Origin of the sequence: Brevibacterium ravenspurgense, assembly GCF_001584615.1 — a bacterium.
GTDB lineage: Bacteria > Actinomycetota > Actinomycetes > Actinomycetales > Brevibacteriaceae > Brevibacterium > Brevibacterium ravenspurgense.
Genome location: NZ_LQQC01000010.1, coordinates 57,331 through 172,673 on the forward strand (window position 1 = coordinate 57,331; position 115,343 = coordinate 172,673).

The 115,343-nt window shown below is 62.9% G+C and carries 102 protein-coding genes (2 of these 102 only partly in view); 65 read left to right on the forward strand and 37 right to left on the reverse strand.

What is annotated here, in order from left to right; translation table 11 throughout:
* From mraZ to nrdR, 22 genes are all read left to right on the forward strand, one after another.
* Nucleotides 1-39 carry the 3' end of a division/cell wall cluster transcriptional repressor MraZ gene (gene mraZ, locus Bravens_RS04790; RefSeq protein WP_019175277.1) on the forward strand. 393 nt of this gene lie to the left of the window's left edge, so 39 of the gene's 432 nt are visible here — the last part of the coding sequence; the start codon falls outside the window, past its left edge; its stop codon occupies nucleotides 37-39.
* A gap of 156 nt (nucleotides 40-195) precedes the next feature.
* A complete protein-coding gene (gene rsmH / locus Bravens_RS04795; RefSeq protein WP_062020819.1) occupies nucleotides 196-1,167 on the forward strand; it encodes a 16S rRNA (cytosine(1402)-N(4))-methyltransferase RsmH in 972 nt (323 codons plus the stop codon).
* On the forward strand, nucleotides 1,164-1,712 hold the full coding sequence (gene ftsL, locus Bravens_RS04800) for a cell division protein FtsL (RefSeq protein ID WP_019175275.1): 549 nt from the start codon (nucleotides 1,164-1,166) through the stop codon (nucleotides 1,710-1,712). The genes rsmH and ftsL overlap by 4 nt, the downstream gene beginning before the upstream one ends.
* Before the next feature lie 8 nt (nucleotides 1,713-1,720).
* The gene (locus Bravens_RS04805; protein WP_062020822.1) at nucleotides 1,721-3,496 is read left to right on the forward strand and encodes a peptidoglycan D,D-transpeptidase FtsI family protein; all 1,776 of its coding nucleotides are present in this window, start codon (nucleotides 1,721-1,723) and stop codon (nucleotides 3,494-3,496) included.
* Nucleotides 3,493-4,986, forward strand: a complete 1,494-nt coding sequence (locus tag Bravens_RS04810) for a UDP-N-acetylmuramoyl-L-alanyl-D-glutamate--2,6-diaminopimelate ligase (protein ID WP_062020825.1) — start codon at nucleotides 3,493-3,495, stop codon at nucleotides 4,984-4,986. The genes Bravens_RS04805 and Bravens_RS04810 overlap by 4 nt, the downstream gene beginning before the upstream one ends.
* A 13-nt stretch (nucleotides 4,987-4,999) precedes the next feature.
* Complete coding sequence (locus Bravens_RS04815) at nucleotides 5,000-6,442, forward strand: UDP-N-acetylmuramoyl-tripeptide--D-alanyl-D-alanine ligase (protein ID WP_019175272.1); 1,443 nt, start codon at nucleotides 5,000-5,002, stop codon at nucleotides 6,440-6,442.
* Nucleotides 6,439-7,527, forward strand: coding sequence for a phospho-N-acetylmuramoyl-pentapeptide-transferase (gene mraY, locus Bravens_RS04820; protein WP_062020828.1), 1,089 nt, complete (start codon nucleotides 6,439-6,441; stop codon nucleotides 7,525-7,527). The genes Bravens_RS04815 and mraY overlap by 4 nt, the downstream gene beginning before the upstream one ends.
* 43 nt (nucleotides 7,528-7,570) lie before the next feature.
* Complete coding sequence (murD, locus tag Bravens_RS04825; protein ID WP_062022249.1) at nucleotides 7,571-9,130, forward strand: UDP-N-acetylmuramoyl-L-alanine--D-glutamate ligase; 1,560 nt, start codon at nucleotides 7,571-7,573, stop codon at nucleotides 9,128-9,130.
* The gene (locus tag Bravens_RS04830; RefSeq protein ID WP_062020830.1) at nucleotides 9,127-10,380 is read left to right on the forward strand and encodes an FtsW/RodA/SpoVE family cell cycle protein; all 1,254 of its coding nucleotides are present in this window, start codon (nucleotides 9,127-9,129) and stop codon (nucleotides 10,378-10,380) included. The genes murD and Bravens_RS04830 overlap by 4 nt, the downstream gene beginning before the upstream one ends.
* A 2-nt stretch (nucleotides 10,381-10,382) precedes the next feature.
* A complete protein-coding gene (murG, locus tag Bravens_RS04835; protein ID WP_062020836.1) occupies nucleotides 10,383-11,540 on the forward strand; it encodes an undecaprenyldiphospho-muramoylpentapeptide beta-N-acetylglucosaminyltransferase in 1,158 nt (385 codons plus the stop codon).
* The gene (murC, locus tag Bravens_RS04840; RefSeq protein ID WP_062020838.1) at nucleotides 11,541-12,932 is read left to right on the forward strand and encodes a UDP-N-acetylmuramate--L-alanine ligase; all 1,392 of its coding nucleotides are present in this window, start codon (nucleotides 11,541-11,543) and stop codon (nucleotides 12,930-12,932) included.
* Nucleotides 12,929-13,693 carry a cell division protein FtsQ/DivIB gene (locus Bravens_RS04845; protein ID WP_101672679.1) on the forward strand — a complete coding sequence of 255 codons (765 nt, stop codon included), beginning with the start codon at nucleotides 12,929-12,931 and terminating at the stop codon, nucleotides 13,691-13,693. Before murC ends, Bravens_RS04845 begins: the two co-directional genes overlap by 4 nt.
* Before the next feature lie 102 nt (nucleotides 13,694-13,795).
* Entirely contained in the window at nucleotides 13,796-14,944 is a 1,149-nt protein-coding gene (gene ftsZ, locus Bravens_RS04850) for a cell division protein FtsZ (RefSeq protein ID WP_061941281.1), read from the forward strand.
* 52 nt (nucleotides 14,945-14,996) lie between these two features.
* Complete coding sequence (gene pgeF, locus Bravens_RS04855; protein WP_342341614.1) at nucleotides 14,997-15,701, forward strand: peptidoglycan editing factor PgeF; 705 nt, start codon at nucleotides 14,997-14,999, stop codon at nucleotides 15,699-15,701.
* 75 nt (nucleotides 15,702-15,776) lie between these two features.
* Complete coding sequence (locus Bravens_RS04860) at nucleotides 15,777-16,277, forward strand: cell division protein SepF (RefSeq protein WP_019175263.1); 501 nt, start codon at nucleotides 15,777-15,779, stop codon at nucleotides 16,275-16,277.
* A gap of 80 nt (nucleotides 16,278-16,357) precedes the next feature.
* Entirely contained in the window at nucleotides 16,358-16,657 is a 300-nt protein-coding gene (locus Bravens_RS04865; protein WP_019175262.1) for a YggT family protein, read from the forward strand.
* 153 nt (nucleotides 16,658-16,810) lie between these two features.
* Complete coding sequence (locus Bravens_RS04870) at nucleotides 16,811-17,629, forward strand: DivIVA domain-containing protein (protein ID WP_062020847.1); 819 nt, start codon at nucleotides 16,811-16,813, stop codon at nucleotides 17,627-17,629.
* Between the two features lie 83 nt (nucleotides 17,630-17,712).
* Nucleotides 17,713-18,216, forward strand: coding sequence for a signal peptidase II (locus Bravens_RS04875; RefSeq protein WP_062020850.1), 504 nt, complete (start codon nucleotides 17,713-17,715; stop codon nucleotides 18,214-18,216).
* A complete protein-coding gene (locus Bravens_RS04880; protein ID WP_062020853.1) occupies nucleotides 18,209-19,141 on the forward strand; it encodes an RluA family pseudouridine synthase in 933 nt (310 codons plus the stop codon). The genes Bravens_RS04875 and Bravens_RS04880 overlap by 8 nt, the downstream gene beginning before the upstream one ends.
* A 59-nt stretch (nucleotides 19,142-19,200) precedes the next feature.
* Entirely contained in the window at nucleotides 19,201-22,707 is a 3,507-nt protein-coding gene (gene dnaE, locus Bravens_RS04885) for a DNA polymerase III subunit alpha (protein WP_062022252.1), read from the forward strand.
* Between the two features lie 79 nt (nucleotides 22,708-22,786).
* Entirely contained in the window at nucleotides 22,787-24,100 is a 1,314-nt protein-coding gene (hisD, locus tag Bravens_RS04890) for a histidinol dehydrogenase (RefSeq protein WP_082791042.1), read from the forward strand.
* Nucleotides 24,100-24,573 carry a transcriptional regulator NrdR gene (gene nrdR, locus Bravens_RS04895; protein WP_061941272.1) on the forward strand — a complete coding sequence of 158 codons (474 nt, stop codon included), beginning with the start codon at nucleotides 24,100-24,102 and terminating at the stop codon, nucleotides 24,571-24,573. The genes hisD and nrdR overlap by 1 nt, the downstream gene beginning before the upstream one ends.
* 143 nt (nucleotides 24,574-24,716) lie before the next feature.
* On the opposite strand, the gene Bravens_RS04900 is transcribed toward nrdR, so the two are convergent.
* From Bravens_RS04900 to Bravens_RS04910, 3 genes are all read right to left on the reverse strand, one after another.
* Entirely contained in the window at nucleotides 24,717-25,412 is a 696-nt protein-coding gene (locus tag Bravens_RS04900; RefSeq protein ID WP_061941270.1) for an 8-oxoguanine DNA glycosylase OGG fold protein, read from the reverse strand.
* A 94-nt stretch (nucleotides 25,413-25,506) separates the two neighbouring features.
* The gene (locus tag Bravens_RS04905; RefSeq protein ID WP_062020855.1) at nucleotides 25,507-27,705 is read right to left on the reverse strand and encodes a HelD family protein; all 2,199 of its coding nucleotides are present in this window, start codon (nucleotides 27,703-27,705) and stop codon (nucleotides 25,507-25,509) included.
* 72 nt (nucleotides 27,706-27,777) lie between these two features.
* Nucleotides 27,778-28,575 carry a spermidine synthase gene (locus Bravens_RS04910; protein WP_062020858.1) on the reverse strand — a complete coding sequence of 266 codons (798 nt, stop codon included), beginning with the start codon at nucleotides 28,573-28,575 and terminating at the stop codon, nucleotides 27,778-27,780.
* A gap of 117 nt (nucleotides 28,576-28,692) precedes the next feature.
* Here Bravens_RS04910 and Bravens_RS04915 point away from each other — a divergent pair, with 117 nt between their 5' ends.
* Complete coding sequence (locus Bravens_RS04915; protein ID WP_062020860.1) at nucleotides 28,693-29,802, forward strand: DUF4192 family protein; 1,110 nt, start codon at nucleotides 28,693-28,695, stop codon at nucleotides 29,800-29,802.
* Between the two features lie 165 nt (nucleotides 29,803-29,967).
* Nucleotides 29,968-31,641 carry an RNA polymerase sigma factor gene (locus tag Bravens_RS04920; RefSeq protein ID WP_062020863.1) on the forward strand — a complete coding sequence of 558 codons (1,674 nt, stop codon included), beginning with the start codon at nucleotides 29,968-29,970 and terminating at the stop codon, nucleotides 31,639-31,641.
* Between the two features lie 121 nt (nucleotides 31,642-31,762).
* Here Bravens_RS04920 and Bravens_RS04925 read toward each other — a convergent pair whose 3' ends face one another.
* A complete protein-coding gene (locus Bravens_RS04925; protein ID WP_157452708.1) occupies nucleotides 31,763-32,533 on the reverse strand; it encodes a VOC family protein in 771 nt (256 codons plus the stop codon).
* A gap of 31 nt (nucleotides 32,534-32,564) precedes the next feature.
* Nucleotides 32,565-33,371: an N-acetylmuramoyl-L-alanine amidase gene (locus Bravens_RS04930; RefSeq protein WP_062020867.1), complete on the reverse strand. Its 807-nt coding sequence runs from the start codon at nucleotides 33,369-33,371 to the stop codon at nucleotides 32,565-32,567.
* Nucleotides 33,372-33,470: 99 nt separating this feature from the next.
* On the opposite strand from Bravens_RS04930, the gene Bravens_RS04935 reads away from it, so the two are divergent.
* The 4 genes from Bravens_RS04935 to cydC all read left to right on the forward strand — a co-directional run bounded on the left by Bravens_RS04935 (nucleotide 33,471) and on the right by cydC (nucleotide 41,655).
* The gene (locus Bravens_RS04935; protein ID WP_082784650.1) at nucleotides 33,471-35,582 is read left to right on the forward strand and encodes a DNA gyrase/topoisomerase IV subunit B; all 2,112 of its coding nucleotides are present in this window, start codon (nucleotides 33,471-33,473) and stop codon (nucleotides 35,580-35,582) included.
* A 167-nt stretch (nucleotides 35,583-35,749) separates the two neighbouring features.
* Nucleotides 35,750-37,321 carry a cytochrome ubiquinol oxidase subunit I gene (locus Bravens_RS04940; protein WP_061941256.1) on the forward strand — a complete coding sequence of 524 codons (1,572 nt, stop codon included), beginning with the start codon at nucleotides 35,750-35,752 and terminating at the stop codon, nucleotides 37,319-37,321.
* A gap of 9 nt (nucleotides 37,322-37,330) precedes the next feature.
* On the forward strand, nucleotides 37,331-38,368 hold the full coding sequence (gene cydB, locus Bravens_RS04945; protein WP_061941254.1) for a cytochrome d ubiquinol oxidase subunit II: 1,038 nt from the start codon (nucleotides 37,331-37,333) through the stop codon (nucleotides 38,366-38,368).
* A complete protein-coding gene (gene cydC, locus Bravens_RS04950) occupies nucleotides 38,365-41,655 on the forward strand; it encodes a thiol reductant ABC exporter subunit CydC (RefSeq protein ID WP_244878119.1) in 3,291 nt (1,096 codons plus the stop codon). The genes cydB and cydC overlap by 4 nt, the downstream gene beginning before the upstream one ends.
* Before the next feature lie 3 nt (nucleotides 41,656-41,658).
* On the opposite strand, the gene sepH is transcribed toward cydC, so the two are convergent.
* A complete protein-coding gene (gene sepH, locus Bravens_RS04955) occupies nucleotides 41,659-42,687 on the reverse strand; it encodes a septation protein SepH (RefSeq protein ID WP_062020870.1) in 1,029 nt (342 codons plus the stop codon).
* 129 nt (nucleotides 42,688-42,816) lie between these two features.
* Between sepH and Bravens_RS04960 the strand changes: the two genes are divergently transcribed.
* A complete protein-coding gene (locus Bravens_RS04960; RefSeq protein ID WP_062020874.1) occupies nucleotides 42,817-43,929 on the forward strand; it encodes a ferrochelatase in 1,113 nt (370 codons plus the stop codon).
* Between the two features lie 57 nt (nucleotides 43,930-43,986).
* On the opposite strand, the gene Bravens_RS04965 is transcribed toward Bravens_RS04960, so the two are convergent.
* Complete coding sequence (locus tag Bravens_RS04965) at nucleotides 43,987-44,211, reverse strand: hypothetical protein (RefSeq protein ID WP_062020877.1); 225 nt, start codon at nucleotides 44,209-44,211, stop codon at nucleotides 43,987-43,989.
* 225 nt (nucleotides 44,212-44,436) lie between these two features.
* Here Bravens_RS04965 and Bravens_RS04970 point away from each other — a divergent pair, with 225 nt between their 5' ends.
* On the forward strand, nucleotides 44,437-44,736 hold the full coding sequence (locus Bravens_RS04970) for a DUF4193 domain-containing protein (RefSeq protein ID WP_019175241.1): 300 nt from the start codon (nucleotides 44,437-44,439) through the stop codon (nucleotides 44,734-44,736).
* Between the two features lie 125 nt (nucleotides 44,737-44,861).
* On the opposite strand, the gene Bravens_RS04975 is transcribed toward Bravens_RS04970, so the two are convergent.
* On the reverse strand, nucleotides 44,862-45,320 hold the full coding sequence (locus tag Bravens_RS04975) for a DUF3093 domain-containing protein (RefSeq protein WP_061941249.1): 459 nt from the start codon (nucleotides 45,318-45,320) through the stop codon (nucleotides 44,862-44,864).
* A 90-nt stretch (nucleotides 45,321-45,410) separates the two neighbouring features.
* On the opposite strand from Bravens_RS04975, the gene dut reads away from it, so the two are divergent.
* From dut to Bravens_RS04990, 3 genes are read left to right on the forward strand one after another with little or no spacing between them, the layout of a single operon-like run.
* Nucleotides 45,411-45,878: a dUTP diphosphatase gene (gene dut, locus Bravens_RS04980; RefSeq protein ID WP_062020880.1), complete on the forward strand. Its 468-nt coding sequence runs from the start codon at nucleotides 45,411-45,413 to the stop codon at nucleotides 45,876-45,878.
* Nucleotides 45,879-46,643: a DUF3710 domain-containing protein gene (locus Bravens_RS04985; protein WP_061941245.1), complete on the forward strand. Its 765-nt coding sequence runs from the start codon at nucleotides 45,879-45,881 to the stop codon at nucleotides 46,641-46,643.
* On the forward strand, nucleotides 46,627-46,983 hold the full coding sequence (locus Bravens_RS04990; protein ID WP_061941242.1) for a single stranded DNA-binding domain-containing protein: 357 nt from the start codon (nucleotides 46,627-46,629) through the stop codon (nucleotides 46,981-46,983). The genes Bravens_RS04985 and Bravens_RS04990 overlap by 17 nt, the downstream gene beginning before the upstream one ends.
* Here Bravens_RS04990 and Bravens_RS04995 read toward each other — a convergent pair whose 3' ends face one another.
* Together Bravens_RS04995 and Bravens_RS05000 are read right to left on the reverse strand one after the other, a co-directional pair.
* On the reverse strand, nucleotides 46,984-47,637 hold the full coding sequence (locus tag Bravens_RS04995) for a potassium channel family protein (RefSeq protein ID WP_061941239.1): 654 nt from the start codon (nucleotides 47,635-47,637) through the stop codon (nucleotides 46,984-46,986).
* An 11-nt stretch (nucleotides 47,638-47,648) separates the two neighbouring features.
* Nucleotides 47,649-48,326, reverse strand: coding sequence for a potassium channel family protein (locus Bravens_RS05000; protein WP_061941237.1), 678 nt, complete (start codon nucleotides 48,324-48,326; stop codon nucleotides 47,649-47,651).
* Between the two features lie 137 nt (nucleotides 48,327-48,463).
* Between Bravens_RS05000 and Bravens_RS05005 the strand changes: the two genes are divergently transcribed.
* From Bravens_RS05005 to acnA, 3 genes are all read left to right on the forward strand, one after another.
* Nucleotides 48,464-50,383, forward strand: a complete 1,920-nt coding sequence (locus Bravens_RS05005; protein WP_062020886.1) for an APC family permease — start codon at nucleotides 48,464-48,466, stop codon at nucleotides 50,381-50,383.
* The gene (locus Bravens_RS05010) at nucleotides 50,380-51,663 is read left to right on the forward strand and encodes a class I SAM-dependent RNA methyltransferase (protein ID WP_062020889.1); all 1,284 of its coding nucleotides are present in this window, start codon (nucleotides 50,380-50,382) and stop codon (nucleotides 51,661-51,663) included. The genes Bravens_RS05005 and Bravens_RS05010 overlap by 4 nt, the downstream gene beginning before the upstream one ends.
* Before the next feature lie 166 nt (nucleotides 51,664-51,829).
* A complete protein-coding gene (acnA, locus tag Bravens_RS05015; RefSeq protein WP_062020892.1) occupies nucleotides 51,830-54,511 on the forward strand; it encodes an aconitate hydratase AcnA in 2,682 nt (893 codons plus the stop codon).
* An 84-nt stretch (nucleotides 54,512-54,595) separates the two neighbouring features.
* On the opposite strand, the gene Bravens_RS10790 is transcribed toward acnA, so the two are convergent.
* Nucleotides 54,596-54,808, reverse strand: a complete 213-nt coding sequence (locus Bravens_RS10790) for a hypothetical protein (protein ID WP_244878120.1) — start codon at nucleotides 54,806-54,808, stop codon at nucleotides 54,596-54,598.
* Nucleotides 54,809-54,817: 9 nt separating this feature from the next.
* Nucleotides 54,818-55,270, reverse strand: coding sequence for a GAP family protein (locus tag Bravens_RS05020; RefSeq protein WP_244878121.1), 453 nt, complete (start codon nucleotides 55,268-55,270; stop codon nucleotides 54,818-54,820).
* Nucleotides 55,271-55,353: 83 nt separating this feature from the next.
* Between Bravens_RS05020 and Bravens_RS05025 the strand changes: the two genes are divergently transcribed.
* Entirely contained in the window at nucleotides 55,354-55,932 is a 579-nt protein-coding gene (locus tag Bravens_RS05025; RefSeq protein WP_062020896.1) for a TetR/AcrR family transcriptional regulator, read from the forward strand.
* Here the strand turns inward: Bravens_RS05025 and Bravens_RS05030 are convergent, their stop codons facing one another.
* Complete coding sequence (locus tag Bravens_RS05030) at nucleotides 55,933-56,181, reverse strand: hypothetical protein (RefSeq protein ID WP_062020899.1); 249 nt, start codon at nucleotides 56,179-56,181, stop codon at nucleotides 55,933-55,935.
* Between the two features lie 78 nt (nucleotides 56,182-56,259).
* Here Bravens_RS05030 and dxs point away from each other — a divergent pair, with 78 nt between their 5' ends.
* Nucleotides 56,260-58,191 carry a 1-deoxy-D-xylulose-5-phosphate synthase gene (gene dxs, locus Bravens_RS05035; protein WP_062020902.1) on the forward strand — a complete coding sequence of 644 codons (1,932 nt, stop codon included), beginning with the start codon at nucleotides 56,260-56,262 and terminating at the stop codon, nucleotides 58,189-58,191.
* A 54-nt stretch (nucleotides 58,192-58,245) separates the two neighbouring features.
* On the opposite strand, the gene Bravens_RS05040 is transcribed toward dxs, so the two are convergent.
* Nucleotides 58,246-59,478 carry an HRDC domain-containing protein gene (locus Bravens_RS05040; protein ID WP_062020905.1) on the reverse strand — a complete coding sequence of 411 codons (1,233 nt, stop codon included), beginning with the start codon at nucleotides 59,476-59,478 and terminating at the stop codon, nucleotides 58,246-58,248.
* Entirely contained in the window at nucleotides 59,475-60,083 is a 609-nt protein-coding gene (locus tag Bravens_RS05045) for a DUF3000 domain-containing protein (protein WP_062020908.1), read from the reverse strand. The genes Bravens_RS05040 and Bravens_RS05045 overlap by 4 nt, the downstream gene beginning before the upstream one ends.
* Nucleotides 60,084-60,186: 103 nt before the next feature.
* On the opposite strand from Bravens_RS05045, the gene Bravens_RS05050 reads away from it, so the two are divergent.
* The 4 genes from Bravens_RS05050 to hemQ all read left to right on the forward strand — a co-directional run bounded on the left by Bravens_RS05050 (nucleotide 60,187) and on the right by hemQ (nucleotide 63,918).
* A complete protein-coding gene (locus Bravens_RS05050) occupies nucleotides 60,187-60,672 on the forward strand; it encodes a flavin reductase family protein (protein WP_062020911.1) in 486 nt (161 codons plus the stop codon).
* A gap of 77 nt (nucleotides 60,673-60,749) precedes the next feature.
* Nucleotides 60,750-61,793, forward strand: a complete 1,044-nt coding sequence (gene hemE / locus Bravens_RS05055) for a uroporphyrinogen decarboxylase (RefSeq protein WP_062020914.1) — start codon at nucleotides 60,750-60,752, stop codon at nucleotides 61,791-61,793.
* Nucleotides 61,790-63,205 (forward strand): protoporphyrinogen oxidase, encoded by a 1,416-nt coding sequence (gene hemG / locus Bravens_RS05060; RefSeq protein ID WP_062020918.1) that lies wholly within the window; start codon nucleotides 61,790-61,792, stop codon nucleotides 63,203-63,205. The genes hemE and hemG overlap by 4 nt, the downstream gene beginning before the upstream one ends.
* Nucleotides 63,206-63,207: 2 nt before the next feature.
* Nucleotides 63,208-63,918, forward strand: coding sequence for a hydrogen peroxide-dependent heme synthase (gene hemQ / locus Bravens_RS05065; protein ID WP_061941214.1), 711 nt, complete (start codon nucleotides 63,208-63,210; stop codon nucleotides 63,916-63,918).
* A gap of 138 nt (nucleotides 63,919-64,056) precedes the next feature.
* On the opposite strand, the gene msrB is transcribed toward hemQ, so the two are convergent.
* Nucleotides 64,057-64,458: a peptide-methionine (R)-S-oxide reductase MsrB gene (msrB, locus tag Bravens_RS05070; RefSeq protein WP_061941212.1), complete on the reverse strand. Its 402-nt coding sequence runs from the start codon at nucleotides 64,456-64,458 to the stop codon at nucleotides 64,057-64,059.
* Between the two features lie 128 nt (nucleotides 64,459-64,586).
* Here msrB and Bravens_RS05075 point away from each other — a divergent pair, with 128 nt between their 5' ends.
* Nucleotides 64,587-65,816 (forward strand): alpha/beta hydrolase family protein, encoded by a 1,230-nt coding sequence (locus Bravens_RS05075; RefSeq protein ID WP_061941210.1) that lies wholly within the window; start codon nucleotides 64,587-64,589, stop codon nucleotides 65,814-65,816.
* Here the strand turns inward: Bravens_RS05075 and Bravens_RS05080 are convergent.
* Together Bravens_RS05080 and Bravens_RS05085 are read right to left on the reverse strand one after the other, a co-directional pair.
* Nucleotides 65,760-66,530 (reverse strand): dihydrofolate reductase family protein, encoded by a 771-nt coding sequence (locus tag Bravens_RS05080; protein WP_062020920.1) that lies wholly within the window; start codon nucleotides 66,528-66,530, stop codon nucleotides 65,760-65,762. The genes Bravens_RS05075 and Bravens_RS05080 overlap by 57 nt on opposite strands.
* 10 nt (nucleotides 66,531-66,540) lie before the next feature.
* Nucleotides 66,541-67,347 carry a L,D-transpeptidase family protein gene (locus Bravens_RS05085; RefSeq protein WP_062020923.1) on the reverse strand — a complete coding sequence of 269 codons (807 nt, stop codon included), beginning with the start codon at nucleotides 67,345-67,347 and terminating at the stop codon, nucleotides 66,541-66,543.
* 113 nt (nucleotides 67,348-67,460) lie between these two features.
* Between Bravens_RS05085 and Bravens_RS05090 the strand changes: the two genes are divergently transcribed.
* From Bravens_RS05090 to Bravens_RS05105, 4 genes are all read left to right on the forward strand, one after another.
* Nucleotides 67,461-68,534, forward strand: a complete 1,074-nt coding sequence (locus Bravens_RS05090) for a DUF6636 domain-containing protein (RefSeq protein ID WP_062020927.1) — start codon at nucleotides 67,461-67,463, stop codon at nucleotides 68,532-68,534.
* Between the two features lie 171 nt (nucleotides 68,535-68,705).
* Nucleotides 68,706-70,466 carry a 2-isopropylmalate synthase gene (leuA, locus tag Bravens_RS05095; protein ID WP_062020930.1) on the forward strand — a complete coding sequence of 587 codons (1,761 nt, stop codon included), beginning with the start codon at nucleotides 68,706-68,708 and terminating at the stop codon, nucleotides 70,464-70,466.
* A 71-nt stretch (nucleotides 70,467-70,537) separates the two neighbouring features.
* Nucleotides 70,538-71,263, forward strand: a complete 726-nt coding sequence (gene recO, locus Bravens_RS05100; protein WP_062020933.1) for a DNA repair protein RecO — start codon at nucleotides 70,538-70,540, stop codon at nucleotides 71,261-71,263.
* A 25-nt stretch (nucleotides 71,264-71,288) separates the two neighbouring features.
* Nucleotides 71,289-72,071 carry an isoprenyl transferase gene (locus Bravens_RS05105; protein ID WP_019175214.1) on the forward strand — a complete coding sequence of 261 codons (783 nt, stop codon included), beginning with the start codon at nucleotides 71,289-71,291 and terminating at the stop codon, nucleotides 72,069-72,071.
* An 88-nt stretch (nucleotides 72,072-72,159) separates the two neighbouring features.
* Here Bravens_RS05105 and Bravens_RS05110 read toward each other — a convergent pair whose 3' ends face one another.
* On the reverse strand, nucleotides 72,160-73,932 hold the full coding sequence (locus Bravens_RS05110; RefSeq protein WP_062020934.1) for a DEAD/DEAH box helicase: 1,773 nt from the start codon (nucleotides 73,930-73,932) through the stop codon (nucleotides 72,160-72,162).
* Between the two features lie 301 nt (nucleotides 73,933-74,233).
* Between Bravens_RS05110 and Bravens_RS05115 the strand changes: the two genes are divergently transcribed.
* Nucleotides 74,234-75,610: a glycine--tRNA ligase gene (locus tag Bravens_RS05115; protein ID WP_062020937.1), complete on the forward strand. Its 1,377-nt coding sequence runs from the start codon at nucleotides 74,234-74,236 to the stop codon at nucleotides 75,608-75,610.
* Nucleotides 75,611-75,687: 77 nt separating this feature from the next.
* On the opposite strand, the gene Bravens_RS05120 is transcribed toward Bravens_RS05115, so the two are convergent.
* Nucleotides 75,688-76,359 (reverse strand): TenA family protein, encoded by a 672-nt coding sequence (locus Bravens_RS05120; protein ID WP_062020940.1) that lies wholly within the window; start codon nucleotides 76,357-76,359, stop codon nucleotides 75,688-75,690.
* Between the two features lie 77 nt (nucleotides 76,360-76,436).
* The gene (locus Bravens_RS05125) at nucleotides 76,437-77,873 is read right to left on the reverse strand and encodes an L-lactate permease (RefSeq protein WP_062020943.1); all 1,437 of its coding nucleotides are present in this window, start codon (nucleotides 77,871-77,873) and stop codon (nucleotides 76,437-76,439) included.
* 115 nt (nucleotides 77,874-77,988) lie between these two features.
* On the opposite strand from Bravens_RS05125, the gene dusB reads away from it, so the two are divergent.
* The 3 genes from dusB (at nucleotide 77,989) to dnaG (ending at nucleotide 82,510) form a co-directional block, all read left to right on the forward strand.
* Nucleotides 77,989-79,152 carry a tRNA dihydrouridine synthase DusB gene (gene dusB, locus Bravens_RS05130; protein ID WP_061941187.1) on the forward strand — a complete coding sequence of 388 codons (1,164 nt, stop codon included), beginning with the start codon at nucleotides 77,989-77,991 and terminating at the stop codon, nucleotides 79,150-79,152.
* Nucleotide 79,153: 1 nt separating this feature from the next.
* Nucleotides 79,154-80,437 carry a deoxyguanosinetriphosphate triphosphohydrolase gene (locus Bravens_RS05135; RefSeq protein ID WP_082791045.1) on the forward strand — a complete coding sequence of 428 codons (1,284 nt, stop codon included), beginning with the start codon at nucleotides 79,154-79,156 and terminating at the stop codon, nucleotides 80,435-80,437.
* A gap of 93 nt (nucleotides 80,438-80,530) precedes the next feature.
* Nucleotides 80,531-82,510, forward strand: coding sequence for a DNA primase (gene dnaG, locus Bravens_RS05140; protein ID WP_062020946.1), 1,980 nt, complete (start codon nucleotides 80,531-80,533; stop codon nucleotides 82,508-82,510).
* Between the two features lie 9 nt (nucleotides 82,511-82,519).
* Here the strand turns inward: dnaG and Bravens_RS05145 are convergent, their stop codons facing one another.
* Both Bravens_RS05145 and Bravens_RS05150 read right to left on the reverse strand, forming a co-directional pair.
* Complete coding sequence (locus Bravens_RS05145; RefSeq protein ID WP_062020949.1) at nucleotides 82,520-83,128, reverse strand: response regulator transcription factor; 609 nt, start codon at nucleotides 83,126-83,128, stop codon at nucleotides 82,520-82,522.
* Nucleotides 83,125-84,384: a sensor histidine kinase gene (locus Bravens_RS05150; protein ID WP_062020952.1), complete on the reverse strand. Its 1,260-nt coding sequence runs from the start codon at nucleotides 84,382-84,384 to the stop codon at nucleotides 83,125-83,127. The genes Bravens_RS05145 and Bravens_RS05150 overlap by 4 nt, the downstream gene beginning before the upstream one ends.
* Nucleotides 84,385-84,526: 142 nt before the next feature.
* Between Bravens_RS05150 and Bravens_RS05155 the strand changes: the two genes are divergently transcribed.
* The gene (locus Bravens_RS05155; protein ID WP_062020955.1) at nucleotides 84,527-85,147 is read left to right on the forward strand and encodes a TetR/AcrR family transcriptional regulator; all 621 of its coding nucleotides are present in this window, start codon (nucleotides 84,527-84,529) and stop codon (nucleotides 85,145-85,147) included.
* Nucleotides 85,144-86,757, forward strand: a complete 1,614-nt coding sequence (locus Bravens_RS05160) for an MDR family MFS transporter (RefSeq protein WP_062020958.1) — start codon at nucleotides 85,144-85,146, stop codon at nucleotides 86,755-86,757. Before Bravens_RS05155 ends, Bravens_RS05160 begins: the two co-directional genes overlap by 4 nt.
* 30 nt (nucleotides 86,758-86,787) lie before the next feature.
* On the opposite strand, the gene glpK is transcribed toward Bravens_RS05160, so the two are convergent.
* The 6 genes from glpK to Bravens_RS05190 all read right to left on the reverse strand — a co-directional run bounded on the left by glpK (nucleotide 86,788) and on the right by Bravens_RS05190 (nucleotide 94,468).
* Nucleotides 86,788-88,263: a glycerol kinase GlpK gene (gene glpK / locus Bravens_RS05165; RefSeq protein ID WP_062020961.1), complete on the reverse strand. Its 1,476-nt coding sequence runs from the start codon at nucleotides 88,261-88,263 to the stop codon at nucleotides 86,788-86,790.
* Nucleotides 88,264-88,265: 2 nt separating this feature from the next.
* Nucleotides 88,266-89,699, reverse strand: a complete 1,434-nt coding sequence (locus Bravens_RS05170; protein ID WP_062020964.1) for a glyceraldehyde-3-phosphate dehydrogenase — start codon at nucleotides 89,697-89,699, stop codon at nucleotides 88,266-88,268.
* A gap of 39 nt (nucleotides 89,700-89,738) precedes the next feature.
* Nucleotides 89,739-90,422 carry a DNA-3-methyladenine glycosylase gene (locus Bravens_RS05175; RefSeq protein ID WP_342341617.1) on the reverse strand — a complete coding sequence of 228 codons (684 nt, stop codon included), beginning with the start codon at nucleotides 90,420-90,422 and terminating at the stop codon, nucleotides 89,739-89,741.
* On the reverse strand, nucleotides 90,419-91,456 hold the full coding sequence (locus tag Bravens_RS05180; protein WP_062020970.1) for a YhjD/YihY/BrkB family envelope integrity protein: 1,038 nt from the start codon (nucleotides 91,454-91,456) through the stop codon (nucleotides 90,419-90,421). Before Bravens_RS05180 ends, Bravens_RS05175 begins: the two co-directional genes overlap by 4 nt.
* A 10-nt stretch (nucleotides 91,457-91,466) precedes the next feature.
* On the reverse strand, nucleotides 91,467-92,579 hold the full coding sequence (gene ppk2 / locus Bravens_RS05185; protein WP_209435917.1) for a polyphosphate kinase 2: 1,113 nt from the start codon (nucleotides 92,577-92,579) through the stop codon (nucleotides 91,467-91,469).
* Between the two features lie 86 nt (nucleotides 92,580-92,665).
* On the reverse strand, nucleotides 92,666-94,468 hold the full coding sequence (locus Bravens_RS05190; protein ID WP_062020972.1) for an AMP-dependent synthetase/ligase: 1,803 nt from the start codon (nucleotides 94,466-94,468) through the stop codon (nucleotides 92,666-92,668).
* Between the two features lie 135 nt (nucleotides 94,469-94,603).
* On the opposite strand from Bravens_RS05190, the gene leuS reads away from it, so the two are divergent.
* Nucleotides 94,604-97,477, forward strand: coding sequence for a leucine--tRNA ligase (gene leuS / locus Bravens_RS05195; protein ID WP_062020975.1), 2,874 nt, complete (start codon nucleotides 94,604-94,606; stop codon nucleotides 97,475-97,477).
* Between the two features lie 119 nt (nucleotides 97,478-97,596).
* Entirely contained in the window at nucleotides 97,597-98,424 is an 828-nt protein-coding gene (nadE, locus tag Bravens_RS05200) for an ammonia-dependent NAD(+) synthetase (RefSeq protein ID WP_062020978.1), read from the forward strand.
* A gap of 19 nt (nucleotides 98,425-98,443) precedes the next feature.
* Here the strand turns inward: nadE and Bravens_RS05205 are convergent, their stop codons facing one another.
* From Bravens_RS05205 to Bravens_RS05215, 3 genes are read right to left on the reverse strand one after another with little or no spacing between them, the layout of a single operon-like run.
* Nucleotides 98,444-98,803, reverse strand: a complete 360-nt coding sequence (locus Bravens_RS05205; RefSeq protein WP_062020981.1) for a fluoride efflux transporter FluC — start codon at nucleotides 98,801-98,803, stop codon at nucleotides 98,444-98,446.
* Complete coding sequence (locus Bravens_RS05210; protein ID WP_062020983.1) at nucleotides 98,800-99,225, reverse strand: CrcB family protein; 426 nt, start codon at nucleotides 99,223-99,225, stop codon at nucleotides 98,800-98,802. Before Bravens_RS05210 ends, Bravens_RS05205 begins: the two co-directional genes overlap by 4 nt.
* Entirely contained in the window at nucleotides 99,222-99,917 is a 696-nt protein-coding gene (locus Bravens_RS05215) for a hypothetical protein (RefSeq protein WP_062020986.1), read from the reverse strand. Before Bravens_RS05215 ends, Bravens_RS05210 begins: the two co-directional genes overlap by 4 nt.
* Nucleotides 99,918-99,989: 72 nt before the next feature.
* Between Bravens_RS05215 and Bravens_RS05220 the strand changes: the two genes are divergently transcribed.
* From Bravens_RS05220 to holA, 5 genes are all read left to right on the forward strand, one after another.
* Entirely contained in the window at nucleotides 99,990-101,345 is a 1,356-nt protein-coding gene (locus Bravens_RS05220) for a UDP-glucose dehydrogenase family protein (RefSeq protein WP_082791047.1), read from the forward strand.
* A 94-nt stretch (nucleotides 101,346-101,439) separates the two neighbouring features.
* Nucleotides 101,440-102,387: a DegV family protein gene (locus tag Bravens_RS05225; RefSeq protein WP_062020993.1), complete on the forward strand. Its 948-nt coding sequence runs from the start codon at nucleotides 101,440-101,442 to the stop codon at nucleotides 102,385-102,387.
* 109 nt (nucleotides 102,388-102,496) lie between these two features.
* On the forward strand, nucleotides 102,497-103,213 hold the full coding sequence (locus tag Bravens_RS05230) for a ComEA family DNA-binding protein (protein WP_061941152.1): 717 nt from the start codon (nucleotides 102,497-102,499) through the stop codon (nucleotides 103,211-103,213).
* 46 nt (nucleotides 103,214-103,259) lie between these two features.
* On the forward strand, nucleotides 103,260-105,461 hold the full coding sequence (locus Bravens_RS05235; RefSeq protein ID WP_062020996.1) for a ComEC/Rec2 family competence protein: 2,202 nt from the start codon (nucleotides 103,260-103,262) through the stop codon (nucleotides 105,459-105,461).
* A gap of 9 nt (nucleotides 105,462-105,470) precedes the next feature.
* Entirely contained in the window at nucleotides 105,471-106,457 is a 987-nt protein-coding gene (gene holA / locus Bravens_RS05240) for a DNA polymerase III subunit delta (protein ID WP_062020999.1), read from the forward strand.
* A gap of 114 nt (nucleotides 106,458-106,571) precedes the next feature.
* Here the strand turns inward: holA and rpsT are convergent, their stop codons facing one another.
* Nucleotides 106,572-106,838, reverse strand: a complete 267-nt coding sequence (gene rpsT, locus Bravens_RS05245; RefSeq protein WP_062021002.1) for a 30S ribosomal protein S20 — start codon at nucleotides 106,836-106,838, stop codon at nucleotides 106,572-106,574.
* A 249-nt stretch (nucleotides 106,839-107,087) separates the two neighbouring features.
* A complete protein-coding gene (locus Bravens_RS05250; protein WP_062021005.1) occupies nucleotides 107,088-107,819 on the reverse strand; it encodes a type II toxin-antitoxin system PemK/MazF family toxin in 732 nt (243 codons plus the stop codon).
* 71 nt (nucleotides 107,820-107,890) lie between these two features.
* Here Bravens_RS05250 and lepA point away from each other — a divergent pair, with 71 nt between their 5' ends.
* Nucleotides 107,891-109,753 carry a translation elongation factor 4 gene (lepA, locus tag Bravens_RS05255; protein ID WP_062021007.1) on the forward strand — a complete coding sequence of 621 codons (1,863 nt, stop codon included), beginning with the start codon at nucleotides 107,891-107,893 and terminating at the stop codon, nucleotides 109,751-109,753.
* A 15-nt stretch (nucleotides 109,754-109,768) separates the two neighbouring features.
* Complete coding sequence (gene hemW, locus Bravens_RS05260) at nucleotides 109,769-110,983, forward strand: radical SAM family heme chaperone HemW (protein WP_062021008.1); 1,215 nt, start codon at nucleotides 109,769-109,771, stop codon at nucleotides 110,981-110,983.
* A 124-nt stretch (nucleotides 110,984-111,107) separates the two neighbouring features.
* Here the strand turns inward: hemW and Bravens_RS05265 are convergent, their stop codons facing one another.
* Nucleotides 111,108-112,082 (reverse strand): GNAT family N-acetyltransferase, encoded by a 975-nt coding sequence (locus Bravens_RS05265; protein WP_244878122.1) that lies wholly within the window; start codon nucleotides 112,080-112,082, stop codon nucleotides 111,108-111,110.
* A 288-nt stretch (nucleotides 112,083-112,370) separates the two neighbouring features.
* Between Bravens_RS05265 and Bravens_RS10795 the strand changes: the two genes are divergently transcribed.
* Nucleotides 112,371-112,568 carry a hypothetical protein gene (locus Bravens_RS10795; protein ID WP_244878123.1) on the forward strand — a complete coding sequence of 66 codons (198 nt, stop codon included), beginning with the start codon at nucleotides 112,371-112,373 and terminating at the stop codon, nucleotides 112,566-112,568.
* 5 nt (nucleotides 112,569-112,573) lie between these two features.
* Nucleotides 112,574-112,843: a hypothetical protein gene (locus tag Bravens_RS10800; protein ID WP_244878144.1), complete on the forward strand. Its 270-nt coding sequence runs from the start codon at nucleotides 112,574-112,576 to the stop codon at nucleotides 112,841-112,843.
* Here Bravens_RS10800 and Bravens_RS10420 read toward each other — a convergent pair.
* Nucleotides 112,824-113,390 (reverse strand): helix-turn-helix domain-containing protein, encoded by a 567-nt coding sequence (locus tag Bravens_RS10420; RefSeq protein WP_082791048.1) that lies wholly within the window; start codon nucleotides 113,388-113,390, stop codon nucleotides 112,824-112,826. The two genes, Bravens_RS10800 and Bravens_RS10420, sit on opposite strands and share 20 nt — an antisense overlap.
* Nucleotides 113,300-114,127, reverse strand: coding sequence for a 23S ribosomal RNA methyltransferase Erm (gene erm / locus Bravens_RS05275; RefSeq protein WP_062021010.1), 828 nt, complete (start codon nucleotides 114,125-114,127; stop codon nucleotides 113,300-113,302). Before erm ends, Bravens_RS10420 begins: the two co-directional genes overlap by 91 nt.
* A 399-nt stretch (nucleotides 114,128-114,526) precedes the next feature.
* Here erm and mobF point away from each other — a divergent pair, with 399 nt between their 5' ends.
* Nucleotides 114,527-115,343: the beginning of a MobF family relaxase gene (gene mobF / locus Bravens_RS05280; protein WP_062022261.1), read on the forward strand. It continues 2,729 nt past the right edge of the window; the window shows 817 of its 3,546 coding nt (coding positions 1-817); its start codon is at nucleotides 114,527-114,529; its stop codon lies off the right edge, out of view.

Genomic DNA, 115,343 nt, shown 5'->3' on the forward strand with positions numbered 1-115,343 from the left:
GCCGATCGCACCGACGAGGTGATTCCCGGAGTCTTCTGATTGTTGGTCCGAAGACTCCGTCCGACCGAAGACAGGGTTTTGGAATACTTCCCCGATTCCAAAGCCGAGGGGTCCTGACACACTTCCCCGGTGCCAGGGCACGGCCGGACGGGGTCTTAGGTCCAACAGCCGCGAAGAACACGAAGGAGGAGGACAGTGAGCGACTACCCGCACGTACCCGTCCTCCTGGACAGGTGCGTTCAGCTGCTGACAGTCGGCATTGACGCTGCCCGCGCTGCGGGGGAGACCCCCGTTGTTGCGGACATGACGCTCGGCATGGGCGGACACTCGGAAGGCATTCTCGAATCAAGCGATGACGTGCGCGTTCTGGGCATCGACAGAGACCCCGAGGCAATAGCCATTGCCAGCAAGAGGCTCGAACGATTCGGTAAGCGCTTCACGGCGGTGCACGCGTGCGATGACGAACTCGGCGCGATTCTCGAGCAGCGCAGTGAGCGCCTGGCCGGCGTTCTCTTCGATCTGGGCGTGAGCTCGCTGCAGCTGGACGATGACGATCGCGGCTTCAGCTATTCGCGCGCTACCGCACTCGACATGCGGATGAACGCAGAAGACACCCTGACCGCGGCAGATGTTCTCAACACCTATTCACAGGCGGAGCTGGCCCGCGTCATCTCTGACTACGGCGAAGAGCGCTGGGCGGCCAAAATCGCATCCGTCATCGTTGAAGACCGCCAGGAAAGGCCGTGGGAAACCACCGACCAGCTGGCCGAGATGCTCCAGCGGGTCATCCCCGAACCCAAAGGCCAGCGCAAACGCTCCCACCCGGCTAAGCGCACCTTCCAGGCCCTGCGCATCGAAGTCAACGCGGAACTCGACATTCTCCGCTCCGCACTTCCACAGGCCCTGGATGGGCTGCACGTGGGCGGAACCGCTGTCGTCGAGTCCTACCAGTCGCTCGAAGACACCATCGTCAAAAAGATCTTCCGGGCAGGAACCGTCAGCTCCGCGCCGCCGGAACTGCCCGTCGTGCCCGAACATCTGCAGCCCTGGCTGAAAGACCTCACAAGGGGAGCAGAAAAGGCCGATGCCGAAGAGATCAGCATCAACCCCCGTGCCGCGAGTGTGCGCTTGCGGGCAGTGCAGAAAACCAAGGAGAAGCCGCAATGAGCCACGCAGTCACAACGGCCGCTCCCCAGAGCAGCCCGCGCAGACAAACAGAGCAGAACAAGCCGAAGCTCCGCCTCGTCGTACCGGAAATCGCCGAGGCCCGATCGTCTTTTCCCCTCATCTGCATCGCCACGGTCGTTGTGGGGCTTGCACTCATCCTGGTGACCAACATCTTCATCAACCACAGCACGTACCGGGTGCAGGAGCTCACCGTCGAACGCGACCAGCTGACGGATGACCGTGACCGACTCGCCGAAGACCTTTCCTACCGGATGAGCCCGCAGAACGTTGAAGACACAGCGAAAGCTCAGGGTATGAAGCCCGCGGAATCCGTTAAGTTCATCCGCGAAGATGGCACAATAGTCGATGCGCCAAAAGGCGAGGGCAAAGCTCCCGAAGCCCAAGTTCCGGGCCCCCGCAAAGACGCCCGCGACGACATCAAGCCGAATCTGAAATCTGACGAAAAGCTGCCGGTTGTAGGCGGCAGCAGTGGGACGCTCACCCCGCCGAAACTCCAAGAGCCAAAAGAACCAGCCGACAAGTAAGGAAGAGTATGAATCCGCGTTCTTCTCGGCCTGGCAAGGCCAAGCGGCAGCGCGGTTTCACGATCCGCACGCGGCTCATTGCCTTCTTGTCAGTGTTCGTGCTGGTCGGCATTCTCGGCAGACTCGTGTGGATCCAAGGGCTTGACGCGTCTCAGATTGCCTCGCGGGCTCTGGCCGGCCGCCTGGTCACCCAACCTCTGCCGGCGGACCGCGGCGTCATCCTCGGCGCCGACGGGACAGTGCTTGCCGACAACGCGGACCGGTACCAGATCGTCGTCGACCAGGTGAACGTCGCAGCGTATAAGGACGAGGACGACAACCCGCTCGGCGCCTGGGGCGCAGCAAAGGCTATGGCTCCTGTCCTGGGCACGGAAGCCGGGCTGATCTTCCCGAAGCTCAGCGGCGATAAAAGGTGGAACCCCGTAGCCACCGGCATCACCAGCGAAGTGTGGCGCGAAATCCAGGATCTCGAGATCCCCGGTATCACAGCCGAAAAGTACACTGTGCGCTCTTACCCCTCCGGCGCTGTCGCCGGCAACCTCATCGGGTGGGTCGGCTCCGACGGAGTTCCGCTTGCCGGGCTCGAACTGCAGCACCAAAAACAGCTGCAGGGCAAAGACGGCAGCAGGCAGTTCGAAAAGGGTCTGAAGGGCGACATCATTCCGCTGGGTGAGAACGACACCACGCCGCCGGTCAACGGCACGGGCCTGGAGCTGACCATTGATCCACAGATCCAGATGTTCGCCCAGCGGTCCATTGCAAAGGCTGTGAAAGAGCACAACGCCCAGTGGGGCACCGTCGTCATTGAGGAGATCGGCACCGGCCGGCTTCTTGCCGTTGCGCAGGCACCCACAGTCGATCCCAACAACCCCGGCGGCGTGGGCGGTCCCGACCGGGGCACACGCGCTTTCACCGACCCCGTAGAGCCCGGCTCAACCGGAAAGGCCATCACGGCCGCAGCGCTCATAGAAGAAGGCCTGGTCACACCTGAAAGCAAATTCACGGTGCCGGACAAATGGAAAGCGCCCAACGGCGAAGAGTTCCGTGATTCCAGTCCGCACGAGGACGAGAAGCTGACGTTCTCCGGGATCATCGAAAAGTCATCCAATACCGGAACGCTCATGGCAGGGCAGAAGCTCAGCCTGCAGCAGCGCTACGACTATCTGAAGAAGTTCGGTCTGGGTGAATCCAGCGGCATCGACTTTCCCGGAGCGGCGAAGGGCATCGTGCATCCCTATGACAAGTGGGACGGCCGCACCGAGTACACCGTCATGTTCGGCCAGGGGCTGTCCGCGACCACGCTGCAGAGCGCTTCCGTGTTTGCGACCCTGGGCAACGGAGGAGTGCGCGTACCCCAGCAGCTCGTCAAGGGCACAGTGAGCGACTCCGGCAGGGTCTCAGAAATCCCGCCGAAAGAGGGCACTCGCGTCGTCAGCGAAGAGACAGCGGATTCTGTGGGAACCATGCTCGAAGCCGTCGTTGCCGATGGCACGGGAACATCCGCCCGGGTCAAGGGCTACAGGACCGCGGGCAAAACCGGAACCGCGCAGATCGCCGAAGGCAAAAACCAGAAGGGCGGCTACACCGCGAACTTCTCCGGATTCGCACCGGCAGAAAACCCCAAGGTCGCTGTGAGTGTGACCCTGCAGCGACCCACCAAGGGGTACTACGGTGGTACATCCGCTGCACCGGTGTTCTCCGAGGTCACCGGATACGCGCTGCGGCAGATGGGTGTCGCCCCATCAACTGAAGAACCGAAACTGATTCCGAAAGAATGGAAATGATGAAGCTGAGCGAACTCCCCGGCGGAGCAGCTGTTCACGGTGACGGGAACACCACCGTGAACAGTGTGAGTCTGGACTCCCGAACCGTCGAACCCGGCGGTCTCTACGCAGCCCTGCCGGGTACGAACGCCCACGGAGCCCAGTTCGCCCAGCAGGCACTCGACCGCGGTGCCGCGGCAATCCTCACGGACCCAGCCGGCCGCGACCTCCTACCGGCGTCAGCCGGTGACATCCCAGTCCTGACCCACCCGGCACCTCGTGCGATTCTCGGTGACATCGCGGCCGCGATCTACGGAACAGACCCGCAGACGCCCGCCCTATTCGGCATCACCGGAACCAACGGCAAAACCACGAGCACCTTCATCCTCGACGCTCTGCTGCGCAGCATCGGCAGAACAACAGGGCTGATCGGAACTGTCGCGACCGTCATCGCCGGCCAGGAACAGCCCAGCGTGCGAACCACCCCGGAAGCCCCCGACCTGCACCGTCTGTTCAAAAACATGCGCGACCAGGGCGTTGACGCCTGCTCCATGGAGGTGTCCTCCCACGCGCTTAGCCAACACCGGGTCGACGGTGCACACTTCACGGTGGCCGGCTTCACCAACCTGTCCCAGGACCACCTGGACTTCCACGGGACCATGGAGGAGTACTACCGGGCCAAAGCGCTCCTGTTCACGCCGCAGTTCGCATCGCGCGGCGTCATCGTGCTGGCTGACGACTGGGCGCGTCAGCTGGTGAATGACTCGCAGATTCCCGTCGTCACCGTCTCCGCTCGTCCCGAAGACAATGCGGACTACAGGATCGAAGACATCGACGGTCTTGCCTTCACCCTCCGCGGGTCTTCCGTGAGCCTTCGGGCGAAGAGCCCGCTGCCGGGCGATTTCAACATCAGCAACACCGCGCTGGCACTGGCCATGCTGCTCGAATCCGGTGTGTCCGCTGACGAACTCGCAGCGGCAGCCGAGGGCTTCAGCGTCAACGTGCCGGGCCGGATGGAAGTCGTCTCAGAACAGGCTCCGCGCGCCATCGTCGACTACTCCCACACACCCGACGCAATAGAAAAGGCGCTGGCGGGGCTTTCGGGCCAGCCGCTGGTTGTGGTGTGCGGTGCCGGTGGAGAACGCGACGACAGCAAACGCCCCCTCATGGGGCGGGCTGCTGCAGAAAACGCCGACGTCGTCATCATCACCGACGACAACCCGCGCAGCGAAGACCCCGCAACGATCCGCGCTGAAGTCATTGCCGGCGCCCGCGCAGCAGTGGCTGAAGGCACCAGCCGGGCAGCCGCTGACGCGATCGTCGAGTACGCCAGCAGGCGCGAGGCAATTGAGGCCGGTGTTGCGGCAGCGGGTGAGAGCGGCACCGTGCTGGTGGCGGGCAAGGGACACGAGCCCGGCCAGGACTACGGCGATACCAAGCTGCCGTTTGACGATCGTGAGATAACACGCACCGCCGTTTCACAGCGCGGTTCTTCCGCCGCCACCCGGTAAGGTCTGAAGGTATATGAAGGAATTCACTGCTGAAGAAATCGCTGCCGCGACCGGCGGCGAACTCTACGGAATCACACCGGACACGGTTCTGTGCGCCGGTGTCGTCACCGACTCCCGCGAAGTGGCGCCGGGCGACATCTACGTTGCGCGCACCGGCGAAAACCACGACGGCCTCGAATTCGCCGCGGCGGCCGTACAGGCCGGTGCGGCCCTCGTCATCGCCGAGGCCGTCCCATCCGTCGACGGCGAACACCTGCCGTCCTGTGTTGTCGACGATGCAACGGCCGCTCTCGGTCAGCTGGCCAAAGCGAACGTCGAAGCCCTTCGCAGCTCAGGCGAACTCACAGTCGTCGCAATCACCGGTTCTGCCGGAAAGACCACCGTCAAAGACCTCGCGGCAGCACTGCTGTCAACAGCCGGCGAGACCGTGTGGCCGCCGAATTCCTACAACAACGAAGTCGGTGTGCCGCTCACGGCGCTGCGCGCTGACGCTGACACCCGCTTCCTCGTACTTGAAATGGGTGCGCGCAACATCGGCAACCTCGCCTACCTGACCTCGCTCGTGCGTCCCGACATCGGCGTTGAGCTCGGCGTCGGCTCGGCCCACGCCGGGGTCTTCGGCTCGATTGAGAACACAGCACGGGCAAAAGCGGAGCTTATTGAAGCGCTCGTGCCCGGCGGAACCGCGGTGCTCAACGGCAACGACCCGCGCGTGCGCTCCATGCAGTCGGTTCTCGCCGAAGGTGTTGACACCCTGTTCTTCGGTTCGAACCCTGACGAAGGCGTGTGGGCATCCAACGTCGACATCCAGCCATCCGGTCGCACGGCGTTCGATCTGCACCTGCCTGACCACGACGAACCACTCCACATCGAACTTGCGCTGCTGGGCGAACACCACGTGACCAACGCTTTGGCCGCTTCGGCCATTGCACACCTGTGCGGGGTTGCGCCGAAGGACATCGCCACCATCTTGGCTACGTCCGGTGCGGCCAGCCGTTGGCGCATGGAGCTCATCGACTCGCCCGACGGCGTGACCGTGCTCAACGATGCTTACAACGCCAACCCCGATTCAATGCGCGCCGCCCTGAAGACGCTTGCCGCCATGGGCGCCGGTGATGCCGATCATCCGCCGCGCAGGACTTTCGCGGTGCTTGGCGAAATGCTCGAGCTCGGTGACGAATCCGCGGCGGCTCACTACGAGATCGGCCACCTGGTGGTCCGTCTCAACATCACCCGCACCATCGCCGTCGGACAGGGCGCCCTGCCCATCTACCAGGCTGCCAACCTCGAAGGATCCTGGGGCAGCGAGGCGGCCTGGGTGCCCACAGTCACGGAAGCGCGAGAACTTCTGGCTTCCGAAGTTGAACCCGGTGACATTGTTCTGTTCAAGTCCTCCCGCGACGCCGGTCTGCGATACCTGGGAGACGAATTCGCAGGAGTTTCTGTAGCCCAATGATCGCAGTCGTCCTCGCCCCGTGCTTTGCCCTGCTGCTGACGCTGCTGGGCACGCCGCAGTACATCAAGATCCTCGTCAAGAAGAACTACGGACAGTTCGTTCGCGACGACGGTCCTGCGTCCCACGCAACCAAGCGGGGCACTCCCACAATGGGCGGTGTCGTCATCATCCTGGCGACCCTCGTGGCCTACTTCCTGGCGCACCTGCTGACCGGCTCCACGCCGGCAGTGTCGGGTCTGCTGGTCCTGTGGCTCATGACGGGGCTGGGCGTTGTCGGCTTCTTGGACGACTTCATCAAAATCTCCAAGAAGCGCTCCCTTGGTCTGCGCCCGGTGCCCAAGATGATCGGGCAGGCCTTCGTCGGAGTGACCTTTGCCGTTGCCGCGCTGTTCTTCCCGAATGCCTACGGGCAGACTCCCGCAACCACCGCGATCTCGATTTTCCGCGACACCCGCTTCGACCTCGCGTTCGCCGGCTTCGGGGTGGGCCTGGTTCTGTTCATCATCTGGGCGAACCTCATCGTCACCGCAGTTTCGAACGCGGTCAACCTCACCGATGGTCTCGACGGTCTGGCTGCGGGCGCCTCTGCGATTGTGTTTGCCGCCTATGTCCTCATGACCTCGTGGCAGTCCACGCAGAACTGTGACCTCATGTCCTCAGCCCGCGCTGGCTGCTATGAGGTTCGCGACCCGCGCGACCTCGCTATTGTGGCCGCAGCCATCGCGGCCGCCTGCGTGGGCTTCCTGTGGTGGAATGCATCACCCGCGAAGATCTTCATGGGCGACACCGGCTCGCTGGCAATCGGCGGTGCTTTCGGCGGTCTGGCGATCCTGTCGCGCACGGAAATCCTGCTTGTCATTCTGGGTGGTCTGTTCGTCATCATCACCCTGTCGGTGATTCTGCAGGTGGGCTCGTTCAAGCTGACGGGCAAACGGATTTTCCGCATGGCCCCGCTGCAGCACCACTTTGAGCTCAAAGGCTGGGCCGAAGTGACGATCGTCATCCGCTTCTGGATTGTTGCGCTGGTGTTCGCGGTCATCGGCGTCGCGCTGTTCTACGGGGAGTGGGTGTCGCACATTGGCTGATGACGCGCTCACGCCCTCCGGTGATCCCGCCGGTGAACAGCTGATGCTCATTCCCGCCATCAGCCCACCGGGTGCCGAACCTGTCGACTATCCGAATAAAGAGCGGATCCCCACGGCTATCCACGGCCCGGAGTCGTCGCTTGCCGGCATCGTCGTGTGCGTGACCGGGTTGGGCGTTTCCGGCTACCCCATGGCGGTGCACCTGGCTGAGCGGGGTGCCGAAGTCATCGTCGTCGACGCTGATGACCAGCGTGATGAATCGGAACACGAAACAATCCTGCGGGTCTTCGACGTCGATATCCGCCGCGGACCCGAACATGTCGAGAAGCTGCCGCGCACCAGCTCGGGCCGTTTGCCCGACCTCGTGTGCACCTCGCCGGGCTGGCGTCCCGACCAGCCCCTGTTGGTTGAGGCTGCCGAACACGACATTCCGGTCATCGGCGAGGTGGAGCTCGCCTGGCGGGTGCGGGGAGCCAACAGCGCTCCGTGGCTTGTCGTCACCGGAACCAACGGCAAGACGACCACCACCTCGATGCTTGATTCAATGCTGAGGGCACAGGGTCTGCAGTCGCGGGCCTGCGGCAATATCGGTGCCCCGCTGCTGGAAGCTGTGCTCGATCCGGGTGCCGAGGTTCTGGCGATCGAACTGTCGAGCTTCCAGCTGCACTGGCAGTTCTCCATGGCCGCCCATTCGGCTGCCGTTCTCAACCTGGCCGATGACCACCTCGACTGGCACGGCGGCTGGGACGGCTATGTGGCCGACAAGGCGAAGGTCTACTCCAATGTCCAGCTGGCGTGCGTCTACAGCTGTGAGGATCCCGCAACGCGTGAACTCGTCGAGGAAGCCGAAGTGATCGAAGGAGCCCGCGCGGTGGGCTTCCGTCTGGACACACCCCGTGTGGGCGAGCTCGGCGTTGTCGGAGAGATCCTCGCCGATCGGGCCTTTGCCCAGCGCCGCCAGACATCTGCACAGGAACTCGGTTCGCTGGACGACGTCGCGCAGGCCTCCGGAACACCCGGTGCAAAACCAGCTGACCACCAGGTTCTCAATGCTTTGGCGGCCGCCGCGTTGGCTCGCAGCATCGGTGTTGAACCCGCGGCCGTCCGTGATGGGCTGCGCAATCATCAAGTGGGCGATCACCGCAGCGCGATCGTGGCAGAAGCTGACGGTGTGACCTGGGTGGACGACTCAAAAGCCACCAACCCCCATGCCGCTGCCGCCGCTTTGGCCGCACACGAATCAATCGTGTGGATCGCCGGAGGACTGGCCAAGGGGGCAGACTTCACCGACCTGGTCCAGACATTTGCCGACCGGATTCGCACCGCCGTCGTCATCGGCACTGATTCATCCGAGCTGATTTCTGCTCTTGAAGCCGCGGACGTCGATTACACGGTCGTGCCGCCGTCAGGGCCCGACATCATGGAGGACAGCCGAACTCGCGGAGCAGATGTCATGCGGCGGGCGGTGGCAGCCGCCAGCCAGTACGCCGAAGACGGTGACACGGTGCTCTTGGCGCCGGCGTCGGCCAGCATGGACCAGTTCCTCAACTACGCAACGCGAGGCGATCTGTTTGCCGACGTTGTGCGAGGTGCTCTGTCGTGACCGGATCCGCCCCCACCCGGCGGAGGGGCTTCCGAACACAGATCACCGAGCTTTCCGACCGGTGGCAGCGCCTGCTTGCGCAGAAGACGACAACGTTCTACCTGATTCTCATTCCCGTCACGGCACTGACCGGCTTCGGCCTGCTCATGGTGCTCTCGGCATCGTCAGTCACCTCCGGTGATGCCAGCGTGTCGTCGGCTTTTTCGGTTTTCCTGCGCCAGGCGATCTACGCGGCATTCGGCCTGACCCTCATGGGCGTTGTGTCGTTCACGCCCGTGAAAGCGAGCTTCAGACTGGCCTATCCCGTTCTGATCGCAGCCATGATCCTGCAGGTTCTGCCGCTCACGCCGCTGGGCGTTGAGATCAACGGCAACCGCAACTGGATCCGGGTGGGACCTGTGCAGATTCAGCCGGCGGAGTTCGTCAAGATTGCCCTGGCGCTCTTCACTGCCCGCTACATGGCATTGATGGTTCGCAGGCCGTTCACCTTTAAGAACATGGTGGGCTTTCTGCTTTTCGCCGGCGGCACGGTGGGCCTGGTCATTGCGGGGCAGGACCTGGGAACGGTTATGGTCCTGTTCCTGATGTTGGGCACGGCACTGGTGATCGGCGGTCTTCCCAAACGCTGGATTTTCGGCTTGGCCACAGCCGCGGCCGGGATCGTCGCCTTCTTCGTTTTGACTAGTGAAAACCGCATGACCCGCGTGATGGCCATGCTTTCTGGCCGTGGCGGTGATTCCGGGGATCCGCTGGGTGCGCACTGGCAGTCAGACCACGGTCTGTACGCACTGGCCTCGGGAGGCTGGCTGGGTGTCGGTCTTGGTGCCAGCCGCGAAAAATGGTCGTGGCTGCCAGAAGCCCACAACGACTTCATCTTCGCAATCATCGGCGAAGAGCTCGGCCTGCTGGGCGCAGCCGCAGTGATTGCGCTGTTCGCCGTCCTTGGCTTTGGGATCTACCGGCTCATGGTGCAGTCCACGAGTGTTTTTGTGCAGACGGCATCCGCGGCTGTCTTCGCTTGGCTGATCGGCCAGGCCGCGGTCAACATCGCGGTTGTTGCGGGCATCGCCCCGGTGATCGGCGTGCCGCTTCCCTTTGTGTCCTACGGTGGGTCGTCGATGCTCGCGGCACTCATCGCCGCTGGTCTTCTGCTGTCCTTTGCCCGTTCAGAGGAGGGGGTCGCCGATGCTCTGCGTGAGCGGCGGTCCCGGTTCTGGGGCTCGCTGTCGTTCCTTAAGAGGAGGAGCTGAATTTGGTCAACGTTCTCTTTGCCGGCGGCGGCACAACGGGGCACGTAGCTCCGATGCTGTCGATTGCCGAAGACCTGCGGTTCCAGGACCCTGACTCTGACATCCTCATGCTGGGGACAGACGAAGGACTGGAGAAGCGACTGGTTCCGCAGGCGGGCTACCGCCTGCAGACAATCCCGAAGGTGCCCTTCCCACGAGGACTGAGCCCTAAGATTCTCACCTTTCCGTTCCAGTTCACCTCCAGCATCCGCCAGGTGCGCCGTCTGCTGAAGAAGCAGAAGACAGATGTTGTCGTCGGCGTGGGCGGTTACGTGTGCCCGCCGGCGTACCTGGCTGCCAAATCACTGGGCATCCCGATTGTTCTGCACGAAGCGAACGCGGTTCCCGGCATGGCCAACAAGCTCGGTGCCCGGTACGCCGAGGCATCGAACATCGGCTTCACCTTCGCTTCAACCCCCATGGCCGGCGAGCAGGTGGGCATGCCCATGCGCATTGAAATCGCCCAGGTTGATCGCAGCGACAGGCAGCAGCGTGCGCAGGCGGCCGAACGGCTCGGCATCAACCCGGATATGACGACCCTCGTTGTCACGGGAGGGTCCTCTGGCGCGCAGAAGATCAACGAGGCTTTCGTCCAGACCGCGGCAGAGTTCACCGGAGTCCAGGTTCTGCACATCACGGGTGCAGGCAAAGCCGATGAACTGCGCGAAGCAGCGAAGGACAGCCCTGACTACCACGTCGTCGAATACGTTGACGGTATGGAAAACGCCTATGCTGCCGCGGACCTCATCGTGTGTCGTTCGGGTGCGGGAACAGTAGCCGAAGTGACAGTCGCAGAAGTGCCGGCCGTTTATGTGCCGCTGGCAATCGGCAACGGAGAGCAGAAGCGCAACGCCGCTGACTCTGTGGCTGCCGGCGCGTCAATTCTGATCGACAACGCCGACTTCACTGCCGAAAGCGTGCGTAACACCGTCCTGCCGCTGCTGCGAAACCCCGAACAGCTGGAAAAGATGAGTGCAGCCGCCCGCGGTCTGGAGTTCCCCGTCAACGCCGACCGGGCGATGACGAAGAAGATCTTCGCCGCCGCAGGCATTGCGCACCCCGGCCGCGAGTACCCACCCGCCCGCCAAACGCGCCGTGAGCGCGGCACAAAGGAGAGCTGAATGAAACCCGCCCTCAGCGAGCCCATCCACTTCATCGGCATCGGCGGAGCAGGGATGTCCGGCATCGCGCGCGTCATGCTGATGCGCGGATGTTCCGTCACTGGCTCTGATGCCAAAGACTCCTCCGTCGTCACGGCTCTGCGCGCACAGGGAGCCCAGATCAACATCGGGCACAGTGCAGAAGCCGTCGACGGTGCGGGAACTGTCGTCGTGTCGTCCGCAATCCGTGAAAGCAACCCCGAGCTTGCCGCCGCCCGCAGCAAGGGGATCCCCGTCATTCACCGTTCCGAGGCGCTTGCTTCGCTCATGGATGGGTACCGCACGGTCGCGATTGCCGGAACCCACGGCAAGACAACCACCACGTCGATGACGACGGTGGCGCTGCAGGCCTGCGGGGCCGACCCGTCATTCGTCATCGGGGGAGTGCTGACGGCGGCGGGCACGAACGCGCACAGCGGAACCGGCGACGTCTTTGTTGCGGAAGCCGATGAGTCAGACGGTTCGTTCCTTCTGTACAGTCCCGAAATTGCCGTCGTGACCAATGTTGAGGCTGACCACCTCGACCACTACGGCAGCTGGGAGAAGGTCCGCGAGGCTTTTGCACAGTTCGCTCACCGGGTCGAAGAGAACGGGGGAGTGCTCATTGCGTGTGCCGACGATGCCGGCAGCCGGGAAGTGGCCGACTTGGCACGCAGCCGAGGAGTCAGCGTCATCACCTACGGCACCTCGGAAGACGCTGACGTGCGGATCGTCGACGCCCACCACACACACCAGTCTCAGAGCTTCGCACTGGAGACCGCAGACGGTCGATCCGGCCCGTACGAATTGAGCCTGCCGGGGCTGTACAACCTGCGCAACGCGGCTGCCGCACTGACGATCGTGGCTGAACTCGGCCTCGACGTTGACGCTGCAGCCGAAGGCTTAGGCCGCTTCGGCGGCACCAAACGGCGCTTTGAGCTCAAAGGAACGCAGAGGGGCGTGCGGGTTTTTGACGACTACGCCCACCATCCCACGGAGTTGCACAACCTGCTGACCGCGGCCAAGCAGGTAGTTGACCCAGAGCGCAGCGTCCGCGTTGTGTTCCAGCCGCACCTGTACAGCCGCACTCAGAACTTCCGCCGCGAGTTCGGCGAGGCGCTGGGTCTGGCTGACGACGTCATCGTCATGGATGTCTATCCGGCTCGCGAAGACCCGATCCCGGGCGTGACCGGGGCTATTGTCGCCGCCGAGGTGCCGCTGTCTGCTGACAAGGTCACTTTTGTTCCGTCCTTTGCCGAGGTGGCAGACCTGGTTGCGGGGCGCTGCCGGCCCGGTGACGTGGTCATCACCGCGGGGGCGGGGGACGTGACGATCGTCGGACCGGAAATCCTGGATTCGCTGCGCAGCCGATGAACACCGCGAGCCTCGACGAGCGACGCAGAGAACACCGTTCTCTGCGGGTGCGGCGGATCCTGTACGGAGTCGTCGCTGCTGTTGCTGTGCTCGCTCTGGGAGCGGTCGTATGGTTTTCCCCGCTGCTTGCGCTCACGGACGTCAAAGCTGAGGGCGCGCAGCTCGTCGACGGCGATGAAGTGGCTGCCTTCATGCTTCAAAAGCACGAAGGGACACCGCTGCCGCAGCTGCGATCCCAGCGGCTGAAAGATGAGCTTGCGGAAGAGTTTCCGCTGGCGCGCAGCTTTGACATCAGTCTTGCCGGACCTCGTTCACTCCGGGTGAAAGTGCACGACAGACAGCCGGCGTTCACGGTTAAGCGCGGAGAAGCCTGGGAGATCTACGACCGCGAAGCAGTCGTGTTGGGCAACCCCGATGACAAACCGCAAGACGTTCCCATGTTCGTCGGAACTGCTGACCGGGAGGGGATCGAAATCGCGTCCACGGTTGTCAGCAGCCTGGGGGAGAACCTCAAGCAGACCGAGGCCGTCGCCGTGAAGAGCTCCACGCGGACGGCTGTGATCATGCGGCCCAAAGAGGACTATACGGTCGCAGTCATACTCGGCGAGCCGACGGATATCAAAGCGAAACTCACGACGGCGCGCACAATCATGGAAGACGAACCACCGGTCATTGACGTGCAGAGCACAGCAGTCCCCGCGACAAAAGAGGACGCGCCGGCGTGGGCTCGTCTGCCGCGGGAAGCAGACTCCCAAGACTGACCGTCTAAGACACACCGCGCGGGTGGTTGCACACGCATAGCGGCTTTAATACCGTTCTGACGAAGACCATTATCGGCATCGACCGCTGAAAGAGGAATCGACTTGGCTGAATACCCCAATTCCGGAGCTGAGATCAAAGTTGCCGGCACCGGCGGTGGTGGTGTCAACGCTGTCCAGCGCATGATCGACGCCGGTCTGCGCGGAGTTGAGTTCATCGCAATCAACACCGATGCCCAGGCCCTTGTTCTGTCCGAAGCAGACACCAAAATCGAAATCGGCCGCGAACTTACCCGCGGCCTCGGCGCAGGCGCTGATCCTGAGATCGGCAAGCGCGCCGCAGAAGACTCCGAAGACGCCATCAAGGAAGCGCTCGAAGGCGCCGACATGGTCTTCGTCACCGCCGGCGAAGGCGGTGGCACGGGCACCGGTGCGGCTCCCGTTGTTGCGCGCATCGCACGCAGCCTGGGGGCTCTGACGATCGGCGTTGTCACACGTCCCTTCACATTCGAGGGGCGCCGCCGTTCGGAACAGGCCGAGGCCGGCATTGCCGCACTGCGTGAAGAAGTCGACACGCTCATCGTCATCCCGAACGACCGCCTCCTGTCGATTTCCGACAAGAACGTCACGATCGTCGAAGCGTTCAACGCCGCAGACGAAGTCCTGCGCTCCGGTGTGCAGGGCATCACGGACCTCATTTCCACTCCCGGCTACATCAACCTCGACTTCGCTGACGTCAAGTCGGTTATGCAGGACGCCGGCACGGCGCTCATGGGCATTGGCTCGGCAGTCGGCGAAGACCGCGCGATCCAGGCTTCGGAAGCTGCCATCTCCTCGCCGCTTCTGGAGGCCAGCATTGACGGTGCGCACGGCGTGCTCATGCTCGTCCAGGGTGGCGAAGACCTCGGCCTGTTCGAGGTCAACGAAGCTGCCCGCCTCGTGCAGGAAGCCGCTCACCCCGAAGCAAACATCATCTTCGGCAATGTCATCGACTCGGCCCTGGGTGACGAAGTCCGCGTGACCGTCATCGCCGCTGGCTTCGACCCGACCCCTAAGGGCGACCGCGAAGGCCAGCAGGCCGCGCCGGCTGTGCCTTCCGCACAGACCGCCGCCACGGCGCAGGCAGCTCGCGAAGAGAGCCCTGCTCCGGAGGTCACTGAAGCTGAACCGAAGAACGACATCCCGCAGGAACTGCCGGATGAGCGCGATGACTTCGGCGGCGATTCGCTCGACATTCCCTCTTTCCTGAAGTAACGCAGTGCTGCAGGCCAGGCACGTTCTCAGCGGTTCAGCGGGGAAAGCCCACGTGGCTTTCACCGACCGCTGGGGCGGCTACAGCTCTGGCCGCTTCAGTTCGCTCAATCTGGGCCGTTCGGTTGGCGACGACGACACCCTCGTCGACGCCAACCGTTCCGCGTTGGCTGCGGCACTGTCGCTTTCGGCCGACAAGATCAGCTTCGTCAGCCAGGTGCACGGAACTGACGTCCACCACGTTCAGACGGAAGGCGACGTCGCTGAAGGGCCGCAGGCCGATGCGCAGATCACGTCTTTGGCGGGAATCGGGTTGGCCGTACTGACCGCTGACTGCGTTCCCGTGGCACTCGCTGCACCGGACACTGGACACATCGGAGTTGTGCACGCGGGACGCCGCGGCATGCTGGACGGCGTTGCGGTGCGCGCTGTCGAAGAAATGCGCGAGGCGGGTGCCCGAAGCATCTTCGCCTACATCGGCCCGTCCATCTGCCCTCGCTGTTATGAGGTTCCTGATCGGATGCGCGCCGAGGCTATGGAAGTCTGCCCGGTTGCCGGAGCAGTTTCCGCTGCGGGAACAGCCGCGATCGACGTAGCGGGCGGAGTTGCTCATCAGCTGGTGCAGGCGGGTGTTGAGATCGCGGAGTTTTCGCGCACCTGCACATATGAAGCTTCTGAGCTGTACTCCTACCGGCGCGAACAGACCACCGGCCGGATGGCTGTTGTCGCATGGTTTGAATCACGCCGCGACACGCCTTAGATGATCGATCTATTTGTACTCGCTCTGCGATAGTTTCGTGGAGAGAGTTTCCCCCGGACGGCACCAGGAGGTCCCGTGTCTACTCTGAAGAAGATCGGCAACTACTTCGGCTTCGGCGAAGAAGAGTACGACGACGCCTACGCGCACGAAGAAGTGCGCGCTGAACAGCCCGAGCAGGCTGAACCGGCGTCCGAGCCAACCTCGATCGTCCCGAATGAACCTGCTCCCGAACCCGCGCAGGTCACTCCCATCCGCGCATCCGTGCGCCCGGTAGAAACGGCGGCACCCTCAACTATGTCTCGCATTCAGACGATTCACCCCCGTTCGTACAACGACGCCAAGATCATCGGCACCACCTTCCGTGAAGGCGTGCCGGTCATCATGAACCTGTCCGCTATGGACGAAGCGAACTCCAAGCGGCTCGTGGACTTCTCTGCCGGCCTGATCTTCGGCCTGCGCGGTTCCATCGAAAAGGTCACGAACTCGGTGTTCCTCCTGACACCCGAGAACATCGAAGTGACCGCAGAAGCTGACGGTGAAGAAGATTCGCAGGCGAGCTTCTTCAACCAGAGCTGAGAGAACCGACCGGGTACTCCGGGTACTCTAGGGGGCGGCGGGGCAACACCCGCCGCCTTCTTCATTGGAAAGGGCACAGAGTGGGTTATCCATTCATCATCGTGGGCATGTTGCTCAACCTGTACGTCTACGTGCTCATCGCGCGCGTGATTTTTGATCTGATTCAGGTTTTCAGCCGTGACTGGCGGCCGCAGGGCTTCATGCTGGCAGTCGCTGAAATCATCTACACACTGACGGATCCGCCGGTGAAAGCGGTTCGCAAGGTGATTCCCCCGCTGCGCTTGGGAGGCATTGCCCTTGACCTGGGTTTCATCATCGTCTTCATCGCGGTGCAGGTTCTCGCCGGGATGCTCATTCGCTTCGGCTACACAATGCTGTAGCAGTGGCTTTCACACAGCGAAGTTCTGCAAAAAATCACAATTCAGCCGGCCTGAGCAGGCATTCGAAAAGACAAAACGCCTCGCTGTGGTCTAAAGTGTTGTTTAATATCGTTCATCGATGTAGCAACTGTAATCTCGATAAAAGGTGGGCTCATGGCGCTTACGCCTGAAGACGTAGTTAACAAGCGGTTCCAGCACGTTAAGTTCCGTGAAGGTTACGACCAGGACGAAGTCGACGACTTCCTTGACGAGGTCGTAGTTGAACTGCGCCGTCTTTACACCGAAAACGACGATCTTCGCCAGAAGCTCTCGGCTGCCGAAGCCAAGGTTGAAGAACTGCAGTCGAAGAAGGCTCCCGCCTCTGCTCCGGCTGAAGCTCCCAAGGCTGAAAAGAAGGCTGAGGCTGCTCCTGCAACTGCTCCGCAGGCTCCCGCCAAGACCGAAACCTCTGCCCCGGTCGAAGCCGACAAGGCTGAGAAGGCTGACAAGCCTAAGGAAGAAGCAGCCGCTAAGGAAGCTCCTGAAGCCAAGGAAGCTCCCAAGGCTCCTGCCGCCCCGGCCGCTTCCGCCGGTGTTGCCGGTGCCGCCGTCGGTGCGTCTGCTGCCGCTCCCGCCGCACAGGGCGGCGACCAGGACGCTCACGGCCTGATCGCTCTGGCCCAGCGCGTCCACGACGAACACGTTGCCGAAGGTGAGCGCACCCGCGACAAGCTGATCGGCGAAGCCGAAAAGAAGTCCGCTGACATCCTGTCGGCCGCCGAAAAGAAGCGTGACGAAACGCTGAGCCAGCTGGAGAACCAGAAGGCTTCGCTCGAACGCGAAATCGACGGTCTGCAGAACTTCGAACGCCAGTACCGCACCCGCCTCAAGAGCTACCTGTCGGACCAGCTCCGCGACCTCGAAAGCTCGGGCACCCTCGCACCGGAAACCCTTTCCGGCAGCAAGGTGGGCGGAAACTCGAACTCACTCTGATCTCTCACGTGACAGAGGCGGCCATCTTCTGATGGCCGCCTCTGCTTGTATCCGATCCCTGAACGCAGCTTCCCAGGAGAACCGTGACTCGACGCTCAGCACGTCTGCTGTTGGCCGGCATCGCAGCCTTGGCCTTCGCACTTGACCAAGCGACCAAGGCGATCGCAGTCATGGCACTCGAAGGCCAGCCGCGCATTGCAGTCATCGGGGACCTTGTGGGATTCGCGTTCCTGCGCAATCCCGGTGCTGCCTTCGGCATGGGCGCATCGAGCACGTGGATTTTCAGCGCGATTGCCGTTGCCGTGTTCTTTGCAATCGTGATTGCGGCCCGCCGTTTGCGCTCACCGCTGTGGGCGGTTGGACTCGGGCTTCTGCTGGGCGGCCTGCTGGGCAACCTGTTTGACCGCCTGCTCCGACCGCCCGGGTTCTTCCACGGCGCGGTTGTCGATTTCATTGACCTGCATTTCTTCGTGTGCAATGTTGCCGACATCGCGATCACCGGGGCGGCGGCAATTCTCATGCTGGCTGCACTCAAGGGCACCCCGCTGGACGAAGCGCAGGCTCAACCGCAGGAGAACCATGACTGAGCGCTCTTTTCTCATTCCCGAAGGTCTTGACGGTGAACGCATCGACGCTGCACTGTCGAGGCTATTGGGTCTGTCACGGTCGAAAGCCGCCCAGATTGCGGCTGAGGGCGGAGTGCACATTGACGGCGCTCTCGCCCAGAAGTCTTCGCGTGTGACCGGCGGAGCTCGTGTCGATGTCATCATGCCAGAACCGGAAAAGCCGCTGAGCATCGTGGCTGATCCCGTGCCCGGCATGAAGATCCTCTACGAAGACCCCGCCATCATCGTCGTAGACAAACCGATCGGCGTCGCTGCCCATGCCGCAGCCGGTTGGTCAGGGCCGACGGTCATCGGCGGTCTTGCGGCAGCCGGGCACAAGATAGCCACGAGCGGAGCCGCGGAACGCCAGGGCATCGTGCACCGCCTTGACGTTGGCACCTCGGGAGTCATGGTCGTCGCAAAAGGCGAACACGCCTACTCTGTCCTCAAACGGGCCTTCAAACAGAGGGAAGTCGACAAGACCTACCACGCGCTCGTTCAGGGGCTGCCAGATCCCGTGGTCGGAACAATTGAAGCCTCCATTGGACGCCATCCGCGCCGTGACGGCCTGTACGCTGTCCGGTCAGAAGGCAAACACGCCATCACCCACTACACGCTGCTGGAAGCTTTTAGGTCAGCCAGTCTGCTCGAAATCGATTTGGAAACCGGGCGCACCCACCAGATTCGCGTGCACATGTCCGCTACGAAACACCCGTGCTGCGGTGACCTTCCCTACGGAGCCGACCCGGTCTTGGCCCAACGACTGGGGCTTGAGCGGCAATGGCTGCACGCCGTGCGACTGGGGTTCGTACATCCCGAATCGGGGGAGTACGTAGAATTCGAATCCCAGTACCCGGCTGATCTGCAGAACGCGCTCGACCACCTGCGCGCTGCCGCCGGCGAGTAAGGAGAGCAGAATCCGTGGCTGATAGCTTTTCGCACCTGCACGTTCACACCGAATACTCGATGCTCGACGGGGCGGCACGCCTCAGTGATCTCATGCAGGCTGTCAAAGCCAGCGGTATGGATTCGATTGCGATCACCGATCACGGCTACCTTTTCGGTGCGTTCGACTTCTACTCGCAGGCTGTCGCCAATGGAATCAAGCCGATCATCGGCCTGGAAGCCTATGTGACACCGGGAACCTCCCGGCACGACAAGACCCGCGTCAAATGGCGGACTGACGAAGCCCAGCGCGGCGACGACGTCTCCGGCGGCGGTGCGTACACCCACATGACCATGTGGGCACGCGACAACCGAGGAATGTCGAACCTGTTCAAAGCCGCCTCCATGGCTTCTCTTGACTCGGTTTTCGGCAAATGGCCCCGTTTGGACCGGGAACTGCTGTCGCAGTACTCCGAGGGCATCATCGCAACAACCGGATGCCCTTCCGGAGAAGTGCAGACGCGCCTGCGCCTCGGTCAGTTCGATGAGGCACTTGCCGCCGCAGCGGAGTTCCAAGACATCTTCGGCAAAGAGAACTTCTTCTGCGAAATCATGGACCACGGGCTCAGCATTGAAAAGCGCGTGTCCAAAGACCTCCTCGAGATCGCCAAACGCCTCGACCTGCCGCTCGTGGCAACCAACGACCTCCACTACACCCACGAATCTGACGCAAAAGCCCACGAAGCGCTCCTGGCCATCCAATCCGGTTCGAAGCTCATCGAACCGACCTACGATCAGGGCGGTTCGCGTTTTGCGTTCTCCGGCACCGGCTACTACCTGAAGTCCGCGGCCGAAATGCGGGCCCTGTTCAAAGAAATGCCGGAGGCCTGCGACAACACCCTGCGCATTGCCGAAATGTGTGATGTGTCTTTTGACACGAATGCGAACTTCATGCCGAAGTTCCCCACACCAGACGGCGAAGACGAAGAGTCCTGGCTGTACAAGGAAGTCGACAAGGGTCTGCACTACAGGTTCCCCGACGGCATTCCCGACGATGTGCGCAAGCAGGCGGACTATGAGCTCGGAATCATCTCGAATATGGGATTCCCCGGCTACTTCCTCGTGGTTGCCGACTTCATCAACTGGGCGAAGGACAACGGCATTCGCGTAGGCCCCGGCCGAGGCTCCGGTGCGGGCTCCATGGTCGCCTACGCCCTGCGCATCACCGACCTCAATCCGCTTGAACACGGTCTGATCTTCGAACGGTTCCTCAACCCCGACCGCGTGTCGATGCCCGACTTCGACGTCGACTTCGACGACCGTCGACGCGGCGAGGTCATCGAATACGTAACCCGCAAATACGGCTCCGAATACGTTTCGATGATCGTCACCTTCGGCACCATCAAAACCAAGCAGGCGCTGAAAGACTCCGCGCGCGTGCTCGGCAAGCCGTTTTCGCTGGGGGAGCGGCTGACAAAGGAGCTTCCGCCGGCCGTCATGGCCAAGGACATTCCCCTGGCCGATATCGAAAACCCCAAGGCGCCTCGCTATGGGGAAGCCGGGGACTTCCGTACGTTCATCGAAAACGATCCGGAAGCACGCGAAGTCTTCGACACAGCACTTGGCCTGGAGGGGCTGAAACGGCAGTGGGGTGTGCACGCCGCCGGCGTCATCATGTCTTCAGCGCCGATCATCGACGTCATCCCGATCATGCGCCGTATTCAGGACGGCCAGGTCATCACGCAGTTCGACTATCCGACAGCCGAGGGCCTCGGACTGATCAAGATGGACTTCTTGGGGCTGCGGAACCTGACGATCATTTCGGACGCGATTGAGAACATCAAGGTCAACCGCGACTTCGACCTCGATCTGGAAACCCTCGAACTGGATGACCGGGCGACCTACGAACTTCTGGCCCGCGGGGACACCCTCGGTGTCTTCCAGCTGGACGGCGGGGGACTGCAAGGTCTGCTGCGGCTGATGAAGCCGGACAACTTCGAAGACATTTCGGCAACCCTGGCCCTGTACCGCCCAGGCCCCATGGGCGCGGATTCACACACCAACTACGCCAAGCGCAAAAACGGTCTCCAGCCGATCACCCCAATCCACCCGGAACTTGCCGAACCCCTGGCAGAGATCCTCGACACGACCTACGGCCTGATCATCTACCAGGAGCAGGTCATGGCGATCGCGCAGAAGGTCGCCGGATATTCGCTCGGTCAGGCAGATATTCTGCGCCGCGCTATGGGCAAGAAGAAAAAGGCCGAACTGGATGCCCAGCAGGAGGGCTTCTTCGGCGGCATGAAGGAACGCGGCTACTCGAAAGAAGCTGCGCAGGCGCTGTGGGACATCTTGCTGCCGTTCTCGGACTACGCGTTCAACAAGGCCCACTCCGCCGCCTACGGTGTGGTGTCCTACTGGACCGCCTACCTCAAGGCGCACTATCCGGCCGAGTACATGGCGGCGCTGCTGACCTCGGTTGCTGACAACAAGGACAAGCTTGCCCTTTACCTCAACGAGTGCCGGAAGATGCACATTACGGTGCTGCCGCCGGACGTCAACGAATCGCAGCTGAACTTCACCCCGGTCGGCGACGACATTCGCTTCGGCATGGGGGCCGTGCGCAATGTGGGCGACAACGTGGTTGATGGAATCGTCAACGCCCGCGCTGAAAAGGACGACTTCACCTCGTTCTCGGATTTCCTGGACAAAGTGCCCTCCCACGTGTGCAATAAGCGCACGGTGGAATCGCTCATCAAATCGGGCGCTTTTGACTCTCTCGGTGAAACCAGGCGCGCTCTGGTCGAGATCCACGAGGAAGCTGTGGACTCGGTCATCGGCGTCAAACGGCAGGAGGCTGTCGGCCAGTTCGACCTGTTTGCCGGTTTGGGTGAAGGCGAGGGAGCTGAATTCTCGGTCCCCGTGCCGGACCGGCCCGAATGGGACAAGAAGGAAAAGCTCGCCTTTGAGCGCGAAATGATCGGCCTGTACGTGTCGGATCACCCGCTCAACGGACTCGAGGGTGTGTTGGCGAGCGAAGCCGATACGTCGATTGTGCAGCTGCTGGATCCTGAAAGCCACGTGCGCGACGGTTCGAGTGTGACGGTGTGCGGCATCATCACGCAGGTGCAGCGCAAAGTGTCGAAGAACTCTGGCAAGCCCTATGCCATTGTCACGGTCGAGGACTTGGAAGCGAGCCTGGAGATCATGTTCTTCGGCGACGTCTACGAACCCGTTGCCTCGTTGTTGGCCATCGACCTGGTGGTGACGATCACCGGCCGGGTCCGCCAGTCGGATGACCGGCCGACGTCGCTCATGGCCCAGTCGATGACGATTCCGGATGTCACTGACCCCGAGGACCGCCCCCTCGTGCTCACCGTTCCGCACTCGCTGCTGAGCGAACAGTTGGTCACCCAGCTCGGTGACATCCTGCGGTCCAACCGTGGGGCCACAGAGGTGCGCCTGGCCATCAAGGAACCTGGACGCACCACCCTTATGCGTTTGGACAGTTCCTGCAGTGTGACCAGCGGCCCGAGTCTCTTCGGTGACCTCAAGGCCCTTTTGGGCCCGCGCTGTCTGCAGGGCTGACAGCCGCTGGTGTTCTCTGGCTGGACTCACGAGGCGGGTGCAGCACAATCTGCTCCGCTGGGATCCGTAGACTAACGGTGTGACTGAACTTCTTCGCCGCATCGATCTGCGCAACACAGACATGGACCGCCGCACCCTTCGCACCGCGGTGCCGCGAGCCCACGCGGGCTTTTCCCACGCCGCGGGTGCGGCAGCCGGGGTGCTTGCCGACGTGCGTGAACGCGGGCGCGAAGCAGTTGTTGACCTCACCCACCGCTTTGACGGTGTGCGGTTGGAGCGCGTGCGTGTTCCCGAGGCCGAACTGAAAAAGGCCTATGACGATCTTCCCGCGGATGTCGAAGCAGCTCTGCGTGAAGCCCGTGCTCGGCTGGAGCGTGTGTCCGCTGGACAGCTGCCGGCGGATGACACCCAGACTTTCGCCCATGGCGGCACCGTCACCAGCAGATGGCAGCCGGTCGAGCGGGTGGGCCTGTATGTTCCCGGGGGACTGGCCGCGTACCCGTCTACTGTGCTGATGAACGCTGTGCCGGCTTTGACGGCCGGCGTGAAGTCGATGGCGATTGCTTCGCCTCCGGGCCCTGACGGTCTGCCCAACCGCACGGTCATGGCGGCCGCCCACCTGCTCGGAGTGACCGAAGTGTGGGCGATGGGCGGAGCCCAGGCGATCGGAGCTTTCGCGTACGGATTCTCTGATGGGGAAGACCTTGAGCCAGTGGATCTCATCACCGGTCCGGGCAACGCCTTTGTCGCTGCGGCAAAGGCCGAAGTGCGCGATGTTGTGGGCATTGACGCTGTTGCCGGTCCCACCGAGATCATCGTTGTAGCCTTGAGCGGTTCACGCCCCGACTTTGTTGCGGCTGACCTTCTGAGCCAAGCGGAGCACGACCCCCTTGCCGCTTCGGTTCTGGTGACCGACAGCGAAGACTTCGCTGATGCCGTCGATGCGGCTCTTGCCGAACAGACGGCGAAAACCCCACACCGTGAGCGTGTCGAACAGGCTCTGCGGGGCGAACAGTCCGGCACGATCCTGGTGTCCTCTAAGGACGACGCGATTGCCGTGGCAAACGCCTATGCGGGCGAACACGTTGAAGTTCACGGCGACGGCGCAGAGGAAGCCGCGCGTGGAATCGTCAACGGAGGTTCGGTTTTCATCGGCGATTATTCTCCCGTGGCTCTGGGGGACTATTGCTCCGGCTCTAACCACGTTCTTCCCACTGTCGGTTCGGCAGCTTTTGCCTCCGCGCTGGGCACCATGTCGTTTATGAAGGGCAGTCAGGTGATCAGCTACTCGAAGGAGGCGCTGGAGGCCGTTGCCGGTCACATCAGCGCGTTCAGCCGAGTGGAAGACCTGCCCGCGCACGGTGCAGCCGTGCAGATTCGGATGGAGGGCTGATGCACTGTCCTTTCTGTCGTAATGCTGATTCGCGCGTCGTGGATTCGCGGACTGCCGAAGACGGCGCCTCGATCCGCAGGCGCCGGCAGTGCACCGCGTGCGGCCGCCGTTTCACCACAATGGAGGCCACCAGCCTGTCTGTCATCAAACGTTCGGGTGTGACCGAGGAGTTTTCCCGTTCCAAGGTGATTTCCGGTGTGCGCAAAGCCTGCCAGGGCCGTCCGGTCGAAGAAGACGACCTCGCCAAGCTCGCCCAGACGGTCGAAGAGGCAATCCGTGCTCGTGGTGTTGCTGAAATCGATGCGGACGAAGTGGGCCTGACAATTCTGAGCCCGCTGCGCGAGCTCGACCAGGTGGCCTACCTGCGCTTTGCCAGTGTGTACCAGGGCTTTGAAAGCCTCGAAGACTTCGAAGAGGCCATTGAATCACTGCGCGCCGAACGCGACGGACGGGCTGCAGAGAAAGAATTCTGACAGTGACTTGCGCCCCGCACAGTGCATGTGTATAAAATGAGGGCACACACTTAAGTGTGGTCGCAACAGGCGGTATCGGAGGGGAAGCCGGTGCCGCCTGTTTTTATTTCCCTTCAACACTCAAGCAGCGCCCTGACCAGCGATTACAGCAGAGCTGCCGGTGCGCGGTCAGTGCCGGATGCCGGAGACCCCAACAGCTTCAGCCCCATGTGCGTCCATCGCCTTTCAACCGCAGATTCTGGCCAATCGGCAAGGGCTGCTGTCATAGCCAGAACGTCAAGATAGTCCTGATACAGCCGTGACGAAATCGTGGCACCCGAAGAGCCCAGGGCACGCAGTATGCGGCCGTCGAGAATCATGGGCTTGTCGGCTGTTTCCAAAGACCATTCCGGCTGTGAGAAATAGGCGAGCTTGGTGAAAGTGGACGGTCCGATGAACGGTACGGCGCCGTTCCACAGGGAAAATGTTTCCGCGGCGGTAAGCCCGCGCCCGCGGTCGACGAGATCGGCAAGAACCTGACCGAAGCCATCGACTGCCGGTGCGCGGCACGCTCGATAGACGCTGCGGGCCTGTGTGCCGCTGCCGTAGGCGGCCGCTGCGGCGAAGAACTCCACGGCATCCTCAGCGGTGCTCACGCCGCGGCCCAGCGCAAACAGCTGACCGCGCGAAATGCGCGCTCTGCCGTTCCAGCCGTCGGAGTGCAGAACTTCCGGCAGCGGGCAGTCCTCCGGCCACCACTGGGCGAAATGCTGCGGACAGAATTCAATTTCATCGGTTGATTCGCTGCCGTGGGGAGTGCCCAGTTCGCGGCAGAGTTCCAGGGGTGATGGAAATGACATGATGGCCTCTTTTCTGCTGCTCGTGCCGACACTCTTACACGAGGCACTGACACAGCGAGACCACGCCGCCGGCGGCGCTTTCCGCGGACTGTTCTTACAGCCAGGCGGTGACGAGCGAATCCCTGCTCTCAAACACGCCAAGACGCGCTGTTGCGCGGGTGAGCGCAACATAGAGATCGCCCACGGCAGCCGAATCCCCGGCGGGTGCGAAGTCAGCCGGCTCGACGAGGGCGACAGCATCGAACTCCAGGCCTTTTGCCTGATGGGGCTGCAGCAGGGCAATGGGGAAGTCGATGCCGGACGTGCCGATGCCGTACTCGACGCCAGCCTCCTCCAACGCCTGTGCAGCTTCCCGCAGCTGTGCCGAGGTGCCGATGACCGCGGCCCGACCGCCTCCCAACTCTCGCAGCTGTCCGGCCGCCCAGACAGCGGCCGCCGGCGGCACCTCGTCAGAGGAAAGCCGGGACACCGCGGGAGCCGTGTCACCATCGCGAACCGGTGTGGGCACTTCGAGGTTGGGGAAGTGCGTGCGCAGCAGAGCGTTCGCCGGTTCCAGGATCGAAGCGGGGGTTCGGTAGGAGACCGTCAGCTCGGTCAGCGACAGGCGGGAACCCACGTGCGGGGAGAGCACACTCTCCCACGTGCGCGCGGCATCCGTCAGACTGGCTTGAGCGAGGTCGCCGACAATCGTGGCGGACTTGCTCGGCACCCGCCTGAACAGCAGGCGCAGCTGCATGGGGCTGAGCTCCTGAGCTTCGTCGACAACCAGATGTCCGTAGGTCCACTCGCGATCCTCCGCGGCGCGCTCTGCCAGCGGACGATGATCGCCGCCATCGGAAAAGCGCTGTGCGAGCACCTCAGCAGACACGAAATCTGACGTGCCCATCATGTCGTTGACAGCCTGCGCGTACTCCGTTTCTGCGTTCGTTCGCGGGCGCGCCTCAGCCGTGCCCAGCAGCTCCTCGAGTTCGTCGAGCAGCGGAATGTCCTCAACCGTGATCGGCTCGTTCTTGCCGCGGCGCAGGCGAGCCATTTCCTCGTAGGACAGCAGGCCATCGCAGGCGGCAACGAGTTTCGCCGGCTTCGTGTACAGGTCGCTCAGCACGCGACCAGCGCTGACAGGCAACCAGCACAGGTTGATGGCTCGGCGCACATCCGTCGACATGCGCAGGTCGGCCATGTGGTGGCCGCGCGGATCATCCATGCCGGCCAGGGGTGAGTTCTGCAGCAGCTGTTCGACGAGTTCGTCGAGGATCTGCTGGACAAAGCCTTCGCGCGCCGCGTTGTGGGGCTTGCCCGAGCGCTGCGCGTTCTTGATCGCCTTGCGCACGGCCTTGCGTTTGAGAGTGACCCGCTGCGCACCGACGGCGAGCTCTTGGTCGCTGTCGGGCACCCGCTGGTAGCCGCGCACAGCGCGCTTGATGACGTCGACCATCCGCAGGCTGCCCTTGACGGCGGCGGTTTTCGGCCCGTCGTGCAGACTGGCCTCGTAGCCGGGCAGCAACTGGCCGGGGGTCAGAAGAACAGCGCCGGTTTCGCCGAGGCTGGGCAGCACCTGTTCGATGTACTTGAGGAAAACCGGCGTGGGGCCGACGATGAGCACACCCGAACCGGCGATTTTGGTGCGCTGCCTGTACAGGAGGTATGCGGCGCGGTGCAGGGCCACCGCGGTCTTCCCGGTGCCGGGTCCACCCTGGACGACAACCGTTTGGTCGGCGGGGCGGCGGATGATTTCGTCCTGTTCTGCCTGAATTGTCGCGACGATATCGCCCATGCGTCCCGTGCGGTGGCTTTCGAGTGCTGCCATGAGCGCGCCTTCGCCGTGCAGGTCGTCGCGTTCGGCGGCGGTCAGCGCATTGAGGTCCAGGACGTCGTCTTCCAGGCCGATGACGGTGCGCCCTCGTGTGGCGATGTGCCTTCTGCGGATGACGCCGGTGGGGTTGGCTGCGGTGGCCCGGTAGAACGGTTCGGATGCGGGTGCTCGCCAGTCCATGAGCAGCTGAGTCTGGTCGGAATCTGAAATGCCGATGCGCCCGATGTAGGTGGTCTTGTCATCAGCCATGTCGAGCCTGCCGAAGCACAGGCCGGTTTCAGCTTCGCGCAGGCGCAGCAGCTGGTCTTCGTACATGGTGGCGAAGGCATCGCGCTCTGAGCGGTTTTGGTGGTTGCCGCCGACTTTGGATGCCCGAACGGCGCTGAGTTTGCTGTGCGTTGCTTCGCGCAGGCTGTCCAAGCGCTCATAGACGCGGGAAACGTATGTCTGTTCCCGCTGGATTTCGCTGTTTTCCGGCACCGTTCTCCCTCCGATCGGCATTCAATTATGCCGTGGCCGCGCCCGCGCGCACGCACTGGGGTGGGCCGGGATTCAACGGCCGGTGAAAGCTGTCAGCTGTGTGCCCTCGAGGACGCGGGCAACTGCCGGCCCACCGCGCAGGGCGCGGGCCACGATGCCGGGTTCGGGTGGGGTGTGGGCGGCGATTCCGACCGCGTTGCCGTAGCGGCGACCGCGCATGTTGCCCGGGTCGATTGCCAGGGCGACGTAGGGAAAAGACTGCTGCAGTAAGCGCAGTTCGCCTTTCAGCCGCTCATGAGGTGGAGCTGCCGCGATATTGAGCAGGAAAGTGCCGCTGGGGGCCAGTACGTTCGCGCACTGGTCGAAGAACTCGCGTGTTGCCAAGGGCGCCGGAGTTTCGCTTCCGGCGAAGGCGTCGCGGACAAGCACGTCGAGGCTGCCGGTCCGGAAGGTGTGGATTTCACGTGCGCCGTCACCCGCGCGCAGCGCCAGCCGGGGCTTCTTCGGCAGGTCGAACCACTCCCGGACTTTGTCCAGCAGGGCGGCATCGATGTCGATGGCTGTCTGCTTAGAACCGGGACAGTGCGCGTCAATCCAGCGGGGCAGACTGCAGCCTCCGGCCCCGATATGAACTGCTCTCAGGGGTGTTCCGCGCCCATTGGCGTCATCGTGGCGCACCCGGACGATCCTCGACATCCAATCGAGGTACTCGAAATCCAGCCGCAGGGGATCGGACAGGGTGACGCACGACGACGGGACCCCGTTGACCCACAGGACGTATGAGTCGGGTTCGCCGGCAACGGCCTCAAGCACAGCTGTGCCCGTGTCGATGTCTACTTCGCGCTCAGCGGATCGTCGTTGTCTGCCCATGCCGTCAGTCTAGGGAGGCTCGCACTCAGGTTCGCCAGCCTGTGCACAACTTGGCCTCTGTCCACAGCCTCCCGCCACCTGTTTTAACTGCGGAGGTGAGTGGAAAACACTTCTGGCATGAAGAAGATCACCATCAGAACACCGGAAGACATTATTGAAACCGCAGTGGACATGCTCGGCTATAGACCGGAGGATTCGCTGGTCCTCCTGGGCATCATGGATCCCAACACAGAAGGACCCGGCCTGGGCGTGCTCCGCATCGACTACAGCACAGCCGCCGCACTGGGCTTCGCCGATGGATCCGCAGGAGACGTTGTGGACCTCGTGCACGGTCTTGGCAGCGTGAAAACCGTGCTGCCAGTCGTTTTCTGTGATGACCTCTACGACATTCTCGGATTGGGCGGGCCGATAGAGGCGCAGTCGTGGAAAGTGCACCGCGACGGCATCTACGCGGTCTGCGATCTGCTGGTCGACTCCGGCTATGACGTGGGGCGGCCCGTGTGGTCCGCGGGTGAACTGTGCGGTGATTTTGCCGCTCCGCGTGATGTGCGCCAGTGCAACACGGAAAACAGCCGCCCGGCTGGCATCGCGGAAGCGGCTGCACTGCCAACCCCAGAGCTCGAAATCGTACGGGCCAAAGAGTTCTTCGGGACACCAACAGTGCCGTTCCCGAAGCTGGCCGACGCTCTGGCAAAGGTGGAGAGCCTGCACGCGGAAGGCGTCGCGCCAGAAGAGTGCGCCCGGACATTCTCGCCACAGGCACTCAACGCGGCTGAGGCCATGCTGACCAATCCGCGCAGGCGGGACCTGGTCATGCTCCTCATGGTTTTTCAGAATCCCGGACTGCGGCCGGCCGAACTGCCAGCAGAGTGTGACGAGCATACGGAAGGTTGGCTGTTGGAAGAGTTTGTTCATCCCGAGTACATGAGCGAGTGCGTGGGCTACAGTGCGGCGCTGCCCGATATGCGCCGGCTGCAGCTGGGGTGTGAAGTCATGAAGATGATTGCGGCCTACGCCTCGAGTGAGGCTCTGCCTGATGCGCTCGCGGTTCTCGCATGGCTGGAATGGGTCAGGGGGCGTTTGTCGTTCTCGGACTACTACGCTGCAGCGGCTCTTCACCTGGATTCAGAGCACTCGCTGGCACGGCTGCAGGCGGCCGCGGCCGAACAGGCGGTGCTGCCCGGCTGGCTGCGACACGAGCGGTTTGACGAAGTCGATTGGGTCTGAGCGGAATACCGTGAGAAGATAAAGTGTTGACCCGGTAGGTCCCAGCATCCGGAGCAGCCAGCTTAAGCCCAGCTTGAGCACGGCAGGCCGCGTGTGAAGACTTGACTTGGGTCTTACTAGTGCCATGAAGACTCAAGGCACCGCAGACGCAGTGAAAGGTGAACCGTGCCGACCGCACCCAAGGACTCCACGAAGACCAGCGCAGACGACTCGGCTGCCAAGAAGACGACGGCGAAGAAGCCCGCGTCCAAGACCACCGCCAAGAAGAGCACCGCGACGACAGCGAAGTCGAAGTCGACTGGAACAAAGGCGGCTGCAGCTAAGAAGACCACAGCTGCGAAGTCGACGGCTGCGAAGTCGACCACGGCTGCGAAGAAGTCCGCGGCCGCCAAGTCAAGCACCGCCAAGTCCACGGCTGCGAAGAAGACCACGGCGGCTAAGTCCACTGCGGCTAAGTCGAGCACCGCTAAGAAGACAACAGCCGCGAAGTCCACGGCTGCGAAGAAGACCACGGCGGCAAAGTCCACTGCGGCTAAGTCGAGCACCGCTAAGAAGACGACCGCGAAGTCCACGGCTGCGAAGAAGTCGACCGCCGCGGCGAAGAAGTCCACCGCTGCCAGGAAGACTGCGGTCGAGGAAACACCGGAAGTCGAAGAAACCACAACGACAACAGCGGCGAAGAAGACCGCTGCCAAGAAGCCGGCTGAAAAGCCCGCGGCGAAGAAGTCGACTCGCAAGAAGAAGGACGACGAGCTCATCGAAGACGTCGAAACCCCGGAAGAACCGGAAGAGACCGACGACGCCGAAGCAACCGAAACCCGCAACGCCGAAGAAGAAAAGAAAGACGAAGAAGTCAAAGAAGCAGGCGGCTTCGTCGTTTCTGACGCTGATGATGACGACCAGCCCACGGTGCAGGTTGTCAGCGCGGGCGCGACAGCAGACCCGGTCAAGGACTACCTCAAGCAGATCGGCCGCGTGGCACTGCTCAACGCGGCAGAGGAAGTTGACCTCGCCAAGCGGATCGAAGCCGGGATGTACGCCGAGCACCTGCTGAACAACGGCGAAGTCAAAGAAGCTCGCGACCAGCGCGACTACAAGTGGATCATCCACGACGGCCGCATCGCGAAGAACCACCTGCTGGAGGCCAACCTTCGTCTGGTTGTCTCGCTGGCCAAGCGCTACACCGGCCGCGGCATGCTGTTCCTCGACCTCATCCAGGAAGGCAACCTCGGTCTGATTCGCGCGGTCGAAAAGTTCGACTACACGAAGGGCTTCAAATTCTCCACCTACGCCACGTGGTGGATCCGCCAGGCAATCACCCGTGCCATGGCCGACCAGGCACGCACCATCCGCATCCCGGTGCACATGGTGGAAGTCATCAACAAGCTGGCCCGCGTGCAGCGTCAGATGCTGCAGGACCTGGGCCGCGAACCCACCCCGGAAGAGCTCGCCAAGGAACTCGACATGACGCCCGAACGCGTTGTCGAAGTGCAGAAGTACGGCCGCGAGCCCATTTCACTGCACACCCCGCTGGGCGAAGACGGCGATTCCGAATTCGGTGACCTCATCGAAGACTCCGAAGCCGTTGTACCCGCTGACTCCGTGAGCTTCACTCTGCTGCAGGAACAGCTCCACTCGGTGCTTGACACCCTGTCGGAACGCGAAGCCGGTGTGGTCTCGATGCGGTTCGGACTCAACGACGGCCAGCCGAAGACCCTTGACGAAATCGGCAAGGTGTACGGCGTGACCCGCGAACGCATCCGTCAGATCGAATCGAAGACCATGGCGAAGCTGCGCCACCCCTCGCGCTCCCAGGTGCTGCGCGACTACCTCGACTGATACGCGGAACAGCCGCAGAGACGATCAGGCCCGACCCCGTCAAACGGGGCCGGGCCTGCTCTCTTATCTGCGAAGTTTCAGTCAGAAAGACCTGCAGCCGCCCAGAGCTGAAGCGGAAGGCTTACAGCCAGTTGGGTTCGATGATGCCGAAAGCCGCATTGTGCGGGTCGATGAACTTGGCGACGCGTCCGCGGGGAGTGTCGGTCGGCTTGACCAGCAGGGCGCCGCCGAGTTCGGGCACCTTCTGGGCAAAGACCTCGACATCTTCAACCATGTAGAACGCTTCCCAGTGCGAGGGGATCTGCGTGCCGGAAAGGTCCACGACAGCGGCCGTCAGATCAACATCACCCGGCATGGTGAACAGCTGGGCTTCTTCGCGGATGGTGGACGGTCCGGTGCTCGTGGTCCAGCCGAACACCTCAGAGTAGAAGTCCGCCTTTTCAGGGGAGTGAGTGTGCAGCTCGAAGTAGACGGCCGCACCGAGTTCGCCCACTGTTCCCAGTCCGCGGGAATCGTCAAAGGTCAGCGCGCCGAATGCCGTGCCGCCGGAGTCCGAGACAAGCGCAACCGATGCTTCACCATCGAATTCGGGAACGACCGTCATTGCCTGTCCGCCGCCTGCATCAACAGCGGTGAGGAAGGTGTCGAGCGATTCAGCGCGGAAGTAGACAGACCAAAAGCCAGGCTGGCCTTCCGGCGCCTGCGGCGGCTGTGGGCTGATGCCTGCGGCGGCGCGTCCGCCGAGCAGCGCCTGCGAACCAAGGCCAAGGGGGCCTGCGCCGCTGAACTCCCAGCCGAAGAGTTCGCTGTAGAACTTAGTGGAAACATCCGACTGCGGGGAGCTGAGCTCCAACCAGACGGGTTGAGCAGATTGAGCAGTGTAGTCAGTCACCCGGCCATTGTCGCAGGTAAAGCTGTCGTGGTCAGCCGCGGCCCTTGAAGTAGTCTTCAATGCCGGCAGCCAGCCCCTCGGCGTAGCGCTTGCGGCCGGAATCCGTCTTCATGGTCTTTGCTTCTTCCGGGTTGCGCATTTCGCCCATCTCCATGAGCACGGCTGGCACCGTGGCGTGATTGAGACCGCCGAGATCTGTGCGCTCGATGATGGTCTTCTTGCCATAGCTGGGGTTGGCGCGGAAGTCCGCATCTTTGAGGCCTTTCACAAGGCTGGTGGCCAGCTTCTTGGATTCAGCGTGTTCGCGGTCCGGTGCGATGATGGCGCCGAAGCCGAACGGCTTGGTGCTTTCGGAGCCGTTGGCGTGGATGCTGACGAGGATGTCCGCCTCGGCTGCGAACTTCCCGCGCTCATCAACGCAGGGACCGATGCCGGTGTCGTCTTTGCGCGACATGATGACGCTCGCACCTTTGTCTTCGAGCAATGTGCGCAGATGCTCAGCAACTTTCCAATTGAATTCGTGTTCGGCAAAGCCATCTGATGTGGCTGTTCCGGTTGTGTTGCACGCTTTTGTTCCGCCGCGGCCGTCATCGACCTGCCGGGAGATCTTTGAGGCGTTCTTCATGTTGCCGCCGTTGTGGCCGGGGTCGACTGCGATCGTCAGTCCAGCCAGCGGCTGGGAGTCCTCGTCTTCTGTCGGGGTGCTCGAGGGCGCATCACTCTCTGCGGTCGGGGCCGCCGGTGCTGACGAGGTGCCGGGCCCGGGTGTGCCGCCAGCGCACCCGGTCAGGAGGAGGGCACAGAGTGCGGCAGCAAGGGCGGGGGAGCGCAGAATCATACGAACATTGAAGCACATCCGGTATGACAGGGCGGCGGGCAAATCCACGGGCTTTCGCCGGCTGAGCCCTACAATGGCAGGGCATCAGAGGGAAAGGACGTGGAAGTGGCGGCCAAAGCAGAGTACGGCGCACAGCAGCTCCAGGTACTGGAAGGGCTCGACGCGGTTCGCAAACGGCCCGGTATGTACATCGGCTCCACTGATTCGCGCGGTCTCATGCACTGCCTGTGGGAGATCATCGACAATTCCGTCGATGAAGCCCTGGCCGGCTACGGAGAAGAGATCACTGTGACTCTCTATCCTGACGGCTCGGTCGCGGTGGACGACTGTGCGCGCGGCATTCCCGTTGACATCGAACCGAAGACAGGTCTGAGCGGTGTAGAACTGGTCATGACGAAGCTGCACGCCGGCGGTAAGTTCGGCGGCGGTTCCTATGCTGCGGTCGGTGGTCTGCACGGTGTTGGCGGTGCTGTTGTCAATGCGCTGTCCGAACGTATGGACGTCGAAGTCACCCGTGCTTCCAAGGTCCACCGTCTGTCATTCCGACGGGGTCGGCCCGGACGTTTCGCCGATGACGGCGCCCCCAGCCCTGAAAGTCCGTTCACTGAGAACAAGCCGGGTGAAAAGCTCGAGATCATCGGCAAGGCCAAGCGGGGTGTCACCGGAACGCGGGTGCGCTACTGGGCTGACCCGCAGATCTTCCTGAAAGACGCCGACTTCGAATACGACAAGCTCGTTGACCGTGCCCGGCAGACCGCGTTCCTCGTTCCCGGTCTGAAGATCACAATCGTCGACGAACGCGGCATTGCGCGCGACGAAGCGGGCGAGGTCATTGAACGTCGCGAAGAAGAGTTCCGCTATGACGGTGGAATCTCCGCGTTTGCCGATCATCTGGCGCTTGACCCGGCTGTCACCGATGTGTGGCGCTTCAGCGGCAAGGGCGATTTCACGGAAACTGTTCCAGTCCTCGATAAGACCGGCCACATGGTGTCAACCGATGTCGACAGGGAAGTCGATGTTGACATCGCCCTGCGCTGGGGGACTGGCTTCGACACTCGGATCAAGAGCTTCGTCAACATCATCGCCACCCCTAAGGGCGGCACCCACCAGGCGGGCTTCGAAGCAGGCCTCGTGAAGACGGTCCGCAAAGCAGTTGAAGCCAATGCCCGCAAACTCAAAGTCGGCAAGGACAAACTCGATAAAGAGGACGTCCTGGCCGGGCTGACGGCTGTCGTCACCGTCAAGCTTGCCGAACCGCAGTTCGAAGGACAGACAAAAGAGGTTCTTGGAACGCCCGCGGTCCGTCAGATTGTCAGCAAAGTCGTCGAAGATGGCCTGACTGAACGTCTTGAGGCAAGCAAACGCCAGGAAAAGGCTCAGGCGAACGCGCTTTTGGAAAAGGTTGTCGCGGAAATGAAATCGCGCATCTCCGCGCGCACGCATCGCGACAACCAGCGACGCAAAAACGCCCTCGAATCCTCGGCTCTGCCCGCCAAGCTCTACGACTGCCGCATCAGCGACGGTGACAGCACCGAGCTGTTCATCGTCGAAGGCGATTCGGCGATGGGAACCGCAAAGGCTGCCAGGAACTCTGAACACCAGGCGCTGTTCCCCATTCGCGGCAAGATCCTCAACGTGCAGAAAGCAAGTGTGTCGGACATGTTGGCGAATGCCGAGTGTGCGGCGCTGACCCAGGTGATCGGCGCCGGTTCCGGTCGCAGCTTCGACCTGGAGGCTGCCCGCTACGGCAAGGTCATCATCATGACCGACGCGGATGTTGACGGCGCCCACATTCGGACCCTGCTGCTGACGCTGTTCTTCCGCTACATGCGTCCGCTGGTCCAAGCTGGCCGCGTGTTTGCCGCAGTGCCGCCGCTGCACCGCATTGAAGTCATCAACCGCGGCAAAGCCAATGACGTCATCTACACCTATTCGGAAGCTGAGCTTCACCGTGAGCTGAAGAAGCTCGATCGGCGCGGCAAAGCCTACAAGCCGCCGCAGCGCTACAAGGGGCTCGGCGAAATGGATGCCGACCAGCTTGCCGAAACGACGATGGATCCCGCGCATCGGCTTCTTCGCCGTGTCACGATGGACGATGCCGGCGCTGCCGAGACCACGTTCAACCTGCTCATGGGATCTGAGGTTGCCCCGCGCCGCGAATTCATCGTGTCCGGTGCCGACGTCATGGATTCCGAGAAGATCGACGCCTGATCAGCAGGGCCTTCAACAGCCCATTCTGAATTCTGAGACACCCGTGACCACGCATGCTCAGCGTGCTCACAGAAAGTTCCCTGCCGGTAGTCTAGAACCGGCATAATAATGACCGGTTCGTCGTGCGCGTGCACATCTGGCGGACCAAGCCGAACAAGGAGGCGATTGTGGATCCGGTGCTCATCGGCAGGTGGCAATTCGGCATCACCACGGTCTATCACTTCTGGATGGTTCCGCTGACCCTCGGTTTGGGTCTGCTGGTTGCAATCTTCCAGACGATGTACACCCGTACAGGTGACGAAAAGTGGCTGCGCGGAACGAAGTTCTGGGGCAAGCTCTTCCTCGTCAACTTCATCATGGGCGTTGCCACCGGCATCGTCCAGGAATTCCAATTCGGTATGGCCTGGTCGGAATACTCGAAGTTCGTCGGCGACGTCTTCGGTGCTCCTCTGGCTATGGAAGCGCTCATCGCGTTCTTCCTCGAATCGACATTCCTCGGCCTGTGGATCTTCGGCTGGGGTCGACTGTCCAAGCGCGCACACCTGACTGTTCTGTGGTGTGCTGTTATCGGTGCGTGGATCTCGGCGTACTTCATTATCGTCGCCAACTCCTGGATGCAGCACCCGGTCGGCGTTGAAATGGTCGACGGCCGTCCCGTCATGACCAACATCTGGGCAGTTCTCACGAACAACACCGCAATCGCTGCCTACACCCACACGCTTGCAGGTTCGCTCGCCTGCGGTGCCGCCTTCATGCTCGGCATTGCCTGGTACCACCTGTACCGCCGCCGCAGGGACGGCATCGACACGGTCGATGAGAAGGGCCGCGTCGTCGTGGGCGAAAACCCCGCTGTGCCCGGCCGCGACAAAAAAGACCACGAAGTGTGGTTCAAGTCGCTGCGTATCGGCGGTTGGGCCGCAGTCATCGCTTTCGTCGCGGTTGCCATCACCGGTGACATTCAGGCCAAGCTCATGTACGAACAGCAGCCCATGAAGATGGCCTCAGCGGAAGCCGCCTGCTCCGACGGCACCTCGTTCTCGGTGCTGACGATCGGCATCCCCGACTCCAACCACTGTGACGACACGAAGACCCTCATCGAGGTTCCCGGTCTGCTGTCCTTCCTCGTCCACTCGAACTTCACGGAAGAAGTCCCCGGCGTGAAGACGCTTCTGCCGGAATACGAAGAGAAATTCGGCGGCGTCATCCCGGATGACCCCATGTACCGCGACTACGCGGGACAGAAGATCGACTACCAGCCGCTGATGATCGTCACCTATTGGGGCTTCCGCTTCATGATCGGATTCGGTGCTCTCGCAGCGATCTTCGCCGGCTACGCACTGTTCGCCACCCGCAAGGGAACCGTGCCGAAGTCGAAGTTCCTCGCACACCTGTCGCTGTGGGGCATCGCGGCACCGTTCGTTGCCAACTCGGCCGGATGGGTGTTCACCGAAATGGGCCGCCAGCCGTTCGTTGTGGCCCCCAATATGGGTGCTGACGGCGTCGATGGGGTCATGCTCTACACGGCCGCGGCGATCTCTCCGTCCGTTTCCGCCGGCGCCATGCTGTTCAGCCTGGTAGCCCTGACCCTGCTCTACGGCGGTCTGATGGTCGTCGAGCTCATCCTCATCATCAAGTACGCCCGCGGTGGCATCGCGGCTGCTATGCCCGAACTCGACACTTCGGGAAGCAAGCCGAGCGCCGAACACGAAGACGACGACGTCCTGTCGTTCGCCTACTAAGGAGACGCTGTGGAAGCCCTTTCAACCCTGTGGTTCATCCTCATCGCTGTCCTGTGGACGGGGTACCTCATCCTCGACGGCTTCGACCTCGGCGCGGCCATGATGATGAAGACCTTCGCGAAAAGCGAAAAAGAACAGCGCGTTCTGCTCAATTCGTTCGGACCCGTATGGGACGGCAACCAGGTGTGGCTGCTGACCGCCGGCGGTGCGACGTTCGCGGCGTTCCCGCTGTGGTACGCCTCGCTGTTCTCCGCCCTGTACGTGCCGCTGACGCTGGCGCTGCTCGCACTCATCCTGCGCGCCGTGTCGATTGAATACCGCGGCAAGGTCAATTCGCAGCGCTGGCGCGACGCCTGGACCTGGTGCCTGTCGCTCGGCTCGGCGACCGCGGCCTTCTGCGTCGGCGCGATGTTGGCGCTGAGCACCACCGGTATGCCGATCAACGACAACGGCGACAACGTGGGCGGTGCCTTCGCGTGGGTCAACATCTACGCGGTCGTGGGTGGGCTGGCCATCCTCGGCTTCGCCTACCTGCAGGGCCTGCTGTTCACGGCTCTGAAGTCGCACGGCGAAATGCGCGTACGCGCACGTGCACAGGCAAAGAAGCTCCTGCCGCTTCTGCTGCTGTTCGCCGCTGTGTGGGTGCTGATCGTCCAGTTCAAGTTCGGCAACATCGCCGGTGCTGTGATTATCGCCGTTGCCGTGCTGGCAGCAGTTGTGACGTGGATGAGCATCGGCGAGAACACCGAGCTGCGCGCCTTCCTGTTCAACGGCGTGTTCCTCGCGGCAGGTGTTGCGAGCCTGTTCGTCAACATCTACCCGCGCGTGCTGCCGTCGTCGATCGATGACTCCCTGTCGCTGACAGTCACCTCTGCTTCTTCGTCGGACTACACACTCGGCGTGATGCTCGTCGTCACGGTGATCTTCCTGCCGATCGTTCTGGGCTACACCGTGTACTCGTACCGCGTGTTCGCTCGTCGTATTCACGAAAAGCACCTGCCTCCGGCGCACAGCGTTCCGGTGGCAATCGCCAGCTACCACGCGTGAGTTCACCGTGGGCTCCAGCGTCCGCCGTCCCCTCGGGGCGGCGGGCGCTTGGCGTTCTTGTGGGGGTGGCCGCAGCCAAGGCGCTGGGGCTGGTGCTCATTGCCGAGGCTGCCGCTCGGGGTGTCACCGGGGTGATGGTCGGCGAGGATGTTTCGCTGGCTGTTTTCCTAGGTGTGCTCGGGGCTTTTGTGCGCGGGGCCGCGGCGTGGGCCCAGCGGGCTGCCGGAGCGCGCGCCGCCGTGGGCGTCAAAACGGCTCTGCGCCGGAAGCTCATCGGCCGCTCGGTCGGTTCCGGCGGGCGGGATCTTGACATTGACGACGGTGCGCTGGTTCTGACCGCCACGCGTTCGCTGGATGACCTCGACGACTATTTCACGGGTGTTCTGCCCGCTTTGACGGCTTCTGCTGTCATCCCTCTTGCGGTTATCGTCCGCGTTGTCTTCGCCGACTGGGTTTCAGCGGCACTCCTTGTCATTACGCTGCCCCTTGTGCCGGTGTTCATGATCCTCATAGGTCGCTATACCGAGGAGCGCGTGGGGCAGGCGCTGAAGTCTCTTGATCGCCTGTCGGACAACCTGGTGGAACTTGCGCGCGGCCTCCCGGTTCTTGTGGGGCTGGGACGCGTGCGTGCGCAGACGGAAGCTCTTGTGCGCATCAGCGACAGCTACCGGCGCACCACGATGCAGACGCTCAAGGTCGCGTTTCTGTCTGCTCTGGCTCTCGAGCTCATCTCCACTCTGTCGGTTGCTCTCGTAGCGGTTTTCATCGGCGTCCGTCTGGTGAACGGGACGCTTGATCTGAGCGCCGGTCTGCTGGCTCTTGTTCTGGCCCCCGAGGTGTTCTTGCCTCTGCGTCAGCTGGGTGCGGCTTTTCACTCCACTGAGAACGGACTGGCTGTTTTCGACCGCATTCGTGGTCTCATCGCCTCTCCGCGGTCTGCTGTTTTCGGCTCCCGAGGTGCGGAGTCGGCCGGGTCGGAGGTGACTGTTCAGTTTGCCGAGGTGTCGGTTTCCTACGGCGATTCTGTCGCGCTGCCGCCGGTGTCGGGACAGATCGGCCCGGGTCTGACTGTTCTGACTGGGGCTTCTGGCGCTGGGAAGTCGACTTTCCTGGGTGTCCTCGCCGGTCTTGTGCGGCCGGGGGAGACCGCCTCGGTCACCGGCAGCCTGACGGGGGTTCCGGACTCACTGGCTTTTGCAGATCAGAGTCCCCGCTTCTTCACTTCGACGGTAGGCGAGGAGCTCCGCCTGTTCGGCGGTTCCGAGATTGATACGGCTGCTCTGAAGCAGCGCGCGGCTCTCGACCTGGATGATGCCGCCGCTGTGGATGCGCTCAGCCCCGGTGAAGCTCGGAGACTGTCCTTGGCGCGAGCCTTTGCGCGCGTGGATTCAGGGGCGCAGCTGCTGATTGTCGACGAACCGACAGCGCACCTTGACGACACCTCTGCCGCGCGCGTTCGACGGGAACTGCAGACCATCAGCGAAACCTGCCCCGTCATTGCGGCAAGCCACGATCCAGCGCTGACAACAGCAGGAACACGCCTGCACATCGGCGCGCCAGCACGGGACCTCGACGCGGTGGAACCGGCAGCGGACCCTGTCGAGTCGAACACTCGCCCAAACCTCGACGAAGGTGCGGAGGACGTCCGCCCCGCCTCGACATGGCAGCTGCTTCGGCGTGCAGCCGATGCCGTCGGCTTCACGACGGGACGCTTTTGGCTGGGTGTTCTGTCGGCGGTCGGTGCTGTCGCCGCCGGCACGGCGCTGACCGCAGTGTCGGCCTGGCTCATCGTCTACGCCTCATTCCAGCCGCCCATCATGTACCTGCTGGTGGCGATCGTCGGGGTGCGGTTCTTCGGCCTGAGCCGTTCTGTTCTGACCTACACTCACCAGCTCAACCTGCATCACGCGATCCTGGGCAAACTGGCTTCGCTGCGCAGGCAGCTGTGGCAGACCTTTGCCCGCGAGGGAACAGCCAACCGCGCTGTTGCGCGAAGCGATGTGGCTTTGCGCAGGCTGGTGTCTGATGTCGATGACATCAGGGACGCGGCACCTCGTGTTCTGGTTCCCCCGCTTGTTGCAGTCATCATCGGTGCAGCGGCTGTCGTAGTCTTCTGGATTTTCCTGCCTCAGGCGGCACTGGCGCTTGCTGCTGTTCTTGCGCTGGCGCTCACCGTGGGGCCAGCGGCTGCGCTCTTGGCTGAGCGCCGGGCCGGTGTGCAGCGCCTGGAATACCGGGCGCGCGTGCTGGGGCAGCTCACCCGGCTGCTGGCTGCTAAGTCAGATCTCATCGCCAACGGCAAAGCCGATGCGGCCGCAGCTGCGCTGATCGAAGAAGATGAAAGAGTCGGTGCGTTTGAAAAGCGCATCCTGCAGTCTTCTGGGCTCGGCGAGGGAATAGTCACGTTCCTGTTGTCGGCTCTGAGCGCTCTCATGCTCGTCATCGCCGGTCCCGCGGTGATTTCCGGCAGCATTTCTGCGGAAGCTCTGGCGATCCTCGTGCTCGTACCGCTTGCCCTCATTGATGCTTACCTCGATTCCCTGCGGGCCGTTCAGCAGTGGCCGGCACTGGCTTCTGTCCTGCAGCGCGTACCTGAACTCGGTGCGGAAGAAGAACATGATGCGAAGCAGCCGCACCCAGTCGAATCGATTCGCAGTGCGCAGCTGCGCGGCATTCGCGCATCGTGGCCCACCGGCCCGGAGATTCTCACGGGGGTCAACGCCGATATCGCGCGAGGGCGATGGACGACGGTCACCGGGCCTTCAGGTTCGGGCAAGACCACTCTCGTGTCCGTCATCCTGCGGTTCCTCGACCCAAGCGCTGGGACCTACACGGCAGACGATGCGAACCTGCTTAAGGTGGGGCCGGAAGACCTCGCGGGCACAGTCGCCTGGTGTCCGCAGGAAGCACACGTCTTCAATTCCAGTCTGCGCGCGAACCTGCTCATTGCGCGCGATCGTGATGACCGGCCCGGCGATGACGAGCTGCTTGAAGTGCTGCGGCGCGTGGGACTGGACGAACTTGCGCGCGAACGCGGTCTGGATGCTGTCATCGGCGCCGGGGGAGAGTTCCTCTCCGGTGGGCAGAGGGGACGACTGGCGATTGCCCGCACCCTCCTGACAGGTGCCGATGTGATCGTCATCGACGAACCGACCGCACACCTCGACGTCGAGACCGCACAGGCGCTTATGGCGGATCTGCGCGAAACTCTTGATGACCGCGCTGTCGTCATGGTGACCCACGATCAGCAGTGGGTCAGCGCTGATGATCTGCGGGTGAAGCTGTAGAGCTCAGTCGCGTTTTGTGCCGAACATGATCTCGTCCCAGCTGGGGACGGACGACCGGCCGCGCTTAGCTTCTTTCTGTTCCGTTTGTTCCGCCGGCTGTGGGCTTGCAGCAGCGTCACCGCCGTCGAAAACCCCCGGTTCATCCAGCAGTGACGGCTGCGCGTCAGTGTGCTCTTCTTCCGGTGCGCTCACAGCGAGCACGGAGTCATCATCGGCCTCTTCGGGCCGCGACAGTGCGGTGTGCGCTCCGTCAGGTTCGGTTTCCGGCATTTCCGGCACTGAGCGCAGACCTGTGGGAGCCTGCGCTGATTCGGCCTCCTGGGTACGGGCGCGGCGCCTGCGGAGGCTTTCGAGAATTCGTCCCGTCTCGGCCTGGTGATCAGCGGACTTCGGGGTGCGGTCCTGGTCTTCGAAGTCGAAAACACGTTCATCAGGGCTGCCGAAGTTGGGGATCGGTCCGGAATCAGCAGGGCCGGCTTCCGACAGCCAGCGCGCCTCGTCGTCGACAGCGTGGACATTTCGCTCGCGGTACTCCCAGCGCGCAGTCTTCTGCGTGCCGCGGATCGCGAAGGCCAGTTCGACGTTCCACACGCCCTCATCGGACCGCCAGGCGTCCCACTGGAGGCTGTCAGTGTCAGCTCCGCGCTTCTCCAGGCGCTCCATGGCGACATCGCGCAGCGGGCGCGGCGTGTGGTCGCGGCTGCCGTCTTCGTAGACGGGGCTTTGGCTGGCGCTGTGGGCAATGTGGCGGCGCTCAGCCAGGACGGGCTGTTCAAAGGCCTTGATGTGGTCGAGATCGCCGCCGGTGGCATCCGCGACTTCCTCAGCGGTAAGCCCCGAGCGGATCATCGCCTGAATGGCCTTGGGCCTCAGCTGACCGCGCCCGTAGGAGCGGGTGGCCTGCTGGGTGCGCAGGCGGCGCACCGCGGCAAGAAGTTCGTCGTCGACGCGAAGCCGATATTCGGCTCCCTGTGCATCGCGCAGCACAAGCGCACCGGACGCGTCAGCTGCGTGAAAAGACAGTTCCGTCACTCGAATCACACCTTCCTGTAGCCGTTCCATATTTTCACGGGCCACGGCCCGATGGGCGCACCAGCGGCGGCGAGTCGTCAAGCCCCGGCGACCAGGCGACGCGCAGAAACGCCACGGTAGACTTCAGGCATGACCTCATCTTCGGTTTCTCCCTTCGATTCGATTGTCCTCATGTCCTTCGGCGGACCCAACAAGGCTGAAGAAGTCGTGCCGTTCCTCAAGAACGTCACGGCCGGCCGCGGCATCCCCGAGGAGCGTCTCGAAGAAGTGGGTGAACACTACTTCGCCTTCGGAGGCAAATCGCCGATCAACGAACAGAACATCGCTCTTCTGGAAGCGCTGAGAAAAGAAGTCAGCGCGCGCGGCATCGATGCCCCCGTCGTGTGGGGCAACCGCAACTGGGACCCGTACCTTGACGACGTCCTGCGCGAGCGCGCACAGGCTGGAGACTCCCGCTTCATCGCTGTGACCACATCGGCCTACTCCAGCTACTCATCGGATCGCCAGTACCGCGAAGACTTCGCCAAGGCCAGCCAGAAGCTCGCCGGCGAGGGGATCAACGTTGAAATCGACAAGATCCGCCAGTACTACAACCACCCGGGCTTTGCCAACACGCAGGTGAAGATCGTCCGCGAAGCACTGGCTGAATTCGCGCAGAAAACCGGTGGGCTCGATCCGCAGAAACACCGGGTTCTGTACGTGACGCACTCAATCCCGGACACCATGCAGGCAGCCTCGGAAAAGTGCACCATCGGCTACGAAGCGCAGCACCGACAGCTCATGGACTATGTTGCCGCCCAGCTGGGGGAGGCACAGCCGCTTGAACAGGAGCTCGTATTCTGCTCGGAATCCGGCCCGGCACACATCCCGTGGTCTCAGCCGGACATCAACGACCGCATGGACGAACTTGCCGAAGAAGGCGTGACCGGTGTGGTCGTTGTTCCGTTCGGCTTTGTCTCCGACCACATGGAGGTCGTCTACGACCTTGACACGGAGGCAAAGGAAACAGCTGACAAGCACGGCTTCGCATTTGTGCGAGCCGCAACTGTCGGCACCGACCCGGTGTTCGTCAGCGGGCTTGTCGACCTCATCCTGGAACGTGCCGCACAGGTGCGCGGTGAAGAGGTCAGCGCACCGGCCGTGACGGAAGAAGGGGCGCTCATTGACGGTTCCGGCGCAGGCTCCGTCGAATGCTGCCGCGGTCGGGAAGACCGGCCCACGATGCCGAACTGGGCTGACTGATCACCCTTTGAGCACAGAAAAGGGGCGGCTTCGGCCGCCCCTTTCGTATGCGAATCGTCAGTCCTCAGGGTCGTCGATAACCGGGATTGTGCCGGTTTCTGCGGCGAGGACCTTCTTCAGCTCGGACGTGTCGAGATCGTTTTCACCGGCGATGTTGACGGTATCGCTCAGCTCTTCGATCAGGGCCTGTTCGCGGAACTCATCGCCGGCCTCGCGGGCTTCGGCGAGTTGTTCACGCAGGAGCTCGACTTTGTTGTCGAGTCCTTCAGCAAAACCTGACATGGGAGCCTCCCTTCTCAAACATCAGCATCATCGGCAGTCCGCATGAACTGAATATGAACACGATGATGTTGAGCCTCCAAATTACCAAAGTAAGAAAAAACAGCAGAAATCACCCGGTCTGCAGTTGCGCAAAAGCAAATGAAGGTGCATTATTCGGGATGACCCGCACATGAGCCGGTCTTTCACAGACTTCAACCAGATGCCGCCGGAGTGTGACCAGTACAAATGGCAACCGACTACGACGCCCCGCGTAAGCAGGATGACGAGATCAGCGCTGACTCCATCGAAGAGCTCAAAGCGCAGCGCAATCAGGCGCAGGCCAGTCAGGTAGACGAAGACGAAACGGCCGCGGCCGAAGATTTCGAGCTGCCGGGTGCCGACCTTTCGAACGAAGAGCTCTCGGTGCGCGTTCTGCCGCGTCAGAACGACGAATTCACCTGCATGGAGTGCTTCCTGGTTCGCCATCGTTCGCAGCTGGCGGAAGACAACGACGGGGTCCTCGTCTGCTCGGACTGCGCTGGCTGACACCGCGGGCGCGGGCTGAGTGCACAGGCGCAGACGAACACAGACATAGGCAGCGGGGGCGAGAACAGATCTGTTCTCGCCCCCGCTGCCTATGTCTGCCTGCAGTGGTGCCTGCCGGCAGCTGCTTATGAGTTCAGCGCCTTAGCCAAAGCCGCGGGGCGTTTGGTTGAGACCACCCAGTAGGGCGTCGGGTCCGCGGGGTCGTTGATGTGCACCCGGACGGCCTGCTTCACCCACGGGCGGATCATGAGGAATGCGCGTGCATCCAGCTGCGGTCCGCGAGCCTGGAACGCCTCAGCGGGGCCCAAAGGCTCAACTTCGGTGATGAAGCTGCGTTCGATGTGTGCCCGCCCCGCATAGAAGTGGGTGTCGGTCACGAGGATCTTCGCGCCCATAGTCATCAGCCAGGTCGCCGCGAGGGCGAAGACGACCACGGGCACCACGATCGCGCCGAGTGGCCAGACGGGGTAGACCATGGCAGCGGTCATTGATGACAGGAACAGTGCCACAATCCACCAGGTGATTGTGGGTGAGAGCTTCTCGACGTAGGCGACGCCCTGCGTCGCGGAGGCGGGGGAGTTCATGTGCCCCATTGTCCCACGTGGCTGGCGGGGTGTTCGGCCGCCCGGTTCACGAAGTGGCATCGGCACGCGCTAAGCACTAAAGTCCTGCCCGTGGCAGCCAATATCGTTCCCGTCCAACTGAAAGTCCTCGACCCGGGGCTTCCCGTGCCCGCCTATGAGCACTCCGGTGATGCCGGCTGCGATCTGATCGCCGCCGAAGACGTCGTGCTGCAGCCGGGGCAGCGCCGCCGAGTGCCGACCGGAATTGCTCTGTCGATTCCCGAAGGGTATGCGGGCTTCATTCACCCCCGATCGGGACTGTCATCAAAAGCCGGTGTGACCGTCATCAACGCGCCGGGCACCATCGACGCGGGCTACCGGGGCGAAATCCAGGTTCCGCTGGTCAACCTCGATCCGGATGCGACCGCGACGATTTCGCGCGGTGACCGCATTGCGCAGCTCGTCATTCAGGCGGTCTGCCGGGCGGAATTCGCGATTGTCGATACGCTGTCAACATCAGACCGGGGCAGTGCCGGTTTCGGATCAACCGGCGGATTCACCCACAACGAGGAGCAGTAGATGTCATTCTTCAGCCGTTTTCGCAAGGCCAAGCCGTCAGAGGAACCGAACGAAGAACCGGACAGCACCGAAGAAGTCGCCGCTGACGAAGCTGCGGCTGACGAAGCTGCCGAAGTCGACGCCGACGATGACTTCGCGGCGAAGGAAGGCCCGCGCGACCGTGCTGAGAACGGTCCGTGGGACGCATCCGAAGAGGCCTCTGAGGCTGACCGCCTTGACCTTGGTGCTCTGAAGATTCCCGTGTACGACCAGATGCAGGTGCAGCTTGAGCAGACCGAGGACACGCGCGAAATCGTCGCCGTCACACTCGTGCACAAGGGCGGAAACCTGCAGCTGCAGGCCTTCGCCGCTTCTAAAGCAGAAGGCATCTGGGGCGATGTGCGCACCCAGACTGCGGCAAACATTGAACAGGCCGGCGGTTCGGCAGCTGAGCGCTACACCGAATTCGGCACCGAGCTGCACGCCGAAGTTCCCGTCAAGCTCGACGGTGAGGACACCCCGTCCCTGCGCCCCGTGCACTTCATCGGCATTGACGGGCCCCGCTGGTTCCTCCGGGCAGCACTGACGAACGCGGCCGCAGAAGACAGCCCCGCGAGTGAAGAGCTGCGCAAGGTGCTGCGGGGCGTCATCGTCGACCGCGGCGAAGAAGCCCGACCTCCGCGCGAACTGCTGATGCTCACCCCGCCGAACACGGAACCGAAGCGGGAAGAATCAGACGACGACGATCCGCTCAACCCGGGTCCCACAATTGCCGAAGTCCGCTGACAGCGGAACGCGCGCTGCACGTGTAGCCGAACTGCCGCGTCAGGCGCGGACCTGCGTGCCGATCAGCGAGGTCGAAGACCGCGACACCGCGTCGGTGGCCGGAACCATCAGGTCGATCACGCGGTCAGCACACGGTGCAAACCCGACATTCGACTGTGTCGTCGCCGACGACACGGGCGAGGTGCGGGTTCGCTTCTTGGGTGTGCGGGAAATCTCGGGCCTCCTGCCCGGTCGTCCGGTCGCAGTGCACGGAAAATTCTGCCTTCTTGGCGGTGAAATGGTCACGCTCTGTCCGGCCTACACACTGCTGCGCGGCAGACCCTCAACAGCGCTTCGGTGATCAGCGGGTCATTGCCGTCAGCTGCGAATGCAGCTCCGGCAGGGTCAGGAAGTACAGTTCATCGCCGGCGATGAGTGAATCATCGGCATCGGGAGCGAAGGCACGGCCCTGCCGGACCAGGGCAACGAGAACAGTGTCGGCCGGCCACGAAACGTCGCCCACACGCTGACCCGTGATGGCAGCGGTTTCGTGCAGCGTCACCTCGACAAGGGATGTGCCGCCGCGCTGCAGGTTCATCAGCTGCACCAGACCGCCGACCTCGACTGCTTCTTCGACCAGCGCGGTGAGCAGACGAGGTGTTGACACGGCAACATCGACACCCCAGCTGTCGTCGAACAGCCATTCGTTGCGGGGATTGTTGACTCGGCTGACTGTGCGGGGAACACCGAACTCGGTTTTCGCCAGCAGGCTCAGCACCAGGTTCGTCTTGTCATCACCCGTAGCCGCAACGACGACATCGGCGTAGTCAAGATTGGCTTCGGCCAGACCATCGGGTTCGCAGGCATCAGACAGGAGCCACTGCGCGCCTGGCACCAGGTCACGGCGGATTGCGTCCTTGTCTTTGTCAATGAGCAGGACGGTGTGCCCGTTCTCCAAAAGCTCACGGGCTACGGAATTGCCGACGGAGCCGGCTCCGGCGATGACGACCTTCATGGTGACTCCTCTCAGTCCTGCTGCCTGTACTGCTGTGCCGGGGGCGCATCGAGAATCCGCTCGATGTCCTCGAGGTCGTCCATCCGCGACATGATGTGCACAAGATCGCCCTCCTGCAGGAGGGTGTCCTTCTGCGGCAGGATGCCCTCACCCGACCGGGTGATGAAGCCCACGCGGCCCGGCACCGCATCTTCGATTTCGAGAACGGAGTGCGAAACCCACGCCGGGTTGACATGCACTTCTGACAGGCCGATCTGTCCGGACGGGTCACGGTATTCGTTGACGGAACCCTGCGGAATGAGCCGGCGCATCATCTGCTCGGCCGTCCACCGGACCGTCGCCACGGTCGGCACGCCCAGCCGTTCGAAGATCTGGGCGCGCTTGGGGTCGTAGATGCGAGCTGCGATGTTCTTCACGCCGAAGGTTTCACGGGCGACGCGCGCGGCCAGAATGTTCGAATTGTCGCCGGAAGAGACCGCGGCGAAGGCGTAGGCACCATCGACTCTGGCGCGCTTGAGGACATCCCGATCGAAGCCGACACCCGTGATGGTCGAACCGGAGAAGTCCGGGCCCAGCTTGAGGAACGCATCCGGATCCTGGTCGATGACCGCCACCGTGTGTCCGCGACTGTCGAGTGTCCTGGCCAGGAGGGCGCCGACGCGCCCGCAGCCCATAATCACAAAGTGCACGGCATCCGCCTTCTTCACAGTTGACTACCATGGGGGCCGTGGCAAGCAGTTTTACCTATGCGCTCAAGCGCGCAGTCGTTGGACGGCCGTTTCGCAGTGACCACTTTAGACGCGAAGCGCTCCCAAAGCGCCTCGCAATGCCGGTTTTTGCCTCAGACATGCTGTCCTCGGTCACCTACGCGCCGGATGAGATTCTGCTTGCCCTGTCGACCTCCGGGATCGTGGCGATCACCATTTCGCCGTGGATCGGCCTTGCCGTAGGCGTCGTCACTCTCATCATGGTGCTGTGCTTCCGGCTCACGCTGCGGGCCTATCCGGCCGGCGGCGACTATTCGGTTGTCGCGCAGAATCTCGGTGTCCGCCCGGCCAGGCTCGTCGCCGCCGCTCTTCTGGTGGACTTCGTCTTGACCCTGTCCGTGTCAATGGCGGTGTTCGCCGGCTTTGTTGCCCAGCTTGTTCCGTCGCTGCGCGGCTACACGGTTCTGGTTGCGCTGGGAGGCGTGGCCGTTGTGTCGCTGTTCGGTCTGCGCGGCTGGAAGGGCACTCGCACGCTCATGGCGGTGCCCACGTACACGTTCATCGCGCTCGTGTTCATCATGCTGGCCGTCGGCTTCGGCCGGATGCTCGCCGGTGATCTTCCGCAGGCTGAAAGCGCTGCGTTCACTCTGGAGCCCTTGGCCGGCGTTGATACTGCGATGCAGGGCTTGGCTGCCGTGTTCATCGTCCTGCGAGCCTTCTCTTCGGGGTCCGTGGCGGTTGCAGGAATTGAGACGGTCGCTGCCGCAGCCCCGAAGTTCCGTCAGCCGCGCGGCCGCAATGCCGGAAACACGCTGCTGATCACGGGTGCCCTGTCGGCGACGATGCTCGTAGGGCTCATGTGGCTGGCCTCGGTACTCGGCATCAAATATGCCGCCGACCCCGCAGCTCAGCTGTCCAAGAACGGCCACAGCGTCGGGCCCGACTACGTGCAGCACCCAGTGGTGGGGCAGATGGCCGAGGCGGTATTCTCGTTTTCGCCGGTGCTCACCGCCGTTGTCATCGTCGTGTCAGCGCTCATCCTCCTGGTTGCGGCGAACACCGCCATCGAGGGCTTCCCGGTCCTGGCATCGCGCCTGGCCCGCGACGAGCTGCTGCCCAAGCAGATGGCCACCCGCGGAGACCGCATGACGTTCTCCAACGGCATCCTCGTGTTGGCGGGCGCGTCGATGCTCATCATCTTCATCACGGACGCACAGCCCACCAAGCTCATTGAGCTGTATCTGGTGGGTGTGTTCCTGTCGTTCTCTTTGGGCCAGCTGGCCATGGTCCGCCACTGGAGTCGCATTCTGCGCCGTACCGTTTCCGGGCCCAAGCGCACCAAGATGCTCATTGCCCGTGTGGTCGGCTTCGTCGGAGTGGTTCTTGGACTGACGGTTCTCGTGGTGGTCATCATCACGAAGTTCGTCGGCGGGGTGTGGATGGCGCTGCTGGCGATGTTCCTGCTGTACGCGCTCATGGGCGGCATCTTCCGTCACTATTCGGCAGTCAATCGCGACCTGAGCGTCGATCCGGAAGATACGGATGTGCGCCGCCTGCCGGCCGGAACACGCGCGGTTGTCGTCGTCACCAGCATCAACAAACCCGCTTTGCGCGCTGTTGCCTATGCGCGGGCCAGCCGTCCCACTCAGCTGGAGGCGATCACTGTTGCGGTCGATGCCGAAGCGGTTGAGGAAATCCAAAAGCAGTGGGACGCGATGGAGCTGACGGTTCCGCTGACCATCATCGGTTCGCCGTTCAGGGAACTCATCCGTCCGATCATGCGGCACGTGACGACCCTGCGTCGCCGTCATCCGCAGGACCTCATCATCGTCTACATTCCCCAGTTCATCGTGGGCCGCTGGTGGGAGTCGCTGCTGCACAACCAGACGGTTCTGCGGCTGAAGTCGTTCTTGGCTTTCCTGCCCGGTGTGGTTGTTGCGACCGTGCCGTGGCGCCTGGAGTCCTTCAACCGCAGTCAGGTGGTTCTGGAAAGCGCGGAGGGCAATATCGAACTGTCTGACCTCAGGATGAAGAAATGACTGCTCAGCGTCCCGCGGTCGGTGACCGCCGTGTTCTTGTTCCCGATGCCCCGGCAGCCGGGGGAGCGGCCGCTGCCCGCACCGAGGACGGGGTTGTCTTCGTTGACGGTGCCCTTCCGGGCGAAACGGTCGAGGTGGAGCTGACCCAGGTGAAGAAGCGCTTTGCTCGCGCTCGGGTCACCTCGGTTGTCACGCCATCAGAGCACCGTGTTCCCGACCGGCTGGCTGCCTGCGGTGCCGCAGGCGTTGGCGGGGTGGAGTTCGCTTCGGTTGATCTTGCGTATTCGCGCAGGCTCAAAGCCGAAGCCGCCCGGCAGCAGCTGGAGCGGATCGGCGGCATCGAATGGGACCTGCGGGTCAGCTCGCTGCCGCGTGAAGCTGATGGGGGCTCCGGTATGGACTGGAGAACCCGAGTGCAGCTTGCCGTGGGTCCGGACGGCCAGCCCGGCCTGAGGGCCGGGGGATCTCACCGGGTTGTTCCGGTGTCTCGTATTCCGCTGGCGGTCGATGAGCTCAATGACCTGGGTCTGCACCGGCAGACCCTGCCCGGTCTGTCGAGGCTCGAGCTCGTCGCCTCGGCTGGCGGTGGTGCGATCATCGCCGTGGGGCAGCCGAAAGAGGCCGTGCTGGGCAAGCTGAGGGAAATCGCAGCCGCGCAGCCGGGTGCCTGGTCTGTTCTGCTGCGCACAGAGGGCAAGCGCAATCGCGGTCGCCCAGCACCCCCGAAGGTTCTCGCGGGCACTGGTCGGGCGCGCGAAGAAGTCCGCGGCCAGCGTTTCGGTCTGGACGCCGACGGCTTCTGGCAGGTGCACGTGGATGCCGCGGATGTTCTGTCAGCGAAGGTCCTCGAGTTCGCGGGCCGTCCGCAGTCCGCACTTGATCTGTACTGTGGGGCCGGGCTGTTCTCGGTGTTCCTCGCCAAGGCGGGGGCCAAAGTCACCGGGATCGAAGGATCGCAGGCGGCGATTCAGTCTGCCAGAGCCAACGCGGAAGGCCTGCCGGCCAAGTTCGAAGTCGGACGCATTGAAAAGCTCGGAATGCTGCCGCCGGCCGACACCGTCGTGCTCGACCCGCCCCGAGCGGGAGCCGGAGAAGACGTCGTCAACACGATCGGCGCCTCGGCGGCGGGAAGGGTCGTCTACGTCAGCTGTGACGCCGGGACTTTCGCGCGTGATGCTCGCGTCCTGCTCGACTGCGGTTTTGAACTTGCGCACCTGGAAGGCTGGGATGCCTTCCCGCTGACGAAGCACACCGAATTCACCGCTGTCTTCACTCGCTGAGACCGGGCGCGGCGGCCGTGCCCCGGTGGTGGAGAACACTGTGGCGATGCGATAAGATTTATCTTGACGTCAAGATACTTTGCACAACGTTTATGTTGCCTAATTCGAGCTCGGATGAAGCCGAGCCGGGCGCAGGGTATCGAGAGCGAACGAACAGGAGAGTCACTTGAGCAACGTCGACAGTTTCAAGTCCAAGGGCACTCTTGAGGTCGGAGACAAGTCCTACGAGATCTACCGCCTCAGCGCGGTCGATGGTTCGGACAAGCTTCCGTTCAGCCTCAAGGTCCTGCTGGAGAACCTGCTCCGCACCGAAGACGGTGCCAACATCACCGAGGACCACATCAAGGCACTCGCCTCGTGGGACCCCAAGGCCGAACCGAGCGTTGAAATCCAGTTCACGCCGGCTCGTGTCGTCATGCAGGACTTCACCGGTGTTCCCTGCATCGTCGACCTCGCCACCATGCGCGAAGCCGTCAAGGAACTCGGCGGTAACCCGGACGACATCAACCCGCTGGCTCCCGCTGAACTCGTCATCGACCACTCGGTCCAGATTGACTCCTTCGGCAACGCAGACGCCATCGAGCGCAACATGGACATCGAATACCAGCGCAACGGTGAGCGCTACCAGTTCCTGCGCTGGGGCCAGACCGCATTCGACGACTTCAAGGTCGTTCCCCCGGGCATGGGCATCGTCCACCAGGTCAACATCGAATACCTGGCACGTGTCGTCATGGCCCGCGAAGTCGGCGGCGTGACCCGCGCTTACCCCGACACCCTCGTCGGCACTGACTCCCACACCACCATGGTCAACGGCCTCGGTGTGCTCGGCTGGGGCGTGGGCGGCATCGAAGCAGAAGCAGCAATGCTCGGCCAGCCCGTCTCCATGCTCATTCCGCGCGTCGTCGGCTTTAAGCTCAAGGGCGAAATCCCCTCGGGCGTGACCGCTACCGACGTCGTTCTGACGATCACCGACATGCTCCGCCAGCACGGTGTTGTCGGCAAGTTTGTTGAGTTCTACGGCGAAGGCGTTGGAGCCGTTCCGCTGGCCAACCGCGCCACGATCGGCAACATGAGCCCCGAATTCGGTTCGACCGCCGCCATGTTCCCCATCGACGACGTCACCATCGACTACCTCAAGCTCACCGGCCGTTCGGACGAGCAGATCGAACTGGTCGAAAAGTACGCCAAGGAACAGGGCCTGTGGCACGACCCGTCGAACGAAGTCGAGTACTCCGAGTACCTCGAACTCGACCTGTCGACCGTCGTTCCCTCGATCTCCGGTCCGAAGCGTCCGCAGGACCGCATCGAACTGTCTGACGCCAAGGCTCAGTTCGCCAAGGACATCCACAACTACGCTCAGCCGGGCGAAGAGGACAAGTCCGTCGACGTCTCCATGGGCGACGGCCGCGAATTCGAACTGAAGAACGGTGCGGTTGCCATTGCGTCGATCACCTCGTGCACCAACACCTCGAACCCGTCGGTCATGATGGCTGCAGGTCTGCTGGCTCGCAACGCCCGCAAGAAGGGTCTGAACTCCAAGCCGTGGGTCAAGACCTCGATTGCTCCCGGTTCGAAGGTCGTCACCGACTACTACACGAAGGCCGGCCTCATCGAAGACCTCGAGGCGCTGAACTTCTTCATCGTCGGCTACGGCTGCACCACCTGCATCGGCAACTCCGGTCCGCTCGAATCGGAGATCTCGGAAGCCATTCAGGACAACGACCTTTCGGTCACCGCAGTCCTGTCCGGTAACCGCAACTTCGAAGGCCGCATCAGCCCGGACGTCAAGATGAACTACCTGGCTTCGCCGCCGCTGGTCATCGCATACGCCCTGGCCGGAAGCATGGACTTCGACTTCGAAAACCAGCCGCTGGGTCAGGATCAGGACGGAAACGACGTCTTCCTCAAGGACATCTGGCCTTCGCCGGAAGAAGTCGAAAGCGTCATCGACTCCTCGATTTCGACCGAAGCCTACAAGTCCGAATACGGCACCATCTTCGACGGTGACGAGCGCTGGCAGAAGCTCGACACCCCGTCCGGTTCCGTCTTCGAATGGGACGACGAATCGACCTACGTCCGCAAGCCCCCGTACTTCGAGGGCATGGAACTCGAACCGGCACCGGTCAAGGACATCGAAGGTGCCCGCGTGCTCGCCAAGCTCGGCGACTCGGTCACCACTGACCACATTTCGCCGGCTGGTTCCTTCAAGGCCGACACCCCGGCCGGTAAGTACCTCACCGAGCACGGTGTTGAGCGCAAGGACTTCAACTCCTACGGTTCGCGCCGCGGTAACCACGAAGTTATGATTCGCGGTACGTTCGCCAACATCCGCCTGCAGAACCTGCTGCTCGACGGTGTTCAGGGTGGCTTCACCCGCGACTTCACGCAGGAAGGCGGCCCGCAGACCACCATCTACGACGCCGCTATGAACTACCAGGCTGCCGGCACCCCGCTGGTCGTCCTCGGCGGTAAGGAATACGGCTCCGGTTCTTCGCGTGACTGGGCTGCAAAGGGCACCAAGCTGCTCGGCGTTGCCGCTGTCATCGCTGAGAGCTTCGAGCGCATCCACCGTTCGAACCTGATCGGCATGGGTGTTCTGCCCATGCAGTTCCCGGCCGGTGAAAGCGCTGACACGCTGGGCCTGGACGGCACCGAGACCTTCTCGATCGCAGGTGTCGAACAGCTCAACGAAGGTGTCACGCCGAAGACTCTGAAGGTCACCGCGACCAAGGACAACGGTGAAACCGTTGAGTTCGACGCTGTTCTGCGCATCGACACCCCCGGTGAAGCCGACTACTACCGCAACGGCGGCATTCTCCAGTACGTCCTCCGCTCGCTCGTGAAGTGACGCACTGAAGATTCGCTGAAGCCGTAAGACAGCGCTGAAGCGGGCCGGATCATATGATCCGGCCCGCTTTGCTGTGTCCGCTTGTCAGTCAGAGAAGATCTGCACCGCGGCTGTGATGGTCCATTGAACGCCGATGATCGCAGCGATCCACAGGAGCGTGACCTTTGCTTCGTACTCAAAAGTCGTAAGCAGTCGGCGAATGCGGGGGAAGATGCGCGGGCCGAATATGGCGATGGCAGTGAGAATGATGAGTGCCGGTGCGATCATGATGAAGCAGTAGCCGGCTAGGATTGCCAAGCGGACTGGCTACGGGTTCCCCATGTTGCCCATGATTCCGATTGCCGCGAGGTAGGGGACCATTGTGGAGGCCTCCGCCGCGGCCGCACTCAAGCCCAGTGCAATCACGGCCCACGGTGAGAGTGATTTCGGTGCCGGTTGCTCTGCTATTTCTTCCGGGGTGCGCTTCTTTGGGTTCTTCGCAAAGATCCCGAAAGCTGCAAGCCCTACGCCGATGATGAGGCGTGCCCAGAGTGCCGGCGGTGTGCGCAGAATGTCAGTCAGGGCCTCAAGCAGAGTGTCCATGCCGAGCAGCAGCACGATGCTGAGGGTGAAATAGGCGCTGCAGACGGTGAGGAAGTACAGCGCCTGCGGTCTGAACTCGACGCGCTGCTGGCGTATTGCCAGCGCGACTGGAATGACGAGAGTGCCCAGGCTGAGGCTGTCTAAGAGTGCGAGGCCGATGAGCGATAGCAGGTCCACGGGCGGTCTCCAGATGTTCTTGCTGAACCGAACAATACACTTGTATCACATTCCTAATACAAGTGTATTGATAAACTGCCGGTGTGAGTGAATCTGCTTCTTTGACCGATGCGCAGGCCGCTATCGCGGATGCGGCTATCACGGTGATAGCCAACCGCGGTTTTGATGTTGTCAGCGTGCGTTCGGCCGCGGCCGAAGCCGGGATGTCTCCGGGTGCGGTGCAGTATCACTTTCCCAGCCGCCAGCTTCTGCTCCAGGCGGCATTCCGGCGTTCTGTGCAGCGGCAGGATGTGCGAGCCCTCGCGGCTGGCCGGGACGCGAATGAAAAACGCAGTCCTCTGCGCGAGCTTCTGCCCATTGGCCCGGAGCAGAGGGAGGACGCTTTGGCGTGGGTTGCCTTTGGGGCTGCGGCGTCAACGCGGCCGTGGCTGGCTGAGCTGTACCGCCGGGAGCTCGACAACTTCAGGGAAAAACTGGAAGAGGCGTTCTCCTCTGCCATCGAGTCCGGCCGGCTCCGTGAAGATCTTGATGTTTCGCTGGCGGCGCGTCTGGTCACCGCTCTCGTCAACGGGCTGACCCTTGACTACATCAACAGTCCCGGCACGGAGCCGGCTGAACTCGACGCCATGCTGGAAAGCGGCCTGGCTCGGATCCTGGCCTGATCAGTGGCTGAGGTCTGAGCCTGAGGTTTCCTTCATGGTGGAAATCGTGATGCACGAGACGATCAGCAGGAACACCGAGTATCCGGCGAAGATCCAGGGGTTGCCAACGGCGGCGAGCACCATGCCGGCGGTACCGCCGAACGCTGCAATGGCCACGGCGTAGGGGATGCCGAAGCCGGCGGTGCGCTGAGCCGTGGGGAACATTTCGGCGTTGTGGACGTGAAACAGGCTGCGCCCATGAGCGTCCATCGGCGGGCAGTTTCTGTCATTTTTCTGCAGGCGGTTAGACTGGACTGCTGACACCTACACGCACTGGAGGACCACGCGGTGACTTTTCTTGAGGGGCTGAGAGGCCCTGATGACCTGCGGGAACTCAGCGACGCAGAATGTGACGTTCTGGCCAAAGAGATCCGCGACGAACTGATTTCGAAAGTCTCAGCCGTCGGCGGACATCTGGGTCCCAACCTCGGCGTTGTCGAACTGACCATGGCGATTCACCGCGTGTTCAAGTCCCCGCGTGACACCGTGCTGTTCGATGTGGGCCACCAGTCCTACGTCCACAAACTCCTCACCGGCAGACTCGCCGGCTTCGACACGCTGCGCCAGTGGGGCGGCATGTCCGGCTACCCCTCGCGGGAAGAAAGCCCGCACGACGTCATCGAGAACTCGCACGCTTCGGCTGCGCTGTCATGGGCTGACGGCATCGCCAAGGCGAATCAGCTGCGCGGTAAGAACGACCGCCATGTCGTCACCGTCGTCGGCGATGGTGCGCTGACGGGCGGCCTGGCCTGGGAAGCGCTCAATACAATCGCAGCGGACGAATCGACCCCACCGCGCAAAATGGTCATCGTCGTCAACGACAACGGCCGCTCCTACGCGCCGACCGTCGGCGGCTTCGCAACGCACCTCGATTCCCTACGCACTTCGTCGAGCTACGAAAAGATCCTGTCCTGGGGCAAGGAACGCCTGCAGGAGGGCGGGATCCCCGGCCGCTACGCCTATTCGGCCATGCACGGTATGAAAAAGGGTCTGAAAGACATGGTGACGACGCCGTCACCGCAGGCCGGCATGTTCGACGAACTGGGGATCAAGTACATCGGACCGGTGGACGGGCATGACCTCGAAGCCCTCCAGCGGGCGCTGACTCTGGCCAAACAGTACGATGCCGGTCCCGTCATCGTGCACGCGCTCACCCAGAAGGGCCACGGCTACGCTCCGGCGTATAACGACGACGCGGACCAGTTCCACGCCGTCGGCGTCATTGACCCTTCAACGGGCAAGGCCAAGCCGACAGTCGGCACCTCGTGGACCGAAGTGTTCGGCAAGGAAATCGTTGAGATCGCGCGCAAGCGCGACGACATCGTGGCAATCACCGCCGCCATGCTGCAGCCGGTTGGACTGAAAGAATTCGCAGACGAATTCCCCGACCGCGTTTTCGACGTCGGCATTGCCGAACAGCATGCAGTGGCCTCGGCCGCCGGTCTGTCCTTCGGGGGACTGCACCCCGTGGTCTGCCTGTACGCAACCTTCCTCAACCGCGCCTTCGACCAGGTGCTCATGGACGTTGCACTCCACAAACAGGGTGTGACTTTCGTCCTTGACCGCGCCGGCGTGACAGGCCCGGACGGAGCAAGCCACCACGGCGTGTGGGACATGGCGATGCTGCGGATCGTCCCAGGACTGCAGCTGGCAGCCCCGCGTGACGCCACACGACTGGTTGAAGAACTGCGCGAAGCCGTCGAAGTGGAAGACGCCCCGACGGTCGTGCGTTTCTCCCGCGGCAAAGTCGGCCGTGAATTCGAAGCGCTGCGCCGCACAGAAGACGGCGTTGACGTGTTGGCCGACGTGCCTGAGGACTGCAGTGAAGACGTTCTCATCGTGTCGGTTGGGGCTCTTGCCGACCGAGCCCTGGCTGTGCGTGACGAACTCGCTTCCCGCGGCATCGGCGCCATGGTCGTCGACCCCCGGTGGGTGCTGCCGGTCCCGCAGTCCGTCATCGAACGCGGCGCTGAGTTCAGCCTCGTCGCTGTGATCGAAGACGGCATCAAGATCGGCGGCATCGGGTCGCAGATCCGTCAGGAGCTGCGCGAAGACCGTTCGCGCACGGGCGTTGTCGAACTCGGCGTGCCGGATGAATTTCTGCCGCAGGGAACGCGCGAAGAAGTCCTGTCCTATGCCGGCATGGATGTTTCGGACATGGTCGACGACATTCTGCGCATGCTTCCCGGTGCTGAGCGTCACCTGCGCGAAGCTCGCTGACTCAGCCGGCTGACCAGCAGGGGCAGGAGACTGCAGCCTGCAGCCGGCCGGCACTCAGGCGCGTACGCCGCGATGCTGATCGATCACCCGGCACAGCAGCGGTGCAGCCTCGGCAATCTGCCATTCGCGCGCACCGCGCTCCCGCAGGAAGTCTTCGACAGCATCGACATCGGCCGGGTGGTCGCCGCCAAGGGCAGCCCGCGATGCCAGTTCCCGCACCAAAGCCGGAGTGATGAGAAGGTCGTGCGGCACATCGAGCTCTTCTGCCCGCGCGTTCACGGCACTCTTCATGTGCGTCAGGATGTCCTTTGCCGCGTCCCGCTGTTGCCTGGTCAGCCGCGGTGTTGACTTCTGCGGATCGCGCACCGTGGGCATCATGTCTTCTGGCAGGCGGTTACAGGCCTGCACGGCGCTGAAGAGCTCACGGGCATCCGCGGGTGTCGGGCGGCCTCGACCGGGAAGTCGCAGCAGCTCTTTGGAAGATCTCAGCTGTGTTCCCGCTGCTTGCACCATAGCTCGGTCCGCGATGATGCGTCCGGGAGCGACATCGCGCTCTTCGGCGATATCGTCGCGCACCGCCCACATGGCGCGCACACGCCCCAGACCGCGGCGATTCTTGATTGCACCCAGACCGTGCACGCGCCGCCAGGGCTCCGGGTACACCTTCGGGGTGAACAGTGCAGCGTGTGCGAACTCCTGCTGAGCGATTTCCCACTTGTCGGCTTCACGCAGCTTCTGTTCGAGAATGTCGCGCAGTTCAATGAGCAGTTCGACGTCAAGAGCGGCGTAGGCCAGCCAGTCGTGGGGGAGTGGACGCTGAGACCAGTCGACGTAGGAGTGCTCCTTTGCCAGGCGAACTCCCAGGTGGGCGCCGATGAGTGAAGCCAGTCCGAATTTCGGTTCGTTCAGCAGACGAGCGGCGATTTCGGTGTCGAAGACGCGGGTGGGAACCATGCCGGCTTCAGCCAGACACGGCAGGTCTTGGCTCGAAGCGTGCAGAATCCATTCGGCATCCTGCATTGCGCGGCCAACCGGTTCGAGACTGTCAAAGGCTTCCGGGTCCAGCAGGAGGATCCCCGTTCCTGCGCGCTTGAGCTGTATGAGGAAGGCGCGGCTGCCGTAGCGGATGCCCGAGGCGCGTTCGGCATCGACGGCTACGGGGCCAGTTCCGGCCTCCAAAGCAGCAACCGCGTCGGCGAGCGCTTTCGGGGTGCTGATGACCTCCGGCACGCCGCCGGCGGGTTCGTCGAGGAGTGGAAGGTTGGGGTCGACGTCAGATGAGCTCATCGCCTGCGTCCCGGGAAGGGACTGACTCCTTCGGGCATGGGTGGAAGGCCCGCCACGGTCATGATGAGCTCGACCCACGCTTCAACGTGTTCGGAAATGTCTGCGGGATCCTCAAGCACTGGGGTCCACGATGCACGCAGTTCAAGGTCGACGGTCGTCGGCCGCTGCGCGAGGGTTCCGAAGCTTTCGGATATGACTTTCGTGGTTGTGCCGCCGACGGCGGTCACATCGCAGTCGCGCCCGTCCAGGGCGTCTGTCAGCCACGTCCACGCAACGTGGCCGAGCATCGGCTCGGCGGCCAGTTCGTCTTCGAGTTCCGCACGGATATAGGACACGATCCTGAACGGCCCCTGCCATTCTTCCGGTGCTGCCGGGTCGTAGAGGACGACGATTCGGCCGGTCGCGAGGTCGTCAACGGCGTCGTCTTCGAGGAACGTGCCCTCGGCTGTGACCTGGGCGGAGAAAGCGACGGCCCACGGTGCTAGCCGGCCGGGTGCGGCGATTTCTTCGATCCTCACCTGCGGGGTCGACTGCACGGCCCGGAGAGCCTCGGCGAGTGTCGCGAAGGCCTTGGGCGTGCGATTGATGGGAACAGGCTGGACCACGCCCTCAACGGTAGACAGCGCGGCGGGGCAGGCGAAGCTCCCACGCCGGGCGGATGGAATACTCGGGGGTCGAAGTGCCTTGAACCGTCGGAAGGAGTACACAGTGTCTGTTGAACCTGAAGACTTCAAAAGCGCTTTTGCCGATCACCCGGCCGGAGTGTGCATCATCACCGCAGACAGCGGTGACGGTCCGTTCGGGCTGACGGCCTCCTCGGTGGCCAGCGTGTCGCTCGACCCGCCTTCGCTCCTGTTCTCCGTCACGAAGGCCAGGGGAGCGGCCGGTCATGTTCTCGACGCTCCGCGCTTTGCCGTCAACATGCTCCACGCGGGGCATTCGGAGCTTGCCGTTCAGTTCGCCATGCCCGGCGGGGAGCGCTTTTCGGCCCGCCAGAACTGGACGTATATGGATGATGGGGTCCCGGTGCTCGATGACGCGCACTCCGTGTTTGTGTGTTCCCACTACGGCAGGCTGCCGGTTGGGGAATCGACGGTGGTCGTGGGAGAAGTGGAAGACATCGTGCGCAGGCCACAGGGCATTCCTATGGTCTATCACCAACGCCGCTTCCACGACCTCGGCAAACTCCTGTGACGAGGTGCCGGTCACACCTTCGCGGTATGACCGTGACCGGTGTCCCGGATGGGCTCAGCATCTGAGACGATAGGGGCATGGCTACAACTTTCGAGCGGGCGGCAACCGGCCGTCCTGTATCGCGCACACCCGTCTGGTTTATGCGGCAGGCAGGCAGGTCTCTGCCGGAGTACCTCAAACTGCGTGAGGGCACCTCGATGCTGGAGTCGTGCCGCCGCCCAGACATGGTCACCGAAATCACGATGCAGCCGGTCCGCCGTCACGGCGTTGACGCTGCGATCTTCTTTTCCGACATCGTCGTTCCGCTGCAGGCGGCTGGTGTTGGCGTGGAGATCAAACCCGGTGTTGGGCCGGTCATGGATCAGCCCATCTGTCGGGCTGAGGACATTGACGCCCTGCCAGAGCTGACTCCGGATGACATTCCCGACATTGTCGAATCGGTGCGCGGAATTGTTGAGCAGCTTCCCGAAGACACTCCGCTCATCGGCTTTGCCGGCGCACCGTTTACGCTGGCCAGCTACCTCATTGAGGGCGGTCCGTCGAAGAATCACGAAAAGACGAAGGCCATGATGGTCGGCGCTCCTGAACTGTTCGACCGTCTGCTGAGCAAGCTCGACGTCATGTCGGAGCTGTTCATCCGCACGCAGGTTGAGGCCGGCGCGAGCGCTTTCCAGGTGTTCGACTCCTGGGCGGGCTACCTGTGTGAGGAGGACTACCGTCGTTATGTTCTGCCGCACACGCAGCGTCTTTTCTCCGGCCTTTCTGATCTGGATGTTCCCAGCATTCACTTCGGTGTGCAGACTGGTGAGCTGCTGACCGCTATGTCGGAGGCCGGTTCGACCGCCGTCGGCGTCGACTTCCGCGTTGACCTGGCCGAGGGCATTAAGCGAATCCAGCCGCATCAGGCCTTGCAGGGCAACCTGGATCCCGCGATGCTGTTCGCTCCGTGGGAGGCTCTGCAGGAGCGGATCGAGTCGATTGTCCGCAAGGGGCTCGAAGCTCCCGGCTTTGTGTTCAACCTGGGTCACGGCGTGCTGCCGAACACCGATCCCGAGGTGCCGGGGCGGGTTGTTCGGGAAGTCCACCGGATCTCGGAACAGGTTCTGGCTGAAAAGGCATGACCGGACGCTCCGCTGTCGTCATTGGGGCCGGGATCTCCGGCCTGACCGCCGCCTATGAGTATCTGCAGTACTCGCCGGGCAGTTCTGTCACGGTGTACGAGGCGTCTGACCGCTTGGGCGGTCTGCTGAAGTCTTCGACACTGGGCGGGGCTGTTGAGTCGGCTGACGTCGGTGCCGAGGCGAGCCTCTATGTGCGGCCGGAAACCCGGGGCCTTGCCGAGCGCCTGGGTTTGGAAGCCGTGTATCCGTCCCGCGAGCACTCTTCGCAGCTGTTTGTGGGCGGGCGAATGCAGGCCATGCCCAAGGGCACCCTCATGGGCGTGCCGGGGGACCCCCGCGCGCTTGAGGGAATCCTGAGCGCCGATGAGATCGCCAGAGCTGAAGCCGAACAGCTGACCCCCGCCGGTGCTGACGATGTGTCGGTCGGTGATTTCATTGCCTCCCGCCTGGGGGATGCTGTCGTCGACAAGGTGCTCGACCCGCTCATCGGCGGCGTGTACTCGGGTCGCTGCCGCGACCTGTCGATGCAGGCGACCGTCCCGGCGCTGCTGCAGGCTCACCGCAACGGCACCTCGGTGCTTGAGACCGTCAGGGACGCGCTTGCCGCCCGCACCGCCACCTCGGGAGCGAATGTTCCCGGCACTCAGAAGAAGTCCGCACCGCCCGTGTTCATGACTCTGCGCGGCGGGATCAGCGCTCTGATCACGGCTCTTGCCGAAGATGTGCGCAGTCGTGGTGGGCAGATCAATACGGGTGCGCAGGCTGTGTCCGCGAACAGAGCAGACGACGGCTGGCAGGTGCTGTTCGCCGGTGGCGAGCAGGTGCGCGCCGACGATCTCATCATTGCCGTGCCCGCTTACGCGGCAGCGGAGATTCTGCGGGGCGAGGCGCCCCGGGCCGCGCAGCTGCTGGCAGAGGTGCCCTATGCCAGTTCGGCCGTCATCACGGCGGTCCTCGACCTTGCTGAGCCCCTTGGCGGCAGCGGGTTCCTCATCCCGCCTACGGAAGACCGCTTCATCAAGGCCTCCACCTACGCGTCAAACAAATGGCCGTGGCTGGACGACGTCCTGCCTGAAGGCCGTGCTGTTGTGCGCATGAGTGTGGGCCGCTTCGGCGATGCCCCCGATGTATGGGAGCAGTTGGACGATGACGAACTTGCCAGCCGCGCGTGGGCGGACTGGCTCGACATCACCGGCAGGAACGACACCGCTGAGCACCTCGAAGTCCAGCGGTGGCAGGACAGTCTGCCTCAATTCACCCCGGGACACTTTGCCCGCGTGGCGGACATCGACCGCGCGACATCTGAGATCCCCGGCCTGGCGCTGGTCGGAAACGTGTACGAAGGTGTAGGACTGCCGGCGTGCATATCCCGAGCGCAGAACGAAATCCATCGCATGAGCGAGAAAGGCTGATAATGCGCGAATACCAAGAACCCTCACAGGAACAGATCGACCAGGCCAACGACGAAATCCGCTACCTCGGCTATTCCGTCTTCGCCGCCAGCGGTGACCTCCCCGAGGGTGACCGCCAGCAGCTTGCCGGTGAGGTCCTTGAGCAGCTGGACGAACTCAAAGCGGAAGGCCTGACCGTCCGCGGAACCTACGATGTTTCGGCACTGCGCGCTGACGCCGACATCATGTTCTGGTGGATCGCACCGAAGGTCGAAACCCTCCAGAAGGCCTACTCGATTGTTCGCCGCTCAACACTCGGCGCGATCCTCGAACCCGTGTGGTCGGTTGTCGGTCTGCACCGCCCCGCAGAGTTCAACCGCCGTCACATCCCAGCGTTCATGACGGACGAAACACCGCTGGACTACCTGTGCGTGTACCCGTTCGTGCGCAGCTACGACTGGTACATCCTCAAAGCCGAAGACCGTTCGAAGATGCTGCGCGACCACGGTATGGCAGCTGCGGGCTACAAGGACATCAAAGCGCACACGGTGTCGTCGTTCGCTCTGGGCGACTACGAATTCCTGCTGGGCTTCGAAGCCGACCAGCTGCACCGTCTGGTCGACATGATGCGCGACCTGCGCGCCACCGAGGCTCGCCTGCACGTGCGCGAAGAAATTCCGTTCTACACGGGACCGCGCCGCGAACTGGCTGACATCATCGCCGACTGGCGCTGATCCCCGTTGACCCCAAGCAGCGCCAAGCGCTGACCGAATGACTGTGGCCGCCGGATACTCCGGCGGCCACAGTCATTCCCACAGCCCAACCCGGCCCCAGCACCTGAGGCCAGACAGAACCAGGTGAGCTCCGCCTCGTCAGTCCTCCACGAGTTCCAGACAGATGGAGTTGATGCAGTACCGCGCATCGGTCGGGGTCGGAAAGCCCTCACCGTAGAAGACGTGGCCCAGGTGGCTGTCGCAGGCGGCACACCGCACCTCGGTGCGGACCATTCCCATTGATTCGTCGCGGATGTAGCGCACGCGGTCTTCAGCCAGCGGTGCATAGAACGCCGGCCAGCCGCACTGGGCATCAAACTTCGTATCCGAGGTGAACAGCTCCGCCCCGCACGCCCGGCACAGATAGCGGCCTTCGCGGAACACCCCGTCGTACTCACCGGTGAACGGCCGTTCCGTTCCACCCTGGCGAAGCACAGCGAACTCCTCCGGGGAGAGAATCTCCTGCCAATCCTGTTCTGTTCTGTTTGCTGCGTCAGCCATGTCAGCTCCTGTTCTTTGTGTGCCGGTGATGACTCAACTGTAGAAAACTGTGTTCGGTGCGAAGAATTCCGGCCACGTTGGCACACCGGCGTCAGCCGACCCTAAACTGTTCTGCAGGAGGTAACCAGGTGGCACAGCCTATCCAGTCCAAGACAGCACGAGCCCTGGCAGCGGGGCTCGGCATCGGCATCGGGATCGGTGCTCTTGTCTCGATTGCCTCTTCCGGGCTTGCCGTCTACTTCGCACGGAAAGTCGTCACACCCGGAAAAGCCAAAAACGATGTGCGGATCCTACACGTCGAGGGTTTCGACGACGACATGATCATCCACCTGGAAGCAACGCCGGACACTCTGGTTCCCGGAACATACGGCCTGTACTTCGGCAATGGCACCGACGAAGGCTTCGCCCGCATCGGCGATCTCATTGAATACGACCCCGTTTCCGCAACCGTCAGCCGGAAAGTCGACACAGTGCTGCGCGGGGACATCCGTCACGCTTCCGTGGGTCGGTGGACGGGAACCGTCCACATGGGGCCAGAAGACCTCTACCTTCCGTGCGAAAACATCGTCATCAGCTCTGATGTTGGGGCGCTGCCGTCGTGGTTCCTGCCGACCACCGCGGCACAGCCGTCAGACACGTGGGCCATCCTGATCCACGGCCGAGGCGGAACTCGCCGGGAAACGCTGCGTGCGGCTGCCGTTCTTGATCGGGTGGGGATTCCGTCAATCGCCATGTCCTATCGCAACGACCCGGAAGCTGAACGCCACCAGACATACGGCCTGGGGGATACCGAATGGCTTGACGTTGACCGTGCAATTGACTTCGCCCTGGCCAACGGGGCGCGCAGGATCGTGCTGTTCGGATGGTCGATGGGTGCCGCAATTGCGTTCCAGACCGCATCCCGGGGCCGTCACGCAGACAGCATCGTCGCCATGGTGCTCGACGGACCCGTGGTCGACTGGTATGACGTTCTGGACCACCAGGCCCGGCTCAACCTGCTGCCCACCCCGATTGCCAGGCTGACGCTGCAGATGATCACCCAGCCGTGGGCGCGCAGACTCACCGGTCTGGAAACGCCTTTGGACCTTGACCGCATGGACTGGGTCAAGCGCGCGGCCGACCTGAGAGTCCCCACACTGCTCATCCACTCCGAAGATGACGAATTCGTGCCGGTGGGGCCGTCGCGTGCGCTCGCCGGCTTCCGTCGGGACCTCGTGACAATGCCGCGCTACACAAAAGCGCGGCACACCAAGGAATGGAATGTGGATCGGCTCGCGTGGGAAGACGACGTGGCGCGTTTCCTACGCAGTCTGGAAACCCAGGCGCAGCATGAGGGTGCTGTCGCCTTCGACGGCTGACAACAGGCGCAGGTCGGCGGGGCCGTCCAGTTCGACCTGACCGAGGATGCCCGGCCCATCGCCGCCCACCAGCAGCGGGCTGGTGGTCACGCACATTTCATCAATGGCGCCCGCGGCTGCCCATGCGCCCAGCAGGGACGGGCCGCCTTCACACAGGGCGCGCTTGAATCCGCGCTGGGCCAGTGCCGTCAGCACTGTGTGCGGGTCAGCGGTGTCAACGCGGATGACTTCGTCAAGACTGCTGCGCAGCCGCTGCAGAACCTCGGCATCCTCAGTTGTTGTGAACACGATGATGCGGCCGCTGCCGGCAGAGACCAGGTGTTCGATGTCGAGGTTCCCTGAGCCGGTGATGATCGCCAGCACCGGGGCTGGTTCCTGTCCGCGGGCCTGCCGGGCTTCAGCAAAGCGCTGACGCGCGGGCAGACGTGTGTAGCCCTCTTCGCGGACAGTGGACGCACCGACGATGACAACATCGGCCAGGGAGCGCAGGACGGCAAAGACGCGTTTGTCCGAGGGGCTGGAGATGGTTCCTGACAGTCCGTCCGCGCCTGCGATCTTGCCGTCGAGGCTTTGCACCATGTTCGACTGTACGCGTGGGCGATCCGATGGAATCGCGGTCGAATCGTAGAGTTCGGTCAGGACTTCTTCCTGCGGGTCGGGTGCGAGGTCGACAGGCGAGGGGAAGATCTGCTGCAAGTGCTGTGAGGCGGCCACGAACAGACTCTTAACGTGCGAGGAAGTCAGCGCTGCCCATGGCGATCATGGGGTTCTTGTCGGGGTCGAGTGCCTTGAGGATGGTCCCCATGTCTTCGCGGTCGACGGTCACGCAGCCGTGGGTGCTGTTTCCGTGGTCGACGTGCAGCCAGATGCCGCCGCCGGGGGCTTTGCCCTGCGGGCGGGTGCGGTCGGTGGGCGGAACCCCCGTTTTGCGGTTGTAGTCGATTGCGAGCACGTAGTCGTAGACCTGCGTGTAGTCGTCTCCGTAGACGGCCTCCGCGCTGCCGCGCAGGCTCTTGTCCTGTGTGTAGGGCATCTTCGTGCCCGGGTCGGGCAGGTAGCCGCCTGCATCAGTGAGCGTGAAGACTCCCGCAGGGGTCGACAGGTCGCCTTCTTTGCGCTTTTCCTTCCACCCGGCTTCGCCGTTGTGTCCGGCAAACGACAGCTTCTGCTGCCAGCCGCCATCAGTGCGCTCATACAGGGTTGTCGTGACGGCGGTGTCTTTGTTCTTCGGACTTGAAGACACGATCACCTGTTGGGTGTCCTGGGGAATCTGGGCGGCCGTTTTGGGGCCCAGCTGGGGGATTGAGGTGTGGACTTCGCTGCTGTCACCGCCGCGGATGTGCAGAACGGGTGCGGAAAAATCGCCGGGTGTGCGCAGGGTGGGCGCGGTGAGCTGATCGCCTTCGGCGATCGCCGGGGTCGACTGGTTGGCGGCTGCTACAGCCAGTGCAAGCGCACCGGCAAGAACACCGGCCGCTGGAATTATCCACCACGGCTTCGCGGATGGCGAGTTCGATCGCGCGTTGTCCATGCAGCCCAGTATCTCATTCCGAACGTGCAAGATGGTGGACCGGGCGTGTCTGCAGTAGGTGCGCGGTTCTGCCGAAAGCCTGCCGTACGGCAGTGTCGGCTAGACTGCACCGCATGAGCAAACCGTCCGACGCCGGTTCCAACGGCACACCGTCCAACGGCAGCCCAGGCTTTTCATCCGAAAACAGCTCTGGGGCCGGGAGCCTGCACCGAGAGATCTTCGACAGCGAGGTCGATGGCGATTCGACTCGCCAAATGAGCCTGGACGAAATCAGCGAAATCGGTCGGCAGCGCTCTTCCGAAGCAGAGCGATTCACACCGCCTCCTCCGCCGGCAGCACCGCCTCGGTCCGGTTCGTCCGCGCCGTCAGCCCCACCGGTTTCGCCAGAGCGGCCTGCCATCCGCGCGCAGTCGGACGTTGACGCTTTTCCGCCTCCTCCCGTGCCTCCGACAGCTCCGACTGTAGGTGCCCAACAGGTGCACCACGGGGGACGACAGGCAGCTGGGCAGTTCAGTCCGCAGATGGGTCCGCAGGCGGGTTACGCGGGTTATGCGCCGGCCGGCCACGCATCGGCGGGTTACGCGGCCGCATCAGCTCAGGCTCCTCACCAGGACGCGCAGCAGCAAGAAGAGCCCAAGAAGAAAAAGTCGAATCTTCCGTGGGCCGCTATCGCCTTCACCACCGTGCTGGCGCTGTTCCTCGTCGGCGGTGGCCTGTACATCTTCTTTGACATGCGGTCCTCTGATGACCAAGTCGAAACAACTGCACCGCCGGAGGTGGGCGGCGCGTCGTCTGAAGCGCAACCCGAAGAGAGCGAACCAGCCGAAAGCACCCCGACCTTCGATGCTTCGGATGCGAAAGCGTTCATCACCCCGTCGGGCAATATTTCGTGCGTCATCTACAAGGACCGTGCGCGCTGCACCGTCTACAGCTTCGACTATTCGCCCGGTGACAAACCGGAGAACTGCTCTGACGATGTTGAGTGGGGAAGCGTTGCGGAAGTGACCAAGAAGGCTTCCGGCTTTTCGTGCAAGAACGTGGGCGAAGGTCCAAGCCCGGAAGAGCTGGGCTACGGCAAAACCATCAAGGCCCACGGTTTTGAGTGCTCATCGCAGAAAGACGGTGTGCGCTGCAAGGGACCGGGCGGCAGCTTCCACGTGCGCAAGGCGGAGTTCAAGTTCGACTGACACGGGTCTGTCTCAAACGCTAAGACAATAATTCGAGACCCGACGGGGCGAGAGTAGGGTCACAGTATGCGTCTGCTTCTCCTTAGCTGCCGCGGCGAGTCCTGAACAAGGCCGACCCTCGTCGCGGAGTCAGTGCTGTTCGGTCGCCTGAAGACCACCTAAGGAGATCACATGACGAATCTGCAGAAGCCAAGCCCCATGCCGTTCACGAAGTACAAGTCGTTCTTCGACCGCATTGACCTTGACATGTCCGACCGCACGTGGCCGGACCAGCGCCTGACCCGCGCCCCGCGCTGGCTCTCGACCGATCTGCGTGACGGAAACCAGGCTCTCATCGACCCCATGACGGTCGAACGCAAAATCAAGATGTTCGAACTGCTGGTGAAGATCGGCTTCAAGGAAATCGAAGTCGGATTCCCCTCAGCCAGCCAGCCGGACTTCGACTTTGTCCGCCACATCATCGAAAAGGACATGATCCCGGATGATGTGCGCATCTCGGTTCTGACCCAGGCACGCGAAGACCTCATTGAGCGCACCGCCGAATCGCTCATCGGCGCGGACAAGGCCACCATCCACATGTACAACGCGACGGCCCCGGTGTTCCGCTCGGTCGTCTTCGGCTTTGACGGCGACGGCCGCGCACAGACGAAGGACATCGCGCTGCGCGGAACCCAGGCCGTTATGAAGGCAGCCGAATCCGTCCTGCCGAACACCGATTTCGGTTACCAGTACTCGCCGGAGATCTTCGTCGACACGGAACCCGATTTCGCTCTTGACGTCGTCGCGGGAGTGCTCGACATGTGGCAGCCGGAAGAGGGCCGCGACACTGTCGTCAATCTGCCGGCCACTGTTGAGCGGGGCACCCCGAACACCTACGCCGATCAGATCGAATGGTTCTGCCGCCACATTCCGCACCGCGATCAGGTTGCGGTGTCGCTGCACCCGCACAACGACCGCGGCACGGGCGTCGCAGCGGCAGAGCTGGGACTCATGGCCGGTGCCGACCGCATTGAAGGGTGCCTGTTCGGCAACGGGGAGCGCACCGGCAACCTCGACCTCGTGACGGTTGCCATGAACCTGTACACGCAGGGTGTTGACCCGGAACTGGACTTCTCCGACATCAACGAAGTCATCCAGACGGTTGAGCACTGCAACCAGATCGGCGTGCACGAACGCCACCCCTACGGCGGTGACCTCGTGTTCACCTCGTTCTCCGGTTCCCACCAGGACGCCATCAACAAGGCCTTTGCCGAACGTGAGCGTCGGGCGCGTGAAACGAGCACCCCGATCGACCTCATGGAATGGGATATGCCGTACCTGCCGGTCGACCCGAAAGACCTCGGCCGCAGCTACGAGGCAATCATCCGGGTCAATTCCCAGTCGGGCAAGGGCGGGGTCACGTACCTGCTCAAGACCGAATACGGGCTGGATCTTCCGCGTCGTATGCAGGTGGAGTTCTCCAAGGTCATCAAAGACGTCACCGCGGGTGGTGGGGAACTGTCCGCCGAGGCCATCTGGTCTGCCTTCAGCGACGAGTACCTGCCGACCGACAACGCGTGGGGCCGCTTCCGCATCACGGGCCTGCGCACCGAATCGCTGGGCGATGACGAGGCCGGCCGCCACGCCGAAAAGGTCGAGGTGGCACTCAGCATCGACGGTCAGGACCGGGAATTCGAGGGGCTGGGCACCGGACCGCTCAACGCCCTGGTCAACATCCTGAACGACAACTTCGACCTCGATATGCGCGTACAGGACTACTCCGAACACGCTGTCGGTGCGGGTGCCGACGTTGCGGCCGCCGCCTACGTCGAAGTCATGATCGGCGACCGGATCATGTGGGGTGCGGGCATGCACCCGAACATCGCGAAGGCTTCGCTCAAGGCCGTCATTTCGGCTGTCAACCGCTACCTGCGGGACAACAGCGACGACTGACCCCAACCCGAAACAAGCTCACGAGGCGGTGCCGACGCACCGCCTCGTGGCGTGTGGGGGACAATGGACAGGTGAGGAAATATCGTGACGCGGGTGTTGTCCTGGGCACCCATAAGCTCGGCGAAGCCGACCGGATCGTCACGATCCTCACGCGCCGCAGCGGGGTAGTCCGCGCCGTTGCGAAGGGGGTTCGCAGAACTTCGAGCCGCTTCGGTTCGCGTTTGGAACCGCTCATGATGATCGACCTGCAGGCCAACCGCGGCAGAAACCTCGATGTTGTCACTCAGGTGGAGCTCATTGAGCCCTTCGCCCAAGGGCTCATCTCCGACTACGACTACTACACTGCGGGTTCCGTGATGGCAGAAACCGCTCTGCGGTTGACGGAAGACGATCCGCACACGGAAGACCAGTTTCTTCTGCTGGTTGCCGCTCTGCGCTCTATGTGTCGGCGCGAACATCCTGCGCGTTCGTCGCTTGACGCCTATTTGATTCGGGCGATGTCGCTGGCCGGTTGGGCGCCGAGTCTCATCGACTGTGCCCGCTGCGGGGCTCCCGGTCCGCACCGCGCGTTCTCCCTTGAAGCAGGAGGTGCTGTATGCCGGGCATGCAGGCGGGGAGGGGAGCACCTCCCCGGGCCCGATGCGTTGGCATACCTGCACAGGATCAGCACGGCAGACTGGCCTGAGCCGGGCACGGTTGCCGACTATGACGTGCAGGCGGCATCAAAAGTGGTGACCGCTTTTGTGCAGTGGCACTTGGAGAGGCGTGTGAAATCGCTGGCGCTGTTGGAGCGCTGAACGGCTGTCCTGCCATAATGGCGGCGTGAAGCATCAGCCGATTCCCCCGCACCCGCAGGGCGCCCAGCCGCCGGCGATCCCGTCGAAGTTCATTCCAAAGCACATCGCCGTTGTCATGGACGGCAACGGCCGGTGGGCGAATGAGCGCGGTCTGCCGCGCACAGAAGGCCACAAAGCCGGCGAGGCCTCGCTGATGGAGGTCATCTACGGCAGCCTGGAAATGGGCGTCGAGGTGCTGTCTGCTTATGCATTTTCGACGGAGAACTGGAAGCGCTCCCCTGAAGAGGTGCGCTTCCTCATGGGCTTCAACCGCGATGTCATTCGACGCAGGGTTGATGAACTCGATGCCCTGGGTGTGCGCATGGTGTGGTCGGGCAGGGAAGGCCGTCTGTGGCGCTCGGTCATCAAGGAACTTGAGGTTGCGCGTGAGCGCACGAAGAACAACACCCGCATGACCCTGCAGTTCTGCGTCAACTACGGTGGGCGGGCTGAAATCCTCGATGCGGTCAACGAGATCACGCGGGAGGTCGCTCAGGGCAAGCTCAAGCCCGGCAAAGTGACCGCGAAGTCAATGGCTGCACGGCTCTACGCACCGGACCTTCCCGATGTCGATCTGTTCCTGCGCTCTTCCGGTGAGCAGCGCACCTCGAACTTCCTGCTGTGGCAGTCGGCCTATGCCGAACTGGTCTTCCAGGACGTCCTGTGGCCGGATGTCGACCGGACCACGCTGTGGAAGGCGATCGAAGAGTATGCCAGCCGCGACCGGCGTTTCGGCGGAGCCGTCGACAAGGTTGCCGGCAAGCGCTGAGAAGACAGAAGAAGCGGGCCCGAAACTGGTCTCGGGCCCGCTTTGCTGTTAAGCGTGAACGCTGACCGGTTCAGCCGGGACTCCGCTCTCAGCGGCGGCGGTCACCGCCGCGTTTGTCATTGCGGAAACCACGGCCGCCGCGCTTGAACGGACGGTCGGAGCCGGCTTTGCGGTCTTTGCGCTTAAACGGGCGGCCGGGGCGGCCGGTATCAACGCGGATGTCGATGCGCTTGCCCTGAATCTTGGTGTTCTTCAGGCGGTCGAGAACCGCCGGGTCGAGGTCTTCCGGCAGGTCGATCAGCGAGTGGTTTGATCGGATGTTGATGTGGCCGATCTGCTTGTTCGTGATGCCGCCCTCGTTGGCGATGGCGCCGACGATCGCACCGGGGTTGACGCGCTCGTTGCGGCCGACTGCGATGCGGTAGGTGGTCATGCCCTCTGCGGTGCGGGCGCGTTCATTGCGGTCGGGGCGCGCCTTCGGTTCGGGCAGCGGTTCCGGTTTCAGGGTTGAGGTGCCCAACACGAGTGCCGCCAGTGCCGCAGCGATGTCGGCAGCTGGGACATCGTGTTCGAGTTCGTAGGCGTCGATGACGGGACGCAGCTCCGACAGGTCGGTTGAGGCGAGTGCCTCGGAGATCTGCTCCTTGAACTTCTGGGTGCGGGAATCTGCGAGTTCGTCGACCGTCGGCATGGTCAGCGGCTCAACCTTCTGGCGGGTGGCCTTTTCAATTGAACGCAGCATGCGCTGTTCGCGCGGGGTCACGAAGAGGATCGCCTCACCGGTGCGTCCGGCGCGGCCCGTCCGGCCGATGCGGTGGACGTAGGACTCCGTGTCCAGCGGAATGTCGTAGTTGACCACGAGCGAAATCCGCTCGACGTCAAGACCGCGGGCAGCAACGTCGGTGGCGACCAGAATGTCGATCGAACCGGAGCGCAGCGCTTCGACTGTGCGTTCGCGGGCCTGCTGGGGAATGTCGCCGTTGATGGCGGCGGCACGCATGCCGCGGGCCCGCAGCTTTTCCGACAGTTCTTCTGTTGCCTGCTTGGTGCGGACGAACATGATGATGCCGTCGGCTTCCTCGACTTCGAGAATGCGGGTCAGCGCGTCGAGCTTGTTGGAGTGCATGACCGTCAGGAAGCGCTGGCGGATGTTCGCACCGGTTGCGGTGGCCTGCTTGATGCGGACCTCTGCCGGGTCTTCCAGGTACTGCCCGGTGATCCGGTGGATGGACGACGGCATGGTCGCGGAGAACAGCGCCACCTGGCGGGCGGAGCCGGATGCGGCGAAGATCTCTTCGATGTCTTCCTGGAAGCCCATCTTGAGCATTTCGTCTGCTTCATCCAGCACCATGTGGCGCAGGTTCTGCAGTTTGAGCGAACCGCGCTTGAGGTGGTCGATGACACGGCCGGGCGTTCCGACGACAACCTGAGCGCCGCGCTTAAGGCCGGCCAGCTGCGGTGTGTAGGACTGTCCGCCGTAGATCGGCAGAACAGAGAAGTCGGGCAGGTTCGCCGCGAAGCTCGTGAGTGCTTCGGCCACCTGGATGGCCAGTTCCCGGGTGGGGGTGAGGATGAGCGCGAACGGGCCGTCGTCGGCACGTCCGGCATCAGCCAGGTGAGTCAGCATCGGCAGGGCGAACGCGGCGGTCTTGCCGGTTCCCGTCTGGGCCAGGCCGATGACGTCACGGCCTTCCAGCAGCAGCGGGATGGTCTGCGCCTGAATGGGCGAGGGGGATTCGAAGCCGAGATCGGAGATCGCGGCGAGAACGGAGGGGTGGAGGTCGAATTCGGAGAACTGCGGGCTGTCTTGCTGCGCGGTGCCTGCCGAGGTGTTTTCTGCGTGGTTTTCTGCGCTGTCCATGGGACTCGTTTCTGTGCGTGTGCACGCTTGATCGCTGAGAACTGAATTGGCGATCTGCCCGTTCTAGGCCGGTGTGCACTCATAAACGCACGGAAAGCCCAGAGAGTTTGCGCGCCGAGTGCGCAGAAGATGCTGCGCTGCCTGTCGGCGCACACGGTTTGGGTGCAGGTTCAAGTCTAAGCCACACCCGTGCCCGCCGCGTCGCCAATGACCGTGAGTTCGGTAACCTTATGGAGGCTGCGCAATCGCAGCGACCCCGTACCGGCAGCGAACCGGCTGCACAACGCATCAAGGAGCATCTGTGGCATCGACTCTGGATTCCGTCATCACCCTGGCCAAGCGGCGAGGCTTCGTCTTCCAGGCCGGAGAGATCTACGGGGGGTCACGTTCAGCTTGGGACTACGGTCCGCTCGGCGTTGAGCTGAAGGAGAACATCAAGCAGCAGTGGTGGCAGGCCTTTGTGCGCGGTCGGGCTGACATGGTCGGCCTCGACTCGTCGATCATTCTGCCGCGTCAGGTGTGGGAAGCATCCGGCCACGTCGAAACCTTTGTCGACCCGCTCGTGGAGTCCCTGCACACCAACAAGCGCTACCGCGCCGACCACCTCATCGAGGCCTACATCGCCAAGCACGGCAAGGAACCCGAAAACGGTCTGGCTGACATCCGCGACCCGGAAACGGGCCAGGAGGGCAAGTGGACGGAACCGCAGATGTTCTCCGGTTTGGTCAAGACCTACCTGGGCGCTGTTGATGACGGCCAGGGCCTGCACTACCTGCGCCCCGAAACCGCGCAGGGCATCTTTGTGAACTTCGCCAATGTTGTGACTGCCGCGCGCAAGAAGCCGCCGTTCGGCATCGGACAGATCGGCAAGGCGTTCCGCAACGAGATCACGCCGGGCAACTTCATTTTCCGCACCCGCGAATTCGAGCAGATGGAGATTGAGTTCTTCGTCCACCCGGATGACGCGCAGAAGTTCTTCGAGTCCTGGGTTGAGGACTGCTGGAACTGGTTTGTCGAGCTTGGCATCAACCCGGACAACATGCGCAAGTTCGATGTTCCAGAAGACGAACGCGCACACTACTCCGACGGCACGATCGACCTGGAGTACCGCTTCGGCTTCTCCGGCGGTGAATGGGGCGAGCTCATGGGTGTAGCCAACCGAACCGACTACGACCTGGGCCGCCACACGGAGCACTCCAACCAGAAGATGCAGTACTTCGACCAGGCCACGGGTGAGCGCTACACGCCGTACGTCATCGAACCGTCCTTCGGCCTGACGCGCGCGCTCATGGCGTTCCTCGTCGATGCCTACGTCGAAGACGAAGCTCCCAACGCCAAGGGCGGGGTAGACAAGCGCACCGTGCTCAAGCTCGACCCCAGGCTCGCACCGGTCAAGGCCGCTGTTCTGCCGCTGTCGCGCAACGAAAAGCTGTCCCCGCAGGCACGCGAACTGGCTGACAAGCTGCGTCGTCGCTGGAACGTCGAATTCGACGACGCCGGCGCTATCGGTCGCCGCTACCGCCGCAATGATGAGATCGGCACGCCGTTCTGCATCACCTATGACTTCGATTCGCTCGATGACAACGCGGTCACCATCCGCAACCGCGATGACATGAGCCAGGAGCGCGTGGCGCTCGACCAGGTGGAGTCCTACCTGGCTGCTCGCCTGGGCTGCTGACGGTCCTGAACTGACGAGGTGCCGGTTCGGTGACGTACTCACGTCACCGGGCCGGCGCCTCGTGGTTTTAAGGAGGGTCAGTAGGCTGCGTCGAAGAACGCCCGTTCCACGGCGACACACTCACAGAAGAGGTTCGTCAGACGGTCCTGTTCAGTCTTGTCCGCCGGCCAGACCTCCTCCAGTTCGTCCAGCAGGAACTGCGCCCAGGCGCGAAAGTCCTCGCCTCGGTGCAGGTCAATCCAGTCCAGGTGCAGCCATGAGTCCGGTTCGCCGAGATCAGTGCGCTCGCCCCAGTCCAGATAGAGCCATTCGGCGACGAGCAGAACGGTGAGCATCTGCGCGTAGTTCTGCGACTGCGCGGCGTCGTGCATGAGGCGGTTGAAGTCCCGCGTCGGCTGCTTCCATGCGTCCTGGCGGCGCTGCAGATTCTCTCCGCCTACCGCCTCGAGTGCGCGTGTGAAGTACGTGTCTTCATCAGCTGCGAGCATTCCGAGCTGGGTGGCGTAGCGGATTTTGGATTCGGGCTTCGGCGCCGTGGCAACACAGCCGCCGAGCAGCGCGACGAAATCGGTGAAGAACGTGTAGTCCTGTTCGACGTAGGTGCGCAGGACAGCCTCGTCGACGGTCCCGGCAAACAGTTCGCGGACGAAGCGGTGATCAACTGCGGCAGCCCAGTCGGTTTCGGCGGCAGTGCGCAGTGCGTCTCCCGCGCCGTGCGGTGAAACGGTCAGTGTTGTGGTGTAGCTCATATGTGAATCCTAGCGTTTGTGTCCGTGACGAACACGCGGCCGACCAGCGGGTCAAGGGCAGCGGTCCACGCGGCAGATCAGGCCGCGACGAACGTGAGTGCGACAGCAAGGACCGCGGTGACGGTGAGCGTGTTGACGCTCACCGCGACACTCAGGGTTCGGGTCACGGGACGCTGATCGGTGGCGGCATTGGCTCCGGCCATCTGCATGCCCAGCAGAATGCGCGGGGGAGAAGCGATGATTGCCAAAGAACCGGCCACATTGGCCGCAGCGATCGTCACAAGCACATTCGCACCGCTGCCAGAGGCCATCGCCGCGATTGTCTGGGCGAACATCGCGTTCGAACCGGTGGTGCTGCCCACCAGATAGGCCCCAACAGTGTTGAGCGCCGGAGCTGGCCACACCCCGAGAACAGAAGCCGCCTGGCCCAGTGCGGTGCTCATTCCGGTGACAGTCATGATCCAGCCGAGAACCATAAAACCGGCCGTTGAGACTCCCACCGGAACCCAGCGGCGGGCAGCTGCGGGCACCTCGGGAAGCAGAGCGCGGCCCCGCCAGATGAAGAAAACGGTCGCACACGCCGCAGCCAGCCACACGGGCGGCCAAATGAGAACAGCGGTCAGCGTGTTCTCCCACACTCCGTGGGCGGCGTAGGAGGCAAGCAAGCCGCCGGTGAGAACCGCGTAGGGCACACCCGCAATTGCCGTGGCCCGCGTTGCCGGAAGCCTGCCGGTGCGAATCCGGAAGAACACAAACAGCGCGAGCAACACCGCAAGACCGCCGAGAACACCGGCAACGGCGGTGCCGATGAGCAGATTGACCGTCAGCACCGAAACCCACAGGAGCGCGGTTGAAGCTAACACGGCGAGCGCGCTGCCAAACCCGGGACGGTGGTCGGAAGACTGGCCGGGCTCACCGCCGGCAAACCGCATTGTCAGCCACACGAGTACCGCAACAAGCAGGAGAGTCGGGCCGTTGAAAAGGGCGGAGAACACACCGATGTCCTGAAACGTCTGTCCCGAAAGCTGCGCGGCGATTGACGTGCCGGGGCCCAGTGCGCCCCACGCCACCGCATTGAGGCCCAGCATGCCCAAGATCACCGCTTTTGCCGGGGCAAAGCCCAAAGCACGCAGAATCGGCACGCCTACTGTCACGCCGACCCCGTAGCCGGTGACTGACTCGGCAAAGGGCACGACACCGAACACAACGGCTGCCGCCCCCAGTGTTGGGGTAGGCACAGACTCAGAAAGGAAGCGGGAAAGCTCCGCCATGGCCCCCGAACGCTCCAGCAGTGCGGCCAACAACATGCCGAACAGCAGAATGAGCAGCACCTGAAGAGTCAGCAGGCCATACTCGCCGGCCTCGCCCAGGTGGTGCCACGACAGCCCGCCCGTGGCCACCCCGATGACGACAGCGACAGCAGCAGAAGCCAGGGCAGCGGTGACGGCACCTCGTCCCAGCAGAAGAATGCCGACCGCGGTGAGAACCGGAAGGGCCATGAGGAAGAGGGACATAGCGTCACACTAGCCCTCCCGAAGTCTGCTGAACAGAGAAAGCGCACGACTCAGTCATGTTTGCCCCCTCCGGCACACACCGGAGGTGCCGTGGATTTGCCCCGCCTGGGATAATGTGCCCGTGACTGTGACTGAGAAGACGAAGCTGCGAATCGGCGACATCGAACTGGATTCCCCGGTGGTGCTCGCCCCGATGGCCGGCATCACCAACACCGCGTTCCGCAGGCTGTGCCGCGAATACGGTGCCGGACTGTACGTGACCGAAATGGTCACCAGCCGCGCCCTCATCGAACGCAACGACAAGAGCATGCGGATCATCCAGCACGAAGATTGGGAAACGCCGCGCTCAGTTCAGCTGTACGGGGTCGATCCCGAAACCATGGGTGCGGCCGTAAGGATGCTCGTCGAAGAAGACAGGGCGGACCACATCGACCTCAACTTCGGCTGCCCCGTCCCGAAAGTCACCCGCAAGGGCGGCGGATCCGCTCTGCCGTGGAAGCTCGACCTGTTCAGCGACATCGTCCACACCACCGTGCGCGAAGCCGACAAGGGCGACATCCCGCTGACCATCAAACTGCGCAAGGGCGTCGACGCCGACCACCTGACATACCTCGACGCGGCACGCATCGGCATTGACGCGGGCGTAGCAGCCATGACGCTGCACGGACGCACCACCGCCGATCTCTACTCAGGAAAAGCCGACTGGGACGCCATCGCCAGGCTCAAAGACTTCGTCGGCGACCGCGTGCCGGTGCTCGGCAACGGAGACATCTTCGCCGCTGAAGACGCCCAGGCCATGATGGCCACAACCGGCTGCGACGGCGTCGTCATCGGACGCGGCTGCCAGGGACGGCCGTGGCTGTTCGGCGACCTGCAGAACGCCCTGAACGGCTCTGATGAACGTCACCGCCCCACCCTGGGGGAAGTCGCCGACATCGTGTACCGCCACGGCGAATACCTGCGCGACTACTATGACGACGAATTCTTCGGCGTACGCGATCTGCGCAAACACATGGCCTGGTACTTCAAGGGGTATCCGGTCGGCGGAACCCTGCGCACCCGCCTGGCCATGGTGTCCAGCCTCGAAGAGCTGCGCAGCTTCCTTGACGAACTCGACCATTCCGCGCCCTACCCGGGGGCTGCTGCGGAAGGTGTGCGCGGACGCACCGGACGCGCTCGCCGCCCCCACCTGCCCGACGGCTGGCTGGACGACCGGATCTTCGACCACGAAGCCCACGCGGACATTTCCGAAGCTGAACTCGACATTTCCGGAGGCTGATGTGTCACTGACCGGCGGTGTTGCCGAATACGACGACCACTCGCGCGAACGGTGGGTTGTCGAACCCCGAAAGAACCCGCGCCGTTCGGCCTTTCAGCGCGACCGCGGACGGCTCCTGCACTCGTCGGCACTGCGCCGGCTGTCCGCAAAAACCCAGGTCGTCTCACCCGGAACTGATGACTTTGTGCGCAACCGCCTGACCCACTCCCTCGAGGTGGGGCAGGTGGGCCGCGAACTGGCCCGGTACCTCGGGTGCGACCCCGACATCGTCGAAACAGCGTCACTGGCCCACGACCTCGGCCACCCGCCGTTTGGGCACAACGGCGAAACCATTCTCGATGACTTCGCCAAGGACATAGGCGGCTTCGAGGGCAACGCGCAGACACTGCGGATCCTCACTCGCCTAGAGCCGAAGGTCTTCACCGACCAGGGCGGACCGGCGGGACTCAACCTGACGCGCGCAACCCTCGACGCCTGCATCAAATACCCGTGGTCGCGGGAGAACGCGCCCACACCGGACAAAGCGGGTGCCCCCGTGCGCAAGTTCGGAGCCTACGAAGACGACAGCACGGTCTTCGAATTCATCCGCGACGGCAGAACGGGAACACAGCGCTGCATTGAGGCCCAACTGATGGATCTCGCCGATGACATCGCGTACTCCGTCCACGACGTCGAAGACGCGGTCAACTCCGGCCACCTGGTGTTCGAAGCCTACGAAAACGATCACGCCATGGCCGGCCTGATCGACATCACGCGGTCCTGGTATCTGCCGGGGGCACGCGACGAAGACATCATCGATGCGCTCGACCGCCTGCGCTCCACCGCCTACTGGCCTAGGGAGCGCTTTGACGGGTCCCGCCGTGCGCAGGCTGCCATGAAGCACCTGACAAGCCAGCTCATCGGCCGGTTCGTCGGTGCGGCCGAAGCAGCAACCCGCGAAGGCTACGGCTGGGAGCCGCTGGGCCGCTATCAGGGCAACCTCGTCGTGCCGCAGACGACCGAACACGAAATCGCGGTGCTCAAAGGTCTGGCAACCGTCACGGTCATGGTTGCCGAAGAGCGCATGCAGACCCAGCGCATCCAAGGCCGAGTGCTGAGTGCGCTGTGCGAATACTTCAGCGAAAAGCCCGAAGCCATGGACACCATGTTCTGGATGGACTACCGGGATTCCGACAGCGACGACGGGAAAGTCCGCGCCGTCATCGACCAAGTGGCAAGCCTGACCGACCACTCAGCGTGGTCGGCCTACCATGCAATGCAGGAGGACACCGGCAGCCTTCTGTAAGCCGCCGTTCAGGTCTGCTGCGCAGGTACGCTGCCCGGACAGGTGAGCGTGTAGGCAGGCGCCGGGGACAGGATTCTTAAGGGGGAGGACGCAATGGCAGGGCTGATAGTGCGCGAGGACATCGACGAGGTGCGCTCGCGCGTACGGATCGACGATGTTGTCGGTGAGTACGTCACCCTGCGCAGTGCGGGGGTCGATTCGATGAAGGGCCTGTGTCCCTTCCACGACGAAAAGACCCCGTCCTTCCACGTCAGGCCGAGCTCGGGGTACTACCACTGCTTCGGCTGCGGCGAAAGCGGCGACGCCTACACGTTCCTGCAGAAGATGGACGGCTGCACATTCACAGAAGCCGTCGAACGGTTGGCTGAGCGCGCCGGTATGCAGCTGCGCTATGAAAAGGGCAGCGGACCGGATAGACGCGAGGCCGGTCAGCGGGCCCGGCTGTTTGAGGCGCACAAAGAGGCCCAGGACTTCTTCCGGGCGAACATCCGCTCACCCGAAGCTGAAAAAGCCCGCCGCTACATGGCTGAGCGCGGCTTCGACGAAGACGCACTCACGTCCTTCGGGGTGGGCTATGCGCCGCGCGGTTGGGACAATCTCAGCAAGCACCTGCGCTCGCGCGGTTTCCTCGACAAAGAGCTGACCGCGGGAGGGCTGGCCGCGGAAGGCCGCCGAGGCGGAGTCTACGACCGCTTCCGAGGTCGCCTGATCTGGCCGATCCGGGATGTGACGGGACGTGTGATTGGCTTTGGGGCGCGCAAACTGTACGACGATGACGAAGGTCCCAAGTACCTCAACACCCCCGAAACTCCGCTCTACCGCAAAAACCAAGTGCTCTACGGGCTGGACCGGGCGAAAAGGGCGATCGCCAAGGACGGCCGGGCGGTCGTCGTTGAGGGGTACACGGATGTTATGGCCGCTCACCTGGCCGGCATTGACTGCGCGGTTGCAACCTGCGGTACGGCGTTCGGAGCTGAGCACACCAAGATCATCCGCCGCCTCATGGGGGATGCTGCATCGAAAACGGGTGAGGTCATCTTCACCTTCGACGGCGACGAGGCAGGCCAGCAGGCAGCTCTGCGCGCGTTTCGCGAAGACAGCGAATTCACTGCAGACACTTTTGTTGCGGTCGAGCGCTCCGGACTCGATCCTGCGGACATCCGTCTGCAGAAGGGCGACGGCGCGCTGCGCGACCTCATTGAGTCCCGCCGACCGCTTTTTGAATTCGCACTTTCGAAGGCAATCGCCGACTACGACCTCGACACTGTTGAGGGGCGCGTGAAAGCTCTGCGCGAAGCCGCACCGATTGTCGCTGCTATTCGCGACCGTGGTATGCGGCCGGGCTATGAGCGCTGGCTCTCGGGCCGGCTGGGTATGACCTTCGACGAAATCCGCGACGCCGTGCAGCGTGCCGCCGCGGCGAACCGACCTTCCGCCCAGCCGGGACGCGATCAGCAGAACCGCGGCTGGCAGCAGCAGGCGCCTCGCGGGGGAAGCCAGCAGGCGGGCAGCTACTCCGGTCACCAGCGCGGCTACGCGGAGGATCCAGGCGCCCGGATTGCCAGTGACGTCGAGTCCTATCAGCGGGAAATCGGCGGGACCGAACAGGACTCGACCGGTTTCCGCATTGAGCGCGGCGCACTGCAGGTGGCGCTGCAGAAACCGGACTTCATCAACGTCAGGCTGTTTGACCGGCTCAAGCCCGAAGCGTTCAACGATCCGGGCAGCCGCGCCGTCTTCCAGGCCATGCAGGCCGCCGGCGGTATGGCCTGGGCAGTGCAGAATCCGCAGAACTGGCCCGAGCGCGTGATCGAAAACGCTGATGAACGGGCAAAGCAGATCGTGGCGGAACTCGTGGTGCGAGCTCTTCCGGCACAGAAGGAAGACGAGGTGGAGCGCTACTGCCGCTCGATTGTTGCGCGGCTTTTCGACAAGGACATTGTGCGCATCGCCGGGCTTCTGCACTCGCAGCTGCTGCGCACCGATCCGAGCGATGTCGAAACCTCGGCCAAGCTGCTGGAACAGCTGCAGGTGCTCGAACGTCAGCGGGCCAGGCTGCGCCAGCACATGTGATGTACAGCCTCAGCTGATGAGGCCCAACTCCCGGGCTCTTTTCGCGGCAGCAGTCCGGTTGTCGACGTCGAGCTTGTCGAAAATGCGGCTGACGTGGGTTTTTACGGTTGCCAGTGAAATGAACAGCTCACCGGCGATATCGCTGTTGGTGCGCCCGGCTGCCAGCAGGCGGACGATCTCGGTTTCGCGTTCGGACAGTTCGCTGTGGGACATGCGGGTGCGCTGCATGAGCGCTGTTGCCGCGGCATCGGACATGACCGGCTGCCCCGCGGCGGCCCGCCGGATGCCATCCAGAAGGGTCTGTGCGGGGGAGTCCTTGAGCAGATAGCCCGCCGCACCCGCATCGACCGCCCGGTAGACCAGCGACTGGGTGTCGAAAGTCGTGAGAATGAGCACGGGAGGGCCGTCGGGCAGGGCTTTTATGAGCTCGATGCCGTCACCGTCAGGCATCTGCAGATCAGAGACGACCAGGTCTACATCGACAGTGCGCAGGCGGTTCAGAGCATCTGTGCCGGATTCGGCGACGTCGACAACGTCAATGTCGTCAGCGCTGGAAATGACGGCCGCCAGCCCGGCGCGCACGACAGGGTGGTCATCAACCAGAAGAACGCGAATCACGATGCTCCCTCCTGCCGGGCGGTCTGGGCGTTCAGGGGAGCCGAGGTGCCTGCCGGACGGGCGAGAGAATCTCCTGTGATCGGGACGAAGACGCTCACTTCGGTGCCTGCACCGGGGGATGAGCGAACGGTCATGGAACCGCCGAGTTCCTCTGTGCGCTCATTGAGCGAATTCAGTCCGTAGCCGTAGTGGCTGCCGGCGAATCCCTTGCCGTTGTCAACGACATCGAGGCCGACAGCCGTTCCCCAGTAGTGCAGGCTCACGGATACGTAGTCGGCTTCGGAGTGCAGGAGAGCATTTGACAGAAGTGACTGCCCGGCACGCGAAAAGAAATATTCAAGTGACGGCGCCAGACCGATTTTTGCGCCCTCGGAGGAAAACTCGGCGCGCAGGGGAGTGCCGATGGCCGCAGCTGCAGCTTCAACGGTTGTGCAGGCTTCCGCGAGTTCTGCTTCGGCGGAGCCCCCGCCCAGTTCTTCACCCGCGAGGAAACCGCGGACTGTTGTGAGGCTGTGCGAGGCTGTATTTTCGATTGTCGACAGGTCGCCCTGCAGTTCCTGCACGTCGTTGCGGTTCTGCCCGGCGCGGGAGATGAGCACAATCGACAGTAGGCTCTGAGCAATTGTGTCGTGGAACTCTGCGGCAACTTTCTGCCGCTCAGCCAGGCGGCCCTCCTGCTGCTGAGACAGGGCGAGCTTCGCCTGCGCGGCGCGCAGCTCATCAAATGCCGCCCGCGTGCGCACGGCTTCGTCGACAAGCTTTGCGTACACCGCCGAAATCGTTACGGCCACGATCGCGCCGACAAGCGGTCCGATGATGACTCCGGGGGTGAATGCGGAGTGCAGAACGCTGCTGCCGGCGATGACGACGAGCATCCCAACAATGGCTGCTGCCGCGCCGATCGGAGGCCACGCGTAGAGGACGAGGAAGAACAGCGGAAAGGACACCCACACAAAGCTTTCGCCCGACATTGCCAGCCCGGCCCACAGGACCAGGATGGAAGCCAGCCACCACGTGGTCAAAGACCGCGGGTCAAAGGATGACTGCCCTTTGGCGAAGCGGATTTCGCTGAGAGTCCCCACAAAGTACAGGCAGGCGGTGAACGCTGCTGTCAGAAGAATGCAGATGAGCGGCGCAAGCTGGGTCTGTTCGATGAACGTCCGCAGGATGCCGACGCCCAGCAGCGCCGCGAAGCTCAAATGCAGAATGATGCGCAGCATCGAAAGGATGTGGGGAATGGAGGACTCTTGAGCCATGTCCCCAAGAATACGGGAGTGCTATGTGAGCATCCTGGTGCCCAAGGAGAGGTGCTGAGCGCACCCGCATCAACTCGCCTCGTGAGCAATATCCCAAAAGTTGCAGTTGATGTAACTTTGCAGTGAGTGCATAATTGTCTGTGTGACTGAACAGGATTCGCTGCGCGTGCGCAAACAGAACGCCACCCGATCAGCGCTGCATGCAGCGGCAGTCGAACTCGTCTACGCGGGGTCCTTAGAAACGGTGACGACCGCGCAGATCGCCGAAGCCGCAGGCGTGTCACCGCGCACGTTCTTCAACTACTACGACACAAAAGAAGACGCCATCATCGGGCTGAGCGATCAGACCCTCAACCCGCAGCGGCTGGCTGAATACGTCGCAGACTGTCCACTGGCGGGCAGCCCGCTGGAAGACGTATCAGCGGTCATGCGGTCGGTGTACAGCCGCATTGGCGGTGATGACGTCGACAAAGACAAGCGCAAGGCGATTCTGCGCCGCTACCCGATGTTGGTGCGGCGCAACGTCGAGATTGCCCGCGGCATCGAAACGCACTTGGCAGAACAGATCGCGGATCGCGTTGAAAGCCTCGGCGTGCAGCTGCCCGACGGTGATCGCACGGTTGTAGGCCGCATGATCATTCGCGTGTGCTCTGTACCCCTGGCTCTGGCCTACCAGCTCAGCGGAGAAGGCCAGGAGGAATTCGACCGGACTTTCGCCGACACGGTGGACCTGTGCAGACAGCTTTTGGAAAGGATGAAATGACAGACGACACGACCGTCGCCGGTGCCGACGCGAACCCCGCTGAGCCCATGTCGCGGGGCGCTGTTCTGTGGGTGTTCGTCGGACTGCTCGTGTCGATGTTCATGTTCTCGCTGAACCAGACGGTGCTGGCGACAGCGCTGCCGACAATTGTCGGTGAACTCGACGGCTGGGACAGCATGCTGTGGGTCTCAACCGCCTTCATGCTCGCATCGACCGCAACGATGCCCGCCTACGGGAAGATCGGCGACCTCTTCGGCCGCAAACCCCTGTTCCTCGTGGCCATTTCGATCTTCATACTGGGCTCCGTCATCGCTCTGTTCGCAGATTCAATGGCAATGCTCATCACCGGACGCGTTTTTCAGGGCCTTGGCGGGGGAGGGCTCATGACGCTCTCCCAGGCGATCATCGCAACCATCGTGCCTGCGCGCAGCCGCGGCAAGTACATGGGCATCATGGGTTCGGCCTTTGCTGTGTCCTCGGTTGCCGGGCCGCTGCTGGGCGGCTGGATCACGGAGGGGCCGGGCTGGCGGTGGGCTTTTGTCATCAACCTGCCGCTGGGAGCGCTCGCGATTCTGACGGCCGCTTTCCTGCTCAAACTGCCGCACCAGAAAGCAGACGAACGTCCCCGCATCGATGGGGCCGGCATGATGCTCATTGCCGTGTTCACCACCTGCCTCGTGCTGATGTCGGCGTGGGGCGGCCACCAGTACGAGTGGACCGATCCGGTCATCATCGGCCTGGGAGCCGCATCGCTGGTTTCAGCGGTCACCTTCGTATTCGTCGAACTCAAGGTGACCGAACCGATTGTGCCCATGTTGCTGTTTGCGGACCGCAACTTCACGCTGAGCACAATCGCCGGTGTATTCATCGGCGTGGCAATGTTCGGCGTTCTGTCGTACATGCCGACCTACCTGCAGATGGTGCACGGTGTTGAGGCCGCCCGCGCAGGGCTCATGATGACGCCGATGATGGGCTGCATGCTCATTGTGTCCACCGGAATCGGCTTCGTCGTGTCCCGCTGGGGGCGCTACAAGATCTACCCGATCATCGGGACTGTCATCATTGGGCTGGCGCTTTTCTTCATGTCGCGCATGCATCCTGACGACTCCGCCGTCATTCCGATTGCGCTGCTGGCACTGCTGGGCCTGGGCATTGGCCTGTCGATGCAGCTGCTGGTGCTGATCGTGCAGAATTCCTTCCCCGTGAGCATGGTCGGCACCGCAACAGCGTCGAATAACTTTTTCCGTCAGATCGGCGCGACACTGGGCATGTCGGTCATCGGATCAGTCTTCACAGCCAGGCTCATGACGAACCTCGCAGAATCCCTTCCCGCCAAGGCTAAGGGTGCGGCAGACGCTTCGGGTCAGCTGACCCCGGCGAAAGCGGCTGAACTTCCCGCACCCATCCACGATGCGGTCATTGCGTCCTACAACGACGCTTTAGTGCCGATCTTCCTGTGGGTTGTTCCGCTGCTGGCCATCGCCGCGGCCATCCTGCTGTTCATCAAGGAGATTCCGCTGGCCACAACGGTGGGCAAACAGGGAAGTACACGCACAACCCTCGAAGACAGCTCCGAGGTGAGCTCCGCCTCGTCAGCGGGAGCACGCTGACCGAAGATCAGCGCGCACCTAGAGGAAAGATCAGACCCAGCCGAGGGAGCGCTCGACTGCCTGAGACCAGCGGGTCATCCGGGCCTGTGCCCAGTCGCGATCACGTTCAGGTTCGAATGTCCGGTCAGCAGACCACAGCTGAGTGAGTTCGGCAAGATCCGAGTAGAGACCACAGCCGAGTCCCGCTGCGAACGCAGCTCCCAGGGCGGTCGATTCCAAGGTGGAGGACCGGATCACGGGGGTGCCCAGGAGGTCCGCTTGGAACTGCATGAGCAGATTGTTCAGGCTCATACCGCCATCAGCGCGGATTTCGCTGATGTCATAGCCGGAATCAGCGCGCATGGCATCGAGCACTTCCGCTGTCTGGTAGGCGGTTGACTCCAAAGCGGCGCGGGCAATGTGCCCACGGCCGGCAAAGCGGGTCAGCCCCACAAGAACGCCGCGTGCATCCGGCCGCCAGTGGGGAGCCAGGAGACCGGAGAAAGCCGGCACCAGGTAGACGTCGCCGTTGTCGCTGACAGAGCGGGCCAACGGTTCGATTTCATCTGAGGAGCGCACCAGGCCCAAATTGTCACGCAGCCACTGAATGAGGGACCCTGCGACGGCAATGGACCCTTCCAGCGCGTAGGTCAGCTCACTGCCCTCGCGTCCGTAGGCGACTGTGGATACGAGTCCGCTGTCAGAGCTCGGGATGTCGGTGCCTGTGTTGGTCAGCAGAAAACCACCGGTGCCGTAGGTGTTCTTGGTGTCGCCGGGCTGGTAGCAGCACTGGCCGAACGCGGCGGCCTGCTGGTCGCCCAGAACACCGGTGATCGGCGTGCCGCGCAGCAGCTGGCCCTCAGAGACCTCGCCGAAGAAGCCGACCGACGGTTTGATCTCCGGAAGCATCGCCCGGGGAATTCCCGTGAGCTCAAGCATCCTGTCTGACCACTGGCCTGTGCGCAGATCCATGAGCATGGTGCGCGAAGCATTTGTGACGTCCGTTGCGTGCACCCCGCCGGTCAGATTCCAGATGAGCCACGAATCAATCGTGCCGAAGGCCAGTTCCCCAGCTTCGGCACGGCCCCGCAGGCCGTCGTGCTCACGCAGCATCCACATGAGCTTCACGGCAGAAAAATACGTGTTGACGGGCAGGCCGGTGATGGCTCGGATCTCATCGGTGTGCTCGGTGAGCGTTTCGGCGATGTCGGTGCCGCGGCCGTCCTGCCAGACAATCGCGGGACCAACGGGGACACCCGTCTGCCGGTCCCACACGACCGTGGTTTCGCGCTGATTGGTGATGCCGAGCGCGCGGATATCGTCTTTTGTCAGACGCGCACGGCCCAAAGCTGCGCCGATCACCTGGCTGGAGGTCAGCCAGATTTCCTGGGCGTCGTGTTCAACCCAGCCGGGCTGTGGGAAGCTTTGCGTGAATTCGGTGGACGCAGAAGCGACCGTGCGGCCATCTTCAGCGAAGATGACCGCACGGGTGCTCGTCGTCCCCTCATCGAGGGCGAGCAGGTACATGATCAGTCGTTGCCGGGCAGCGAGGGTGCCTGAACCCCGGCCATGACTGCGAGGCAGCGGACAACCTGCCACGAGTAGCCGTACTCGTTGTCGTACCAGACGTAGACGACGGCGCGGTCGCCGTCGACGATCGTGGCCAGGCCGTCGACGATGCCGGCGCGGTGCGAGCCGACGAAGTCAGTCGAGACGACCTCGGGGCTTGCGATGTAGTCGATCTGGTTGCGCAGCGGCGAATCCAGTGAAACATCGCGCAGGTGGGTGTTGAGTTCGTCCTTGGTGGTGGCCTTGTCCAGGTTGAGGTTGAGGATGGCCATCGAAACGTCCGGGGTGGGAACGCGGATGGCGTTGCCGGACAGCTTGCCCTCGAGTTCCGGCAGGGCCTTGGACACGGCCTTTGCAGCACCGGTTTCGGTCAGAACCATGTTCAGACCGGCTGCGCGGCCGCGACGTGCTCCCTTGTGGAAGTTGTCGATGAGGTTCTGGTCGTTGGTGAATGCGTGCACGGTTTCGACGTGGCCGTTGCGGATGCCGAAGCGGTCGTTGATGACCTTGAGCGTGGGCGTGATGGCGTTCGTGGTGCACGATGCTGCCGACAGGATGGTGTCGCCCTCTTCGATGTCTGCTGTGTTGACACCGTAGACGATGTTCTTGATGTCGCCCTTGCCGGGAGCAGTGAGGATGACCTTGCTGACACCCTTCGACTTCAGGTGCTGGCCCAGGCCGGCCTCGTCGCGCCACACGCCGGTGTTGTCGACGACGATGGCATCGTTGATGCCGTATTCCGTGTAGTCGACGCTGGCGGGGTCAGACGAGTAGATGACGTTGATGAGAACGCCGTTTGCCTGGATGGTGCTGTTCTCTTCGTCGACGACGATGTTGCCGTCGAACTTGCCGTGAATCGAGTCGCGGCGCAGCAGCGAGGCGCGCTTGATGATGTCGTCATCAGATCCCTTGCGGACCACGATGGCGCGCAGGTTCAGGCCGTTGCCGCCGGCCTGCTGGACGAGGATGCGGGCCAGCAGACGGCCGATGCGGCCGAAGCCGTAGAGCACAACGTCACGCGGTGCGGGTGACTTGCCTGCCTTGCCGACAGCGTCGGCGAGTTCGTTGCGGAGGTATTCTTCGAGGTCGCCACCCTGGAAGCCAGCGGTCAGGCGGCCCAGGTCGATGGTGCTTTCACCCAGTTCGAGGGTTTCGAGGACGCCGGCGATTTCAGCTGCGGTGCTGAGGTCGAGTTCGACTCCGTTGTTGTGGTGGCGCGCGTAGCGGGCGGCCTTGATGATGCCGTTGACCGACTTGTTCTGCAGTGTGCGACCGAAGATGGTCAGCTGTACGCGGTTGTTCCGGTAGAGGCGGCCGACAGCGGGAAGAAGCTGTTCAGCTGCTTCTGCTTTTGCGTTCCATTCGCTCAGGCGCTTCTCGGTAAGCTCACTCACCCTGGGGGTTCCTTCCTTTGGCTGATGATCGCCTCCATTCTACTGGGGACGCGGTCCTATCGCCCAGCGGCTCGCAGGGCGGATGTCGCGTCCGGGGCGGAATTGTGAAACCGTCGGGTCGCCTTCAAGCCAGAAGCGCCACGGGAACACCTCCGGGTCGCCTCCTTCGCCGCCGACTCCCACGCGGGGGCCGTGTCTTACGAGGCGCCGGTCGGGTTGGTCGATTCCCATGCGCAGATGCCACGGGCCAGGGTTGAGAAGGTCCGCTCCGTCGTCGCTTCGGTCAGCTCCGAGAGCCTGTGCGAGATTGCCGGGGCCGGAAGCCAGGAGCCGGTGGGCGACGGGCGTGGTTCTGCGTGCCATGCGGCGCTGCCCGGCGAGGTCTGTGCCTTCGAGGATTTCGCCGGAGCGGATGAGCACCCCTGTGCCGCATCCCGCACGGTCGGCCACGATGTTGATCGAGAAGTGCATTCCGTAGATGAAATAGCAGTACAGGTGCCCACCGGAGCGGAACATGGACGCATTGCGCTGTGTTCTGCCGCGAAAAGCATGAGAACCGGGGTCGGCGCTGCCGACGTAGGCTTCAACCTCGGTGATGCGCAGCGCAACGGTTCCGTCGGTACTCGTGTTGATGAGAACTCGGCCAAGAAGATCCGGGGCGAGGGAAAGGGCAGAGCGGAGGAAGAAGCCTTCCTCCGCCCTGGATCCGTATGTGTTGATCAGTGCTTCTCTTCGTAGCGTTTGAGTCCCAGAATGGTTGCTGCGACGATGCCGGTTCCGACGACCAGTGCGCCCAGGTGGGCGGCCGCCGACGGCGGTTCGACGTTTTCACGTTCAGCAACTGCCTGCGGGTCTTCGCTGACGCGGCCGAACACGGGAGCTTCCGCGGTGGTGCCCATCCAGGCCGCGACCACCAGGATGATGCGGGCGAACAGGTTCATCGACAGCATGATTGCGATGACCGGTCCGAACAGTGCCGCGGTGGGCGAACCGGAGAACATCGAAATGAGCACGGTCGCCAGGTTGAGCAGAAGCGTCAGGGCGATTGCACCGAACAGGGAGCCGAGCATGAGCGTGTTCTTCGGCAGCGGCTTCGCCGGGATCGACCAGAAGATGAACATGAACAGCACCCAGCCCAGTGCCAGGGTCAACACGATCGTGACGATGTTGAGCACCGGTGCCGCCCAGCCGGGCAGCTGGAACAGTTCGGCGATGAACGACTGCAGGCCGGTGCCGATCACGGTGCCGGCGATCGTCAGCCCCGTGAGGATGAGAATCCCGATGAGCGTTCCGATGTTCGTGATGACGCGAACGGGGAACGACTGCTTGGGAATCTCGTCCATGTCGGCAGCCAGCTGCGAGCGGATCGCGTCTTTGAGGTTGCCGATGAATCCCTGGGCGGTGTAGAGCGCCGAGAGAATACCGACGATGCCGACGGCCTTCCAGTTGGAGATGAAGTTCGTCAGCATCGCGGCCATTTCATCACTGGAGCCAAGCGAGCTTTCGATGTAGTCGTTGACGGTGTCGACCAGTTCTGGACGGACAACATCGAGGAAGAACCCGAGTGCGGAGAAGGCGAACATGAGGATCGGGATCATGGCGAGCACGAGGAAGTACGTGATCGCAGCGCCGAACTGGTTGCCCAAACGGGCTCCGAAACGGCTCATCGCCCGAATGAGGTGGGCGATGGCCGGACGGGCCGTCAGCGGGACCGAATATTCGTCTTCGCTTTTCTTGTCCGTCAGAAGCTGAGTCATAGGTTCCTAATCAGATTTCGAGGGTGTCGAACCGCACGCCGGGAGTTTCACCCGAATCGTAGATGTCGAAGCGGGACCCGAGGATGAGTGGGTCGGGTGCGGTTGCGATCTCTTCGTCCTTGCCAGGGTAGTCAAACTGGTTGAGAACGTGGCGAATAGCCTCGAGGCGGGCGCGCTTCTTGTCGTTGGACTTCACAACCGTCCACGGTGCTGCGGCGGTGTCGGTGTAGAAGAACATGGCCTCCTTGGCCTCGGTGTAGGAGTCCCACTTGTCGAGGCTGGCGAGGTCAGTCGGGGAGAGCTTCCACTGGCGAACCGGGTCGTTGCTGCGCGATGCGAAGCGGTGCAGCTGTTCTTCACGGCCGACGGAGAACCAGAACTTGACCAGGTGGATTCCGGAGTTGACGAGCATGTTCTCGAACTGCGGGGCCGAGCGGGTGAACTCGAGGTACTCTTCCGGCGTGCAGTAGCCCATGACGCGCTCAACGCCGGCACGGTTGTACCAGGAGCGGTCGAACAGCACCATTTCGCCGGCTGCCGGCAGGTGGTAGACGTAGCGCTGGAAGTACCACTGGGTCTGTTCGCGCTCAGTCGGCTTTTCCAGGGCGACGACGCGGGCACCGCGCGGGTTGAGGTGCTCCATGAACCGCTTGATGGTTCCGCCCTTGCCGGCTGCGTCGCGGCCTTCGAAGATGATGACGAGCTTCTGGCCGCTTTCCTTGATCCAGGTCTGCAGCTTCAGCAGTTCGATCTGCAGTGCCCGCTTGGTCTTCTCGTATTCCTTGCGGCCGAGCTTTTCGTCGTACGGGTAGTTGATCTTCCACGCGTCCGACTTCGGCCCCTTGCGCTTTTCCAGGCTGTTGCGCAGCGAGCGAATCGAGTCGATTTCGTTGGCGAAGTCCGGCACACCCTTGGGTGTGAGTTCGAATTCGGCGTCGGCATCGGACTTCGTGGTCTGTGCCGCGTCGGTCGACTGCGACTTGTCAGCCGCAGGGGCCGAGGTGTCGGGCTTGTCAGTGGCTGCTGCTGCGGGCTTCTTGGCGGCCGGCTTCGCGGTGGCGCCTTCCGGTTTCTGCACGGGAGTGGTGGAGGGCTTGCGCGGGTCTTTGTTCTGAGCGTTCATAGTTCCATCTTAAGAGAATTCACAGGGTTCATGGAGCGTCTGTTCATGGATCAGAAGCGTGCGTCTTGCCGCGTGATCTCAGATGATCATTCGGCTGGTTTGTGCTGTGCGTAGATGTCGTCGATGGCCTCAGCGAAGTCGCGCGTGACCAGGTGGCGCTTGACCGACTGCTTGGCCGACAGGTAACCGTTCTCGACGGTCAGTTCGACCGGCAGAATACGGAAGGAGCGAATCGACTCTGCGCGGGACACCGTCTTGTTCGCCCGGTCGATAACCTTTTGAACAGCGTGCTGCACCCGTTCGTGCTTGGCCGCTTCCTCAAGGCTCATTTCCGGCAGGCCCTTGCTTTCGAGCCAACCGGGAAGCATTTCCGAATCGAGGAAGATGAGCGCGGAAACGAACTTCTGTCCCTCGCCGATGACGACCGGCTGGCCGACCACAGGGTGGCGCCTGATGATGTCTTCCAAGGGCGCCGGTGCGACGTTCTTGCCGCCGGCGGTGACGATGAGCTCCTTTTTGCGACCGGTGATGGTGATGAATCCGTCTTCGTCAATCGATCCCATGTCCCCGGTGCGGAACCAGCCGTCGACGAAGCTGTTCTTGGTGGCTTCGTCGTTGTGCAGGTAGTCCTTGAACACGCACACGCCCTTGGCGAGCATTTCACCGTCGGGTGCCAGCGCGACAGAACAGCCCGGCAGGGGAGTGCCGACCGTGCCGATACGGCTGCGCCCCGGGGTGTTGACGCTGATGGGCGCCGTGGTCTCCGTCAGACCGTAGCCTTCCAGGACATCGATGCCGACGCCGGCGAAGAAGTGACCCAGGCGAGAGCCCAGCGGGCCCCCGCCAGACACGGCGTGTGCCGCCTGGCCGCCGAGGATGTTGCGCAGCTTGCTGTAGACAAGCTTGTCGAACACTGCGTGCTGCAGTTTCAGGCCCAGTGGCACCTTGCCTTTGGACTTGGCCTCCGAGAAGGCGACGGCGACGTTTTCGGCAGCGCTGAAGATCTTTCCCTTGCCGGAGGACTCAGCGTTCTGCAGGGCGGCGTTGAACACCTTTTCGAAGACGCGGGGCACGCCCAGGATGAAGGTGGGGCGGAACAGGCCGAGCGATTCGGTGAGTTTGGTCAGATCGGCTTCGTGAGCCAGTACGACGCCCTGGATGATGCACGCCGTCTGGATGAAGCGGGCGAAAACGTGTGCTGTGGGCAAGAACAGCAGGCAGCGGGCTCCGGTGTAGAAGACTTCCGGAACGTGGGCGCGGGCCGCCTGCACCGTCTGTACGAAGTTGGCGTGGGTGAGTTCGCAGCCGCGCGATTTGCCGGTGGTGCCGGAGGTGTAGATGATCGTGGCGACATCAGCCTGCTGGACTGCGGAGCGGTGCTGTGTGAGTTCGTCGTCGCTGACCGAACGGCCTTCGGCGACGAGCTCGGGGCAGCCGTTGTCCCAGACGACGACCTCGATGTCACCGGCTGCGGCTTCGCGCAGGCGCTGGGCGTATTCCTCGTCTTGTGCAGCGGCGATCGTGACGCCGGCGTCTTCGAGGATCCATGCGACCTGGTCACGGCTTGACGTGTCGTAGAAAGGGACCGAAATGCCGCCGGCGAAGCTGATGGCGAAGTCCATGACGGTCCAGTCGTAGCTGGTGGGCCCGAAGATGCCCACGCGCACGCCGGGGCCGACTCCGCGCTTCATGAGTCCTTTTGCGCGCGCCAGGATGTCGGACAGGAATTCGCGGGCGCTCACTTCTTCTTCGCGGCCGCTCTCAAGACGGCTGAGCAGATGCGCGTGGGGGTCGATTTCCACTCGTGCGATCAGGGCGTCGGGGATGGTCGACACGGTGTCAAGCTCGAACTCGAGCGGCGTCGACGACATCGGCATCATCAGCGTCATGCAATCTCCTTCGAATTGTTACTGCCATCGTATTGGTGATCTCGCGCCTGTGCACCTTTCGGACACGCTGAGCGTTCGCTTGCGCCTGTGCATAGAATTGGCCGCGACCCACCCTGTTCACCTGGAAGGACCCCGATGACGTCTACGTCGCCCAAGCCCGCCTCTTTTCGATACGACGCGGCTCTTGCCGAAAAGATCGAACAGAAGTGGCAGCGTCGGTGGCAGGAGCAGCAGACCTTCGCCGCTCCGAACCCCACGGGTGATCTCGCCGAGCCGATCAACGGGTTTTCGGCGAAAGACCGCGAACCGGTCTACATCATGGACATGTTCCCGTACCCTTCGGGCGCTGGCCTTCACGTGGGACACCCGCTGGGCTACGTGTCGACTGACACCTACGGCCGGTTCCTGCGCATGCGCGGCAAGAACGTCATGCACGCCCTGGGCTATGACGCCTTCGGCCTGCCGGCCGAACAGTACGCACTGCAGACAGGTCAGCACCCGCGTGTGACGACGGACGCTGCCATCGCCAACATGCAGAAGCAGCTGTTCCGCATGGGCCTGGCACACGACCCTCGCCGTTCTTTTGCCACGACGGACCCGGAGTTCGTCAAGTGGACGCAGTGGATCTTCCTGCAGATCTTCAATTCCTGGTACGACCCTGAAGCTGAGGGCGGACGAGGTGCCGCCCGCCCGATCTCGGAACTGGTCGCTCAGTTCGAGCAGGGGCGCGACACCGGCCGCGGTCCATGGGCCGAGCTCAGTGCCGCCGAGCGTGAAGACGTGCTGCAGGAATACCGCCTGGCCTATGTTTCGGAATCCCCGGTCAACTGGTGCCCGGGCCTGGGAACAGTGCTCGCGAACGAAGAGGTCACGGCCGAAGGCCTTTCAGAGCGCGGAAACTTCCCGGTGTACACCCGAAGCCTGCGGCAGTGGAACATGCGCATCACCGCCTATGCCGACCGCCTGGCCGATGACCTTGACAAGGTCGACTGGCCGGATGCGATCAAGGCCATGCAGCGCAACTGGATCGGCCGTTCGACGGGTGCTTTCCTGCGCTACGAACCGCAGACAGAGGGCCTGGAGCGCATTGAGGTCTACACGACCCGCGCCGACACGGTGTTCGGCGGAACGTTCCTCGTTCTGTCACCGGAGCACCCGCTCGTCGAGTCCTACACTGCCGAGCAGTGGCCCGCTGACACTCCCGACAGCTGGAAGGGCGGTAAGGACACCCCCGCTGCTGCGGTAGAGGAGTACCAGCGCTGGGCAGCTGGGCGCACCCCCGTGGAGCGACAGCAGGACAAGAACAAGACCGGTGTCTTCACCGGCACCTATTCAACGAACCCGGCAACGGGCAAGCGCATTCCCGTCTTCATTGCTGACTATGTGCTCATGGGCTACGGCACGGGCGCCGTTATGGGTGTTCCCGCTGAAGACCCCCGTGACTGGGACTTCGCGAAGGTGTTCGACCTGCCCTACATCCGCACCGTCCAGCCGGATGCCGACCACGACGAAGACTCGGCCTATCAGGGTGAAGGGGAGAAGATCAACTCCGCCAACGCCGACATCGATGTCAACGGCATGGAAGTCGAAGCTGCCAAGGCCGCTGTCGTCGAATGGCTAGCCGGCCAGGGCCTGGCTGAAGAGACCACGCAGTACCGTCTGCGCGACTGGCTGTTCTCCCGTCAGCGCTACTGGGGTGAGCCTTTCCCCATCGTGTATGACGAAGACGGCGTCCCACACGCACTTCCGGAAGACCAGCTGCCGGTCGACCTGCCGGAAATGGACGACTTCTCGCCGCGCACCTTCGATGCGGACGACGCTGCTTCGGAACCGGAACCGCCGCTTGGACGCAAGGAAGAGTGGGTCAACGTTACCCTCGACCTGGGCGATGGGCCCAAGCAGTACCGCCGGGAAACCAACACGATGCCCAACTGGGCCGGATCGTCTTGGTACCAGCTGCGCTACGCGGACCCGAAGAACGACAGTGTTCTGGTCGACCCGCAGAACGAGGCGTACTGGCTTGGCCCGACAGCGGAGCGGCCTGCCGGCGGTGCGGGTCTTTACGTCGGCGGTGTTGAACACGCAGTTCTGCACCTGCTGTACGCCCGCTTCTGGCACAAGGTGCTGTTCGACCTTGGCCACATTTCCTCGTCTGAGCCGTTCCATCGTCTGGTGAACCAGGGCTACATTCAGGCTTATGCCTACACGGATTCCCGCGGGGTCTACGTGCCGGCCGCGGAAGTCGAAGAGCGTACGGATGAGGCCGGTGAAACCACCTACTGGTTCGACGGCGAAGAGGTGAACCGCGAATACGGCAAGATGGGCAAATCGCTCAAGAACGTCGTCACTCCGGATGAAATGTATGCCGCTTTCGGTGCCGACACCTTCCGTGTCTACGAAATGTCGATGGGCCCGCTCGTCATGTCGCGACCGTGGGAGACCCGCGCGGTTGTCGGCTCGCAGCGCTTCCTGCAGCGCCTGTGGCGTCTGGTTGTGGATGAGGACTCCGGTGAGCTGCTGGTCACCGATGACGCCCCGGACGAAGAGACCCTGCGCGCCATGCACACGGCGATCGCCGGTGTCACGGAAGACATGGAGAACATGCACTTCAACACCGCGGTGGCGAAGCTCATTGTTCTCACCAACCACCTGACCAAGGCGGGGAAGGCGCCTCGGGAGGCTGTTGAGGCCCTCGTGCAGATGACCGGCCCGCTGGCACCGCACATTGCGGAAGAGCTGTGGGAGCGCTTGGGGCATGAAGAAACCCTGGCCTACCGCGCCTTCCCGGAAGCTGACGAACGCTACCTCAAGGCCGAAACCGTGACTGCAGTCGTGCAGGTCAAGGGCAAAGTCCGCGACCGGCTCGAAGTTCCTGCAGACATCACGGAAGAAGAGCTTGAGAAGCTCGCCATCGAATCGCCGGGGGCCCAGCGGGCACTGGCCGGTGCAGGTCTGCGCCGCGTGATCGTCAAGGCCCCCAAGCTCGTCAACCTGGTGCCGGACGCCTAAAGCTTCCGACGCCCTTTTGTGACGCAGGCCGTCTGCTGTTGTGAAACTCACACCTGCAGACGGTCTGTTTGTGCGCTGTTTAATTGGTGTGAATTCTTCTTCGGGCTACCGTGGAGCTCATGACTAGGCTTGCTGATGAGATCCGGGCTTCCCTGGTAGTAAGGCCGACCATTGAACCGCGCGACGAAATCGCTGTGCGCGTGCAGTTCCTTGTCGACTACTGCCTGACAACGGGGGCCCGCGGTTTTGTGCTGGGCATTTCCGGCGGCCAGGATTCCACACTTGCCGGCCGTATGTGCCAGATGGCAGCGGAGAAGCTGCGCTCGCTGGGCGAAGACGTCACCTTCACCGCTGTGCGGCTGCCCTACCGCGTCCAGTCAGACCACGAAGACGTGCAGCTGGCCATGGAGTTCATCCAGCCTGACAAAGACGTTGACTTCAACATCGGCAACTCCGTTGATGCTCTCGCAGACGAATTCACTGAAACTCTCGGCGAACCGATAAGCGATTTCAACCGCGGCAACGTGAAAGCCCGCATCCGCATGACCGCCCAGTACGCAATCGCCGGTGCTGCTGGCCAGCTGGTTGTCGGCTCCGACCACGCGGCAGAAGCAGTCACGGGCTTCTACACGAAGTTCGGTGACGGAGGAGCGGACGTCATGCCCCTGTACGGGCTGACCAAACGCCAGGGCCGTGCCCTTTTGGAAGAAATGGAAGCTCCCGCCCGCCTGTACGAGAAGACGCCGACAGCTGACCTGCTGGACGACGCGCCCGGACAGTCCGACGAAGACGCGCTCGGTGTGAGCTACGAGGAGATCGACACCTACCTCGAAGGCGGCGAAGTCCCCGACGACGTCGCGATGAAAATCGAACAGCTCTTTATGCGCAGCAGGCACAAGCGCACCGTGCCGGTAACACCGCAGACCGACTGGTGGATTCGCTGCTGAGTTCGCGTGCCCAAAGGCCTCAGCCGGACAGCAGGTAGAACACCCAGGCGCCGGCACCGCAGAAGATCGCGGTGGCCGCGAGGTAGCTGACCGCTAGAGCAATCCGGCGAGTAGACAACATCTGCACGACTGACACCATGAGTGTTGAGAACGTTGTGAAGCCCCCGAGGAAACCGGTCGAGATCAGCGGCACCTCGTTCCCAGTAAGACTGGCCGCGGCGGCTCCGGCAGCACAGCTGCCGACCAGGTTGACAGCAAAGATGCCGACAGGCCACGCGGGAGAGCGGAACAGGCGCGTGAGAGCGCTGTCGAGCAGATAGCGCGCGACCGCACCCAGGCCGCCCGCGGCGCACACGGCGAAGAAAACAAGCCCGGTCATGCTCGCCCTGAGAATCGGCGGCCGATGATTATTGCGGCGACCGCTGCCGCAAGCCCCGCCGCGATTGACAGCAGTGGGTAGAACGCGGATTCGGTCAGCACACTGTGCACGGCGATTGCAGATGTGCTGGACAGCGCACCAGCCAGTCCCGTGCCGAGGGCCAGCCGCACCAGAGGGCGTGCGGTGAGGCGTGATGTCAGGGCGAAGCCAAGCAGACCGCACGCCACGGTATTGGCGGCAAACAGGGCTGGTCCTTCTGCAAACACCAGCCCCAGTCCTGCGCGAAGAGCTGTGCCGGCCATACCGCCGATGAAAACCGCCGCCAACCTGCTCAGCAGGTGCGGAGGCGCGGGGGAGGCGTGCGCTGTGGTGCCGCGGCGTTCAGAACCGGGCGGTTCGGCTGCGTGGGCAGCGGAACTCACAGGAGGTCGGCTTCGAGTGCGGCGCGTTCAAATGCCGAGCGTGCAGTCAGCAGGTTCTGGGCGAGAACATCGCCGCGTGCCGCAGCCGCCGAAAACTCGCGCCATCCGCCTTCCCGAGCGTCGCCCGGGATGATCGACAGGATGCCGTCAGCTTCCGCCGTTTCAGCCTTGAGCCATTCGCGCAGATCGCGGGCGGCACGGAAAACACTCATAAAAGCAGAGTGGACCGCCGCATCAGAGAACGACTGTTTGGCCGAGGAGCTGAGAAAGCCGTCAAGTTGGGCGGCGCCTTGGGCCGGGAGATCCTGGCCGCGGTCGATGCGGAGGTTCTCCATGAGCGGGCTGTCCGCGGCGAAGGTCTCGAGCAGCTTCTGCGCGGCGGGAGCATCAGGCTGGTCGTCTTCTGGCAGTTCGGCCGCGTAGTAGATGGTGTTCTCAGCCCTGCGAGCTTCCGCGATTTCTGCATTGAGTGCGTCAATGCGGTTCTGCGTGCGCGCCCACTCAGCGCCGATGCCGACGGTGCCGGCCAAAACGATCAGACCTGCGACGATGACGATGAGGCCGATGACAACAGCTGCGGTACCGGGGAAGATGACAGCCGCGACGATTCCCACAGCCACAATGACAACAGCGGCGACCGCAATGAGCAGCGCCGGCAGGGAATTCACGAGAAAGTCGGTAAAACGCTTCACACTGTCAACCTTAGTACGGACACCCGTGGGACTATGGGAGGCAGAACTGATCACCTGCGAGGAGAGGGTCAATTGACTCACATTTCGGTCATCGGCTGTGGTTATCTCGGAGCGGTGCACGCCGCCGCTATGGCTTCTGTTGGTCACACCGTCGTCGGAATCGACACGGACAAGCAGAAGCTGCAGAAGCTGGAAAACTACCAGCCGCCGTTCTTTGAACCCGGACTTGCCGAGCTTCTGGAAGCCGGGCAGGCCGATCATTCAGCCGGCCAGGAAAGTGCGGACGGAACAGCGCAGCGTCTGCTGTTCACCTCGGATATCTCGCGTGCCGCCGAAGCTACGGTCCACTTCATCTGTGTGGGCACGCCGCAGTCGAAAGACAGCAACGCGGCCGACATGACCTATGTGAACTCCGCGATCGCCGACCTCATGCCCCACCTTAAGCCCGGAGACCTGGTTGTCGGGAAGTCGACCGTGCCCGTGGGGTCGGCCGCTGAACTGGCCAAAAAGATCGCCCCGACGGGAGCGAAACTCGCCTGGAACCCGGAGTTTCTGCGCGAAGGCCACGCTGTCGAAGACACCCTGCGTCCGGATCGGATCATCTACGGGGTTGAAAGCGGCAGTGAAGACGACCCTGCTGTGGCAATCCTCGACGAGGTGTACGCGCACAACCTGGGTGAAGAGGAAACAACCCCGCGGCTCGTCATGGACTACCAGACGGCGGAACTGGTCAAGACTGCCGCGAATTCGTTCCTCGCGACCAAGATTTCGTTTATCAACGCCATGGCCGAACTGTGTGAAACCGCCGGTGGCGACGTTGCCGTGCTGGCTGATGCGATCGGCATGGACAAGCGCATTGGGCGTCGGTTCCTCAACGCCGGCCTGGGCTTCGGCGGCGGCTGCCTGCCGAAGGACATTCGCGCCTTCATTGCCCGTGCTGACGAACTCGGAGTTGAACAGGCCGTGAGCTTCCTGCGGGAAGTCGACAGCATCAACCTGCGCAGGCGTGCCCGCATGGTCGACCTGACGTGCGAAGCACTCGGCGGCGACCTCACCGGCAAGCGGATCACGGTGCTCGGCATTGCGTTCAAACCGAATACCGACGACGTCCGAGACTCTCCTGCACTCGATGTTGCTGAGCGGCTGGAACAGGCCGGCGCACAGGTCGTCATCACCGACCCCGAGGCGATTGAAAACGCACGCCTGCGCGATCCCGAACTGACCTACACGCCGGACCTCACCGAAGCGCTTACAGGAGCTGACGGTGTCGTCCTGCTGACGGAATGGAAACAGTACAAGGACCTCGACCCGGTGGCTGCCGGCAAACTCGTTGCACGGAAGATCATTGTGGACGGCCGCAACGTCGTCGACCGCAAAGCCTATCGCGACGCCGGCTGGACGGTCCGCGGCCTGGGCAGGCAGGAATGAGCTCAGGTTGCTTCGGCGGGCGCGGCGTTGGTGCCAGCGGGAGTGACGGCGGCGAGGTGGATGGCCGCGGGGTAGATCGGCGCGGAGGTGCGCTGTGATCGGCCTGATCCTCGACTCCACCGTTCGGCTGTGCGACTCTGACCGCGAAGTGATCGCCGAGGCTTTTGCCGGGCGGGTGCGCACAGTCGACCTCACGGTCACGATTGACGATGACGAGTTCCGGGACTCACAGCTGGATCCGTCTGAGCTGTGCTCGCGTATGCGCGGCGGAAGCACGGCGCGGACTTCGATGCCCGCCGTCGAGGACTTCGCCGCTGCGATTCGCGAATTGCTAGACGACGGAGCCGACGGGGTCATCATCATCACGCTGTCGGCAGAAATGTCCGGTACCTACAAGGCCGCGACTGCGGCTGCCGCGCAGGTTGCGCAGGAACGGGGTATTGAGGCTGACGGCGATGCTGGGGCTGAGGGTGTTCGGCCAGGCGAGGCCGTGGGCATCCGGGTGATCGACTCGCGCACCGCCAGCGCCGGCTCCGTCGGCATCGCCCACTGGGCGGCCGCATATGCGCAGCAGGGTGTCGCCGTTTGCGGCGATGCCGCAGAGAAAGCCGCCGCACAGTACAGCGCAACTTTCTTTGTCCCCGAAACACTCGAGTACCTGCACAGGGGAGGAAGAATCGGCGGCGCGGCGGCTTTGTTCGGACGCGCACTGAAGATCGTGCCCGTCTTGCAGGTCGACGAAGGCCGCGTTGAACCGGCAGCCAGGGTCCGCACCACCGCAAAGGCCGCACGTCGCGCAGTCGACGAGGCCGTGGCCGCCGTGGACGCGATGCGGACGCTTGACGGGGCGGAAAACCTGCGGGTGCAGGCGACCGTTATGCACCCCGAGGCCACAGACGGTGAAGCCAGCACGCTGTTTCGCGCCATTCTTGAGGCCGCACAGGCTCAATGGGATGACGTGGACACGGCGGTTCTGTCGACTGTTGTGACAGCCCATGTGGGTCCAGGCGCTGCTGGCGTAGAAGTGCGACTGGTTCCCTAAACAGCTCCTGCAACTTCAGGCGGGCACTTCTGTGTCTGCCGCTGTGGATGGTTTCGCACTGTCCACAGGCACCCTCCGCTGGGCTTGGCGACGGGGTTGAATGCGGTGCATGAAACGCTCACCAGAAGACAGACTGGGTGCCCTGCGGGAAAACTCAGCGCAGGGCTGGCAGCCCGACGACGACGTCGATGACATCGCCGACCTGCTGCCCAAAAGCCGCCCGCTCCCGCGGCGGATGGTTATTGTGTCGCTTATGATCATCGTCCTCATCGCCCTCTGTGTTTTCGGTTTCCTCAGGACACGCGGAACCAGCCAGCCTGAGGCAGCGCAGATCACTGCGCAGCCGACCGAAAAGGCAAGCGTGCAGGTGCACGTCGCAGGGGCTGTGAAGAAGCCGGGTGTTGTCACCCTCGACGGACAAGCACGGGTGGTTGATGCTCTCGACGCCGCCGGAGGGACGAAGAAGAACGCTGATCTCACCCAGGTGAATCTCGCCAGGGTCGTCAAAGACGGTGAACAGATCGTTGTACCGGAAATCGCTGACGATGCCGGTGCAAACGCACCGCAGACGGCACAGGGCACAGCCGGAGGCGGCACCGGTTCCGCGGCCGGCGGCACAGCGGCGGGTGCGGGCCAGAAGATCAACATCAATTCCGCCTCGGCAGCTGAACTTGAGAACCTGCCCGGTATCGGACCGGTTACGGCAGCCGCGATCGTGGCGTACCGCGAGGAGAAAGGGCCTTTTGCCTCGGTGGATGCGCTGACAGAGGTGTCAGGCATCGGGGAGGCCACCCTTGAGAAGATCAAGCCGAACGCCACCGTCTGAGCATCTTTTTCGATATGCGCTGAAGTATCCCGTCACACTCCGCCTGGTGGCAACGGCTGCGGCCGTGTGGGTGTGTGCTGCTCTTCCCGGCCCCGATTGGACGATCCTGCTGGGCTCCGGGGCATTTGCACTCATTGCTGTTGGCCTGTGGGCGTGGACTGCGCGGTCATCCGGCGGCGTGCAGAAGACAGCGCTCGTAGCGGTGACGTGTGTTGTCGTTGGGATGGCCGCAGTGGGTGTCAGCACGGTGCGCATGCTCGGCACACCAGACGGAGGCGACCTGTCGGGGCAGGTCAAGATCGTCAGCGATCCGGTCCAGAGCGCTTCGGGGTGGTGGCGAGCGGCGGCCTCAACAGATGACGGCCCGGTCACCCTGTTGTCACGTGAAGAACTCCCCGAAGCCGGCAGCACAGCCCAGGCGGAACTGTCGCTCAAGCGCGCAGGGGCGCAGGCAACCGGTTTCGTCACCGCGCTTGAAGATGTGCGCGAACCGGTTGGCGCGTGGCGCATCAGGCGGGACGTGCGACAGGAGTTCCACGCGGCGGTGTCAGCAGGCAGTGAAGGTGCGGGGTTGGTGCCCGGTCTGGTGGTCGGCAATCGGACCACGGCCGATGACGCGCTGTTGGAAGACATGAAGATCGCCTCGCTGACCCACGTGTCGGCGGTCTCGGGTACGCACTTGGCGATTGTTGCGATGACCGCACTGTGGCTGGCCCGCTGGATCAGCCATCGTCCGCTGGCATCGACTGCAGTGGCCGTCGTGATCGTGGCAGGGTTCGTCTTCATTGTGGGTCCGGCGCCGTCGGTCATCCGTGCCGCGGGTATGGGGCTCGTGGGAGCCTACGCCGTTGTGCGCGGAACCGGTAAGCGCAGTCTGGCGCTCATAGCGGCGGCAGTCATCGGCGTCATCATCATCCGACCAGAGCTGTCCACATCGATCGGATTCATCTTGTCGGTGTGTGCTGCCGGTGCGCTGATTGTGCTGAGTCAGCCGATGACAACCGCACTGTGTCGGTGGATGCCGTCTTTTGCTGCGAACCTCCTCGCGGTTCCGGTGTGTGCCCAGCTGGGTGTTTTCCCGGTTCTGCTGACAATCGACAGTCAGCCGAGCCTGTGGTCGATACCGGCAAACATCGTGGCGGTTCCCGCACTGGGGCCGATTGTCATCGGAGGGCTGGCAGTGCTGGCATCCGGGGGTCTGCACGTACTCACTGGCTGGGCCGTTTTCGGATACTTCGCTGATGGTGTGGGCTGGCTGCTGCAGTGGCCGGCCCAGTGGATTGTCGTGGTCTCACACGTGGCCGCGGCTTTGCCCGGTTCTGTGCTGCCGTGGGCAGAGGGAATCGCGGGCGTCATTCTGGCTGCCGTGCTCGGTGTCGCGATTGGTGTTGCTGTCCTTGGCTTTCGGAAAACCAAGATTCGCTGGGTCGCGTCCGCTGTCGCTGTCTGTGCGCTGGCAGCCGGGATGGGGCTGCCTTTTATTCACCGTCCCGCTGGTGACTGGACGGTCGCGTTCTGCGATGTGGGGCAGGGCAGTGCGACTGTGGTTCGGCTCGATTCCGCACACTCCCTGCTGATCGATGCCGGACCGGACGAGGTGAAACTCGCCGACTGCTTGTCTGCTCTGAGAGTGCGGCAGACGAGTGTCATCATCAGCCACTTCGACGCCGACCACTACGCGGGCCTGCGCGCTGCCACGACGGGTGGGCGGACAGTCGAAGCAGTGTGGACATCCGCTCCGAGCCTCGCGGACCCCAGAGTAAGCGAAGTGCAGACTCTCACGGGTCACGAGGTGCAGGGACTTTCAGACGGCATGGCCTTTTCAGCCGGTGATATCCGGTGGGAAGTACTGTGGCCGCCTCCTGCGATGGCAGCACAGACCGACGGACGCAATCAGATCTCAGCTGTCATCAAGGTCGAAACCGCCGGAGTCTCAGTTCTTGTCACAGGCGACGTCGAAGAAGACGGGCAGAGAGCCATGGCGGCTGAGAACATAGATGCCGACATCCTCACCGCACCCCACCACGGTTCCCGGTTCATCGATGAGGGTTTCTTCACCCAGGTGGGAGCCTCCGCCGGAATCGTGTCGGTGGGAGCTGACAATCGCTATGGCCACCCAACACAGCAGGCGCTTGACGCATTCGGCCCCGTGCCGGTGCTGCGCACAGACGAATGCGGCACCGTTGTACTTCGCCGGGACGGACAGCTGACAGGCCTCGGCGGGTGCTCAGCAGCCGTGAACCGCTAGGCTGATCCCGTGGCAGCGAAGAAAACCCTCACTCCGTGGCACCGGGCCAAACCGGCACCCATCGTGCTGATTTCCGGGCCGGAAGCCGTTCTTGCCAGAAAAGCCCAAGACACCGTGCTGAGCAAGGCGAAGAAAACCCACGGGGATGACATCACCCACCTCGATGCCAGCTCTTATCAGCCGGGTGAGCTTGCACAGGCCGCCGCGCCGTCGCTTTTCACCACGCGCGGGATTGTGGTGGTCGACAACTGCGCCACCATGAACGATGCCTTCCTAGAAGACGCGCTCGCCTACGCAGCTGAACCCTCAGATGACATGGTCGTCATCCTCAAACACTCAGGCGGCAACAGGGGAGCGCGGCTGATCAAGGCGCTCGAAAAAGCAGAGTTTCCCCGCATTGACGCATCGGCCCTGAAATCAGAAGCCGACAAGAACGCCTTTGCCGAAGGCGAATTCAAACGTGCCGGACGATCCATTCGCCCGGATGCGCTCGCGGCCCTGATGGATGCGCTCGGATCAGATGTTTCTGAACTCGACCAGGGTATCCGCCAGCTGCTTGCAGATACGGAAGGCGAGATCACCCACCAGATCGTCGACCGCTACTACGGAGGTCGGGTCGAGGCGACAGGTTTCAAGGTGGCTGATGCGGCGTGTTCCGGCAATACGGGGCAAGCGCTCGCGCTGACCCGTCACGCACTGTCAACGGGAACTGATCCCGTGCCGATTGTTGCGGCGATTGCGCTGAAGCTTCGTCAGCTGGCGAAGGTGCAGGGGCTCAGTGGTTCGTCGGGACAGCTGGCGGCGGAACTCAAAATGGCGCCGTGGCAGGTGGATCGGGCACGCCGGCAGGTGCGCCAGTGGAACGAGGCGGAACTCGGCCGGGCTCTTCTCAGTGTGGCTGCCGCTGACGCAGCCGTGAAGGGCGGGGGACGGGACCCCGAGTTCGCCGTCGAAACCCTCGTGCGGGAAGTCGCCCAATCAGCCCGCAGGCGCTGAAGCGAACCCCGCACTGAACTACGACTGTCTCCGGTCGCAACCCACCCCAAGCACTCCAAAAACAGCACGAAAAAGGGGACGAACCACGTGGTTCGTCCCCTTTTGTCGGCTTTATCAGGCCTTGAGCGCGTTCACAGCCTTAGCCAGGCGCGACTTGCGGTTTGCTGCGTTCTTCTTGTGCAGCACACCCTTGCTCACTGCCTTGTCGATCTTGCGCGAGGCAACCTGCAGGGCTGCCTGTGCTTCGTCAGCGTTGCCAGCTTCGATAGCTGCGCGGACGTTGCGGATCTGACCGCGAACTTCGCTGCGCACAGCGCGGTTGCGCAGGCGAGCCTTTTCGTTGGTCTTGTTCCGCTTGATCTGAGACTTGATATTTGCCACTTCAACACTCTTCTGTCGAATTCAATAGGTCGTGAGGGCTTCCCGATAATCGATGCGCCCTCAGCGGGGAAAGCGTCCGGCGCCTGAATATCAGGAGTACATCCGCCCGACCATGGTGAGACACACACCTTGGCGGACATACGGCCAAAAGCTTAGCGGTTTGCGGGTCCGAACGCTAATTCTCGCGGGGTGTTCGAGCGGTTGTCTTCACCACACGCGGGGCTTCGTCTCAGCCCCACAGCGCTGCGGTCAGCCCTGCCCGCCGTTGTCTATGTTCTCCACGATCTTCGAATACAGCGTCATGGGCATGATGGAACCCTCGCGTCGCACAGCGTTGGGGGCAATGCGGATGACCCGATCCAGACGGATTTCAGACGGTCGGTTTTTAGAATCCCAATCGCCGGAGCCGATGTTGATCCACGGTGTTCCGTCGTTCTGCCGGATTTCGCCGACATTGCCGGGCACGTGGTCTTGTGAGGTGAGCATGAGCCCCAGCAGCCACGAACCGTCGTGGCCAACAAGCAGCACAGGCCTGTCTTTGCCCTTCGTGGAGTCCTCTTCGTAGGGAACCCACGCCCACACGACTTCGCCGGGGTCCGGATTGCCGTCAAGGTCGGGGGAGTAGACGGGGCGGACCGTGCCGGTGAAGTCACCGGGATAGCCGCCGGAGGGACGCTTGGGGAAGCCCTGTTTGATCGGCTGCTTCTCCGCTCGCCTGGCGATCGAGAAGTCGTCGCGTTTCTTCTGGCCGCCACCGCGTTTCTGCGGGCTTGTCTTCTGTTTATCGGCCCGTCCAGGTGAGGTGTCAGGACCGCGGTGAGTTCCACCTCGTGAGTCTGACGAGGTGGAGGTCCCGCCTCCCAGGAGGAGGTCGGCTGCCAGCCGACCCACCTGTTCTTGGTCGATGCTGCGGCTGAGCGCGTTGATTCCTGCGCGCAGCCCCCTGCGGATGAGGCGCTGTGAGAAGTTGGAGTTCGCCATGTGTCAACGATAAGCGCTGGACAGGCGTATGAGACAATGAGGAGCTGTTTGAGACCCACAAAGGAGCGTTCATGCCTCAGGTGAGCGATACTGCTGCCCAGCGGATTCAGGTGGCGTCCACCGACCCTGCGAATATCCGCAACTTCTGCATCATCGCCCACATCGACCACGGTAAGTCGACTCTTGCCGACCGTATGCTGCAGATGACCGGGGTGGTGCAGCCGCGTGAAATGCGCGCCCAGTACCTCGACCGGATGGACATCGAGCGCGAGCGCGGCATCACGATCAAATCGCAGGCGGTGCGCATGCCGTGGATGACGGATGACGGCGAACCGTTTGCGCTCAACATGATCGACACCCCCGGCCACGTGGACTTCTCCTACGAGGTTTCGCGTTCGCTGGCCGCATGCGAAGGTGCGCTTCTGCTGGTTGATTCGGCTCAGGGCATTGAAGCCCAGACGCTGGCGAACCTCTACATGGCCATGGAGCACGATCTGACGATTGTTCCCGTGCTCAACAAGATCGACTTGCCGGCTGCGAACCCGGACAAGTACGCAGAAGAGCTTGCCAACCTTATCGGTGTTGAACCCGAAGACTGCCTGCGCGTGTCCGGTAAGACCGGCGAGGGTGTTGAGGCTGTTCTCGACCGGATTGTCAGCGACATCCCCGCACCTGAGGGCAATAAGGACGCGCCGGCGCGTGCCATGATCTTCGACTCCGTCTACGACACCTACCGCGGTGTTGTCACCTATGTCCGCGTGGTCGACGGAAAGCTGGGTCCGCGCGAAAAGATCCAAATGTTCTCCACTGGTTCGACGCACGAAACCCTGGAGATCGGTGTGTCCTCGCCGGAGCCCAAACCGTCGAAGGGTCTGGGAGTTGGTGAGGTCGGCTACCTCATCACGGGTGTCAAAGACGTGCGCCAGTCGAAGGTCGGTGACACGATCACAACCGCCGCTGACCCTGCTGAAGAGGCGCTCGAGGGCTATCAGGAGCCCAAGCCGATGGTGTTCTCCGGTCTGTTCCCGATTGACGGTTCGGACTACCCGGTGCTGCGTGATGCGCTGGAGAAGCTGCAGCTCAACGATGCTGCGTTGACCTTTGAGCCTGAAACGTCTGCGGCTTTGGGCTTCGGTTTCCGCTGCGGCTACCTGGGGCTGCTGCACTTGGAGATTGTGCGCGACCGTCTGGAACGCGAATACGATCTTTCGCTCATTTCGACCGCCCCGTCTGTTGTGTACCAAGTGACGATGGAAGACGGCACCGATTACACGGTGACCAACCCCAGCGAATATCCGGAAGGCAAGATCAAGGAAGTCCGCGAACCGATGGTTGCGGCAACGATCCTCACCCCGTCGGATTTTGTTGGCCCCGTCATGGAGCTGTGTCAGAGCAAGCGCGGCCAGATGAACGGTATGGACTACCTGTCGGAAGACCGTGTGGAGCTGCGCTACCGCATGCCGTTGGCTGAGATCGTGTTTGACTTCTTCGACCAGCTGAAGTCCCGCACCCGCGGCTACGCTTCTCTTGACTACCAGGATGACGGCGATCAGGCCGCCAACCTCGTCAAGGTCGACATTCTGCTGCACGGTGATCACGTGGATGCGTTCTCTGCGATTGTCCACCGTGATGACGCCTACCACTACGGCGTGAAGATGGCTGGGAAGCTCAAGGAGCTTATCCCCAGGCAGCAGTTCGAAGTTCCCGTGCAGGCGGCTATCGGTTCGCGCATCATTGCGCGCGAGACGATTCGCGCGATCCGCAAGGATGTTCTGTCCAAGTGCTACGGCGGTGACATCAGCCGTAAGCGCAAGCTGCTGGAAAAGCAGAAGGAAGGCAAGAAGCGCATGAAGATGGTCGGAACTGTCGAGGTTCCGCAGGAAGCGTTCATTGCCGCGCTGTCGTCGGATGCTGCCGGCGGCGGGAAGAACTGACGGAAGATCTGATCGGTGCCGGCACAGCCTGACGGCGACGTTCCTCCGCTTGACGGTTTTCTGCCTGTCTCAGCGCAGGCCGGGGCCGAATCACGCACGCTCAGTGCCTATATCCACGTGCCCTATTGCCGGGTGCGCTGCGGGTACTGCGATTTCAACACCTATACGGCCGAGGAACTCGGTCCGGGTGCCAATCGCTCTGATTGGGCGGGCAATCTAGCTCACGAGGTGGAGCTCGCCTCCCGCGTTCTCGCTGACTTTCCTGCCAGGCCGGTGAGCACCGTGTTTTTCGGCGGGGGCACGCCGACTCTTCTGCCAGCCGCTGATTTGGCCTGCGCGCTTGAACGCGTGCGGGATGCTTTCGGTTTGGCGGAGGACGCCGAGGTTACGACGGAGGCGAACCCGGACACTCTGAGCCCGGAATATGTGGCCCAGTTGGCGGAGGCTGGTTTTACGCGCGTGTCGATGGGCATGCAGTCGGCCGTTCCGCACGTGTTGGCGACACTGGATCGCACACATAATCCGGAGCAGGTTCCCAAAGCTGTTCAGTGGGTTAAGGACGCCGGTATGCAGGTGTCAGTTGACCTTATCTACGGCACACCGGGGGAGTCAGCCGAGGACTGGCAGCGCTCAGTTGAGGCAGCCGTCGCGATGGAACCGGACCATATTTCGGCATATTCGCTCATTGTCGAACCGGGCACGAAGATGGGGGCGCAGGTTCGCCGTGGTGAGCTTCCCATGCCCGATGAAGATGATCTGGCAGATAAGTACGCGGCGGCTGATGCTGCATTTTCTGCCGCCGGTCTGCACTGGTACGAGGTAAGCAACTGGGCACGCAGTGCTGACCACGAATGCCGCCACAACAATGCCTACTGGACCGGCCAGGACTGGTGGGGTTTTGGTGCCGGGGCACACTCGCACATTGGGGGAGTGCGCTTCTGGAATGCTAAGCACCCGCGAGCATGGGCTGACCGACTTGCACAGGGGCAGTCACCGGCCATTGGCCGAGAAGAGCTTGATGCGGATACCCGCAGGTTGGAAGACCTCATGCTGCGGGCTAGGATCCGGCGGGGCATGCGTTTGAGTGAGCTGCCTGCCGGCACTGGGGTGCTGCTGGAACAGTTTGCCAAGCAGGGGCTTGTAGAACCTGATGAGGAATGGCTTGCGCTTTCGCTGCGCGGTCGCCTCATGGCCGATTTCATCGTCCGCGAGCTGTCGGAATACCTGTAGTCACAGCGGCAGGCCAGCGGCGCCTCGAAACCAGAAGGTAATGGAATCGGGCCCGGGTATCAGGGCTTCGCGTTGAGTGCTGTAATTGCCTTTAGCAGAGAGAGTATGAAAGCCAAATTCCCGATCATCGGCGAATGTTCTCGGAGGTAAGTCGCGCGAAGATGAGGGTGTCGGTCCATTCGCCCTTGCTGAACCAGTCCTGGACGTGATGTGCTTCGAGCCGGAGCCCGACACGACGAGCCAGTGCTGCCGAGGCGCTGTTTCGGGCATCCATCTGCGCGGTGATGCGGTGGAGCCGGTAGTGGTCAAACCCGAGGGCGAGCACTGCTCGGACGGCTTCGCTGGCGAAACCTTGCCCACCGTGCGCCGGGTCGAGAACCCACCCGATCTCGCCTTGACGGTGCTCGTGATCGGTGAGCCACAACGCGACGTCTCCGATCGGGACGCCGTCATGCTCGATGACCAGCGCAAGCGCGCCAGTCTCGCCATCGATGTCAGTCTTCGCTAGGCGTTCTGTGAGCTTGTCGTGGGTGACTTCCGCGGTCCATGGTTCGTCCAGCAGGTAGCGGGCAACGTCGGGTCGCGAGTACAGCTCGTGAAGCCATTCGGCATCGTCGGCGTTATGTGGACGGAGCCGAAGCCGCTCCGTCGCCAACGGCCACTGGGCGGTGGGCTTGAGGTCGCGCCGGTAATGGAATAGTTCCTCGCACTGCCCTGCGGGCGTGGTCCCGACGGCTCGCTCGACCTCACGGAACCCTGCGTTCGTCAAGCACCGCTGGGAGGCCTTGTTCTCCAGGAGCGTGCGTGCTGTCAAGGTTCGCAGTCCACTGTTGCGTGCGAAGCGCGATGCCAACTCCAGGCCCCGACGAGCGTGCCCTGCTCCCCGCGCATCCGGATGAATCCAGAACCCGACCTCGGCAGCCTCGGAGCTGACGTCGAAGAGCACCAAGGAGCCCACAAACCGGTCCGTCTCGGCGTCGGCAAGTGCGAGGACTGCCAGCGTGCCGGACGACAGACCCTCAGCAACCTCGTCACGGATCATCCATCGCACGGACTCGGGGGTGTAGTCGGACTCGGGCAGGTGGCCGAAGCGCCGCACAGCTTCATCCTTGGTGCCGGCTGCATACGCGTCTGCGTCCAGCTCAGAGAGGGGGGCGTAGGCGAGTGTTCTCAAAGGTGATCGGGAGGGTGGTGGCATCCAGCACGCGCTAAACCTAACATAGAATGGATAGCTAACTGAAGCGTGTTTGGTTAGGCTGGTGGGGTGAGCTACTGGGAACACCGCAAACCTGTGCGACGCCTCCGCGCAGTGGACATCGGGGAGGTTGCGAGGGCATCGGTGAGGCTGCTGGACGAAGGCGGGTTGAGGGCCCTCACCCTGCGATCTGTGGCGCAACAGGTGGGTGTCGCTCCAGCCAGCCTGTACTCCCGCGTCGAATCCGTCGACGATCTGTTCGACCTCGCCCTCGACACAGCGCTTGCAGACGATCCCGTGATGTCCGAGTCGATCCGCAACGCCGACCTGCCTGCCCTGATACACGCCTTCTTGAGCACCTCACGACCCACCGGTGGGCCGGCCTGGTGATCGGTATGCGCGCTCCCAGGGGCCCGGCGTACCTGGCCCTTTCCGAGCGGATGTGCGTCCTGCTCGAACAAGCGGGTACCCCGGATCCGCTGGGAACTGCCTACCGATTGTCCAACCTGGTGATTGGCGCCTCGCTGACCGCTCCCATGGCGTCTGACGAGAAACGCGTCGCCATTGACCCTGACCAAGCTCCTACCTATGCGCGGCTCCACGCGACGCACCACACCAGTCCACGCGAGATTCTCACCGACGGCATCATGGCACTCCTGTCGTGAGGTGGCCTTTTGATTGAGGACTGCCCTGCGTTGCTGATGGCCACGGGCTGGTCTCCGTGAGAGTGCGCCCAATCGCAGTGCGCCGATATTCGGACGGGCTGATCCCGACGATGGCGGTGAACTGCCGTGCGGCATGTCCACGGCTGCGCCACCCGACTTTTGTCATGGCGACGCCGATGGGAAGATCAGTCTCGACCAGAAGATGAGCCAGCCGATGGGCCCGAATGTGAGCCAGGTACCGCATGGGCGGCATCCCGAATCGTTGTGTGAACGCTCTGCCCAGCTGTGACACCGAGAGGTGAACCAGCGCGGCAAGGTCACGGAGTAGCCAATCCCGGTGAGGTGCTTCTGCGAGCAGCCGCGCTGCCAGTTCTGTGGATGTTTCACCGGAACGGCGCTCCGTGGCACTCCTAGCTGTTGACGTGTAGCGGCAGGCCTGGTGCCGCGCTGCGATGGTCATCGACGGCGCCTCCTCGACTTCACCTGCTGCGTCTGCGCACGGTGTGCAGGCGGTGAAGAATCGGTGGTCTTGAACAAGTCCACCCATGCCTCGACGGGCATGTCCTTCGGGAGTCCTGCAGAGGTCATGCCGTGGCGTGTTAGCCACGCTCGTGCGATCTGTGGTGACCCGAGTGAGGTGGTGCGCGCGAGGATCTGGGCCAGCCCGCGGCCGGGGCCGGTGTAGACGCGGTGGACTAGGGCATGGAACTGGCGTCGCCGTGTCGGGGACAGCAGCGGATGTTCGCGACGGTGGATGGTGAGGATTCCGCCGTCGACTCCCGGACGCGGGGTGAACGCGCGAGCGGGAACACGACTGTGCAGCGTGAACTCGAACCAAGGCGCCCATTGCGCCGTCATCATCGTGGCACCGCCGACGCCCGCTCTGCGCCGCGCGACTTCCCATTGCACGAGCACGATTGCATCGGTCCATGCCGGGGAATGCAGGATGCGGCGCAGTATGGCCGTGGTCTGGTGAAACGGCAGGTTGCCGACGAGCACATGCGCAGATGTTGGAAGCCGGTAGGTCAGGAAGTCGTCGGCGACGACCTCCACGTGCGACGGGAGTCGTTGGGTCAAGCGTCGGGCGAGCCGGGTGTCGATCTCGACGGCTGTTACAGGTCGCCCGAGCTGGGCCAGCGGGGTGGTGAGTGCTCCGTCACCGGGGCCGATCTCGATGATCGGGCCCTCGGTGGCAGCCACGAGCCGTGTGATCGTGGCAATGATGGATGGGTCAGTCAGGAAGTTTTGGCCGTGCTCATGACGGCCACCTCGATAGGTAGGCACTGTTTACTCCGTGGTTGTTGCGGAGCCGGGCACGCTGAAAGAGCCGCCCGGCCGTGATCACCGGGTGCGGGAGCAACAACCTGTGGAGGGTGCTCGCCGCTGTTAGCGGCTGCGCAGACGCAGCGAAGCAGTGCCGTACAACATGTCACCGAGTGTAGGCGATCCCGTCGCCATTCAGCGACTCAATATCCCGTCTCTGCCCAAAGACGCGGAGATCCGTATCAATGCTGGCCAGTACGAATCCCGAGCTAACCCAAGGCCGCAGAGCCTCGGCATCATCGAGATTCGTTCCGTGAGAGACCTCGACAGATCTGCCACGCGTCTTGCAGATCGAGGTCGGGAAGGCGCCGGCTCACCTGTGTGAGGAGCAGGTAAGGGGTGGTTTGGGTGACGGTGTCGATGCGGGTGATGTCGGCCGGGGACGGCTACAAGTACCTGCTGCGCACCGTGGCGGCGGGTGACGGTGACCGGTCGCTGTCCACTCCGCTGACCCGCTACTACGCCGAGGCTGGCACCCCACCCGGACGCTGGCTCGGCTCCGGCGTCACCGCTCTGGGTAATGGCGAACTCACACCTGGCGCCCAGGTCTCAGAGGCACAGCTCCAGTTGCTGGTGGGGATGGGGCGGGATCCGATTACTGGTGTGCCATTGGGGCGGGCGTATCCGGTGTACAGCTCGGCTGCGGAGCGGGTCGCGGACCGTGTCGCGCAACTTGACCCGGCGCTGGGGGCGGTGGAGCGGGGTCGCAGGGTTGCGCAGATCGAGGCGGAGGAGGCTGGGCGGGGGTCGCGGCGTGCGGTGGCGGGGTTTGATTTCACGTTCAGTGTGCCGAAGTCGGCGTCGGTGTTGTGGGCGGTTGCGGACGCGGGGACGCAGGCGTTGATTGCGCAAGCTCATCATGAGGCGGTTGCGGCGGTGGTTGCGTTCATGGAGCGCGAGGTTGCAGCCACCCGCACGGGGGCTACTGCTGGGGATGGCGCGGTTGCACAAGTTGACGTGACGGGTTTGATCGCGAAGGCGTTTGATCACTTTGATTCCCGCGCCGCGGATCCGCACTTGCATACGCATGTGGTGATCAGCAACAAGGCCCAAACGGTCTTGGATGGGAAGTGGCGGAGTTTGGATGGGCGTCCGATGCATGCCGCGGTTGTCGCGTTGTCCGAGCTGCACGAGGCCGTGTTCGCCGACCACATGACCCGCACCTTCGGCGTGAGCT

Bases quoted from the DNA above. Each gene is read 5' to 3' on its own strand.
- nrdR (WP_061941272.1), top strand. From the start codon at position 24,100: ATGCACTGTCCTTTCTGTCGTAATGCTGATTCGCGCGTCGTGGATTCG.
- hemE (WP_062020914.1), top strand. From the start codon at position 60,750: ATGGCTACAACTTTCGAGCGGGCGGCAACCGGCCGTCCTGTATCGCGC.
- Bravens_RS04995 (WP_061941239.1), bottom strand. From the start codon at position 47,637: ATGAAGGTCGTCATCGCCGGAGCCGGCTCCGTCGGCAATTCCGTAGCC.
- Bravens_RS05110 (WP_062020934.1), bottom strand. From the start codon at position 73,932: ATGGACAGCGCAGAAAACCACGCAGAAAACACCTCGGCAGGCACCGCG.
- Bravens_RS04870 (WP_062020847.1), top strand. From the start codon at position 16,811: ATGGCGCTTACGCCTGAAGACGTAGTTAACAAGCGGTTCCAGCACGTT.
- Bravens_RS05205 (WP_062020981.1), bottom strand. From the start codon at position 98,803: ATGACCGGGCTTGTTTTCTTCGCCGTGTGCGCCGCGGGCGGCCTGGGT.
- Bravens_RS05250 (WP_062021005.1), bottom strand. From the start codon at position 107,819: ATGGCGAACTCCAACTTCTCACAGCGCCTCATCCGCAGGGGGCTGCGC.
- Bravens_RS04975 (WP_061941249.1), bottom strand. From the start codon at position 45,320: ATGAACTCCCCCGCCTCCGCGACGCAGGGCGTCGCCTACGTCGAGAAG.
- leuA (WP_062020930.1), top strand. From the start codon at position 68,706: ATGACGAATCTGCAGAAGCCAAGCCCCATGCCGTTCACGAAGTACAAG.
- Bravens_RS04900 (WP_061941270.1), bottom strand. From the start codon at position 25,412: ATGTCATTTCCATCACCCCTGGAACTCTGCCGCGAACTGGGCACTCCC.
- mraY (WP_062020828.1), top strand. From the start codon at position 6,439: ATGATCGCAGTCGTCCTCGCCCCGTGCTTTGCCCTGCTGCTGACGCTG.
- glpK (WP_062020961.1), bottom strand. From the start codon at position 88,263: ATGTACCTGCTCGCCCTCGATGAGGGGACGACGAGCACCCGTGCGGTC.
- leuS (WP_062020975.1), top strand. From the start codon at position 94,604: ATGACGTCTACGTCGCCCAAGCCCGCCTCTTTTCGATACGACGCGGCT.
- Bravens_RS05180 (WP_062020970.1), bottom strand. From the start codon at position 91,456: ATGACTCAGCTTCTGACGGACAAGAAAAGCGAAGACGAATATTCGGTC.
- Bravens_RS04965 (WP_062020877.1), bottom strand. From the start codon at position 44,211: ATGTCAGGTTTTGCTGAAGGACTCGACAACAAAGTCGAGCTCCTGCGT.
- dnaE (WP_062022252.1), top strand. From the start codon at position 19,201: ATGCTCGACGGGGCGGCACGCCTCAGTGATCTCATGCAGGCTGTCAAA.
- ppk2 (WP_209435917.1), bottom strand. From the start codon at position 92,579: ATGAACGCTCAGAACAAAGACCCGCGCAAGCCCTCCACCACTCCCGTG.
- Bravens_RS05190 (WP_062020972.1), bottom strand. From the start codon at position 94,468: ATGACGCTGATGATGCCGATGTCGTCGACGCCGCTCGAGTTCGAGCTT.
- Bravens_RS05160 (WP_062020958.1), top strand. From the start codon at position 85,144: ATGACAGACGACACGACCGTCGCCGGTGCCGACGCGAACCCCGCTGAG.
- Bravens_RS05085 (WP_062020923.1), bottom strand. From the start codon at position 67,347: ATGGACAACGCGCGATCGAACTCGCCATCCGCGAAGCCGTGGTGGATA.
- Bravens_RS05120 (WP_062020940.1), bottom strand. From the start codon at position 76,359: ATGAGCTACACCACAACACTGACCGTTTCACCGCACGGCGCGGGAGAC.
- Bravens_RS04810 (WP_062020825.1), top strand. From the start codon at position 3,493: ATGATGAAGCTGAGCGAACTCCCCGGCGGAGCAGCTGTTCACGGTGAC.
- Bravens_RS05230 (WP_061941152.1), top strand. From the start codon at position 102,497: ATGAAACGCTCACCAGAAGACAGACTGGGTGCCCTGCGGGAAAACTCA.
- Bravens_RS05040 (WP_062020905.1), bottom strand. From the start codon at position 59,478: ATGAGCTCATCTGACGTCGACCCCAACCTTCCACTCCTCGACGAACCC.
- Bravens_RS04985 (WP_061941245.1), top strand. From the start codon at position 45,879: ATGTCATTCTTCAGCCGTTTTCGCAAGGCCAAGCCGTCAGAGGAACCG.
- Bravens_RS04910 (WP_062020858.1), bottom strand. From the start codon at position 28,575: ATGGGCAGACAACGACGATCCGCTGAGCGCGAAGTAGACATCGACACG.
- Bravens_RS04915 (WP_062020860.1), top strand. From the start codon at position 28,693: ATGAAGAAGATCACCATCAGAACACCGGAAGACATTATTGAAACCGCA.
- hemG (WP_062020918.1), top strand. From the start codon at position 61,790: ATGACCGGACGCTCCGCTGTCGTCATTGGGGCCGGGATCTCCGGCCTG.
- Bravens_RS05125 (WP_062020943.1), bottom strand. From the start codon at position 77,873: ATGTCCCTCTTCCTCATGGCCCTTCCGGTTCTCACCGCGGTCGGCATT.
- Bravens_RS10420 (WP_082791048.1), bottom strand. From the start codon at position 113,390: ATGGGTGGACTTGTTCAAGACCACCGATTCTTCACCGCCTGCACACCG.
- Bravens_RS04930 (WP_062020867.1), bottom strand. From the start codon at position 33,371: ATGATTCTGCGCTCCCCCGCCCTTGCTGCCGCACTCTGTGCCCTCCTC.
- murC (WP_062020838.1), top strand. From the start codon at position 11,541: ATGAAACCCGCCCTCAGCGAGCCCATCCACTTCATCGGCATCGGCGGA.
- Bravens_RS04970 (WP_019175241.1), top strand. From the start codon at position 44,437: ATGGCAACCGACTACGACGCCCCGCGTAAGCAGGATGACGAGATCAGC.
- Bravens_RS04805 (WP_062020822.1), top strand. From the start codon at position 1,721: ATGAATCCGCGTTCTTCTCGGCCTGGCAAGGCCAAGCGGCAGCGCGGT.
- Bravens_RS04845 (WP_101672679.1), top strand. From the start codon at position 12,929: ATGAACACCGCGAGCCTCGACGAGCGACGCAGAGAACACCGTTCTCTG.
- nadE (WP_062020978.1), top strand. From the start codon at position 97,597: ATGACTAGGCTTGCTGATGAGATCCGGGCTTCCCTGGTAGTAAGGCCG.
- lepA (WP_062021007.1), top strand. From the start codon at position 107,891: ATGCCTCAGGTGAGCGATACTGCTGCCCAGCGGATTCAGGTGGCGTCC.
- Bravens_RS05090 (WP_062020927.1), top strand. From the start codon at position 67,461: ATGAGCAAACCGTCCGACGCCGGTTCCAACGGCACACCGTCCAACGGC.
- Bravens_RS05005 (WP_062020886.1), top strand. From the start codon at position 48,464: ATGCCGGTTTTTGCCTCAGACATGCTGTCCTCGGTCACCTACGCGCCG.
- Bravens_RS04880 (WP_062020853.1), top strand. From the start codon at position 18,209: ATGACTGAGCGCTCTTTTCTCATTCCCGAAGGTCTTGACGGTGAACGC.
- ftsL (WP_019175275.1), top strand. From the start codon at position 1,164: ATGAGCCACGCAGTCACAACGGCCGCTCCCCAGAGCAGCCCGCGCAGA.
- dnaG (WP_062020946.1), top strand. From the start codon at position 80,531: ATGGCAGGGCTGATAGTGCGCGAGGACATCGACGAGGTGCGCTCGCGC.
- Bravens_RS05010 (WP_062020889.1), top strand. From the start codon at position 50,380: ATGACTGCTCAGCGTCCCGCGGTCGGTGACCGCCGTGTTCTTGTTCCC.
- msrB (WP_061941212.1), bottom strand. From the start codon at position 64,458: ATGGCTGACGCAGCAAACAGAACAGAACAGGATTGGCAGGAGATTCTC.
- Bravens_RS05150 (WP_062020952.1), bottom strand. From the start codon at position 84,384: ATGGCTCAAGAGTCCTCCATTCCCCACATCCTTTCGATGCTGCGCATC.
- Bravens_RS10800 (WP_244878144.1), top strand. From the start codon at position 112,574: ATGCGCGCTCCCAGGGGCCCGGCGTACCTGGCCCTTTCCGAGCGGATG.
- hemQ (WP_061941214.1), top strand. From the start codon at position 63,208: ATGCGCGAATACCAAGAACCCTCACAGGAACAGATCGACCAGGCCAAC.
- Bravens_RS04815 (WP_019175272.1), top strand. From the start codon at position 5,000: ATGAAGGAATTCACTGCTGAAGAAATCGCTGCCGCGACCGGCGGCGAA.
- Bravens_RS04960 (WP_062020874.1), top strand. From the start codon at position 42,817: ATGACCTCATCTTCGGTTTCTCCCTTCGATTCGATTGTCCTCATGTCC.
- Bravens_RS05030 (WP_062020899.1), bottom strand. From the start codon at position 56,181: ATGGACGCTCATGGGCGCAGCCTGTTTCACGTCCACAACGCCGAAATG.
- murD (WP_062022249.1), top strand. From the start codon at position 7,571: ATGCTCATTCCCGCCATCAGCCCACCGGGTGCCGAACCTGTCGACTAT.